The following is a 113,899-nucleotide window of genomic DNA, read 5'->3' on the forward strand; positions in this document are numbered from 1 at the left end:
CTGGAAGGCCGTCGCCGTCACCCCCATGATCGGCGTGAACGACGTCACCACCGAGGTCTTCACGGTCGACGACGCCACCCAGCTGGTCGACTTCGCGAAGTCGAAGGGCCTCGGCCGGCTGTCGATGTGGTCCTCGACCCGCGACAAGCAGTGCCCGGACGGCGCCGTGAACCGCGCCGACGCCACCTGCTCCTCGGTCCTCCAGCAGCCGCTGGCCTTCACGAAGGCGTTCGCCGCCTACCGGTAGAAGCCCCCGGCTCCCCCGAAAAGCCATCTCCTCCCCCCACAGCGCGTGCCCCGGCCGAAGACACCCCCACCCTCGGCCGGGGCACGCTCACGCGCGCGGGGCCGGTCAGGCCGCGGAGGCCCGCCACTCGTCCGCGTAGTCGTCGAAGATCGCCCGCAGGTGGTGGCCGATCTTCAGGTAGTCGAGGTCGTCGAGGTTGGCCAGCGAGACCCGGACCGACCACTCGGGGCCGTCGAAGCCGCCGCCGTTGAGGAGGACGACGCCGGTCTGCTCGGCGAGCCGGAACAGCGGGTCGACGGGCTCGTAGTTCTTCTCCAGGAAGGCCGCGAAGTCCTTGCCGTGGACGCGCTCTCCCTCCGCGAGGAGGTCCAGCTCGATGTAGTAGCCGGCCCGCTTGTCGTCGTCGGCGATCTTCATCTGGGCGCCTTCGAGGAGCAGGTCGAGCCGCCGGCCGACGATCGACCGCAGCCGCTCCTTGTACGCCTGCCCCTCGGGGAGCATGTCGAAGAGGGAGAAGAGCGTCATCATGACCTGCTGCGGCAGCGACAGGCCCGCGGTGTGGTTGAGGGCGACCTGCCGGGAGTCGGCGACCAGCCGGTCGATGAACCGGATCTTCTCCGGCTCCAGGGTGAGCGTCCCGTACCGCTTGGCGAGCCGCTCCTTCTCGGCGGCCGGCAGCTCGGCGATCATCCGGTCGATGACGTTGTCGTCGTGGAGTCCGATGACGCCGAGGCGGTGGCCGGTGCAGCCGTAGTGCTTCGAGTACGAGTACACGAGCAGGGTGTTGTGGGGGAGGTCGGCGGCGATCGAGCGGAAGCCGGGGACGAAGGTGCCGTAGACGTCGTCGGTGACGACCACCAGGTTCGGGTTGTCGGTGGCGACGATGTCCTTGAGCTGGTCCGCGACCCGCCGGCTCAGCGCGAGCGACGGCGGGTTGGAGGGGTTGACCAGGCAGACCATCTTCACCGACGGGTCCGCCAGCTTGGCGACCTCCTCCTCCGGGTAGCGCCATTCGCGGACGCCGGTCTCGGCGAAGAGCGAGGCGTTGACGTGGACGACGTCGAACTCGTACGTGTCGAGTTCGGGGATCTCGATGTACGGGGTGAAGACCGGCACCATCAGGGCGATCCGGTCGCCCTTCTTCAGGATCCCGTTCTTCATCAGGGAGTCGAAGATGTAGCACATGGCGGCGGTGCCGCCCTCGGTGGCGAAGTACGAGACGTTCCCCTCCGGCGGCCGCTTGTCGAACATCTCGTCCTCGACGTAACCGCGGACGACCTGCTCGGTGTGGGCGAGGATGCGGTCCGGCACGGGGTAGTTGTCGCCGATGGTGCTGTCGCTCAGCTCGTGGACGAAGGCGTCCTTGTCGAAGCCGAAGCGCTCGACGGCGTACTCGACGGACTTCTGGAGGAGTTCGATGCCGGGCAGGTCGGGGTGCTGCCGCACGAAGGCGTCGAAGCGGGCGCCGGAGCCCTTGAGTTCGGGCATGCCGCCGAGGTCGTCGGCGGTCCACACCCGGCGCGACTCGGTGAGCGAGAAGTAGCCGAGCGCGTAGAACGCCTCGCGGGGGCTGGTGGCGATCCAGTTCGGGTTGCCGCGGCCCGCGTTGAGCATCTGGACCGACGACTTGCCCTTCTGGCCCGGCTGGTCGGCCTGGACGGCCTGGGCGATGGTGATGAACTTGTCCTTCAGCTCGAACGGCGAGAGCTGGGCGAAGGACTTGATCTCCTCGCGGGTGAACGTGGTCTTGGGCATGGGGTGTCCTTCGGGGTCAGTGGTTGAGGAGGACGATCACGGCGCCCCAGATGGTCAGCAGCACGTTGCCCACCGCGTAGGGGATCGTGTAGCCGAGCGTGGGGATCTGGGACCTGGACTGTTCGTTGATCGCGCCGATCGCCGCCGTCGTGGTCTGGCCTCCGGCCAGCACGCCCATCAGGATCGGGAAGCGGATCTTCTGCACGTAGTGGCCGACGAGGAAGCCGACGACCAGCGGGATCAGGGTGGCGACCGCGCCCCACAGGAGCAGCCCCCAGCCGGCCGTGGACAGGCCGCTGGTGAAGCTCGGTCCCGCGTTGATGCCGACGACGGCGACGAAGGCGCACAGCCCGAAGGTGTCCATGAACCACTGGGCGCCCGGCGGGACGTTGCCGTACGTCGGGTACTTGCCGCGGATCCAGCCGAAGACCAGGCCCATGATCAGCGCGCCGCCGGAGGTCGACAGCGAGATCGGCACGCCGGAGACGGTGAGGGCGGGGATGCCGAGGCAGCCGCCGAGGAAGACGCCGAGGCCGACCCAGAGCATGTCGGTGGCGAAGGAGGTCGGCACGGGCTTGCCGATGGCCCTGCCCGCCGGGTCCACGAGCCGCTTCGGGCCGGTCAGGATCACCGTGTCGCCGCGCTCGATCTTCGTGGAGAGGCGGTAGGGGAACTCGGAGCCGGAGCGGTAGATCTTGTCGATGTAGACGCCGACCATGAAGGGCTCGCGGCGCAGGTCGGCGACGGTCTTGCCGAGCTGCTCCTTGTTCGAGGCGACCACGTGGAGCGTCTCGGTCTCGTAGCCGAGGAGTTCGACGTCGTCGGTCTCGGGGCCGATGTGGGTGCGGGCGTCGAAGTCGACGAGGGCGCCGCGCAGCGCGGAGACGGCGACGGTGTCGCCCTCGCGGAGCACGGTCCGCTGGTCGTGGTCGAGGACCGTGCCGTCGCGCCGCACCCGGGTGATGTAGATGCGGTGGCCGAGGGCCTTCTGCTGGTCCTCGAAGTCGTCGATCGTGCGGCCGACGAGGTCGGGCCGCCGGATCGTGTACGCGCGCAGCACGACCTCGTAGTAGCCCTCGGCGAGGTCCGGGTTGTCGCCGGGGGCGTCCAGCTCCTTGGCGAGCCGGGCGGACTCGGCGGCGAGGTCCCGCTTGTAGAGCCGGGGGAGGATGTTGGCGAGGAGGATGGCGCAGAGGATCGTGCCGAGCGGGTAGGTGACCGCGTAGCCGATCGCGACGAGGTTCTCCTCGGTCTTCATCTGGTCGGCGCTCAGGCCCGGCAGGTTGCCGATGGCGTCCTGGGCGACGCCGATGACGGCGGACTGGGTGAGCGCGCCGCCGAGCAGGCCGGCCGAGAGCCCGGGGCCGTACCCCAGCATCACGGCGAAGCCCCAGGAGACCAGCAGGCCGGTGACGCAGACGACGACCGCGTTGACGACCTGGGGGAGTCCGTCCTTCTTCAGGCCCCGGAAGAACTGGGGGCCGACCCGGTAGCCGAGGGCGAAGAGGAAGAGGGTGAAGAAGAGGTTCTTCACCGTGGCGTCGATGGTGATCTTGAACTGGGCGCCGAGCAGCAGGCCCGCGACGAGGCAGCCGGTGACGGCGCCCAGCGCGATCGCCTTGTAGCGCAGCTTCCCGAAGAGGAAGCCGAGGGCGACGGTGATGAAGACCAGCAGTTCGGGGTGGGGCTGGAAGATGTTCCGGTTGAGGAAGTCGATCATGGAGGGGCGCCGCCTCTCAGGCTCCGAGAATGCCGACCAGCAGGGGTCCCGTCAGCGGGAGCAGGAAGTTGGAGAGGGTGTAGGTGATCGTGTAGCCGAGCATCGGTACCGAGCTCTGCGCGACCTGGGTGACGGAGGTGATCGCCGGGGTGGAGCACTGCTGGCCCGCGATGGCGCCGATCAGCAGCGGTTTCTCGATCCCCAGCAGCTTGCGGCCGACGAACAGCGAGATCGTGGCGGGCACGAGGACCATGGCGATGCCCGCGAACGGCAGCAGCGCCCCGTACTCCTTGAGCAGCGGCCACGCCTGCGGGCCGGAGACCAGGCCGGTGCAGGCGATGAAGATGGCCAGGCCCATGTCCTTGAGGGTGGTGGCGGCCTGCGGGGGGAAGGCGCCGAAGGTCTGGGTGCGGGAGCGGAACCAGCCGAAGAGCAGACCGGAGATGAGGCAGCCGCCGCCGGTGCCCAGGGACATCGGGACGTCGCCGAACTTCACCACGACCTGGCCGAGGAGCGAGCCGCAGGCGATGCCCAGGCCCAGGTAGATGAAGTCGGTGGCGTCGTTCTTGACGACCGCGCCGACCTTGGAGGCGAGCCTGCCGAGCGAGGAGCGGGCGCCGACCAGGGTGAGGACGTCGCCGCGCTGGACGACGGTCTCCGGGGTGGCGGGCAGATGGGACTCGTTGCGCAGCACGTCCGTCACGTAGACCCCGCCGGAGGCGATCTCCGGGTGCTCGGTGGTCAGCCGGTCCAGGGACTTGCCGACCGCCTCCTTGTCGGTGACGGAGACCTGCTTGGTGGCGAGCGGGGTGTCGAGGCCGGGGACCGCGGGGGTCTCGGGGCCGATGTGCCGGCCCGCGTCGATGATGTGGGAGCGCCGGCCGACCACGAGGACGAGGTCGGAGAGGGTCAGCTCGAAGTCGGGCGGCGGCGGGGTCCTGATGTCGCTGCCGCGCTTCACCGCCTCGACGGTGACCCGGTTGCCGAAGCGCTGTTCGAGGTCGGAGACCCGGGCGCCGTCGGCGAGGGTGACGAGGAAGGTGCGGCCCACCATGTTGGGCAGCGCCTCGCGCTCGTCGGACTCCAGGCCGCCGCCGGAGCCGCGCATCTTCTCCCACAGCTCGCGGGAGGCGTCGCGGAGGTTGATCCGCATCATCATCGGCATGATCTGGCTGGTGTAGATCACGATGGTGATGAGGCCGAAGAGGTAGCAGACCGTGTACGCGGTGGCCACGTGGCCCTGGTACTGGGTGATCTGCTCCTGGGTCAGGTCGGACAGCTTGCCGATGGCCTCGGTGGCGGTGCCGACGACGGCGGACTCGGTGGCGGCGCCGGCCAGGATGCCGGCGGCGGTGCCGACGTCCAGGTCGAAGGCCTCCGCCAGGCCGAGGGCGATGCCGACGACGCAGACGACCTCGATGAGGCAGAGCGTGAAGTAGCGCAGGCTCTTCTTGTTGAGGTTGGCGAAGAACTGGGGTCCGGCGAGGTAGCCGAGCGAGAAGATGAAGAGCGCGAAGAAGATCGTCTTGACGTCGTCGGAGACGGTGACCTCCGCCCAGGCGCCCATGAGGAGCGAGACGATCAGGGTCCCGCAGATGCCGCCGAGCGTGATGGGACCGACCCGGAGCTTGCCGACGAGGTATCCCGCGGAGAGGCAGACGAAGAGGGCGAGTTCGGGGTGGTCACGCAGGATTCCCATCGGCCCTCACCCCGCCCACGCGATGAGCAAACCGTTCATAGCGGACATAAATGGAAAATAACAGCGGAAGATCAATAAAGGACCGCCGCCGCGCCCGATCGGGTGAACACCCCCCCGGTGACCCCCCGCCATCCCGTCACCCCTTCACCGCGCCCCGCATCACCCCGCCCACGATCTGCCGCCCGAACAGCGCGAGCACCACCAGCAGCGGCAGCGTCCCCAGCAGCGCCACCGCCATCACCACCGAGGTGTCCGGCACGTAGCCCCGCCCGAGCCCCGTCAGCGCCACCTGCACCGTCGGGTTCCCCGTCTGGGTGAGCGCGAGCACCGGCCAGAAGAAGTCGTTCCACGCCGCCACGAACGACAGCATCCCCAGCACCGCCATCGCCGGCCGCGCCGCCGGGAGCACCAGGTGCCACACCACCCGCAGCGTCCCCGCCCCGTCCATCCGCGCCGCTTCGAGCAGCTCCGGCGGCAGCGCGCCCAGCAGGTGCTGGCGCATGTAGAAGACGCCGAAGGCGGAGACCAGCGAGGGCAGCACCACCGCCTGGAGCTGGTCGGTCCAGCCGATCCGCGCGATCAGCAGATAGAGGGGGACGACCCCGAGCTGCGGCGGGATCAGCATCGTCGCCCCCACGAGCAGCAGCAGCGGCCCCCGGAAGCGGAACCGCAGCCGGGCGAAGGCGAACCCGGCGAGCGTCGAGAACAGCACCGTGCCGACCGCCACCGACCCGGCCACCACCGCCGTGTTGGCCAGCGCCTCGCCCATCCCGCCCTCGCCCCAGGCCACCGACAGGTTCCGCCCCAGGTTCCGCCCGAACCAGAACGGCGGCGGCGACTGCGCGAGCCGCCCGCTCGTCCGCGAGGCGGCCACCGCCGTCCACAGCAGCGGGAAGACCGACACCGCCGTGAACAGCGCCAGGAGCAGATACGTGCCCCACCCGCCCCGCTCGTACGACTCCGACCCCGGCCCCGATCCCGATCCCGACCCCGGCCGCCCCCTCGCCGCCGCGCGCCCGCCCCGCCCCGTCACCGCCGCCCGCCCTTCCGGCCCAGCAGCCGCACCAGCCCGAAGACCACCACCAGGAGCAGCAGCATCGCCCAGGCGATCGCCGCCGCCCGCCCCAGGTGGAGGTTCACCCACCCCTGCTCGTACAGGTAGAGCCCCAGCGTCTGGTACTGGTGGTCGGCCCCGCCCGAGGCGCCCGCGCCGCTGCTGAAGAGCAGCGGCTCGCCGAAGAGCTGCACCGCCCCGATCGTCGACACGATCCCGGTGAAGGCGAGGGCGGGCCGCAGCCCCGGCAGCGTCACGTGCCAGAACCGCCGCCACCGCCCCGCCCCGTCCAGCGCCGCCGCCTCGTACAGCTCCGGCGGCACCGTCTGCATCGCCGCCAGGTAGATCAGCGCGTTGTACCCCGTCCAGCGCCAGATCACGATCGAGGCGACCGCGAACCGCGAGGCCCACGGGCCGTTCTGCCAGTCCACCGGGTCCAGCCCGACCAGCCCGACCGCCCAGTTCACCATCCCTTGGTCACGCCCGTAGAACAGCGCGAAGACCAGCGTCGCCGCCGCCACCGAGGTCGCGTACGGGGCGAGCGCCGCCACCCGGAAGAAGAGCCGCCCGCGCAGCCGCGCGTCCAGGAGGTGCGCGGCGCCGAGCGCGAGCAGCAGCTGGGGGACGGTCGCGAGCACCCCGATCACCACCGTGTTCGCCAGCGCGTTCCAGAAGAAGTCGTCGGTCAGCAGCCGGGCGTAGTTGTGCGCCCCCACCCACTCCCGGGCCCCCGGGTCCGTCAGCTCCACCCGGAACAGCGAGGTCCACGCCGTCGCGGCCAGCGGGAACAGCCCGAAGGCCCCGAACAGCAGGAAGAACGGCGCCACCAGCACGTACGGCGCCGACCGCGACCGCAGCCGCCCGAGCCGCTCCCGCCGCGCCCGTCCCGCCGGCACCACCGGGGCGAGCGCCCGCTCCACCACGTCCTCGGCCATCCCGCCCACCTCACCGGTCCAGCGCGTTGTCGATCGCCTGCATCGCCGCCCGCCAGGCCGAGTCCGGCGACCGTCCCGTCTGGTCGACCTGGAGCATCCCGGTGTCCGACAGGATCGTGTTCACCAGGCCGTCCTTCGGCCCGACCGGCGCCACCGGCACGCCGAGCGCCGCCGCCGAGTAGATCCGGCCGACCGGCGCGTCCCCGAAGTACGGGTGCCGGGCGCCCCGGACCTGCGGCAGTCCGAAGGCGGCCTCGGCGCTCGGGAAGCTGCCGCGCCGCTCGAAGAGCACCGCCTGCTGCTCGGGGGCGGTCAGCCAGGCCGCCAGCTCCGCCGCCTCCGCCACGTGCCTCCCGGCCGACGGGACGACGAGGAAGGAGCCGCCCCAGTTGCCCGGCCGGGGCGCCTTCGCGACGTCCCACAGGCCCTTCCCGGCCGGGCCGCCCTTGTCCTGGATGTAACCGAGCATCCACGCCGGGCAGGCGATCGAGGCGAACCGCCCGTGCGCGAAGCCCTGGTCCCAGTCGGGGGTGAACTGCTGGAAGCGGGCGGTCAGTCCGTACCGCGCGAACTCGGCGCCGAGGTCCCAGGCGGCCCGCACCGCCGGGTTGGACCCGACCACCAGCCGCCCCCCGGCGTCGTAGTAGCGCAGCTTCGCGCCGGAGATCACGGCGGCCATCACCCCGGACGCGGAGTCGGTGAAGGCGACCCCCTCGGGGGCCCGCGCGGCGAACCGGCGGCCCGTCTCCAGGTACTTGCGCCAGTCCCCGGCCCACAGCCGCCCCACCTCCTCCCGGTCGGTGGGCAGCCCGGCGGCGGCGAAGTGGTCCTTGCGGTAGCAGACGGCCAGCGGTCCGATGTCGGTGCCGAGCCCCAGCACCCGCCCGTCGTCGGTCCGCGCCTGCGCCCACTTCCAGGGCAGGAAGGCGGCCTCGTCGACGCCGGGCGCGTGCGCGAGGTCGGCCAGCCGGTCCGCCTGGGTGTCGACGACCTCCGCGATGTTCCCCACCTCCACGGCCTGGACGTCGGCGAGGCCGGCGCCGGCGGTGAGGTGGGTGAGCAGCTGCGGGTAGTAGACGTCGGCGCGGGCGAGGGAGGTCTGGCGGATCGCGACGTCCGGGTGGAGCCGCATGTACGTGTCGTAGAGCCCGGCCTCCTTGAGGCCGAAGGTGCCGTACACCCCGACGGTGAGCGTCACCGGGCGGCCCGCGCCGTCCACCTCCGGCCCGCCGCCCGGGGGCGCCGGCACCGGCGGGTCGGTGGCGCAGCCGCCGAGCAGCGCCGCGACGAGCAGCAGTGCTCCGGCGAGCGGCAGGGCGCGGGCGCGGAGGCGCGCGCCGGTCCGCCGTCGTGGTCCGTTCCTCCACCCCATGGCCCCGACCGTAGGCGGCGGTGCCGGGGCGGCCGGCGGGGCGGCGCCGGGGCCCGGCCCCGCCTCACCCGTTCGGCCCACCGGCCGGGCGCGGTCGTCGAACGTCTTCGACGGGTCCCGCGTATTGACCGTGTTCTGACAGGGCTCGGATAGTGGGAGCGCTCCCATACTTCACTTCCCGACGGGATACCCATGCGCAGACCACGACTCCTCGCGGGACTCGCGGGCCTGGCCCTCACGGCCGGCCTCCTCGCGGGCGCCCTCCCGGCCGGCGCCGCCGAACCCGCCCCCGCCCGGGCCGCGGCCTCCCCCGCGTACACCTGGAAGAACGTCCGGATCGACGGCGGCGGCTTCGTGCCCGGCCTGGTCTTCAACCGGACCGAGAAGAACCTCCTCTACGCCCGCACCGACATCGGCGGCGCCTACCGCTGGGACCAGGCCGGCTCCGCCTGGATCCCGCTCCTCGACCACGTCGGCTGGGACGACTGGGGGCACACCGGCGTCGTCTCCCTCGCCTCCGACGCCGCCGACCCCGACAGGGTGTACGCCGCCGTCGGCACCTACACCAACGACTGGGACCCCGGCACGGGCGCCGTCCTGCGCTCCGCCGACCGGGGCGCCACCTGGCGGCGCGCCGACCTCCCCTTCAAGCTCGGCGGCAACATGCCGGGGCGCGGCATGGGCGAGCGCCTCGCCGTCGACCCGCACAAGAACAACGTCCTCTACCTCGGCGCCCCCAGCGGCAACGGCCTGTGGCGCTCCACCGACTCCGGCGCCACCTGGGCGAAGGTCACCTCCTTCACCAACCCGGGCGGCTACCAGCAGGACCCCACCGACACCAGCGGCTACAACTCCGACGAGCAGGGCATCGTCTGGGTCACCTTCGACGAGTCCACCGGCAGCGGAACCGGCGCCGGGGCCACCGCCACGAAGACGATCTACGTCGGCGTCGGCGACAAGGAGAACGCCGTCTACCGCTCCACCGACGCGGGCGCCACCTGGACCCGCCTCGCCGGACAGCCCACCGGGTACCTCGCCCACAAGGGCGTCCTCGACGCGGAGAACGGCTACCTCTACCTCGCGTACAGCGACACCGCGGGCCCGTACGACGGCGGCAGGGGCAAGGTCTGGCGGTACGCCACCGCCACCGGCGAGTGGAAGGACATCAGCCCCGTCGCCGAGGCCGACACCTACCACGGCTTCAGCGGCCTCACCGTCGACCGGCAGCACCCCGGCACGGTCATGGTCTCCGCCTACAGCTCCTGGTGGCCGGACACCCAGATCTTCCGCACCACCGACAGCGGCTCCACCTGGACCAGGGCGTGGGACTACTCCTCCTACCCGACCCGCGCGAACCGCTACACGATGGACGTGTCGTCGGTGCCGTGGCTGACCTGGGGCGGCAACCCCACCCCGCCCGAGCAGGCCCCCAAGCTCGGCTGGATGACCGAGGCCCTGGAGATCGACCCCTTCGACCCGGACCGGATGCTGTACGGCACCGGCGCCACCGTCTACGGCACCACCGAGCTCACGAAGTGGGACACGAACACGGACTTCACCATCCGGCCGATGGTGAAGGGCCTGGAGGAGACCGCCGTCCTCGACCTGGTCTCACCGCCCTCGGGCGCCCCGCTGATCAGCGCCCTCGGAGACGTCGGCGGCTTCCGCCACACCGACCTCTCCGCCGTCCCGCCGATGATGTTCACCTCCCCGAACTTCACCTCGACGACCAGCCTCGACTACGCCGAGACGAAGCCGGACGTCCTCGTCCGCTCCGGTCACCTCGACGGCGGCCCCCGGGTCGCCTTCTCCACCGACAACGGCGCGAACTGGTTCGCCGGGCAGGAGCCCGCGGGCGTCACCGGCGGCGGCACGGTCGCCGCGGCGGCCGACGGCGCCCGCTTCATCTGGAGTCCCGAGGGCACCGCCGGCGTCCACGCCGCCACCGGCTTCGGCACCTCCTGGACCGCCTCCACCGGCATCCCCGCCGGGGCGACCGTGGAGTCCGACCGGGTCGACCCGAAGACCTTCTACGGCTTCGAGGACGGCACCTTCTACGCCTCCGCCGACGGCGGCCTCACCTTCACCCCCAGGGCCACCGGACTGCCCGCCGAGGGCCCGGTCCGCTTCAAGGCCGTCCCCGGGAGGAAGGGCGACCTCTGGCTCGCGGGCGGCGCCCCGGACGGCGCGTACGGCCTGTGGCACTCCACCGACGGCGGCGCCACCTTCGCGAAGGTCGCCGGCGTGGACCAGGCCGACGCCATCGGCTTCGGCAAGGCCGCCCCGGGCGCCTCCTACCCGGCGCTCTACTCCAGCGCGAAGATCGGCGGCGTCCGCGGCATCTTCCGCTCCACCGACGCGGGCGCCACCTGGGTCCGGATCAACGACGACGCCCACCAGTGGGGCTGGACCGGCGCCACCATCACCGGCGACCCGCGCGTCTACGGCCGGGTGTACGTCGCCACCAACGGGCGCGGCATCGTCTACGGCGACACCGCGGGGACCGGCGGCGGCGACGGCGGCACCGACCCGGGCACCCCGCCGGGTCCGGCGGCCTGCACCGCCGCGTACACGGTGCAGAGCCAGTGGGGCGGCGGCTTCACCGGCCAGGTCACGGTCCGCAACACCGGCACGGCACCGCTGACCGGCTGGAAGGTCGGCTGGGAGTACCCGGCGGGGCAGCGGGTCACGCAGGCGTGGAACGCTGCGGTCGTCCAGACCGGCACCGCCGTGACGGCGACGCACCTCCCGTACAACGGCTCGGTCCCGCCCGGCGGCTCCACGACCTTCGGGTTCAACGCCTCCTGGACGGGGAGCAACCCGCCCCCGGCCGTGCTCACCTGCTCCTAGCGGACGCGGGAACGACGGAGGCCCCGGTTCTTCCGAACCGGGGCCTCCGCCATCAGGGTGAGTAACGGGACTCGAACCCGCGACATCCTGGACCACAACCAGGTGCTCTACCAGCTGAGCTATACCCACCACGACCGGCGGTTTTCCCGAAGGTTTCCCTGACCGGCCGAGAAGAAGTCTACAGGGTTCCGAGGGGTGCTCGCGCACAGGTTTTCCCCGGGTGCGCGAGCGGCCCCTCCGGGGGGTGCTACTCCGCCGGGACGACGTGACGGGCCGCGATCTCCTTCACGGTCTCGGTGTCCGGGCCGGGCTGCGGGACGAAGACCGCCTCGCGGTAGTAGCGCAGCTCGGCGATGGACTCGCGGATGTCGGCGAGCGCCCGGTGGTTGCCGTTCTTCTCCGGACTGTTGAAGTACGCCCTCGGGTACCAGCGGCGCGCCAGCTCCTTGACCGAGGACACATCGACGATCCGGTAGTGCAGGTGCTTCTCCAGGGCGGGCATGTCGCGGGCGAGGAAGCCGCGGTCGGTGGAGACCGAGTTCCCGCACAGCGGCGCCTTGCCGGGCTCCTTCACGTGCTCCCGGATGTACGCGAGGACCTGGGCCTCCGCGTCGGCGAGCGTGGTGCCGCCGGCCAGCTCGTCCAGGAGGCCGGAGGCCGTGTGCATCTGGCGCACGATCTCCGGCATGGTCTCCAGGGCGCGGTCCGGCGGGCGGATCACGATGTCCACGCCTTCGCCGAGCACGTTCAGTTCCGAGTCGGTGACCAGCGCGGCCACCTCGATGAGTGCGTCGTCCGTCAGCGAGAGCCCGGTCATCTCGCAGTCGATCCACACCATGCGATCGTTCATGCGTCCTACCTTAGGGGCGAAGCGCGGGGGAGCGGCCCCCGCGGGGGCGTACCGGTGTCCGCCGTCCCCTCCGGACGGTGCTCTGCGACGGTGTTCTCCGGCGGTGCTCTGCGACGGTGTTCTCCGGCGGTCTTCTTCGGTGGCGCTCTCCGGTGGTGTTCTCCGGACGCGCCGACGGGCGTCCGGGGGAGGTGTCCCCGGACGCCCGTCGGTTACCGCGTCGCGCCGCTTGTGGCGGCGCAGGTCCTTCCGGTGCCTCTACGGCGCGCTGCGCTGGCCCGGCAGGGCGGGGCGGCCCGGCGTGTAGGCGTCGCCCTGCGGCTTCCCCGGATCCAGCGGGCCCCCGGGACGGCGGATCCCCGCCGCCAGCTGGGCGGGCACCACCGTCTCCAGGACGGGCGCCGGGGGCTCGCTCTGCGGCCGCCGGGCCCGGTACGCCGCCCGGTAGGCGGCCGGCGAGGAGCCGAGCTGCCGCCGGAAGTGGCCGCGCAGCGCCACCGGCGAGCGGAAGCCGCAGCGGCCCGCGACCTCGTCCACCGAGTAGTCCGAGGTCTCCAGGAGCCGCTGCGCCTGGAGCACCCGCTGGGTGATCAGCCACTGGAGCGGCGCGGAGCCGGTCAGCGAGCGGAAGCGGCGGTCGAAGGTCCGCCGTGACATGTAAGCGCGGGCGGCCAGGGTCTCCACGTCGAACTGCTCGTGGAGGTGCTCCAGCGCCCAGGCCACGACCTCGGCGAGCGGGTCGGAGCCGATCTCCTCGGGTAAAGACCTGTCGAGGTAGCGCTCCTGACCGCCGCTGCGCCGCGGCGGGACGACCAGCCGTCGCGCGAGCGCTCCGGCGGCCTCCGTGCCGTGGTCGGTCCGCACGATGTGCAGACACAGATCGATTCCGGCCGCGGTGCCGGCGGAGGTCAGCACGTCCCCGTCGTCGACGAAGAGCTCCCGCGGGTCCACGTGGACCGACGGGTAGCGCTTGGCGAGCGTCGGCGCGTACATCCAGTGCGTGGTCGCCGGGCGGCCGTCGAGCAGGCCGGCCGCGGCGAGGACGAACGCCCCGGTGCACAGGCCGACGATCCTGGCCCCCTCCTCGTGCGCCCTGCGGAGCGCTTCGAGCGCTTCCGGCGGCGGCGGCGAGGTGATCGAGCGCCAGGCCGGGACGACGACCGTCCCGGCGCGTCCGATCGCCTCCAGGCCGTACGGCGCGGTGAGTTCGAGCCCGCCCGTGGTCCGCAGGGGGCCGTCCTCCCCTGCGCAGACGAGCAGCCGGTAGCGCGGCACGCCGGCGTCCTGCCGGTCGATGCCGAACACGGAGAGCGGGATGGAACTCTCGAAGATGGGGCCGCCGCTGAACAGCAGCACCGCGACGACTTCGCGACGGCGGCGCCCGGACAGCTTCCGTGCGACCTCCGGTGCGGCGGAGTCCTGGCTCATGGCGCTAAGCCCCCCTCGGTGTTCGCGTCTCCCTGGTCGTGTCGCTGTGCCACGTTTCCCCTCGGTTTTGCACGAGACCCCAGTCTTCGGTACCCATGATCGAATCTACTGTGTCCCGTGCCGCCGGCGTGACAAGTTCTCGATCCGGCACATTGTCGACATGGCAACTTGGCGTGAAGCGATCGATCCCCGGGCGAGCGGCCGGAGGGGGTCCGGAGAGCCGCCCACGGCGGAGAAGTGGCCGTACGGGTGGGGTACGGGCCCCTGGGGCTGGGCTTTCGCCGGGGATGCGGGGAGGGCTGGCGTACCGTTTCGCCAAGGACGCGCCGGGAACTTCAAGTTGGCTGAAAACATATGGGATCGGCTGTGCGAACCTGTCAACTCGGAGGGGGTTCGCGGCGATCCCGGAGGGGGTTTTGGCAGGGTTCCGGCAGGATTCCGGCGGGCCTCGGGCGGGGTTCCAGGGGGATTCCGGTGAGGCTTTGGCGGGAGTTCGGGGGGATTCCTGACGGGGTTCGGTCAAGGCTTCGGGGGCGTTCCCGGCGGGGCGGGCCAGGACTTCGGCGGGGGTTCCGGTGGGGGAGGGAGGGGCCCCGGCGGGTGTCTCGCCGGGGGCGGTGAGGGGCTTCGCCGGGGCGGCGGGCGAGGGCGGCGAGAGCGCCGTTCAGCCCCGGCGCGGGGCGTCGTTCGGCTCCGGCGCAGAGCGCCGCTCAGCCCCGGCGCCGGCCCCCGGCGGCTCCGCCGCCCGCGCCCTCCGCGCGCAGGCCGCGTTCCGCGCGGCGCAGCAGCAGCCGGCACGCGGCCGTCACGGAGGCGAGCCCCAGGGCCGCGCCGCCGGCCCCGCCCAGCGAGGTCCCGAAGGCGACGAGCACCAGCGGGACGAGGGCGCAGCAGAACACCGCCCAGCGCACCACGTCCCCCGCCGGGTCGGCGGCCCCGCGGGCCTCCTCGCCGGGCCCCGGAGCCCACTCCGCGCGGGGCCCCTCCCCGTACCCCTCCCCGTGTCCCTCCCCGCGCCCGTCCCCGCCCCCCTCCCCGTCCCGTCCCCCGAGACGCTTCCCCGGGGCGGATGCCGCCGGGCCGGGCACCCGGGCGCGGCGGCCGGAGCGGACGAAGGAGGGGGCGGCGGGGGAGGGGGCGGAGGCGGGGGTGGACGGTGCGGGCACGGGCGGTCTCCCTGCGGTGGTGATCCGGACCCGTGGGGAACGAGGAACGGAACGTTCCGGTCACTCCGGGCGACGCCCGTTCGGCCCCCCGGGCGGGCTCGGGGCACCTGACCGGAGGACGCCTGTAGGACACATCCGGCATTGCCAGATGGTGAACCCTTCGTGCATCCTCCCGGAGGACACCGCGCGCGCAGGGCGCGGACGAGCGGTGTGCGCGCCGGGCACGGAACGGCGAGCTCTGGGCAGGAGAGGAGTGTCGCCGTACCCTTGGGGGTATGGGCTTGGGAAGATGATTCCCGGACACAGCTCCGCCGCCACCCGTCGATCCGCCCCCTCCCCCGTCCCTTCCCACGAGGACTTCCCTAGCCGAGACACCGATGGCCGGTCACGAATTCCCCGAACCCGCGGACCGCAAGCGCGTCGCCGACTCCACGGTCGACCCCCTCGCGGTGGAACAGCCACGCCACGCCTGCGACCCGGCCTTCCGGCACGGCGTCGTCGTCGGCTTCGACGGCTCCACGTCCAGTGAGCGCGCGCTCGCGTACGCCATCGGCATGGCCCGTCGCTCCGGCTCCGGCCTGATCATCGTGCACGTCGCGAACCGGCTGCCCACCACCGTGTGGGCGGGCTGCGAGCCGCCGGTCTTCGTCGACGTCCCGGACCACCGCACCGAGGTGCTGGGCCTGGAGCTGGCCTGCGCGGACCACCTGTCCGAGGTGCCGTGGATCCTGGTGGAGCGCGGCGGGGACATCTGCCACGAGCTGGAGGAGGTCGGCCGCGAGTACTCGGCCGACGCGATCGTGGTCGGCTCCACCCACGGGATCGTCGGCCGGATCTTCGGCTCGGTCGCCGGCCGGCTCGCGCGCCGCGCCCGGCGGCCCGTGATCGTCATCCCGTAGCCCCGCTCGGTCCGCAGCCCCGCTCGGTCCGTAGCCCCGCTCGATTCCACAACTCCGCTGGGTCTCGTGACCCCGCTCGGTCCCGCAATCCCGCCCCGGCCCGGCCGAGTTGTGAAGGATCTCCGCCAACTCCCGTGTCCCGGCGATAAATTCTTCCTTCCTCAGGTGATTTGTGCGCTTGTGAAGGGTAGTTAAAGGTCACGGAACACAGCAGCTCACGCGGCATCACCGCTCGTTCGAAGGGAGCCCCACGTGAACAAGGACGTCGCGTCGGGGAACGGCACCTCCACCCTCGGAAACCTCGCACTCGGACTGACCCTCCTGGCCTTCGGCCTGGGCGGCACCGGAGTGATCGACAACGTCGCGGCAGCCGATGCCGCGGGTCTCGCCACCTGGGTCGGTGGCGTGACGCTCTTCCTGGTCGGCCTGCTCGCCCTGCGCGCGGGCAGCACCGCCGACGGCACGGCCTACGCGGCGCTCGGCGCCTTCTGGTTCACCTGGGGGACCGGCGTGGGCGGCGGGGCCTCGGCCGACGCGGCCGGTCTCTTCCTGCTCCTGTGGGCGCTCCTGGCGCTCACGCTGACGCTGGCCGCGAAGGGCGGCGGCGCCTTCGGGCAGGGCGTGTACGGACTGCTGTTCGTCGCGCTCGTGCTCTCCGGCATCGCCGCCCTGGCGGGCAACGAGGGCCTCGGCAAGGCGGGCGGCTGGGTGGCCGCGCTGGCGGGGCTCGCGGCCTGGTACGGCGCCACGGCGGCCGTCGCCGGCTGGCCCACGGCCCTGGGCCGTGCGCGCGGCGGCAGCACGGCGGCAGCCGCGTAACAGAGGGAAGGCACGGCAGAACGGCCCCCGCGCTCCTGGGAAGCGCGGGGGCCGTTCCTCGTGTCCGGTCGGCTCCGCCGGGGGACAGGCCCGGCGTACGGCTCCGGGGGACAGGCCCGGGGCCGTGGCGTCGTGCGGCGGGGGACAGGTCCCGCCGGGCGACTACTCGACCGTGACGGACTTGGCCAGGTTGCGCGGCTTGTCGATGTCGCGGCCCATGGCGAGGGCGGTGTGGTACGCGAAGAGCTGGAGCGGGATGCCCATGAGGATCGGGTCGAGCTCGTCCTCGTTCTTCGGCACGACGATGGTGTGGTCGGCCTTGGCCTGCGGCTGGTGCGCGACGGCGAGGATGCGGCCGGAGCGGGCCTTGATCTCCTCCAGGGCCGCGCGGTTCTTCTCCAGCAGGTCGTCGTCGGGGACGATCGCGACCGTCGGCAGGGCGGGCTCGATGAGGGCGAGCGGGCCGTGCTTCAGCTCGGAGGCCGGGTACGCCTCGGCGTGGATGTAGGAGATCTCCTTCAGCTTGAGGGAGGCCTCCAGGGCGACCGGGTAGCCCCGGACGCGGCCGATGAACATCATCGACTGGGCGCCGGCGTACTCCGCGGCGATCTGCTTGATCTCGTCCTCGGACTTGAGGATCTCCTCGATCTGGGCCGGCAGCTTGCGCAGGCCCTCGATGATCCGCTTGCCGTCGGTGACGGACAGGTCGCGGATGCGGCCGAGGTGCAGGGCGAGGAGCGCGAAGGCGACCACCGTGTTGGTGAAGCACTTGGTGGAGACGACGCAGACCTCGGGGCCGGCGTGGACGTAGACGCCGCCGTCGGCCTCGCGGGCGATGGCGGAGCCCACCACGTTGACCACGCCGAGGACGCGGGCGCCCTTGCGCTTGAGCTCCTGGACGGCGGCGAGCACGTCGTAGGTCTCGCCGGACTGGGAGACGGCGATGTAGAGGGTGTCGGGGTCCACGACCGGGTTGCGGTAGCGGAACTCGGAGGCCGGCTCGGCGTCGGCCGGGATGCGGGCCATGCCCTCGATGAGGGAGGCGCCGATCAGACCGGCGTGGTACGAGGTGCCGCAGCCGAGGATCTTGATGCGGCGGATGGTGCGGGCCTCGCGCGGGTCGAGGTTGAGGCCGCCGAGGTGCACGGTGGAGAAGCGGTCGTCGATCCGGCCGCGCAGCACGCGGTCGACCGCGTCGGGCTGCTCGGAGATCTCCTTGTGCATGTACGTGTCGTGGCCGCCCATGTCGTAGGAGGCGGCCTCCCACTCGACGGTCTCGGGGGTCGCCGTGGTGGAGGCGCCCGCGACCGTGTAGGTGCGGAAGTCGTCGGCCTTGAGGGTGGCCATCTCGCCGTCGTCGAGGGTGACGACCTGGCGGGTGTGGGCGATGAGCGCGGCCACGTCGGAGGCGACCAGCATCTCCTTCTCGCCGATGCCGAGGATGACCGGCGAGCCGTTGCGGGCGACGACGATGCGGTCGTTGAAGTCGGCGTGCATCACGGCGATGCCGTAGGTGCCCTCGATCACCTTGAGCGCGTCGCGGACCTTGTCCTCCAGGGACTCGGCCTGCGAGCGGGCGATGAGGTGGGTGATGACCTCGGTGTCGGTCTCGGAGGCGAAGACGACGCCGTCGGCCTCCAGCTTGGCGCGGAGCTCCTGGGCGTTGTCGACGATGCCGTTGTGGACGACGGCGACCTTGTTCTCGGGGTCCAGGTGCGGGTGCGAGTTGTGGTCGCTCGGGGCGCCGTGGGTGGCCCAGCGGGTGTGCGCGATGCCGGTGGTGCCCGAGAAGCGCTTGGGGACGCGGGCTTCCAGGTCGCGGACCCGGCCCTTGGCCTTGACCATCTTCAGCGCCGCGCTCTTCGGGCTGTTGATGACGAGACCGGCGGAGTCGTAACCGCGGTACTCCAGGCGGGCCAGGCCCTCCAGGAGCAGCGGCGCCACGTCGCGCTTACCGATGTAACCGACAATTCCGCACATAAAGGAAACCCCTCCGGTTGGTGAGAGTGCTGTGGTGCTCAGCCGTAGACGATCCGGCGCAGCTGCCGGAGCGAGAGCTCCGGCGGTGCGACGGCCCGGTGCGGCAGTTCGCCCGAGATCCGTTCGAAGATCTCCGCGTTCACCGCGCCGCCGGACTGCAGCTCGCGGTGGCGGCGCCGGACGAACTCCTCGGTCGTCTCGTCGAAGTACGCCAGCACGTCGAGCACCACCCGGGCGGCCTCACCACGCTGGAGCGCGGTGCTCCGGACCAGATGGTCGATGAGGTCGTCATGGGACGGGCGGCGTTCGAGCACCCATGAATATTGAGGGGTGAATCCGGGTTCCCGCAAGAATCCTGCCCGAAATCGGGCAGGGACCGCATGATCATCGGCCTGGAGGCGCCTTTTGGTCCAGACCTTGGCCGTTTCGGTGAGGGGGGCGGTGGGCGGGGCGACCCTCAGTAAGAGGAGGTGCCCCCGGATTCCGGCGGCCCGCCGTCCTCCGTCCGGCAGGACACGCTCCGTCGCCGGGATGTGACGCAGACCTCCGGGCCCCGGGTCTGTCGATCGAACTGAGGTTAGGCTAACCTGCTCGCCGTGAGGTAAGGCTTACCTACCTCGAACCGCCCAGGCCGACCCCGGCACGTACCGAAAGCGACTTCGCCATGCCCAGCAGCGCCCGAGCCACCTCCCTCACCCGTCGCGGCATCCTCGCCGCGGGCGGCGCCCTCGGGCTCGGCGCCGTGCTCGCCGCCTGCGGCGACAGTGACAGCGGCAAAAAGGGCTCCGGGGCGAGCGCCTCGGCGAAGTCCGGCTCCTGGGAGTTCAAGGACGACCGCGGCCAGACGGTGAAGACGAAGGCCACGCCGAAGAACATCGTCGCCTTCACCGGCATGGCCGCCGCCCTCAAGGACTTCGGCGTCGAGGTCACCGGCGTCTTCGGCCCGACCTACGTCGAGGACCCGAAGACCAAGGAGAGGAAGCCCGACGTCCAGGCCGGCGACCTCGACATCACCAAGGTGAAGGTCATCGGCAACGTCTGGGGCGAGTTCAAGATCGAGGAGTACCTCAAGCTCCAGCCCGAGGTCCTCATCACCGACATGTGGGAGAAGGACGCCCTCTGGTACGTGCCGGAGGAGCAGAAGGCCAAGATCCTGAAGATCGCGCCGAGCGTCGCCCTGTGGGCCGCCGGCAAGTCCATGCCGTCCGTGCTCCAGCGCCACGCCGACCTGGCCGCCTCCCTCGGCGCCGACGTGAACAGCGAGCAGGTCAAGAAGGACAAGGCCCGCTTCGAGGCCGCCGCCGAGCGCCTGCGCAAGGTCGCGCAGGGCAAGAAGGACATCAAGGTCCTCATCGGCTCCGGCGACCCGAACACCTTCTACGTCTCCACCCCGGTCCGCCCGACCGACACGCTCTTCTTCCAGGAGCTGGGCATCAACCTCGTCGTCCCGACGAAGCTGGACCCGTCCGGCTGGTTCGAGCTCCTCAGCTGGGAGAACGTCGACAAGTACAAGGCCGACGTCATCCTCCTCGACAACCGCACCGGCACCCTCCAGCCCGAGCAGCTGAAGGCCAAGCCGACCTGGGCCGCGCTGCCCGCCGTCAAGGCCGGCCAGGTCTTCCCGCGCGTGACCGAGCCCGTCTACTCCTACGCCAAGTGCGCGCCGCTCCTGGAGGACCTGGCGACCGCCCTGGAGAACGCGAAGAAGGTGTCCTGACCCGATGACGACCGCCGAGACCGCCCCGTTCCAGTTCTTCTCCCTCCAGGTCGACCGGACGCGGCGGCTCGGCCCGTCGCTGGTCCGCGTCACCTTCACCGGAGCGACCGGCGAGGAGCTCAAGGGCTTCGCCGCCGGGGGCCGCGACCAGTCGCTCTCCCTCTTCCTGCCGCACCCCGGCCAGGACGCCCCGGTCCTGCCGCCGCTCGACGACCCCGACATGTACGGGATCCTCGGCGCCTGGCGGGCCATGCCGGCCGACGTCCGGGCCGTGATGCGCTCGTACACGGTCCGCGAGCAGCGCACCGGGCCCGACGAGGTCGACATCGACTTCGCCGTCCACGAGGACGGCGGCCCGGCCTGCCGCTGGGCGCAGCACGCGAAGCCCGGCGACCGGGTGGTCGTGCTCGGCCCGGCGGTCGCCGACAACACCGGGGTCCGCTTCCGGCTGCCGGAGGACGCCGACTCGGTGCTCATCTGCGCCGACGAGACGGCGCTGCCCGCCGCCTCCGCGATCCTGGAGTGGCTGCCGGCCGAGACCCGGGCCCGGGTCTTCCTCGAAGTGCCGTACTCCGGCGACCGGATGGAACTTGCGACGCAGGCGGACGCCACCGTCACCTGGCTCGTGCGGGAGGAGGGCGCGCCCTCCGGCCCGGAGGCGATCGCGGGCGCGGAGCTGCCCGGGGAGTCCCCGTACGTGTGGATCGCGGGCGAGTCCGGTGCGGTCAAGGCGCTGCGGCGGCACTTCGTGCGCGAACGCGGCCTGGACCGGCGCCGGGTGACCTTCGTGGGCTACTGGCGCAAGGGGCTGTCCGAGGACGCCCTGCGCGAGGTGCCGGACGAGGCGGCCCAGGACGCGGACCAGGACGCGGCACAGGCCGCCGTGCAGAACTGACGGGCGCTCAAGCAGCCTTCAGGTCAAGGGCTTTCGGCCCCCCACCGTTCATCGGGTGGGGGGCCGTTGTCGTATCAAATTAGGTTAGGCTAACCTTACTTCAGCACCAACGGTTGCGTATTCCGCGTCCCTCGTCCCGGAAGGGCCCCCACATGCGTTCGCACCTGCTCAACGACACGACGGCGGAGAGCTACCGGCGCTCCGTCACCGACGGGGTCGAGCGGGTGGCGAGGAAACTCGCCGCGACGCGCGGCCCGTTCACCGGCGTCACCCCCGCCGAACTGGCGCCCGTGATCGACGCCGTGGACCTCGACCGCCCCCTCGGTGACGCCTCCGCCGCCCTCGACGAGCTGGAGGACGTCTACCTCCGCGACGCGGTCTACTTCCACCACCCGCGCTACCTCGGCCACCTCAACTGCCCGGTCGTCATCCCCGCCGTCCTCGGCGAGGCCGTCCTCTCGGCCGTCAACTCCTCCCTCGACACCTGGGACCAGTCCGCCGGCGCCACCCTCATCGAGCGGAAACTGATCGACTGGACCACCGCCCGCATCGGCCTCGGCCCGCTCGCCGACGGCGTGTTCACCAGCGGCGGCACCCAGTCCAACCTCCAGGCGCTGCTGCTCGCCCGCGAGGAGGCCGGCACCACCGACCTGTCCCGCCTGCGGATCTTCTCCTCCGAGTGCAGCCACTTCTCCGTCCAGAAGTCGGCCACCCTCCTCGGCCTCGGCCACGAGGCCGTCATCTCGATCCCGGTCGACCGGAACAAGCGGATGCAGTCCGTCATCCTCGCCGCCGAGCTGGAGACCTGCCGCGCCGAGGGCCTGATCCCGATGGCCATCGTCGCCACCGCCGGCACCACCGACTTCGGCTCCATCGACCCGCTCCCGGAGATCGCCGCCCTCGCCGAGGAGTACGGCGCCTGGATGCACGTCGACGCCGCCTACGGCTGCGGCCTGCTCGCCTCGCTGAAGCGCCGCCACCTCCTCGACGGCATCGAGCGCGCCGACTCGGTCACCGTCGACTACCACAAGTCCTTCTTCCAGCCGGTGAGTTCCTCCGCGATCCTGGTCCGCGACCGGGCCGCCCTGCGCCACGCCACGTACCACGCGGACTACCTCAACCCGCGCCGCACCGTCGCCGAGCAGATCCCCAACCAGGTGGACAAGTCGCTCCAGACCACCCGCCGCTTCGACGCCCTCAAGCTGTGGATGACCCTGCGCGTCATGGGCGCCGACGGCGTCGGCGAACTCTTCGACGAGGTCTGCGACCTGGCCGCCGCCGGCCACGACCTGCTCGCCGCCGACCCCCGCTACGACGTGGTCGTGCAGCCGCAGCTGTCCACCCTCGTCTACCGCTACGTCCCCGAGGCCGTCACCTCGCCCGCCGAGATCGACCGCGCCAACCTCTACGCCCGCAAGGCGCTCTTCGCCTCGGGCGAGGCCGTCGTCGCCGGCACCAAGGTCGACGGCCGCCAGTACCTCAAGTTCACCTTGCTCAACCCCGAGACCACGGTGTCCGACATCGCCGCCGTCCTCGATCTGATCGCCGGCCACGCCGAGCAGTACCTGGGAGAGAACCTTGTCCACGCCTGAGAACGCCGGTACGTACGACTTCATCGGCATCGGGCTCGGTCCCTTCAACCTGGGCCTCGCCTGCCTGACCGAACCCATCGACGAACTGAACGGCCTCTTCCTGGAGTCCAAGCCGGACTTCGAGTGGCACTCGGGGATGTTCCTCGACGGCGCCCACCTCCAGACGCCGTTCATGTCGGACCTGGTCACCCTCGCCGACCCGACCTCGCCGTTCTCCTTCCTCAACTACCTGAAGGAGAAGGGGCGGCTGTACTCGTTCTACATCCGCGAGAACTTCTACCCGCTGCGCGCCGAGTACGACGACTACTGCCGGTGGGCGGCGAACAAGGTCACCTCGGTCCGCTTCTCCACCACGGTCTCCGCCGTCTCCTACGACGAGGCAGGCCAGGTGTACGTCGTCACCACCGAGTCCGGGGAAACGTTCCTGGCCCGCCGGATCGTCCTCGGCACCGGCACCCCGGCGTACGTCCCCGACTCCTGCCGGGAGCTGGGCGGCGACCTCATCCACAACTCGCGCTACGTGCCGAACAAGGAAGCCCTCCAGCGCAAGAAGTCGATCACGATCGTCGGCAGCGGCCAGTCCGCCGCCGAGATCTACCACGACCTCCTGTCGGAGATCGACGTCCACGGATACCGGCTCAACTGGGTGACCCGCTCCCCGCGCTTCTTCCCGCTGGAGTACACCAAGCTCACCCTGGAGATGACCTCCCCCGAGTACGTGGACTACTTCCACGCGCTCCCCGAGGAGACCCGCTACCGCCTGGAGTCCCAGCAGAAGGGCCTCTTCAAGGGCATCAACGGCGACCTCATCGACGGCATCTTCGACCTGCTCTACCAGAAGAACTTCGCCGGACCGGTCCCCACCCGCCTCCTCACCAACTCCGCGCTGCACACCGCCTCGTACGACGAGACGACCGGCACGTACACCCTCGGCTTCCGCCAGGAGGAGCAGGAGAAGGAGTACGAGATCGAGACCGAGGGCCTGATCCTCGCCACCGGCTACAAGTACGCCGTCCCCGCCTTCCTGGAGCCCCTGAAGGACCGGCTGCGCTTCGACGGCCGGGGCCGCTTCGACGTCGCCCGCAACTACGCGGTCGACACCACGGGCCGCGAGGTCTTCCTCCAGAACGCCGGCGTCCACACCCACTCGATCACCTCGCCCGACCTGGGCATGGGGGCGTACCGCAACGCCTACATCATCGGGGAGATGCTGGGGTCCGAGTACTACCCCGTCGAGAAGACCATCGCGTTCCAGGAGTTCGCCGTATGACCGCCCCCGCCACCCCCGCCGTCGAGATCCGGCCCCTCGACCCCCTCAAGGACGCCGAGCTGATCCACCCCTGGGTCACCCACCCCAAGGCCGCCTTCTGGATGATGCAGGACGCGAAGCTCCAGGACGTGGAGCGCGCCTACATGGAGATCGCCGCGCACCCCCACCACGACGCCTTCATCGGCCTCGTCGACGGCGAGCCCGCCTTCCTCATGGAGCGGTACGACCCCGCGGAGGTCGAGCTGGTCGGCCTGTACGAGCCGCAGCCCGGCGACGTCGGCATGCACTTCCTCGTCGCGCCCACCGACACCCCGGTGCACGGCTTCACCCGCCTGGTGATCACCGCCGTGATGCGGGAGCTGTTCGCCGACCCGGCGACCGCCCGCGTGGTCGTCGAGCCCGACGTCCGCAACAAGGCCGTGCACGCGCTCAACGAGGCCGTCGGCTTCGTGCCCGAGCGCGCGATCCAGAAGCCGGAGAAGGAAGCCCTGCTGAGCTTCTGCACCCGCGCCCAGTTCGAGACCGCCGCCGGAGCGCGCATATGAACCCCGTCTCCCACCTCACCCCCGAGCGCTGGGCCGACGCCGAGCGCGCCCTGATCCGCAAGGGCCTCGCCGAGTTCGCCCACGAGCGGCTGCTGAACCCGCAGGAGCTGGGCGAGTCCCGCTACCGGGTGCTCAGCGACGACGGCACCGTCGAGTACCGCTTCACCGCGGACCGCTTCGCCCTCGACCACTGGCAGGTCTACCCCGAGTCGATCAGCCGCCACCGCGGCGACGAGCAGCTCCCGCTGGACGCCCTCCAGTTCATCACCGAGCTGCGCGGCTCCCTCGGCCTGAGCGACGAGATCCTCCCGGTCTACCTGGAGGAGATCTCCTCCACCCTGGCCGGCACCGCCTACAAGTCGACCAAACCGCGGGTCACCGCCGCCGAGCTGGCCCGCGCCGACTTCCAGGCCGTCGAGACCGGGATGACCGAGGGCCACCCCTGCTTCGTCGCCAACAACGGCCGCCTCGGCTTCGGCGTCGACGAGTACCGCGCCTACGCCCCCGAGGCCGCCGCCCCGATCCACCTGATCTGGCTGGCCGCCCACCGCGACCGGGCCGCCTTCACCGCCGGCGCCGACATCGAGTACGACGCCTTCATCCGCGCCGAGCTCGGCGACGCCGCCGTGGACCGCTTCGCCGGGATCCTCGCCGCCCGCGGCCTGGACCTCGCCGACTACCTCCTCATGCCCGTCCACCCCTGGCAGTGGTGGAACAAGCTGTCCGTGACCTTCGCCGCCGAGGTGGCGCGGGAGCGGCTGGTGTACCTGGGCGAGGGCGAGGACGCCTACCTGGCGCAGCAGTCGATCCGCACCTTCTTCAACACCTCCGACCCGTCCAAGCACTACGTGAAGACCGCCCTCTCGGTCCTCAACATGGGCTTCATGCGCGGCCTGTCGGCGGCCTACATGGAGGCCACCCCGGCCATCAACGACTGGCTGGCGCAGCTCGTCGCGTCGGACCCGGTCCTCCGGGCGGCCCGCTTCTCGATCATCCGCGAGCGGGCGGCGGTCGGCTACCGGCACCTGGAGTACGAGGCCGCCACCGACCGCTACTCGCCCTACCGGAAGATGCTCGCCGCCCTGTGGCGGGAGTCGCCGGTGGAGCGGCTGGCCGAGGGCGAGCGGCTCGCCACGATGGCCTCGCTGCTGCACGTCGACCACGCGGGCGCGTCCTTCGCGGGCGCCCTCGTCAAGGACTCGGGCCTGGAGCCCGCGGCGTGGCTGCGGAAGTACCTCGACGCGTACCTCCTGCCGGTCCTGCACTGCTTCTACGCCTACGACCTGGTCTACATGCCGCACGGCGAGAACGTGATCCTGGTCCTGGACGAGCGCGGCGCGGTCGACCGGGCGATCTTCAAGGACATCGCCGAGGAGATCTGCGTCATGGACCCGCAGGCGGTCCTCCCGCCGGCGGTGGAGCGGATCCGCGCCGAGGTCCCCGAGGACATGAAGCTCCTGTCGGTCTTCACCGACGTCTTCGACTGCTTCTTCCGCTTCCTGGGCGCGACCCTGGCGGCGGAGGGCGTCGCCGACGAGGACGTCTTCTGGCGGACGGTCGCCGAGTCCGTGAAGGACTACCAGGCGTCGAAGCCGGAGCTGGCGGACCGCTTCGCGCAGTACGACGTGTTCGCGGAGACCTTCGCGCTGTCCGCGCTCAACCGCCTCCAGCTGCGCAACAACAAGCAGATGGTCGACCTCGCGGACCCGTCGGCGGCCCTCCAGCTCGTCGGCGACCTGGTGAACCCGATCGCGCGGTTCGCCTGACGGCCACGGCCCCCTGAACCGGTGCGGGCCCCGGCGGAGTACGGTCCTCCGCCGGGGCTCGCATCCGTCCGGACGCCGTTACGCGGTGAAGCCCAGCTCGCGGGCGATCAGCATGCGCTGGACCTCGCTGGTGCCCTCGCCGATCTCCAGGATCTTCGAGTCGCGCCACATGCGGGCCACCGGGTACTCGTTCATGAAGCCGTAGCCGCCGTGGATCTGGGTGGCCTCGCGGGCGTTGTCGACGGCGACCGTGGAGGAGTACAGCTTCGCGATCGCCGCCTCCTTCTTGAAGGGTTCGCCCATGACCAGGCGGGAGGCGGCGTCGCGCCAGCCGATGCGGGCCATGTGGGCGCGCGTCTCCATGTCGGCCAGCTTGAACTGGACGGCCTGGTTGTCGCCGATCGCGCGGCCGAAGGCGTGGCGTTCCTTCGCGTACTTCACGGACTCGTCCACACAGCCCTGCGCGAGGCCCGTGGCCAGCGCGGCGATGGCGACCCGGCCCTCGTCGAGGATGCGGAGGAACTGGGCGTAGCCGCGGCCCTCCTCGCCGAGCAGGTTCTCCACCGGGACGCGGACGTCGTCGAAGGCGAGCTCGCGGGTGTCCGAGGCGTTCCAGCCGACCTTCGAGTAGGGGGCGGCGACGGTGAAGCCGGGGGTGCCGGACGGCACGATGATCGAGGAGATCAGCGGCCGGCCGTCGTCCTTGCGGCCGGTGACCGCGGTGACCGTCACCAGGCCGGTGATGTCCGTGCCGGAGTTGGTGATGAAGCACTTCGAGCCGTTGATCACCCAGTGGTCGCCGTCCCGGACGGCGGTGGTGCGGGTGCCGCCCGCGTCCGAGCCCGCGCCCGGCTCGGTCAGGCCGAAGGCGCCCAGCATCTCGCCCGCGCAGAGCTTCGGCAGCCACTGGCGCTTCTGCTCCTCGGTGCCGAAGAGGTGCAGCGGCATGGCGCCCAGCGAGACGCCCGCCTCCAGGGTGATCGCCACGGACGAGTCGACGCGGGCCAGCTCCTCCAGGGCGATGCCGAGGGCGAGGTAGTCGCCGCCCATGCCGCCGTACTCCTCCGGGAACGGCAGGCCGAAGAGGCCCATGCGGCCCATCTCGGCGACGATCTCGTACGGGAACTCGTGGCGCTCGTAGTAGTCGCCGATCTTCGGCGCCACCACGTCGTGGGCGAACGCCTCGACGGTGCGGCGGAGTTCCTCGTGCTCTGCGGAGAGCCGGTGGTCGAGGGACATGCTCAGGACTCCTTGTGGGAGAGGGCGCGGACGGTACGGGACGGGCTCGGGCGGCCCAGCTGTTCGGCCATCCACACGCTCGTGGCGGTGAGGGCGGCCAGGTCGACCCCGGTCTCGATGCCGAGGCCGTCGAGCATCCACACCAGGTCCTCGGTGGCGAGGTTGCCGGTGGCGGACTTGGCGTACGGGCAGCCGCCGAGGCCGCCCGCGGAGGCGTCCACGGTCGTCACGCCGTGCCGCAGCGCGGCCAGCGTGTTCGACAGCGCCTGCCCGTAGGTGTCGTGGAAGTGCACGGCGAGCCGGGAGGTGGGCACCCCGGCCCCGTTCAGGGCGGTCAGGAGGGCCTGGACGTGCCCGGGGGTGGCGACGCCGATGGTGTCGCCGAGGCTCAGCTCGTCGCAGCCCATGTCGGCGAGGGCCTTGGTGACGCGGACGGTCCGCTCGACGGGGACGGCGCCCTCCCAGGGGTCGCCGAAGCACATCGACAGGTAGCCGCGGACCTTCAGGCCGGCCTCTACGGCCCGGATGACGACCGGCTCGAACATGGCGAGCGCCTCGTCGACGGTCCGGTTGAGGTTGGCCCGGGCGAAGGACTCGGTGGCGGAGGCGAAGACGGCGACCTCGCGGGCGCCGAGCGCGAGCGCCCGGTCGAGCCCGCGCTCGTTCGGCACGAGCACCGGGAGGCGCACGGGCAGGCCGTTGACGAGCGGGAACAGCTCCTCGGCGTCGGCGAGCTGGGGCACCCACTTCGGGTGCACGAAGCTGGTCGCCTCGACGGTGGAGAGCCCGGCGGCGGCGAGCCGCCGGACGAACTCCGCCTTCACCCCGGTCGGGACGGCCGTCTTCTCGTTCTGGAGGCCGTCCCGGGGGCCGACCTCGTGGATCCTCACCCGGGCGGGCAGCGCCGGGTCGGTGACGGTCATCGGCAGTCCGGTGCTCATGCGCCGGCCTCCTCGCGGGGGGTGACGACCGCCAGGACCTGCTCCATGGCGACGGTCGTGCCGGGCGTGACGTCGAGTTCGGTGACGGTGCCGGCGTGCGGGGCGGAGATGACGTGCTCCATCTTCATCGCCTCCACCACCAGCAGGCTCTGCCCGGCCTCCACCTCGTCCCCGACCGCCACCTTGACGACGGTGACGGTGCCGGGCATCGGAGCGGCGAGCGTGTCCGCCCCGCCGTGCCGCGCCCCGGAGAGCGCCGCGGCCACCGGGTCGTGGTCCATGACGTGCCAGGAGTCGCCGTCCCGGCCGAGCCAGGCGCCGGCCCGGCGGAAGGAGTGGACGATCCCGTCGACGGTGACGGTGACCGAACGGTCCGTCACGCGCGCCCCGCCGGGCGCCTCGACGGTGACGGGCTCGGCGCCCGCCGCCCGCAGGGGGAAGGCGAGGGGCTTCGGCGTGCCGCCGAGCCGCCAGCCGGTCGGCGCGTCGAAGGGGTCCGCCCAGCCGCCGCGCGGCTCCGGGGCCAGCTCCGCGCCCCGTACGGCGGCCGCCGCCGCGTACACCTCGTCCGGCACGCCCCGCGGGACCAGCGACTCCGCGTCCCGCTCCACGAGGCCGGTGTCCATCGCGCCCGACACCACGTCCGGGTGGGCCAGGAGACGGCGCAGGAAGCCCGCGTTGGTGGGGACGCCGAGGGTGGTCAGCTCCGCGAGGGCCGCGCGGAGCCGGCGCAGCGCCGTGGGGCGGTCCTTGGCGTGGACGATGACCTTGGACAGCATCGGGTCGTAGAGGGACGAGACCTCGGAGCCCTCCAGGAGCCCCGAGTCCGTGCGCACCCCGTCGCCCGAGGGCTCGTCCAGCGCGAGGACCGTGCCGCCCGACGGGAGGAAGCCGCGGGAGGGGTCCTCGGCGCAGATCCGGGCCTCGACCGCCCAGCCGTCGAGCCGGACGTCGTCCTGGGCGAAGTCGAGCGGTTCGCCGGCCGCGACGCGGAGCTGCCACTCCACCAGGTCCAGGCCGGTGACGAGCTCCGTGACCGGGTGCTCGACCTGGAGGCGGGTGTTCATCTCCATGAAGTAGTACTGGGAGGGGTCGTTGCCCGGAACGATGAACTCGACCGTGCCCGCGCCGACGTAGCCGCAGGACCGGGCCGCCTCCACGGCCGCCGCGCCCATCGCCGCCCGGGTCGCCCCGTCGAGGAGGACGCTGGGCGCCTCCTCGATGATCTTCTGGTGGCGGCGCTGGAGCGAGCACTCGCGCTCGCCGAGGTGCACCACGTTCCCGTGCGCGTCCGCGAGGACCTGGATCTCGATGTGCCGGGGGCGGTCGATCCACCGCTCCACCAGGAGCGTGTCGTCGCCGAAGGAGGCGCGGGCCTCGCGGCGGGCCGCCGCGATCTCCTCGTCCAGGACCGCCAGGTCCCGCACCAGGCGCATGCCCTTGCCGCCGCCGCCCGCGCTGGGCTTCAGCAGGACGGGCGGGCCCATCTCCCGCGCGGCCTCGGCCACCCGGGGGTCGGCGTCGCCGGGGACGACGGGCACGCCCGCCGCCCTCACGGTCTCCTTGGCCCGGATCTTGTCGCCCATGAGGGCGATCGCCTCGGCGGACGGGCCGATGAAGACGAGCCCGGCGTCCGCGCAGGCGCGGGCGAAGGCCGCGTTCTCCGCGAGGAAGCCGTAGCCGGGGTGGACGGCCTGCGCGCCGGTGCGGCGGGCCGCGTCGAGCAGGGCGGGGACGGAGAGGTACGACTCCGAGGCCGCCGCGGGCCCGATCCGTACCGCCGTGTCGGCCTCCCGCACGTGCCGGGCGTCGGCGTCGGCGTCGCTGTACACCGCGACCGAGCGGACGCCGAGCGCCCGCAGGGTGCGGATGACGCGGACCGCGATCTCGCCCCGGTTGGCGACGAGGACGGTGTCGAACATCTGCTGCATCGTCAGGGTCCTCACATCCGGAAGACGCCGAACTGGGGGTCACCCAGGGGCGCGTTGGCACAGGCGGTCAGCGCGAGGCCCAGCACCTGCCGGGTCTCCAGCGGGTCGATCACGCCGTCGTCCCAGAGGCGGGCGGTCGCGTAGTAGGCGCTGCCCTGCGTCTCGTACTGCTCGCGGATCGGCGCCTTGAAGGTCTCCTCCTCCTCGGCGCTCCAGGCGTCCCCGAGCTGGTCGCGCTTGACGGTGGCGAGGACCGAGGCGGCCTGCTCGCCGCCCATGACGGAGATCTTGGCGTTGGGCCACATCCACAGGAAGCGGGGGGAGTAGGCCCGGCCGCACATCGAGTAGTTGCCCGCGCCGAAGGAGCCGCCGACGACGACCGTCAGCTTCGGCACGCGCGTGGTGGCGACCGCCGTCACCATCTTGGCGCCGTGCTTGGCGATGCCGCCGTGCTCGTACGCCTTGCCGACCATGAAGCCGGTGATGTTCTGGAGGAAGACCAGCGGGATCCCGCGCTGGTCGCACAGCTCGATGAAGTGCGCGCCCTTCTGCGCGGACTCGGCGAACAGGATGCCGTTGTTGGCGACGATGCCGACCGGGTGCCCGTGGATCCGGGCGAAGCCGGTGACCAGCGTCTGCCCGTACTCCGACTTGAACTCCTGGAAGCGGGAGCCGTCCACCACGCGGGCGATGACCTCGCGCACGTCGTACGGGGTCCGGGAGTCCACCGGGACCGCGCCGTACAGCCCGTACGGGTCGACCTTCGGCTCCTCGACGGGCTCGGTGCTCCACGGCAGCGGGCCCCGCTGGGGCAGGGTCGCCACGATGTTCCGGACGATCCTGAGGGCGTGCGCGTCGTCCTCCGCGAGGTGGTCGGTGACGCCGGAGATCCGGGAGTGGACCTCGCCGCCGCCCAGCTCCTCGGCCGTGACGACCTCGCCGGTCGCCGCCTTCACCAGGGGCGGGCCGCCGAGGAAGATCGTGCCCTGGTCCCGGACGATCACGGCCTCGTCGCTCATCGCCGGGACGTACGCGCCGCCGGCCGTGCAGGAGCCCATGACGGCCGCGATCTGCGGGATCCCGGCGCCCGACATGCGGGCCTGGTTGTAGAAGATCCGGCCGAAGTGGTCGCGGTCCGGGAAGACCTCGTCCTGCATCGGCAGGAAGGCGCCGCCGGAGTCCACCAGGTAGAGGCAGGGGAGGCGGTTGTCGAGCGCCACCTCCTGCGCCCGCAGGTGCTTCTTCACGGTCATCGGGTAGTAGGTGCCGCCCTTGACCGTGGCGTCGTTGGCGACGATCACGCACTCGCGGCCGGAGACCCGGCCGATGCCCGCGATGACGCCGGCGGCCGGGGCCTGGCCGCCGTACATGCCGTGCGCCGCGAGCGGCGCCAGCTCCAGGAACGGCGAGCCCGGGTCCAGGAGGGTGTCCACCCGGTCGCGCGGCAGCAGCTTCCCGCGCGCGGTGTGCCGGGCGCGGGACTTCTCACCGCCCCCGAGCGCGGCCTCCGCCAGCTTGGCGCGGAGGGTCCCGGAGAGCTCCCGGTGCGCCGCCTCGTTGGCCCGCCAGGCGGCCGAGGCGGGATCCGCCGCACTCGACAGCACAGGTGCCTGCTGCATCGACCGATCTCCCTTGTCCGGTTAATGAGCGTTAACGTACGGCGCTCAGGTTAACGACCGCTAACCGCGTTGTCTAGGATGGGACGCATGACCACCAGCCCCCCGCGGACGGACGCCCCCACCCGCCGCGAGCAGATCCTCAAGGAGGCCGCCCGCCTCTTCGCCGAGCGCGGCTTCCACGGCGTGGGCGTGGACGAGATAGGAGCCGCCGTCGGCATCAGCGGCCCCGGCCTCTACCGCCACTTCCCCGGCAAGGACGCGATGCTCGCGGAGCTCCTCGTCGGCATCAGCGAGCGGCTCCTCGACGGCGGCCGGCTGCGCGTCGCGGAGGCCGGCGGCGCCCCGGAGGCGCTCCTCGCCTCCCTCATCGACGGCCACATCGACTTCGCCCTCGACGACCGGCCGCTCATCACCCTCCACGACCGCGAGCTCGACCGCCTCAAGGACGAGGACCGCAAGCGGGTCCGGCAGCTCCAGCGGCAGTACGTCGAGCTGTGGGTCGACGTCGTCCGCGCCCTCCACCCGGAGGCCGGCGAGCCCGAGGTCAGGGCCGCCGTGCACGCCGTCTTCGGCCTGCTCAACTCCACCCCCCACCTGCGCACCCCGCTGGACCGCGCCGACCTGGAGCGGCTCCTGAGGAGCCTGGCCCACGGCGCCCTGGCCGCCCTGGACGCCCCGGCCCCCTGAGCGCCCCCCGGGACACCGCCCCAACCGGCCCGGGAGCCCGGCAGAATGAGCCGCATGCCGATACTCAGCCGTGACGCCCTCGTCGAGCACCTCCTCCGCACCCGGATCGCGGGGGACGTCGCCACGCCCCGTGAGAACAACCTGGACCACTACCGGAAGCTCGCCAACGGCGACCGGCACTACTGGCTCGGCCTGGAGCTCGGCGACCGGTGGACGGACGAGCAGGACGTGCTGGCCGTCATGGCGGAGCGCTGCGGCGTCGTCGACGACCCGGCCCACCGGGCCGGCCAGGACACCATCGACCCCCAGCTGACCGTCGACGCCCTCGACCGGATGGCCGGCCGCCTCAAGGAGGCCGCCGCGGCCCGCCAGCGGGTGCTGTTCGCGACCGGGCACCCCGGCGCCCTGATCGACGCGCACAGCCGGGTCGCCGCCGCGCTGCGGGCGCAGGGCTGCGACATCGTGCGGATCCCGGGCGGGCTCGTCGCCGACGAGGGGTACGTCGTGCAGTTCGCGGACGTCGCCGTCTTCGAGCGGGGCGCCAGCCTCTGGCACACCCACTCGCCCGAGCCGATGAACGCGATCCTCGACGGCCTCGCGCTGCTCGGCGAGGCCGCGCCGGACCTGGTCGTCGCCGACCACGGCTGGGCCGGCCGCGCCGCCCAGCGCGGCATCGACTCCGTCGGCTACGCGGACTGCAACGACCCCGCGCTCTTCGTCGCCGAGGCCGAGGGCACCATGAAGGTCACCGTCCCGCTCGACGACCACGTCGTGGACCCGCGCTTCTACGAGCCGATGACGGCCTACCTGCTGAACGCGGCCGGACTGCTCGCCTGACACCTCAGCCCGGCGCCGGTCCCGGGGCCGGATCCGGTCCCGGGGTCGGGTCCAGGTAGACCCGGCGCACCGAGGGGAAGCGGGCCCGCAGCCGGGTCTCCGCCCGCTCGCAGGCCCGCTCCACCTCCGCCGCCGTCACCACGTCCCGGAAGTCGACCTTCGCGGCGATCAGCACCTCGCCGGGCCCCTGGATGAGGGTGATCAGGTCGAGGACGTCCACCACGTGGGGGACGCCCAGCAGCTCCTCGCGCACCTCGGCCCGCATCGCGCGGGGCAGCGGGCGGCCGATGAGGAGCTGGGCGTTGGCCCGGCCCAGCACCCAGGCCACGTACACGAGCAGGCAGCCGATGAGGATCGAGGCGATCCCGTCCCAGACGCCGGAGCCGGTGAGCTGGCCGCCGAGGAGGCCGCCGGCCGCGAGCATCAGGCCGGCGAGGGCGGCGGAGTCCTCCATGACGACCGCCTTGACGGTGGTGTCGGGTGTGAGCCGCAGGTACCGGGCGAACGGCGCCCGCATCCGTTCCGCCTCCGCCCGGACCTGCTTGACGCCGGTCCGCAGGGAGAACGCCTCCAGGACGAAGGAGACGCCGAGCACGATGTAGGAGACGAGCGGGTCGCCCAGCTCCTCGCCGTGGGTGAGGGTGTGGACGCCGTCGTAGACGGAGAAGACGGCGCCGCCGACGAAGGTGGCGACGGCGGCGAGCATCGCCCACACGTACCGCTCGCCCGCGTGCCCCACCGGATGGTCCTCGTCGGCGGGCTTCTCGCTCCGCTTGAGGGCGGTGAGCAGCATGACCTCGGTGACGGTGTCGGCGACCGAGTGGGCGGCCTCCGACAGCATCGCGCTCGACCCGCTGATGACGCCCGCGGCGGCCTTGGCGACCGCGATCCCCAGATTCGCACCCGCCGCCACGAGGACGGTGACGGTGCTCTCGCCGTTGTCGGACATGATCGGACGGTATGCCCGCTCAGCGGCGCGGGACGCGAACGACACCCTCCTGGATGACGGAGATCGCGAGCCGCCCGTCCCTCGTCCAGATCCGGGCCTGGCCGAGACCGCGCCCGGCGGCGGCGGACGGCGACTCCTGGTCGTAGAGGAGCCACTCGTCGGCGCGGAAGGGCCGGTGGAACCACATGGCGTGGTCGAGCGAGGCGCCCACCACGTCGCCGACGGCCCAGCCGCCCCGCCCGTGGGCGAGCAGCACCGAGTCGAGCAGCGTCATGTCGGAGACGTACGTGGCGAGCACGACGTGCAGCAGCGGGTCGTCCGCGAGCTTGCCGTTGGTGCGGAACCACACCTGCGAGCGCGGTTCGCGCGGCTCCCCGACGGAGCCCCACGGCGGGGTCCCGGCATAGCGCAGGTCGACGGCCGCGCGGGCCTCGACGAGCCGCCGGGCGATGTCCTCCGGCAGGTGCCGGGGCAGCATCTCCTCGGCGGTCGGCAGCGACTCCGGGTCGGGCGCGTCCGGCATCCCCGCCTGGTGGTCGAGCCCCTCCTCGTACGCCTGGAAGGAGGCGGAGAGGTGGAAGATCGGCCGCCCGTGCTGGACGGCGACGACCCGCCGGGTGGTGAAGGACCGCCCGTCCCGGATCCGGTCCACCTCGTACACGATCGGCGCGCCCGGGTCGCCCGGCACCAGGAAGTACGCGTGCAGCGAGTGGGCGAGCCGGTCCGCGGGGACGGTCCGGCCCGCCGCCACCATCGCCTGGGCGGCCACCTGGCCGCCGAAGACGCGGGGGACGATCGCGGACCGGGACCGGCCCCGGAAGATGTCCTGCTCGATCCGCTCCAGGTCGAGCAGGTCGAGCAGGTCATCCAGTGCGGAAGGAGCTTCGGGCACTTACAGGCCCATGCTCTTCGCGATGATCGACTTCATGATCTCGCTGGTGCCGCCGTAGATGCGGTTGACGCGGTTGTCGGCGTACAGGCGGGCGATCGGGTACTCGTTCATGTAGCCGTAGCCGCCGTGCAGCTGGAGGCAGCGGTCGATGACGCGGTGCGCCACCTCGGTGCAGAAGAGCTTGGCGGAGGCGGCCTCGGCCGGGGTCAGCTCGCCCGCGTCCAGGGCCTCCAGGGCGCGGTCGGCGACGGCCTCGGCGGCGTCGACCTCGGCCTGGCAGGCGGCCAGCTCGAACTTGGTGTTCTGGAAGTGGGCGACCGGCTTGCCGAAGACGGTGCGCTCCTGCACGTACTGCTGGGCGAAGCGGACCGCGGCCTTGGCCTGCGCGTAGGCGCCGAAGGCGATGCCCCAGCGCTCGGAGGCGAGGTTGTGGCCGAGGTAGTAGAAGCCCTTGCCCTCCTCGCCGAGCAGGTCCTCGACCGGGACCTTGACGTCGACGAAGGCGAGCTCGGCGGTGTCGGAGGTCTTCAGGCCGAGCTTGTCGAGCTTGCGGCCGATGGAGTAGCCCTCGGACTTGGTGTCGACGGCGAAGAGGGAGATGCCGAAGCGGCGGTCGTCCTCGGACGGCGCGGAGGTGCGGGCGCAGACGATCACGCGGTCGGCGTGGACGCCGCCGGTGATGAAGGTCTTGGCGCCGTTGAGGACGTAGTGGGTGCCGTCCTCGGAGAGCTTGGCGGTGGTCTTCATGCCCGCGACGTCGGAGCCGGTGCCCGGCTCGGTCATCGCGAGGGCCCACATCTCCTCGCCGGAGACGAACTTCGGCAGGTAGCGCTTCTTCTGGTCGCCGGTGGCGAGCATCTTGATGTACGGCAGGGCGAGCAGCACGTGCACGCCGGAGCCGCCGAACTGGACGCCCGCGCGGGAGGTCTCCTCGTACAGGACGGCCTCGAACTTGTGGGTGTCGAGACCGGCGCCGCCGAACTCCTCCGGCACGTTGATGCCGAAGATGCCCAGCTCGCCGAGCTTGTAGTAGAAGTCGCGCGGCGCCTGGCCGGCCGCGAACCACTCGTCGTAGACCGGGACGACCTCGGCCTCGATGAAGGCGCGGATGGTCTCCCGGAACGCCTCGTGGTCCTCGTTGAATACGGTACGGCGCACGGTGCGACTCCTCCGGTGTGCGGGCCCAGTTGTCTAAGCGCTTGCTCAGTCTGTCTCCCCCTGAAGTTACCCAGCGGTCACCCGCCCTGTCCAGACTCCCCGCCTGTGATCCAGGCCCGCTCCACCGAGTCGTACCCGTACACCGGCCGCCCCTCCACCCCGCTGGTCCGGAAGGGTGCACCGTCCTCGTCCCCGATCCGGACCGTGCCCCGCCGCCCCTCCGCGCTCCACTCCAGCTCCAGGTACCAGCGGCAGTCGCACCCCGCCGTCCGCGCCGACACCAGCAGCTCCTCCGGCCCGGCGGCGGTCACCGCGTACGGGAAGGAGACAGCGGGCAGCTCCCGCCCCTCCTCCCCGGAGGCGTCGTACCCGTCCACGGGCCGGGCAACCGGCCGCGGCCGGTCCAGGTCCACCGCGAAGGACCGCGGCGTCACCGCCCCGCCGCACCCGTCGTCCATCCGGTACGCCGCCCACGGCAGCGGCGCCCCGCGCTCCACCACGCGCACGTGCAGCGCCTGGAGCACCACCGCCGCCGCGCCCTTCCCCTGCACCGACACCCGCACCAGCGTCTCCCCGCCGTGCACGGCCCCCCGCGCCACCGCCCACCGCCGCGCGTCGGCCGGCACCGGCGGCGCCCCGGGCGCCCGCTCCGCGAGATAGGTGTGCCCGCACCCGTTCTTCCAGAGGTGCGAGGCCACGGTCCACGTCAGCGGAGGCGGCGGGGGCGGCGGCGGAACCCCGGGCCCCGGGGACCTCCCGGGAAGGAGTACGACTCCGAGGGTCACCGCCCCCACGACCGCGAGCGCCCCGCCGACCAGGCCCGCCCACGCCCACCGGCGGCGCCCCCGCCCGGACGGGAGGCCCGGCGGGGCGGGGACGGGAGGAGAGGGCCGAGCGGGTGCGGCGGGCTCGCCGGCCGCGGCCGTGGCTGTGGGCTCCGGCTCCGGCTCCGGCTCGGGCTTCGGTTCGGACTCCGGCTCCGGTTCGGGTTCGGGCTCCGGGGCCGCCGTGCGTCGGGCGCGGTCCGCGCGGGTCCACGCCTCCTCCAGGGACCGGCGCTCCTCCGCGTCCGCCCCGCAGAGCGCGGCCAGCCGGCCGACGACGGCGAAGTCCTCCGGGACGGTCGCGCCGGAGCAGTACCGGTGCAGGGTGGAGGCGCTGACGTTCAGACGGCGGCCGAGCGCCTCGAAACTCCGCCCGTCCCGCGCCTTCAGCGCCCGCACGAGCCGCGCGAACTCCCCGGCCCCGGCGTCCTTCGGCATCCCGTCCCCCTCGGTCCCGGCGTCCCAGCCCTTCACGTCCTCCCACGTCACCGGGGGTGGAATGGTTCCGGGACGGGTGGTCGGCGCGTCACCGTTGCGGCGGCCCGGCGGCGCCCCGACGCTGGTGGAAGCACCCGACCGAACGACCCACGGGGGAACGAACCGTCATGACCAAGCTCCGCACCGCGCTCGCCGCCGCCGCTGCCGCCGCCCTGGGCCTCGCGGCCCTCGCCGCCGCCCCGGCGCAGGCCGCCGCCCTGCCCGCCTTCCTCGCCGCCTCCCAGATGCCGCCCTCGTCGACGCCGTGGACCGCCACCCCGGTCTTCGCGGGCGTCCCGGAGAACGGCGGCGCCCTCTGCGTCCCGTACAAGATCCCGGCGCAGAACACCCGCTACCGCGAGTTCAGCACCGAGCTCGACACCAACGGCGTCCAGATCACCCACGTGACCCGCACCGAGGCCGACGCGGTGAAGCTGGTCGACACCCTCCGCGCCTCCCTCGCCGGCTGCGGCCCCCTCCTGGAGCGGCAGAACCCGGGCCTGGACGCCGTCAGCGCGTACCACGGCAAGCTCGCCGTCGAGGAAGGCGCCTGGGTCTACAGCCTCGACACCGCCGACCCGCAGATCGGCAACACCGACATCCACCTCTTCTCCGTCGGCCGCGACGGCCGCACCGTCACCTTCGTCCGCTGGGGCCAGATGGGCGACCTCGCCGACGCCCCCCTGACCGCCTTCCGCACCACCACGAAGACGGCCGTGAACAAGCTCTACTGAGCCCCCGGCCCCGACCGCAGCGCGAACCACAGCTCCATCCGCACGTCCGGATCGTCCAGGTCGCGGTCCAGGAGGGCCGCGCAGCGGGCGATCCGCTGGCGGACCGTGTTGCGGTGCACGCCCAGCGCGGCGGCGGTGCGGTCCCAGCCGCCGTGCAGGGACAGCCAGGTGCGCAGCGTCTCGGCCTGCGGCCCGCTGAGGGGGGCGAGGAGCACGCGCGCGTGGGCGGCGGCCTCGGCCGGGTCGACCAGCCCGGCCAGGCCGTCCGCGCGGTGGCGCACCAGCGGCGCGCGGATCGCCTCCGCCCGCCGCAGCGCCCGGCCCGCCTCCGCGTCGGCCACCGCCAGTCCGTCGGGGCCGGCCGGGGCGCTCGCGCCGAGCGTCCAGCCGGGGCGGGCCGTCACCGCCGCGCCCGGCGGCAGCAGGAGCCGCACCGCCTCGCCGTCGTCCACCAGGTCCGTGCCCAGGGCCGCCGCCAGCGCCGCCGCCGCGAACGGCGTCCCGTCCCCGCCCCGGGCGTGCACCACCGTCCACGGGCCGGGGGAGAGCGCCGCCGCCTCCCCGGCGGCGGACGCGCCCAGCAGCAGCCGGGTCAGCGCCCCGGCCCGCTCCGGGGCCCCGCCGGCCCGGTGCGGGGCGGTCAGCAGCGAGAGCAGCACCACCGCCACCCCGGCGACCGTGTGGTCGCCGGGGTCGCGGCGCTCCGCGGCCACCCCGAGGACCGGCCCGCCGTCGCCGCCCAGCGCGTACGCCGCCAGCTTCAGCCCCCCGCCCTCCCCGCTCGCCGACGCCGGACCGCCCGGCCGGGGCCCGACCACCCCCGCCAGGTCCGCCAGGGCCCGCGCCGCCTCCTCCGGCGGCTCCCGGCCGGCCGCCGCCGACACCCCGCCGTCCGCCCCGTACAGCACCGCCCACCCGCCCAGCCGGGACGCCAGCGCCCTCAGGACGGCCGGGACCGGCGCCGGGCGCGCGGCGGCCGCCGCCAGGGACTGCTGGGCCTCCGCCACCCGGCGCAGCTCGTGCAGCCGGGCCTCCGCCATCAGCCGCCACAGCGCCCGCGCCACCGCCGTGAACGGCGTCCCCGGCGGCACCTCGATCAGCGGCAGCCCGTGCCGCACGCACGCCTCGACCAGCTCCGGCGGCACCGTGTCGTACACCGGCGTCACCCCGAAGCCCAGCGCCGCCGCGCCCGCCTCCACCACCCGCGCCGCGAACCGCGCCGGGTCCGCCAGCTGCACGCCCGCCGTCAGCAGCAGCTCGCCGCCGAGCAGATACGGGTACGGGTCCGCCATCTCCGAGGCGTGCACCCAGTGCAGCGCCACGTCCCCGGGCCCGGCGAGCAGCCGCAGCCCCAGCTCCCGGCGGGCGAGCAGCGCGGCGAGCGGCACCGGCGGCGCCGGGGGGGTGGAGCTCGGTCCCGAAGGCGTCACGGTCATGGTCCCTTCGTACATTCCAGGGCCGGAAGGTGGAGGAAACGTACACTTCAATGTGGCTTTCGGGCGACTTACGGTCGAGCCGCACCCCGACGACGGCCCAGGAGGCACCGACCCATGAGCAGCGACCAGAACACCCCGCGCGGCCCGATCGACTCGTCCCGCGTCCCGCGGTACGCCGGCCCCGCGACGTTCGCCCGGCTGCCGCGGCTCGACGAGGTCGGCACGGCCGACGTCGCCGTGGTCGGCATCCCCTTCGACAGCGGCGTCTCCTACCGCCCCGGCGCCCGCTTCGGCGGCAACGCCATCCGCGAGGCCTCCCGCCTCCTGCGCCCCTACAACCCGGCGCAGGACGCCTCCCCCTTCGCCCTCGCGCAGGTCGCGGACGCCGGCGACATCGCCGCCAACCCCTTCAACATCAACGAGGCCGTCGAGACCATCGAGGCCGCCGCCGACGACCTCCTCGCCACCGGCGCCCGCATGATGACCCTCGGCGGCGACCACACCGTGGCCCTCCCGCTGCTCCGCTCCGTCGCCAAGAAGCACGGCCCCGTCGCCCTGCTCCACTTCGACGCCCACCTGGACACCTGGGACACCTACTTCGGCGCCGAGTACACCCACGGCACGCCGTTCCGCCGCGCCGTCGAGGAGGGCATCCTCGACACCTCCGCCCTCTCCCACGTCGGCACCCGCGGCCCGCTCTACGGCAAGCAGGACCTCACCGACGACGAGAAGATGGGCTTCGGCATCGTCACCTCCGCCGACGTCTACCGCCGCGGCGCCGACGAGGTCGCCGACCAGCTCCGCCAGCGCATCGGCGACCGCCCGCTGTACATCTCCATCGACATCGACTGCCTCGACCCGGCCCACGCCCCCGGCACCGGCACCCCCGAGGCCGGCGGCATGACCTCCCGCGAGCTCCTGGAGATCCTCCGCGGCCTCTCCTCCTGCAACCTGGTCTCCGCCGACGTCGTCGAGGTCGCCCCCGCCTACGACCACGCCGAGATCACCGCCGTCGCCGCCTCCCACACGGCGTACGAGCTGACCACGATCATGAGCCGGCAGATCGCGGCGAGCCGATAATTCCCGGGGGTGCCCGGCCCCGCTCCGGCGGGCCGGGCACCCGTCGCACCCGAGACCGACCACCCGGAGGAACCGGCCCCATGACCCACGACCACGACCTGGTCCTGCGCCCCACGCCCGCGCAGACGGAAGCCGCCCTCAACCCGCCCCCCGGCCGCACCGGCGGCGACCTGGTCGTCGAGACCCTCGCCGGCCTCGGCGCGACGACGGTCTTCGGTCTCCCCGGGCAGCACTCCCTCGGCGTGTTCGACGCCCTGCGCCGCTCCTCCCTGCGCTACGTCGGCCTCCGCGCCGAGAACAACGCCGGCTTCGCCGCCGACGCCTACGGCCGGATCACCGGCGAGGCCGCCCCGCTGCTGCTCTCCACCGGCCCCGGCGCCCTCATGGCGCTCCCCGCGCTCCAGGAGGCCGCCGCCGCGTCCGCGCCCGTCCTCGCCCTCGGCAGCCAGATCCCCGCCGCCGGGCTCGGCGGCGGCCGGCACGGCCACCTCCACGAGCTGCGCGACCAGCAGGCCAGCTTCCGGGACGTCGTGAAGTCCGTCCACACCGCCCGCACCGCCTCCCAGATCCCGTCCGCGATCGCCGCCGCCTGGGAGTCCGCGCTCACCGCCCCGCACGGCCCCGTCTGGGTCGAGATCCCGCAGGACGTGCTCACGGCGGAGACGGTCCTCCCCGTCGTCACCGCCATGGACGCCACGCCCGAGGACCTCGCCCCGCGCCCCGAGCTGACCGCGCTCGCCGCGCACCTCCTCTCCACGGCCGAGCGGCCCGCGATCATCGCCGGCGGCGGGGTGATCCGCTCCGACGCCTCCGGCAAGCTCCGCGCGCTCGCCGAGAAGCTCGACGCGCCCGTCGTCACCACCTTCGGCGGCAAGGGCGCCTTCCCCTGGAAGCACCCGCTGTCCCTCCAGTCCTGGCTGGAGGACCGGCACACCACCGACTTCCTGGAGGACGCCGACGTCCTCCTCGTCGTCGGCTCCGGCCTCGGCGAGCTGTCCTCGAACTACCACACCTTCGCCCCGCGCGGCCGGGTGATCCAGATCGAGGCGGACGCGGGAAAGCTGGAGGCCAACCACCCGGCGCTCGGCATCCACGCCGACGCCCGGCTCGCCCTCCAGGCGCTCCTGGAGACGGCACGGGACCGCACCGACGCCACCGCCCCGGACCGGGTCCGCACCGTCCTCGACAAGGTCGCGGACCGGCTCGCCGCGCAGGACCTGGACCTGGAGCGGCAGGTCGTGGCGGCGGTCCGCGCGGCGCTCCCGCCGCGCGCCCCCAGCTTCTGGGACATGACGATCCTCGCCTACTGGGCGTGGTCCGCCTTCGACGCCCGGCACCCCAACACGATGCACTCCGCCCAGGGCGCCGGCGGCCTCGGCTACGCCTTCCCCGCCGCCCTCGGCGCCGCCGTCGCCGACCCGACGACCCCGGTCCTCGCGGTCTCCGGCGACGGCGGCGCCATGTACTCGCTCGCGGAACTGGCGACGGCGAAGCAGTACGGCCTCGACGTCACCTGGCTGATCGTCGACGACGGCGGCTACGGCATCCTGCGCGCCTACATGACCGACGCCTACGGCGAGGCCACCGGCACGGACCTCGCCCGCCCCGACTTCGTCGCCCTCGCCGAGTCCTTCGGCGTCCCCGCCGCCCTGACGACCCCCGAGACCCTGACGGCCGACCTGTCCAAGGCCCTCGCCACCCCCGGCCCCTCGGTCGTCGTCCTCCCCGCCCTCCTGAAGATGTTCGAACCGACGCACCTCTGAGCGGACGCGCTGCCGGGGCCCGCCTCCACGGCCGCCTTCGCGTGCGCCCCACCGCGCGCCACGGCCGCCACGACGTGGTCGCCCGCGTGCCGGAGGTGCTGCCGCAGCTTGTTCTGCGGCGACCGGGTCCCTGCCCCGCCCCCGGGCTCCGGGAACCCGCGCCGGGGACGCATCCGGAGCACAACCGGCGCACGGACACCCGGGTCCTAGGACCAAAGCCCGGTCTTTGTTGCCGCGGGATGAAATCGCACGTCGGGCACGTTGTCGCCTTCCGGTAGACCAGGACGGACGGGAGGCGCCACGTGGCCGTGGTGGGGCAGCAGCGGGAACAGGGGTGGGCGCGGCGCCTGTGGGCGTACGCCTGGCGGTACAAGACGGACGTCGTGCTCGCGCTGGGGTCGTCGCTGGCCGGCATGGCGCTGCTCGCGCTCGTCCCGCTGATCACCAAGGTGATCATCGACGACGTCATCGGCACCGGGACCCGCTCCCTGGCCGTGTGGACGGGGCTGCTGATCGCCGCCGCCGTCCTCGTGTACGTCCTGACCTACGTCCGGCGCTACTACGGCGGCCGGCTCGCGCTCGACGTGCAGCGGGACCTCCGGGACGACATGTACGGGACGATCCTGCGGCTCGACGGGCGGCGCCAGGACGAGCTGTCCACCGGGCAGGTCGTGGGGCGGGCCACCAGCGACCTCCAGCTCATCCAGGGCCTGCTCTTCATGCTGCCGATGACGGTCGGGAACGTGCTGCTGTTCCTGATCTCGCTGGCCGTCATGGCCTGGCTCTCCGTCCCGCTGACCCTCGTCGCCCTCGCCGTCGCGCCCGCCCTGTGGTGGATCGCCAAGCGCAGCCGCACCCGTCTCCACCCGGCCACCTGGGCCGCCCAGCAGGAGGCCGCCGGCGTCGCCGGGGTCGTCGACGGGGCCGTCACCGGCGTCCGGGTCGTGAAGGGCTTCGGGCAGGAGGAGCAGGAGACCGGGAAGATCCGGGAGGCGGGGCGGAAGCTGTTCGCCGCGCGGCTGCGGACGATCCGGCTGAACTCGCGCTACACCCCCGCCCTCCAGGCCGTCCCCGCCCTCGGCCAGGTCGCCGTCCTCGCGCTCGGCGGCTGGCTCGCCTACAAGGGCCAGATCACCCTCGGCACCTTCGTCGCCTTCTCCTCCTACCTGGCCTCCCTGGTCGGCCCGGTCCGGATGCTCGCCATGGTCCTCACCGTCGGCCAGCAGGCACGCGCCGGCGTGGAGCGGGTCGTCGAGCTGATCGACACCGAGCCGGTGATCCAGGACGGCACGAAGGAACTGCCCGCCGACGCCCCCGCGACCGTCGAGTTCGACGACGTCACCTTCGGCTACTCCGGCGACCGGCCCGTCCTCGACGGCTTCTCGCTGGAGCTGCGGGCCGGCGAGACCGTCGCCCTCGTCGGCTCCTCCGGCTCCGGCAAGTCGACCGTCTCCCTCCTCCTGCCCCGCTTCTACGACGTGGCCCGAGGCGCCGTCCTCGTCGGCGGTCACGACGTCCGCGAGCTGACCCTGGAGTCGCTGCGGTCCGCGATCGGCCTCGTCCCCGAGGACTCCTTCCTCTTCTCCGACACCGTCCGCGCCAACATCGCGTACGGCGTCCCCGACGCCACCGACGAGCAGGTCGAGGCCGCCGCCCGCGCCGCCCGCGCGGACCGCTTCATCGCCGAGCTGCCGGACGGCTACGCCACCAAGGTCGGCGAGCACGGCCTCACCCTCTCCGGCGGCCAGCGCCAGCGCGTCGCGCTGGCCCGCGCGATCCTCACCGACCCCCGGCTCCTCGTCCTCGACGACGCCACCTCCGCCGTCGACGCCAAGGTCGAGCACGAGATCCACGAGGCACTGAAGGCCGTCATGGCGGGCCGGACGACGCTGCTCATCGCGCACCGCCGCTCCACCCTCGGCCTCGCCGACCGGATCGCCGTCCTCGACGGCGGCCGGCTCGCCGACCTCGGCACCCACGAGGAGCTCCAGGAGCGCTCCGCGCTCTACCGCAGGCTCCTCACCGACCCCGACGAGCTGGGCGGCGTCTCGCCAGGACACCTCCTGAAGGCCGGGCCCGCGGCCCCGGCGGAGGACGACGCGCTGCGCGCCGAGCTGGACGCCGAGTTCGACGCCGAGCGGGGCATCACCCCCGCCCTGTGGGTGCGGGACGAGAGCCGGGACCGCGCGGCGAAGGCCGTCGGCGCCACCCCGGAGCTGCTCGCCGCCGTCGACGCCCTGCCGCCCGCCGTCGACACCCCGGACGTGGACGAGGCGCGGGCGGTGGAGCCGGAGGCGAGCTACGGGCTGCGCCGGCTGCTGCGCGGCTTCGGCGTGCCCCTCCTCATCAGCCTCGGCCTGGTCGCCCTCGACGCGGGCGCGGGCCTGCTGCTGCCGGTCCTCATCCGGCACGGCATCGACGAGGGCGTGAACCGGCTGGCGCTCGGCGCCGTCTGGGCGGCCTCCGCGCTCGCCCTCGTCACGGTCCTCGTGCAGTGGGCGGCGCAGACCGCCGAGACCCGGATGACCGGCCGGACCGGCGAGCGGGTGCTGTACGCGCTCCGCCTGAAGATCTTCGCCCAGCTCCAGCGGCTCGGCCTGGACTACTACGAGCGCGAGCTGACCGGCCGGATCATGACCCGGATGACGACGGACGTCGACGCCATGTCGTCCTTCCTCCAGACGGGCCTGGTCACCGCCTTCGTCTCGGTCGTCACCTTCTTCGGGATCATGGTGGCGCTGCTGGTCCTCGACCTCCAGCTGGCCCTGGTGGTCTTCGCGACCCTGCCGGTCCTGGCCCTGGCCACGTACTGGTTCCGCCGCTCCAGCGTGAAGGCGTACGAGCTGGCCCGCGAGCGGATCGGCGTCGTCAACGCCGACCTCCAGGAGTCCGTCGCCGGCCTGCGGATCGTGCAGGCCTTCGGCCGGGAGCGGGCGGGTGCCGCCCGGTTCGCCGAGCGCGGCGACGCCTACCGGGAAGCGCGCGTGCGCGGCCAGTGGCTGATCTCGGTGTACTTCCCGTTCGTCACCCTGCTGTCCTCGGGCGCCGCCGCGGCCGTCATGGTCGTCGGCGCCAACCGGATCGAGGCGGGCACCCTCACCACCGGCGCCCTGGTCGCCTACCTCCTCTACATCGACCTGTTCTTCGCCCCCGTCCAGCAGCTCTCCCAGGTCTTCGACGGCTACCAGCAGGCCGCCGTCTCGCTCGGCCGCATGCAGGAACTGCTCCAGGAGCCGACGTCGACGGCCGCCGCCGCCGAGCCCCGCGAGGTCCTGTCGCTGCGCGGCGAGCTCGCCTTCGAGGACGTGTCCTTCGCGTACGGCACGGAGGAGGCCGCGCTCACCGGGATCGACCTGCGGATCCCGGCCGGGCAGACGGTCGCCTTCGTCGGCGAGACCGGCGCGGGCAAGTCGACCCTGGTGAAGCTGGTCGCCCGCTTCTACGACCCGACCTCGGGCCGGGTCACCGCGGACGGCGCCGACCTGCGCGACCTCGACCTCACCTCGTACCGGCACCGGCTCGGCGTCGTCCCCCAGGAGGCGTACCTCTTCGCCGGGACGATCCGCGACGCCATCGCCTACGGGCGGCCCGGCGCCACCGACGCCGAGGTGGAGGCGGCGGCCCGCGCGGCCGGCGCGCACGACATGATCGCGACGCTGGACGGCGGCTACCTCCACGAGGTCGCCGAGCGCGGCCGGAACCTGTCGGCGGGCCAGCGCCAGCTGATCGCCCTGGCCCGCGCGGAGCTCGTCGACCCGGACGTCCTCCTCCTCGACGAGGCCACGGCCGCGCTGGACCTGGCCACCGAGGCCCAGGTGAACGCCGCGACCGAGCGCCTCTCCGGCCGCCGCACGACCCTGATCGTCGCCCACCGCCTCACCACGGCGGCCCGCGCGGACCGGGTGGTCGTCATGGACCACGGCCGGGTCGCCGAGGACGGCAGCCACGACGAACTCCTCGCGCGGGGCGGCCGGTACGCGGCCCTCTGGCGCACCTTCATCGGCGAGGCGGACGCGGAGCCGGAGGAGGAGCCGGCCGCGATCTGACGGGGCGGGGAGCCGGCCGGACCTGAGCACGGGGAAGCCGGCCGCGATCTGAGTACGGGGGCTCATGACCGGGCGCGGCGGCCGGGGTTGGATCGGAGGGTGAACGACCAGGCCCCCACCTCCGCCCCCGCCCCGGCCCCCGCCCCAGGCTCCCCCTTCGTCCCGGCCCGCACCCTGCGCCGCTGCGCGCTCTGGGCCGGGCTGCTGTTCCTCCCGGCGACGCTGCTCGGGGTGGTGCTGGCCCTCGCCTCCGAGAGCGGCACCCGGTGCGTGGTGCGGGGGACGTGCGGGGAGGTCCCCGGCTGGCTGTACGCGGCGACCCTGGCCGTCGCGGGCGGCGCCCTGGTCCGCGCCCTCACCGTCCCGGACGGCGCCCCGCCCACCCGCGCCCGCTGGGCCGCCCTGTGGACGCTGATCGGCGCCGAGACGCTCTTCCTCGGCCTCGTCATGGCCTACTTCGCCGGGTGAGGCCGGGTGAGGGGGGGAACGGGCCGAGGAGCGGGCTGGGGAGGGGGCCGCGGGGCGGTCCGCGGCGTGACCCGTCCCACAGCGGCAACCGTACGGGCGTCGGGTACGTCGTAAGCGTGTACGGCCACGGCACCAGCGGGGGAGGAACGGACATGCCCGGAGACACGACGGCCCGACCGTGCCCCGGCCCCGTCCCCGCGCACCCGCGCGCGTCCGCCGTCCGCGCGTCCGCCGTCCGCGCCCGCCTCCGCCGGCGCCTCGCCCGCGCGCGGGCCCACCCCGTCGCGTACGCCCTCGTGCTCGCGCTCGCCGCCGGGCTGCTCGTGCTGGCCGGGCCGGGCGCGGGCGGCGCCGGGGCGGTCTCCGTCTGCCAGGGGCGGCCCACCCGGACGGTCTCCTTCGCCACCGGCGAGCTGCGGCTCTACCGGACCCGCCACTACGCCTGCGCGCTGGTCCTCGCCAAGCGGCCCGGCGCGCCGCGCCCCATGAGGGTCACGCTCCAGCCGCGCGGCGGCCGGGCCGCCGTCGTGGGCGGGCGGTGGGGCCGGCAGGCCGGTCCGGTGACCGTGCACGCCCTCAACCGCTGCGTCCGCGCCTCCGCGACCGTCTCCGGACGCTCCGTCAGCACCGGCTGGATCCTGTGCTGATGCAGAGGTAAGGCCCCGCCGGGTCTGGCGGCCCGGACGCCCGCCCCGCTAGGTTCACGGCACCGTTGTGAATCATGGGGAGGGTGAATGCGTAAGTCGCTGAGACTGATGCTGTCGCTTTCGGTGCTCATAGGCACCGTGGGCTCCACCGGCGTGGCCACCGCCACCGCCGCGGAGACGGAGTCCCGCAGCACCGTCGCGGACGCGCAGAGCTCGGACATCAAGGACCGCCTGCTGGCGATCCCCGGGATGAGCCTGATCGAGGAGAAGCCGTACGCCGGCTACCGCTTCTTCGTCCTGAACTACGAGCAGCCGATCGACCACAAGCGGCCCTGGGCCGGCACGTTCCAGCAGCGGATCTCGGTCCTCCACAAGGGCACCGACCGCCCCACCGTCTTCCGCACCAGCGGCTACGGCCTGAGCACCACCCCGGGCCGCGCGGAGCCGACCCGGATCGTCGACGGCAACCAGGTCTCCATGGAGTACCGCTTCTTCACGCCGTCCCGCCCGGCGCCCGCCGACTGGTCCAAGCTGGACATCTGGCAGGCGGCCAGCGACCAGCACCGGATCTTCACCGCCCTGAAGAAGGTCTACGGCGAGAACTGGCTGTCCACCGGCGGCTCCAAGGGCGGCATGACCGCCACCTACTACGAGCGCTTCTACCCGCGCGACATGGACGGCGTCGTCGCCTACGTGGCCCCCAACGACGTCGTCAACAAGGAGGACTCGGCCTACGACCGGTTCTTCGAGAACGTCGGCACCAAGGAGTGCCGCGACCGCCTGAACTCCCTCCAGCGCGAGGCCCTGCTCCGCCGCGCCCCGCTCCAGGAGAAGTTCAAGACGTGGGCCGCGGCCGAGGGCGCCACCTTCAACACGGTCGGCTCGCTCGACAAGGCGTGGGAGGCGACCGTCCTCGACTTCGTCTGGGGCTTCTGGCAGTACTACGGCGAGGACGTCTGCGACACGATCCCGGAGGCGAAGGGCGCGAGCGACGACGCCGTCTACGAGACGATCGACGCCTACGCCGGCTGGAGCGCCTACACCGACCAGGGCCTGGAGTACTACACGCCGTACTACTACCAGGCGGCCACCGAGCTCGGCTCGCCCTCGATCAGGCAGCCGCACCTCGCGGGCCTGAGCCGCTACGGCTACCAGCCCGCGTCCAGCTTCGTGCCCCGCGAGATCCCGATGAAGTTCAAGCCGTGGGTGATGCGGGACGTCGACGACTGGGTCCGCAAGAACGCGAACCGGATGCTCTTCGTCTACGGCCAGAACGACCCGTGGGGCGCCGAGCCGTTCCGCGTCGACAAGGGCGCCCGGGACAGCTACGTCTACTACGCGCCCGGCGGCAACCACGGCGCCAACGTCGCCGGACTCGTCGACGCCGAGCGGGAGAAGGCCACCGCCCGCATCCTCGCCTGGGCCGGCGTGGACGCCCCCGCCGTCGCGGCCGCCCAGCCGCTGGCCGCCTTCGACGCCCGCCTCGACCGGACGGTCGACGAGGACGTGACGCGCGAGCACGGTCTGCGCCCGTAGGACCCCGGGGGTGCGGCCCCGCGCACGGAGCCGCACCCCTCCCCCTCGGACATCCGAGGGGGAGGGGTGCGAGAGGGGCGTCAGGCGTACGGGAGGCGTCAGGCGTACGAGAGGCCGAAGCCGACCGGGAACAGCGTCACCGCCGGGTCCTCGGCGCTCCGCACCGGGACCGGGAGGCGTCCGCGCGGCTTCGCCCGCCCGGCCAGCACCCGCACGGCGGCCCGGAGTTCGACGTCGGTCCAGGAGTAGGCGGCGAGCGCGGCCCGCTGCCCGGTGGTCCGGGCGACGTCGTACGGGTTGCGGATCGCGACCGTCACCACCGGCACCCCGGTCGCCGCGAGGCGCGCCACCAGCGTCCGCTGCGGGCTGGCCGCGGAGACGTTGTACGTGCCCACGACGATCACGTCCTGTCCGGCCGCCGCGGCCACCGCCTCCTCGATCCGGGCGGCGGTCGGGGTGATGCCGGTGGAGAGCACGGTCGGCGCGAAGCCCAGCTCGCGCAGGGCGGCCCCGAGGGTGGTGGTCGGCGGGCCGGTCGTCCCGGACGGGGAGGCCGGGTCGGCGCCGACGACCAGGACCCTGCCGTGCGAGGCCGGGGAGAGGGGCAGGAAGCCGTCCTCGTTGACCAGCAGGGTGGTGGTCCGCTCGGCGATCCGGTCGGCCTCGGCGAGGTGCCGGGCGGTGCCGACGACCCCGTCGACCGCCTCGCGGGTCGTGCACGGTTCCGCGAACAGGCCGCGGCGGGCCTTCAAGCGCAGGATCCGCAGAACCGATTCGTCGAGCCGTTGCTCCGTCAGTTCCCCGTCCCGGACCGCCTTCAGGACCGCGTTCCACGCCACGTCCAGCTTCGGCGGGTTGAGCAGCTGGTCCACGCCCGCCTTGAGGGCGAGCACCGGCACCCGCTCGTCGCCGTACTTGGTGCGCACCCCCTGCATGTCGAGGGCGTCGGTCACCACCACCCCGTCGTAGCCGAGCTCCCCGCGCAGCACCCCGGTGAGGATGGGGTGCGAGAGCGTCGCCGGGTCCCCGGACGGGTCGAGCGCGGGGACCACGAGGTGCGCGGTCATGATCGCGTCGATGCCGGCGGCGATCGCGGCCCGGAACGGCGGGGCGTCCAGCGCGCTCCACTGCTCCCGGGTGTGGGTGATGACCGGCAGGCCGTAGTGGCTGTCCACGGCGGTGTCGCCGTGGCCGGGGAAGTGCTTGGCGGTGGCCGCGACCCCGGCGCCCTGGTAGCCGCGGACCTGCGCGGTGACGAGGGCGGAGACGGCGCGCGGTTCGGAGCCGAAGGAGCGGACGCCGATGACCGGGTTGCCGGGGTTGACGTTGACGTCGGCGACCGGGGCGTAGTCCTGCCGGACGCCCATGGCGGCCAGCTCGGCGCCCGCGATCCGGGCCGCCTTGCGGGCGTCGGCGGGGGAGCCGTTCGCGCCGAGCGCCATCGCGCCCGGCAGGAGGGTCGCGGGCTCGCCGATCCGGCAGACGATGCCGTGCTCCTGGTCGGTGGAGATCAGCACGGGGACCGGGGTGCCGGAGGCGAGCGCGGCGGCCTGGATGCCGTTGGACAGCTCGGCGATCTGGTGCGGGTCGCGGGTGTTGTGGGCCCAGGCGAAGTAGATGATCCCGCCGAGGTGGTAGCGCCCGATGAGCTCGGCGGCGGTCCGGACGCCGAGCTCCCGGAGGTTGGCGTCGGCGTCGCCCCGGTCGGGGTCGGTGGCCGAATGGCCGTACACCCGCGAGACGAAGACCTGGCCGACCTTCTCCTCCAGCGACATCCGGCCGACGATCCGGCGCAGCCGCTCCTCGGTCCGGGCGTCGAGCGCGGCGGGGGCGGCCTGGGCGGCGGGACCGGCCGCCCCGGTGACGGCCGCGGCGGCCGCCGCGGCGCCGACGGCGAGCAGGGTGCGGCGGGTGGGGGCGTGGGCGGGGTGGGGCACTGGTGCTCCTTCCGGCCGTGCGGGATGAAGGAAACTTCCAAGGTGAACGGATAGTCTGAAAGTAACTGCCCGGTCAAGGATTCCCGCACGAATCGCCGAGAAGTCAGCGGTACGGCTCCGAGGGCCGAAGCCCGCCGGGCCCCGCGCCCGAGGGGCCGGGGCCCGCCCCGCCCGGGACTCCGCCCGCCGGGGGAGCGGCGGCGGGGAGGCGGCTCCGGGAGGTGCCGCCCGCCGGGGCGCACGGCACCGGACTCCGCGCCGGCCCGGGGCTCGGCCCGCCGGGGGAGCGGCGGCGGAGCGCGGCTCCGGCCGGGGGCTCAGGAGGTCGTCGCGATCGACGGCCACAGCTCCTGGAGGGTGCGGACCGTCTCGCGGATCGCGGGGCGGCGGGCCGCGCCCGCGCGCCACAGGGCGTGGAGGCGGCGGGTCGGGGCCGGGTCGAGGCGCAGGGGGGCCACCTCCGGGGGCAGTTCCCCGCGGCCGAGGCGGGGGACGAGGGCGATGCCCAGGCCGGCCGCGACCAGCGCGACCTGCGTGTGGTTCTCCTCCGCCTGGTGGACGACCAGCGGCTCGGACCCGGTCGCCCGCAGCGTCCGCATCAGCCAGTCGTGGCACACCGTCCCCGGCGGCTGCGAGATCCACCGCTCGTCCGCCAGCTCCTCCCGCCGCACCGCCCGCCGCGCCGCCAGCGGATGGTCCCGGTGGACGAGGACGTCGCAGCCGTCGTCGCCGATCACCGCCTGCTCCACCCCCGGCGGCGTCGGCAGCGGGGCGATGTCCCAGTCGTGCGCCACGGCCAGGTCGAGCACCCCGCGCGCCACCAGGTCCACCGACAGGTGCGGGTCGACCTCGGTCAGCCGGGCGTCGAGCCCGGGATGGCGGCGGGCCAGCTCGGCGAGCGCCCGCGGCATCAGGCCGCGCGCCGCGCTCGGGAAGCAGCCGAGGGAGAGCCGCCCGGCGGGCAGGCCCCGCCGCTCTTCGAGCCGTACCTCCGCCTCCTCCACGATCGCCAGCAACTGCCGCGCCGTGGAGGCGAGCTGCTGGGCGTCGTCGGTGAGCCGGACGCCCCGCCCGCTCCGTTCGAGCAGGGTCGTGCGGGTCTCCCGCTCCAGCTTCGCGATCTGCTGGGAGACCGCCGACGGGGTGTAGCCGAGCGCCGTCGCGGCGGCGCCCACGCTGCCGTGGACGGAGACGGCGTGCAGGGCGCGCAGACGGCCGAGATCGAGCACGGGAACCTCCGGCGGACGTCCTGGATGCAGCAACGCTTCATCCAACCATGAAGAGACCTGTGCTGGTGCTACACGGTCACCGGCGGCCATGCTCCTCGCATGCGCCCCGCACACATCGCCCTCGCCGCCCTCGTCGCCGCGGTCTGGGGGGTCAACTTCGTCGTCATCGAGATCGGCCTCGACCACTTCCCCCCGCTGCTCTTCTCCGCCCTCCGCTTCCTCGTCGCCGCCCTCCCCGCGGTCTTCCTCGTCGGCCGCCCCAAGGTCGCCTGGAAGTGGATCGTCGCCGTCGGACTCGCCCTGGGCGTCGCCAAGTTCGGGCTGCTCTTCACCGGCATGGACCTCGGCGCCCCCGCCGGGCTCTCCTCCCTGGTCCTCCAGGTGCAGGCCGTCTTCACCGCCCTGTTCGCCTTCGCGGTCCTCGGCGAGCGCCCCGGGCGGCGCGCCGTCCTCGGCATGGGCGTGGCCCTCGCCGGCATCGCCGTCGCCGCCGTCGACGAGGGCGCCTCCGGGCCGGTCACCGGCTTCGTCCTGGTCGTCGCGGCCGCCGTCTGCTGGGGCGTCTCCAACGTCCTCACCCGCAAGGCCGCCCCGCCGGACCCGCTCAACTGGATGGTCTGGGTCAGCACCGTCCCCGTCCTGCCGCTGCTCGGCCTCTCCCTCCTCCTGGAGGGCCCCGAGCGGGACCTGGCCGCGCTGCGCTCCCTCGACTGGACCGGCGTCGGCGTCATCGTCTACGTCGCCTGGATCACCACCGTCTTCGGCTTCGGCGCCTGGGGCTGGCTGCTGCGCCGCCACCCGGCCTCCTCCGTCGCCCCCTTCTCCCTCCTCGTCCCCGTCTTCGGGATGTCCTCGGCGGCCCTCTTCCTGGGCGAGGGGATCAGCCCCCTGCGCTGGGCCGCCGCCGCGCTCCTCGTCGGCGGGGTGGCCCTGACCTCGCTGGCCCCGCGCCGCGCCGCGGCCCGGAAACCCCTGGTGCGGGAGGTCCCCGTCCCCGTATCGTCCGGGGGTCCCATCAGCGAGGAAAGGCCCGCATGACCTTCGAGAACGTGACCGTCGACGTCCCCGCCCCCGCGCCCGGAGCGCTGCTCCTGGCCGGCATCCCCGGCAGCGGCAAGTCGACCGTCTCGGCCGCCCTGGCCGCCCGCTTCGCCCGCGCCGCGCACGTCGAGGTCGACCACCTCCAGGAGCTGATCGTCAGCGGCGGCCACTGGCCGAGCCCGGACGGCGACCCCGAGGCGGACCGGCAGATCCTGCTGCGCGCCCGCAACGCCTGCCTCCTCGCGGGCAGCTTCGCCGCCGCCGGCTTCCTCCCGGTCCTGGACGACGTCGTGGTCCGCCGCTCCCACCTGGACTTCTACCGGGCCCACATGCCGGCGGCGGTCCCGCTGCACACGGTGATCCTGGCCCCCGGCCCGGACAAGGCGTGGGAGCGGAACAACGCCCGCCACAAGCGCCTCACCACCAACTGGGCCTTCCTCGACGAGGCCATGCGGGAGGAGCTCGCCGACCGGGCCCTCTGGATCGACAACGCCGACCTGACGGTGGACGAGACCGTCGACGCGGTCCTCGCGGCCACGGGCCTGACCGCCGGGTGAATCAGCCTTCGGAGCGCGGGAACCCGTCGGTCTTCACGACGATCTCGCGGCCGTCGAGGGGGAGGACCAGGTCTTCCCCGAAGGGGATCTCCTCCTGATCGGTGTAGACGCCGGTGCGGGTGGGGTTGCTGTGGACGACGCAGGAGTTGCCGGAGGGGTCGATGATCACGTAGAGCGGGATCGCGCACTCCGCGTACATCCGGAGCTTCTTCTCGAAGTCGTTGTCCCGGGTGCTGAGCGAGATGATCTCCAGGACGGCCTCAAGGCTGTGCCACTCGAAGCGGCCGCGCTTGTTCCGCTCGGAACCGGGGGCGATGATCGCCAGGTCGGGGGCATAGCCCCAGAGGCTGGACGGGAAGTCGATCATGACCTCCGAGAGGATGTCGCCGTGTCCGGCGAGCTGCTGCTCGATCTGGGGGGCGGCCCGAAGGATCACCTTCCACTGCTGCTCGCCCTGCGGCGTCATGATGATCTTTCCGTCCGTGATCTCTACGCGAAAACCTTCGGGCAGGTTGGCGTCCTCCAGGACGTCCCAGGCGCTGGACGTGTCCATCAGTGTGGTCGTCACGAGATCCTCCGTGTGTCGTCGCTCACAACGATAGCCGCCCCCTACCCCCGCGGCGGCGCCGTCGAATCCCGTACCACCAGTTCGCCCGGGACCGTCTCCGTGCCGTGCGCCGGGGCGTCCTCGGTGCCCATCGCCAGCCGCCCGGCGCGGACACCGGAGTCGTGGAGGGGGAGGCGGACGGTCGTCAGCGCCGGGACCGCGTCGACCGAGAAGGGGAGGTCGTCGAAGCCGGCCACGGAGACGTCCCCGGGGATCGACAGGCCCCGCTCCCGCAGGGCCGCGCAGACGCCGAGGGCCACCGTGTCGTTGGCGGCGACGATCGCCGTGAGCCCCGGGTCGCGGGCGAGGAGTTCGGCGACGGCCGCGTGACCGGCGGCGCGGTCGTAGGGGCCGTGCACGGTGGGGCCCTCGGCGACGCCCGCCGCCGCGAGGGCCTCCCGGTGGCCCTCCAGGCGGTGCCGGGTGGTGGTGCGGTCGGCGGGGCCCGCGACGTAACCGATCCGGGTGTGGCCGAGGCCGAGCAGGTGCTCGGTGAGCCGGCGGCCCCCGGCGCGGTTGTCGAAGACGAGCGCGGCGGTGTGCGCGTCCCCGGGCACGGGCGGGCGCCCGCACAGCACGACCCGGGTCCCGGCCTCCGCCATCCGGGCCAGTTTCGCGGCCGTCGCGGCCAGGTGCTCCGGGTCCTCCAGCGAGCCGCCCATGAGGATCACGGCGGCGGCGCGCTGCCGCTGGAGCAGCGTGAGGTAGGTGAGTTCGCGCTCGGGGGAGCCGTTGGTGTTGCAGACGACGGCCAGCTTCTCGCCGCCGGCCCGGCCCGACGCGCCCTCGCCGATGGCGCTCTGCGCGGCGCTCGCCATGATCCCGAAGAAGGGGTCGGCGATGTCGTTGACCAGCACGCCGACCAGGTCGGAGGTGGCGGCGGCGAGCGAGCTGGCGGGCCCGTTGAGGACGTAGTCCAGCTCGTCGACCGCCTTGAGGACCCGCTCGCGGGTGGAGGCGGCGACCGGGTAGTTGCCGTTGAGGACGCGGGAGACGGTCGCGGGGGAGACCCGGGCGCGGGCGGCCACGTCCGCCAGGGTGACGGTCATCGCGTGCGTACCTCCGGGGCCTTGTCCGACGTGTTGTCGGCAGGCTAGCGTCATCGCGAGCAGAAAGCGCTTTCTATCCTCGACGAGAAAGCGCTTCCTGTCCTGTTTTCACACGAGCCCGTTCTCGCCCCCGTTCTCCCACGAGAACGAGAACGAGGGCGCGCGCCCGCCGGGGAGAGGAACCCTCCATGACACGCAGGACCGTCCGCATCGCCATGAACGGCGTCACCGGGCGCATGGGCTACCGCCAGCACCTCGTCCGCTCGATCCTCGCGCTGCGCGAGCAGGGCGGCCTCGACCTCGGCGACGGCGAGGTCCTCTGGCCCGAACCGGTCCTCGTCGGCCGCCGCGAGCACGCCCTGCGCGCCCTCGCCGAGAAGCACGGCCTCACCGAGTGGTCCACCGACCTCGACGCCGTCCTCGCCGACGACACGATCGACGTCTACTTCGACGCCCAGGTCACCTCGGCCCGCGCCGACGCCCTCACCAAGGCCATCGAGGCCGGCAAGCACCTCTACACCGAGAAGCCCACCGCCGCCGACTTCGCCGGCGCCCTCGCGCTCGCCCGCCTCGCCGCCGAGAAGGGCGTCAAGCACGGCGTCGTCCAGGACAAGCTCTTCCTCCCCGGCCTGCTCAAGCTCAAGCGGCTGATCGACGGCGGCTTCTTCGGCGAGATCCTGTCCGTGCGCGGAGAGTTCGGCTACTGGGTCTTCGAGGGCGACTGGCAGGAGGCCCAGCGCCCCAGCTGGAACTACCGCTCCCAGGACGGCGGCGGCATCGTCGTCGACATGTTCCCGCACTGGGAGTACGTGCTCCACGAGCTCTTCGGCCGGGTCACCGCCGTCTCCGCCGAGATCGCCACCCACGTCCCGCGCCGCTGGGACGAGCAGGGCAAGCCCTACGAGGCGACCGCCGACGACGCCGCCTACGGCACCTTCCACCTGGAGGGCGGCGCCATCGCCCAGATCAACTCCTCCTGGGCCGTCCGCGTCAACCGCGACGAGCTCGTCGAGTTCCAGGTCGACGGCACCGAGGGCTCCGCCGTCGCCGGGCTGCGGGGCTGCCGCGTCCAGCACCGCAGCGCCACCCCCAAGCCGGTCTGGAACCCCGACCTCCCCGCCACCCACTCCTTCCGCGACCAGTGGCAGGAGGTCCCCGACAACGCCGAGTTCGACAACGGCTTCAAGGCCCAGTGGGAGCTCTTCCTCCGCCACGTCGTCCTCGACGAGCCCTACCACTGGGACCTCCTCGCCGGCGCCCGCGGCGTCCAGCTCGCCGAACTCGGCCTGAGGTCCGCCGCCGAGGGCCGCCGCCTCGACGTCCCGGAGGTGTCGCTGTGACCCTCCGCCTCCCCCTCCCGGGCGGCGCCGTGCGCGCGTACGAGCCCCGCGCCGAACCGCTCGTGCCCGCCGCGCCCGGCCCGCTCGCCTCCCGTACGGTCTTCTCCGCCGCGCACGTCGTCGCCGACCCGTACGCCGACACCACGCCCGACGGCCCCGCCGCCGTCGACTGGGACGCCACCCTCGCCTTCCGCCGCCACCTGTGGTCCCACGGCCTCGGCGTCGCGGAGGCCATGGACACCGCCCAGCGCGGCATGGGCCTCGACTGGGCGGGCGCCGCCGAACTGATCCGCCGCTCCGCCGCCGAGGCGAAGGCCGCCGGCGGCGCGATCGCCTGCGGCGTCGGCACCGACCAGCTCACCGGCCCCGCCGCGCTCGCGGAGATCCGGGCCGCCTACGAGGAACAGCTCGCCGTCGTCGAGGAGTCCGGCGCCCAGGCCATCCTCATGGCCTCCCGCGCGCTGGCCGCCACGGCCACCGGACCCGAGGACTACCTCGACCTCTACGGCCACCTGCTGCGCCAGGCCGCCGAACCGGTGGTCCTCCACTGGCTCGGTCCGATGTTCGACCCGGCCCTGGAGGGGTACTGGGGCTCCGCCGACCTCGACGCGGCCACCGAGACCTTCCTGGAGGTCATCGCCGCCCACCCCGACAAGGTCGACGGCGTCAAGATCTCCCTCCTCGACGCGGGCCGCGAGGTCGCGCTCCGCCGCCGGCTCCCCGAGGGCGTCCGCTGCTACACCGGCGACGACTTCCACTACCCGGAGCTCATCGCGGGCGACGAACAGGGCTTCAGCCACGCCCTCCTCGGCATCTTCGACCCCCTCGGCCCGCTGGCCGCCGAGGCCGTCAGGACCCTCGACACCGGCGACACGGCGGGCTTCCGCAAGCTGCTCGACCCCACGGTCGCGCTCTCCCGCCACCTCTTCGAGCCCCCGACCCGCTACTACAAGACGGGCGTCGTCCTCCTCGCCTGGCTCGCGGGCCACCAGGAGCACTTCACGATGGTCGGCGGCCTGCACTCCGCCCGCTCCCTGCCGCACCTGGCCCGCGCCTACGAACTCGCCGACGGCCTCGGCCTGTTCCCCGACCCGGCCCGCGCCGAGGCCCGGATGCGCGCCCTCCTCACCGTCCACGGAGTGCCCCAGTGAACCGCGACCGCTTCAGCATCAACCAGATGACGGTGAAGCAACTGCCCCTGCCGAAGCTGGTGGAGGAGTGCGTCCGCCTCGGCGTCCCCGGGATCGGCCTGTGGCGCGACCCGGTGAAGGAGTACGGGATCGAGGCGACGGCCCGCCTGGTGCGGGACGCGGGCCTGGCCGTCACCACCCTCTGCCGGGGCGGCTTCTTCACCACCGACGGCTGGGAGGCCGACAACCGCGCGGCGATCGACGAGGCGGCGGCGCTCGGCACCGACACCCTCGTCCTGGTCTCCGGCGGCCTGCCCGCCGGCAGCCGCGACCTGCCCGGGGCCCGCGCGCGCATCGCGGACGCCGTCGGCGCCCTCGCCCCCTACGCGGGCGAGCGCGGGGTCCGCCTCGCCATCGAGCCCCTCCACCCGATGTACGCCTCCGACCGCTGCGCGATCTCCACCCTGGACCAGGCCCTGGACATCGCCGAGCGCTTCCCGGCCGAACAGGTGGGCGTCACCGTCGACACCTACCACCTGTGGTGGGACGAGAACGCCCCCGCGGCGGTGGAGCGCGCCGCCGCCGGCGGCCGGATCCACTCCTTCCAGCTCGCCGACTGGACCACCCCCCTCCCGGAGGGCGTCCTCGACGGCCGGGGCCAGCTCGGCACCGGCGCGATCGACCTCACCTGGTGGGCGGAGCTCCTCGAACGGGTCGGCCACACGGGTCCGGTGGAGGTCGAGCTGTTCAACGACGCCCTGTGGGCGCGCGACGGCGTCGAGGTCCTGGAGGAGACCCTGGCGGCCTTCCTCAAGGTCTGATCCGTTCCCTCGCTTCGGACCACGCCCCCGCGTGTGCGGCGGGGGCCCTCCCGGCCCGGCCCCGTGTGCGGCGGGGCCGGGCTACTTCCCGCCGTCCAGCAGGTCGCCGAGGCCGCCGCCCTTCTTCGTGGCGGCGCGTTTCGTCAGGACCGCCAGGACCACCGGGACCAGGAGGTCGACCGCGCGGTTCACGGTGGCCGGGGGAAGGCCGGTGCGCTTGGCGACCGCGTGGGCGGCGGGCCTGGCCAGTTTGGCCAGGACGCCCGCCATCAGGCCGCCGGCCGCGAGGCCGCCGAACGAGGCGACGCCCTGGAGGGGCGGCTCCCCGGAGGCGACCTCGTCGACGGCGGCCTTGACCTCGTCCGTGCCGGCCGGCTCGGCCGCCGCCTGCCGCAGCTCGCCCGAGAGCTCCGAGACCGAGCCGTTCACGAGGGCCCGCGCCCCGGCGGTGTCGGTGCCGGCGAGCGTGGCGATCTCCGCCAGGCGGTCCTCGCCGAGTTCGGCCAGGACCTCGTCCTGGAAGGAGTCACTACTTTCACTCATGCCCGAAACGCTACGGTTCGTCCTTCCGTTCGGCATCCTGGCACGGGAGTCGCCCACGGTCCCGCCCCCGCTGTCGGTGCCCTTCGCTACCGTCGGTCCATGTCCAACGAGGGTCAGCCGCACCGTCCCACCGTGGTCGAGGGGGTCCTGGAGAGGATCACGTACGCCAACGAGGAGAGCGGCTACACGGTCGCCCGGGTCGACACCGGGCGGGGCGCGGGGGAGCTGCTCACCGTCGTCGGCGCGCTGCTCGGCGCCCAGCCGGGGGAGTCGCTGCGGATGGAGGGGCGCTGGGGGTCGCACCCGCAGTACGGGCGGCAGTTCCAGGTCGACAACTACACGACGGTGCTGCCCGCCACGATCCAGGGCATCCGCCGCTACCTCGGCTCCGGCCTGGTCAAGGGCATCGGCCCCGTCTTCGCCGACCGCATCACGACGCACTTCGGCCTGGAGACCCTCGACATCCTGGAGGAGTCGCCCGGCCGGCTCATCGAGGTGCCGGGGCTCGGCCCGAAGCGGACGAAGAACATCACGGCCGCCTGGGAGGAGCAGAAGGCGATCAAGGAGGTGATGGTCTTCCTCCAGACCGTGGGCGTCTCCACGTCCATCGCCGTCCGGATCTACAAGCAGTACGGCGACGACTCGATCTCCGTCGTGCGCGAGCGGCCCTACCGGCTGGCCGCCGACGTGTGGGGCATCGGCTTCCTCACCGCCGACCGCATCGCCCAGTCCGTGGGCATCCCGCACGACAGCCCCGAGCGGGTGAAGGCGGGCCTCCAGTACGCCCTCTCCCAGTCCGCCGACCAGGGCCACTGCTTCCTCCCCGAGGAACGCCTGATCGCCGACTCCGTGAAGCTGCTCCAGGTCGACACGGGGCTCGTCATCGAGTGCCTCGGCGAGCTGGCGGAGGACCCCGAGGGGGTGGTCAGGGAGGTGGTGCCGGGGCCGGAGGGGGAGCCGGTCACGGCGGTCTACCTGATCCCCTTCCACCGCGCGGAGCTCTCCCTCGCCGGGCAGCTCCGGCGGCTGCTGAGGGCCCCGGAGGACCGGATGCCCGCCTTCCGGGACGTGGCCTGGGACAAGGCGCTGGCGTGGCTCGCGGAGCGCACGGGGGCCTCCCTGGCGCCGGAACAGGAGCAGGCGGTCCGGCTGGCGCTGACGGAGAAGGTCGCGGTCCTCACCGGTGGCCCCGGCTGCGGCAAGTCCTTCACGGTCCGCTCGGTGGTGGAGCTGGCCCGGGCCAAGAAGGCCAGGGTGGTGCTGGCGGCGCCCACCGGCCGCGCGGCCAAGCGGCTCGCCGAGCTGACCGGCGCCGAGGCGTCGACCGTGCACCGGCTGCTGGAGCTGAAGCCGGGCGGGGACGCGGCGTACGACCGGGACCGGCCGCTCGACGCCGACCTCGTCGTGGTCGACGAGGCGTCCATGCTCGACCTGCTGCTCGCGAACAAGCTGGTGAAGGCCGTCGCCCCGGGCGCCCACCTGCTGCTGGTGGGGGACGTGGACCAGCTGCCCTCGGTCGGTGCGGGCGAGGTCCTGGGCGATCTCCTGGCCCCCGGGAGCCCGGTCCCGGCGGTCCGGCTGACCCGGATCTTCCGGCAGGCCCAGCAGTCCGGGGTGGTCGTCAACGCCCACCGGATCAACGAGGGCGTGCCGCCGCGCACGGACGGGCTGCCGGACTTCTTCCTCTTCGCCGAGGAGGAGACGGAGGACGCGGCGCGGGTGGCCGTCGAGGTCGCGGCCCGCCGGATTCCGGCCAGATTCGGCCTCGATCCCCGCAAGGACGTGCAGGTCCTGGCACCGATGCACCGGGGCCCGGCGGGCGCGGGCGCGCTGAACGGCCTGCTCCAGCAGGCGATCACCCCGGCCCGTCCGGACCTTCCGGAGAAGCGGTTCGGCGGCCGGGTCTTCCGCGTGGGGGACAAGGTGACCCAGATCAGGAACAATTACGACAAGGGGGCGAACGGGGTCTTCAACGGCACGGTCGGGGTGGTGACGGCGCTGGACCCCGTGGAGCAGCGGCTGACGGTCCGCACGGACGAGGACGAGGAGGTGCCGTACGGCTTCGACGAGCTGGACGAGCTGTCCCACGCGTACGCGGTCACCATCCACCGTTCGCAGGGCAGCGAGTATCCGGCGGTGGTGATCCCGGTCACCATGAGTGCGTGGATGATGCTCCAGCGGAACCTGCTCTACACGGCCGTGACCCGGGCGCGGAAGCTCGTCGTCCTGGTGGGCTCGCGCCGTGCGATCGCCCAGGCGGTCCGCACGGTGTCGGCGGGCCGGCGCTTTACCGCACTGGCCCATCGCCTCACAGGGGGCGCCCCCGTGTGAAAGATCACGGAGGGCTTCCGGAACCGGGGCGAAGGGGGCAGGATGAGCAGGTTGGCGGCACTGAGTGCCGCCGATTGGCCCAATGGCGACCCCGAGTGCACTCTCCTGAGCCGAGTGGGGGATGGTAGAGACAGTCAGGGCACCTCGAAGAAGAGGCACTACGTCGGTGAGGGATGACGTGAGCGACAACTCTGTAGTACTGCGGTACGCGGACGGTGAATACACCTACCCGGTGGTCGAGAGCACCGTCGGCGACCAGGGCTTCGACATCGGCAAGCTGCGAGCCCAGACCGGGCTGGTCACCCTGGACAGCGGATACGGCAACACCGCCGCCTATAAATCCGCCATCACCTACCTCGATGGCGAGCAGGGCATCCTGCGGTACCGCGGCTACCCCATCGAGCAGCTGGCCGAGCAGTCCACCTTCCTGGAGGTGGCCTACCTGCTGATCAACGGCGAGCTGCCGAAGGGCGAAGAGCTCTCCACGTTCCAGAACGAGATCACCCAGCACACGCTGGTCCACGAGGACGTCAAGAACTTCTTCCGCGGCTTCCCGCGGGACGCCCACCCGATGGCGATGCTGTCCTCGGTGGTCTCCGCGCTGTCCACCTTCTACCAGGACAGCCACAACCCGTTCGACGAGACGCAGCGCCACCTGTCGACGATCCGGCTGCTCGCGAAGCTCCCGACGATCGCCGCGTACGCGTACAAGAAGTCGATCGGCCACCCGTTCGTCTACCCGCGCAACGACCTCGGCTACGTCGAGAACTTCCTGCGCATGACGTTCTCGGTGCCGGCGCAGGAGTACGACCTCGACCCGGTCGTCGTCTCCGCGCTCGACAAGCTGCTCATCCTGCACGCGGACCACGAGCAGAACTGTTCGACCTCCACCGTGCGCCTGGTCGGCTCCTCGCAGGCGAACATGTTCGCCTCGATCTCGGCCGGCATCTCCGCCCTGTGGGGCCCGCTGCACGGCGGCGCCAACCAGTCGGTGCTGGAGATGCTGGAGGGCATCAAGGCCAACGGCGGCGACGTCGACTCCTTCATCCGCAAGGTGAAGAACAAGGAGGACGGCGTCCGCCTGATGGGCTTCGGCCATCGGGTGTACAAGTCCTTCGACCCGCGCGCCAAGATCATCAAGGCGGCGGCGCACGACGTCCTCTCGGCCCTCGGCAAGTCCGACGAGCTGCTGGACATCGCGCTCAAGCTGGAGGAGCACGCGCTCTCCGACGACTACTTCGTCTCGCGCAACCTCTACCCGAACGTGGACTTCTACACGGGTCTCATCTACCGCGCGATGGGCTTCCCGACCGAGATGTTCACCGTGCTCTTCGCGCTCGGCCGGCTGCCCGGCTGGATCGCCCAGTGGCACGAGATGATCAAGGAGCCGGGTTCCCGCATCGGCCGCCCGCGCCAGATCTACACGGGTGAGGTCCTCCGCGACTTCGTCCCGGTCGAGGAGCGCTGAGCCGGCCCCGCACAGGCCGGCTGGGAGCCTCCCGGACGTACAGAAGCGCCCCGCTCTCCGATCCCCCCACGGGTCGGCGAGCGGGGCGCTTCCCATATCCCCGGTGCGGATTCCCCCCACGGGATCCGGGCCGGGCGTCCGGTGCGCGGTCTGCCGGGGTACGTACGGGAGGGCCGCTCAAGCTCCCCGCTGCACGTGCCCCGGCCGCGCTTGCCTGTCGGGACGTCCCCCAAGACATCCCGGCGAACGTCCCCCAAGACGTTCTGGCATCGCCCACTTAGACTCGCGAACAGCCCAGATGGTTACCCCCCAATATCTGTGATCTAGGTCTCTTTGTGAAGGACTTGTGCGTCACACGTAGGTGAAATCAACGGAACCGCCGCAGCCGCAGGCTGTTCGTCACCACGAAGACGGACGAGAAAGCCATGGTCAGGCCCGCGATCATCGGGTTCAGCAGGCCGGCCGCGGCGAGCGGCAGGGCGGCCGCGTTGTAGCCGAACGCCCATGCGAGATTTCCCTTGATCGTCCCCAGGGTCCGGCGGGAGAGCCGGATGGCGTCGGCGGCGACCCGCAGGTCGCCCCGGACCAGGGTGAGGTCGCTCGCCTCGATCGCCGCGTCCGTGCCGGTCCCCAGGGCGAGCCCCAGATCGGCGGTGGCGAGCGCGGCGGCGTCGTTCACGCCGTCGCCGACCATCGCGACCGTACGGCCCTCGGCCTGGAGCCGCCGGACCACGCCCGCCTTCTCCTCCGGCAGCACCTCGGCGATCACCTCGTCGATGCCGACCTCGGCGGCGACGGCCTCCGCGACGGCCCGGTGGTCGCCGGTGAGCAGGACGGGCCGCAGCCCGAGGCCGCGGAGCCGGGCGACGGCCTCGGCGCTGGTGTCCTTGACGGCGTCGGCGACGGTCAGGGAGCCGCGCGCCACCCCGTCCCAGGCGACGAGCACGGCGCCGGGCTCCGCACCGGCCGGGACCGGCACCTCCTCGGCGGCGAGCAGGGCGGCCCGGCCGGCGAGGACGAGCCGGCCGTCCACGGAGCCGCGGACGCCGAGTCCGGGCACGTTCTCGAAGGTCTTGGGGACGGGCAGGGCGTCGGCGGGGACGCCGAGCCGCTCGGCGGCGCCCGCGGCCACGGCCCGGGCCACCGGGTGCTCGGAGGCGTGCTCCAGGCCCCCGGCGAGCCGCAGCAGCGTCTCCTCGTCGGTCCCGGCGGCCGGGTGGACCCCGGTGAGGGCCATCCGGCCGGTGGTGACGGTGCCGGTCTTGTCGAGGACGACGGTGTCGACCCGGCGGGTGGACTCCAGCACCTCGGGGCCCTTGATGAGGATGCCGAGCTGGGCGCCCCGGCCGGTGCCGACGAGCAGCGCGGTCGGGGTGGCCAGGCCCAGGGCGCAGGGGCAGGCGATGATGAGGACGGCGACGGCGGCCGTGAAGGCGGCGGTCGCGCCCGCGCCGGTGCCGAGCCAGAAGCCGAGGGTGGCCAGGGCGATCAGCAGGACCACGGGGACGAAGACGGCGGAGACCCGGTCGGCGAGCCGCTGCACCTCGGCCTTGCCGCTCTGCGCGTCCTCGACGAGCTTCGCCATGCGGGCGAGCCGGGTGTCGGCGCCGACCGGGCCGGCCCGCACGACGAGCCGGCCCGAGACGTTCACGCAGCCGCCCGTGACCGGGTCGCCGGGGACGACGTCGACGGGCAGGGACTCGCCGGTGAGCAGCGAGGCGTCGACGGCGGAGGAGCCCTCCTCGACGGTGCCGTCGGTGGCGACCTTCTCCCCGGGGCGCACCACGAAGAGCTCGCCCGTGCGCAGGCCGTCGACCGACACCCGCGCCTCCCGGCCGTCCCTGAGGACGGTCACGTCCTTGGCGCCCAGCTCCATCAGGGCCCGCAGGGCGGAGCCGGCCTTCCGCTTGGCACGGGCCTCCAGGTGGCGGCCGAGGAGGATGAAGGCGACGACGCCGGCGGCGACCTCCAGGTAGATCGCGGAGGAGGCGTCGGCGCGGTCCACGGTGAGGTCGAAGCCGTGGCGCATCCCGGGCGTCCCGGCGTCGCCGAGGAAGAGGGCCCACAGGGACCAGCCGTAGGCGGCGAGGGTGCCGACCGAGACCAGGGTGTCCATGGTGGCGGCGCCGTGCCGGAGGTTGGTCCAGGCGGCCCGGTGGAAGGGGAGGCCGCCCCAGACGACGACGGGGGAGGCGAGGGTGAGGGAGAGCCACTGCCAGTTGTCGAACTGGAGGGCGGGGACCATGGCGAGCAGCACCACGGGGGCGGCGAGGACGGCCGAGACGAGCAGCCGGCGGCGCAGCGCGGCGAGCTCGGGGTCGGGATCGGCGCCGGGGTCCTCCGCGGGCTCCGGCGGCGCGGGTTCCTCGGCGGTGTAGCCGGTCTTCACCACGGTGGCGATGAGCTCGTCGACGCCGACCTCGGGCGGGTGCTCGACGTGGGCCTTCTCGGTGGCGTAGTTGACGGTCGCGGTGACGCCGTCCATCCGGTTGAGCTTCTTCTCGACGCGGGCCGCGCAGGAGGCGCAGGTCATCCCGCCGATGGTCAGCTCGGTGACGGTGGTGCTGGGCATGTGCGGTTCCAAAAAGGGGAGCGGGGCCGTACCGCAACGGTACGGCCCCGCTCCGACACCGGTGCGGCGGCGGCTCAGACCAGTTCGTAGCCGGCCTCGTCGACGGCGGCGGCGACGGCCTCGCGGTCGAGCGGGGCGGCGGAGACCACGGTGACCTCGCCGGTCTTGGCGACCGCGGTGACGGAGGAGACGCCGGGGAGGGCGGAGATCTCGCCGGAGACGGCGCCCTCGCAGTGGCCGCAGGTCATGCCCTTGACCTGGTAGACGGTGGTGAGTTCGGTCTGCGTCTCGGCGGCCATGGGTTGCTCCTCTTCGGTTCGGACCCTTACGTCCGCGATGCTATACCCCTAGGGGGTATAAAATCCAGTCGGGTCCGGATCGCGTCGCGCCAGCGATCTCAGCCACGCCAGCCCCACCAGTGTCACCAGCACCAGACCGCCCACCGAGAAGAGGGTGAAGAGGTGCTCCTGCTCGGACGTGGGCTGCGGGATGTACCCCTGCGCGAAGAGCGAGCGGTCCAGGTCCGTGGTGGTCATCCGGAGCACCAGCCAGAGCGCGATCCCGTGCATCGAGTCCCAGAGCGCGTGCAGCGCCGCCACCCCCAGGTAGGCGCCGACCACCGGACCGGCGAGGCGGAAGCGGCCGTCGGGGCGGCGGAAGGAGAAGAGCACCGCGCCCGCGATCGCCGTCCACAGGCCGTGCCCGAAGGGGGCCAGCACCCCGCGGAGGATCTCCGTCTCCAGCAGGGACCGCAGGTCGATGCCGTCCATGGTGACGGCCGCGTTGAAGGCGTACCCCGCGCTCTCGAAGGCGGCGAAGCCGAAGCCGACCGTCCCGCCGAGCACCAGGCCGGCCCGCCGGCCGCGCAGGTACGGCCGGTGGCGGACGACGAACATCAGGGCCGCGAGCTTCACCGCCTCCTCGATCAGCCCCACCCCGAGGAACATCCACAGGGAGGGGTGGAGCAGGTAGTACTCCATGACCGAGGCGCCGAGGACGCCCAGGATGCCGCCGGTGACGAAGCAGCCGAGGATCACCGGGAGCCCGAGGTCGCGGCCGTGCCGCTCGTAGGCCCACAGCACGAAGACGCCCGGGACCAGGAAGCTGCCCAGCAGGATCAGGGTGGGCAGCAGGGTGGTGTTGGCGGTGGCGTAGGTGACCACCGCGGTCAGCGCCCACAGGGCCAGGCCGCCCCCCAGGCAGCGCTTCCACAGGCCGGGGCGCGGTCCGGCCTGTGCCGGAGGGGGCGGGGGCTGCGGAGGGGGCTGGGCCGTCGTCCGGTGGTCGTACATCCGCGGGCCTCCAAGTCCCTCCGCCGACAGGGCGTCTGACCGGAGCTTATGGTAAATACCCGATATGTCGCATTCGGGGAGCACGCTCGTCCTGATCATGGCGATCGCCGTCCTGGCGCCGCTGCTGGCCTACTGGACGGGGCGCCGGATCCCCGTCCCGCTCGCCGTCTTCGAGATCCTCCTCGGCATCCTCGTCGGCCCCGACGTCCTCGGCTGGGCCCGCTCCGACGAGCTGATCGACGGCCTCTCGGAGCTCGGCCTCACCATGCTGATCTTCCTGGCGGGGTACGAGATCGAGTTCGGCAAGGTCCGCGGCGACACCCTCCGCCGTTCGGTGTGGGCCTGGCTGGTCGCGCTCGCGCTCGGCCTCACCGCCGGCGTCCTGCTCGGCGGCGGCTACTCCACCGGCGTCTTCATCGGCGTGGCCCTCACCAGCACCGCCCTCGGCACCGTACTGCCCGTGCTGCGGGACTCCGGCGGGCTGCGGGGCCGCTTCGGCTCGGTCGTCATGGCCTTCGGCGCGGTCGGCGAGTTCGGGCCGATCATCGCCATGGCGCTGCTGCTCAGCGGGCGGACCGCGGCGCAGTCGACCGTGCTGCTCGCGGTCTTCGCCGCGCTCACCGTCGCCGCCGTCTACTGGGCGCTGCGGCCCCGGCCGCCGTGGTTCGCCACCGTCATCGCCAGGACCCTGCACACCAGCGGACAGTTCGCCGTCCGCTTCGTCTTCCTGCTGATCGCGCTGATGCTCGGCGCCTCGACGGCCCTCGGCCTCGACGTCCTCCTCGGCGCCTTCGCCGCCGGGCTCATCACCAGGCTCGTCCTCACCGGGGCCGCGCCCGAGGCGGGCCCGGAGATCCTGGAGAAGGTCGAGGGGGTCGGCTTCGGCTTCCTCGTGCCGGTCTTCTTCGTCGTCACCGGCATCGAGTTCGACCTGGACTCGCTGCTCTCCGGCGGCCGGTCGCTGCTGCTCCTGCCGGTCTTCCTGCTGCTCTTCCTCGTGGTGCGCGGCGGCCCGATGTGGTTCCTCGCCCCGCGCGACCTCGACCGGACGGACCGGGGCGCGCTGGTGCTGTACGGCTCCACCGCGCTGCCCCTCGTCGTCGCCATCACCACCATCGGCCTGGACGACGGGGCGCTCGCGGCGGGCGAGGCGGCGGCGCTGGTGGGCGCCGGGATGGTCTCCGTCCTGGTCTTCCCGCTGCTCGCGCTGCGGGTGCGGGCGGGCCGGGACCGGACGCCCGAGGGGGCGGAAGAGGGGGAGCCGGTCAGCGGGTCGTCGGAGGCGTGGTGAGCGCCCCGGCCGCCCCGGCGGGCACGGCCTCGCCGACGACCGGCGCCAGGTAGCGGTACATCACCTTCTTCAGCTCCTCGACGGCCGCCTCCCTGGCGGGCCCCTCGGGGGCGGCGACGACCAGTGCGAGCCCGCCCTTGAAGACGGCGAAGGCCATGTCGGCGACCCGGTCCAGGCGGTCGGCGGGGAGCGGGGGGACGGCCCGCGCGCCGATGAGCCCGCGGACCTGGGAGAGCAGCGAGGCGTGCAGCTCGTCGTGCTCCTCGGCGATCCGGCCGGGCACGTCCGAGCCGTGCATCAGGGCGAGGAAGGCCGGGTTGAGGCAGTTGAACTCGATCATCGGGTCCAGCACCGCGTCGATCAGCTCCGGCAGCGGCAGTGCCGCGTTCTCGGGGGTGAAGATCCGGCCGTGCCGCTCGCGCATCTCGTGGACGAGGCGCCCGCCGAGCTCGATGGCGATCGCCTCCTTGTTCGGGAAGTACTGGTAGAGCGTGCCGGGGGAGACCTTGGCCTCGCGGGCGATGGCGTTGGTGCTGGTGGCGGTGTAGCCGTTCGCGCAGAACACGTCCGCGGCGGCCTGGAGCAGCTGGGAGATGCGGCGCTCGCCGCGGGCCTGCCGGCGGCGCGGCTTGGGGTCCTCGGACATGTCTGTCCCCAGCCCTTCTCGATACGCGTTGACAAACACGAGAGGTCGCTCGCATTCTTTGATTACGCGAGCGATCACTCGTGTTTGCCAGTCTATGGCAATGGGCGGCCCACGCGACCTGCCGGGAAGCGAGCGCGAGGGCCATGGTGAAGGGGACACCGCGTCATGTCCGAAGTCAAGGAGAAGCCCCCCGTGCGGGGCGGCGGGGGCACGGCGCCGCCCGCGACCGGGGGATGGACGCGGTTCGTGACCGCCCGCCCCCGGCTCACCCTGCTGGTGGCCCTCGTCCTCACCGCCCTCGCGGTCCTCGCGGGCGGCGGCGTCGCCGAGCGGATGGGCAGCGGCGGCTGGGAGGACCCGGCGGCCGAATCCACCTACGCCACCGAGGCGCTGGCCCGGGAGTTCCCCGGCTCCCAGCCCAATCTGATCCTCCTCGTCGACACCGGGAAGGCGGGCGTCGACGACCCCGCCGCGGCCGCCGAGGCCCGCCGACTCACCGAGCGGCTCGCCGCCGAGCCCGGCGTCGAGGGCGTCGGCTCCTACTGGACCACCGGCTCGCCCGCGCTCCGCTCCGAGGACGGCACCCAGGCCGTCGTCGCCGCCCGGATCCCCGGCGAGGAGAAGGCCGCGGGCGAGGTCCTCGACCGGATCGCCCCGGAGTACCGGGGCACCCACGGCCCCCTGGAGGTCACCCTCGGCGGCGGCCTCGCCGTCCGCCACGAGATGCAGGAGATCATCCAGGAGGACCTGCTCCGGGCCGAGCTGATCGCCCTGCCCATCACCCTCGTCCTGCTCGTCATGGTCTTCGGCAGCGCCGTCGCCGCCCTGCTGCCGCTCGGCGTCGGCATCGTCGCCATCCTCGGGACCAACGCCGTGCTGCGCGGCATCACCGAGTTCACCGACGTCTCCGTCTTCGCACAGAACCTCACCACCGCGCTCGGCCTCGGCCTCGCCATCGACTACGCGCTCTTCGTCGTCCGCCGCTACCGCGAGGAGCTGGCCGCCGGCGCCGACCCCGCCGCCGCCGTCCGCACCACCCTGCGCACCGCCGGACGGACCGTGCTCTTCTCCGCCCTCACCGTCGCCGTCTCGCTCGCCGCCATGCTCGTCTTCCCGCAGTACTTCCTGCGCTCCTTCGCCTACGCGGGCATCGCCGTCGTCCTGCTCGCCGCGACCGCCGCCCTCACCCTGCTCCCGGCCGCCCTGGTGCTCCTCGGCCACCGGGTCGACGCCCTCGACCTGCGCCGCCTGCTGCGCCGCCGCCGCGCCCCGGGGAAGGACGCCGGGGCGGGCGGTGGCTGGTCGCGGGCCGCCGGCCTGGTGATGCGCCGGGCCCCCGTCTTCGCCGTCCTCACCACCGCCGGCCTCGTCCTGCTCGGCCTGCCCTTCCTCGGCGTGAAGTTCGGCACCGCCGACGACCGGCAGCTGCCCGCCACCGCCTCCTCCCGCGTCGTCCAGGAGGAGCTGCGCACCGGCTTTCCCGGCGACCCCGGCGGCAGCCTCACCGTCCTCGCCGAGGGCGCCGCCACCCCCGCCGAGTACACCGCCTACCGCGAGCGGATCGCCGCCCTCGACGGCGTCGTCCGGGTCGACGGCCCCGTCGTCTCCGGCACCGGCACGGGCGCCCACGCCTACTACAGCGTGCTGCCCGAGGGCTCCGCCGTCGGCGACGACGCCCAGCGCGCGGTCGGCGCGCTGCGTGCCGCGGACGCCCCCTTCACGACCTCCGTCACCGGACAGGCCGCCGTCCTCGTCGACTCCAAGGACGCCATCGGCGAGCGGCTGCCCTGGGCCGCGGCCGTCATCGTCCTCGTCACCCTGCTGCTGGTCTTCCTGCTCACCGGCAGCGTCCTCATCCCCCTCCAGGCCGTCGTCCTCAATGCCCTCAGCCTCACCGCGATGTTCGGCGCCGTCGTCTGGGTGTTCCAGGACGGCCACCTCTCCGGCCTCCTCGGCTTCACCGCCACCGGGGACATCGAGACCACGCTGCCGGTCCTCATGTTCTGCGTGGCCTTCGGCCTCTCCATGGACTACGGCGTCTTCCTGCTCTCCCGCATCAAGGAGGAGTACGACACCACCGGCGACCACGAGGGAGCCGTCCGCTTCGGCCTCGCCCGCACCGGCGGGCTCATCACCGCGGCCGCCGTCATCCTCGCCGTCGTCATGGTCGCCATCGGCACTTCCCGGGTCACCAACACCAAGATGCTCGGTCTCGGCGTCGCCCTCGCCGTCCTCATGGACGCCATGGTGGTCCGCAGCCTCCTCGTCCCCGCCGTCATGAAGCTCACCGGCCGGCTCACCTGGTGGGCCCCCGGCCCGCTGCGCCGCTTCCACGACCGCTTCGGCATCAGCGAGTCCGAGCCGCCGGCCGCCCCCGCTCCCGCTCCCGAGGGGGCGGAGGAGATACGGGAGCCCGTCGGCAGCCGGAGCTGAGACGCACCGCGGCGCCGCCCTCCGGACTCCACCGGAGGACGGCGCCGCGCGGGCCGGACGGACGGGTCAGTCGCGGCGGGCCCGGTTGCCCGGACGGTTCGCGACCCAGGCACGGACGGTGTCCGCGTACCAGAAGGGCTTGCCCCCCTCCACGTGGTCGGGCGGCGGCAGCAGCCCGTGCTTCCGGTAGGAGCGGACCGTGTCCGGCTGGACCCGGATGTGGGCGGCGATGTCCTTGTACGACCAGAGGTTCCTGTCCGTCATGCCTGTACCTCCCTCACGCCCCGTGCCGTGCAGCGGTGGCGGGGGTGCCGTTCGGGGGCGCTGCGGGCGGTGGCGTCGGTGATCACTGAGCCTGTGCCCGGAGAACGACCGGTCCGGACGGCCCGGAAGCGGCTGTCGAACGCCTGTGACGTGGAACCCGCGTAACCGAGACATGCGTGACAGAAAGGCGAAGCCCGTGACAGAAGTGACGAACGGTCACCACGGCGCGCTTCCGTGCGCCGGAGCCCCCGGCCCTGTCCCCGGCCGCCCCTCCGGTCATGCCCCCGGCCCTGTTCCCGGCCGCGCACCCGGTCGCACCCCCAGGCGCGTCCCCGTGCGCCGCCGTCCCCGCTTGCCGGCCCGTCCCGTCCTGTCCGCTCTCCCCGGTCACACCCCGCAGGAGCGGAGGTAGCCGCGGGTGCGCAGCGCGATCGGGTAGGGGGCGTCCGGCTCGCAGGGGTACATGTCCTGCTCCACGATCGCGAAGAGCTCCACGTCCAGCGCCGCCGCGGCCGCGAGCACCGGCCCCAGCTCCGGCACCCCCGCCGGCGGCTCGCACATCACGCCCCGCGCCACCGCCGGGCCGAACGGCAGCCCCTCGGCCCGCACCCCCGCCAGCACCGCCGGATCCACCTGCTTCAGATGGAGGTAGCCGATGCGCTCCCCGTAGGTCTCGATCAGCTTGACGCTGTCCCCGCCCGCGTACGCGTAGTGCCCGGTGTCCAGGCAGAGCGCCACCGCCTCCGGGTCGGTGGCGTCGAGGAAGCGGGCCACGCTCTCCTCGTCGTCGATGTGGGTGTCGGCGTGCGGATGGACCACGATCCGCAGCCCGTACCGCTCCCGCACCTCCTGGCCGAGGCGCTCGGTCAGCGTCGTCAGGTGCCGCCACTGCTCCGCCGACAGCACCCGGTCCTCCAGCACCTCACCCGTCCTGTCGTCCCGCCAGAAGGAGGGGATCACCACCAGGTGCCGGGCGCCCATCGCCTGTGCCAGCGCCGCGTTCTCCGCCACGTGCGCCCAGGTCCGCTCCCACACGGCCGGCCCGTGGTGCAGCCCGGTGAAGACGGTGCCCGCCGAGACCCGCAGCCCGCGCCGGGAGGTCTCCTCGGCGAGCAGCGCCGGATCGGTGGGCAGATAGCCGTACGGCCCCAGCTCGATCCACTCGTAGCCCGCCCCCGCCACCTCGTCGAGGAACCGCTGCCACGGCACCTGCCGGGGATCGTCGGGGAACCACACCCCCCAGGAGTCCGGGGCGGAACCGATCCGGATGCGGGAGGGCGACGGCGACGGCAACGACGGCTTCGTCATGCCAGCCACCTTGACCGCGCCCCGGACCAGCGTCAAGACGACCGCCGGTCCCGGCCACCCCCTCCAGGACCCCTCCAGGGGGCGTCCGCCGCTCGTCCGCCGCTCGTCCGGCGGCCGTCCGGTAGTCATCAGAATGTCCGGACATGTCGTTGACACGCCTCCCGACGGGCGACTAGACCTGGGAGCGGACGCCGGAGTCGAGAGGTGGCACGGGTGGAGTCGGAGCCGTACGAGCTGATCACCATGGGGCGGCTCGGCGTCGACCTCTACCCCCTCCGCAGCGGAGTCGGACTCGACCGGGTCGACACCTTCCGGCGCTTCCTCGGCGGCTCTCCGGCCAACGTCGCCGTCGCCGCCGCCCGCCTCGGCCGCCGCACCGCCCTGATCAGCCGCACCGGCGCCGACCCCTTCGGCACCTACCTCCGGCGCGAGCTCAAGGAGTTCGGGGTCGACGCCCGCTGGGTCGCCGAGGTCCCCGAGCACCCCACCCCCGTCACCTTCTGCGCCCTCTTCCCGCCCGACGACTTCCCCCTCACCTTCTACCGCCGCCCCAAGGCCCCCGACCTGGAGATCCACCCGCACGAGCTGGACCTCGACGCGGTCCGCGCCGCCCGCGTCCTGTGGACCACCGGCACCGGCCTCAGCGAGGAACCCAGCCGGGCCGCCACCCTCACCGCCCTGCGGGCCCGCTCCGGCCGCCCCCACACCGTCCTCGACCTCGACTGGCGGCCCGCCTTCTGGCCCGATCCGGCCGCCGCCCGCCCCCACTACGCCGAAGCCCTGCGGCACGCCACCGTCGCCGTCGGCAACGCCGAGGAGTGCGAGGTCGCCACCGGCGAACGCGAACCGGAGGCCGCCGCCCGCGCCCTCCTCCGCCTCCTCGCCCCCACCGGACCCGAAAGCCCCGGCGGCCCGGCCGCCGTGCCGCTCGCCGTCGTCAAACGCGGCCCCGAGGGCGTCCTCGCGCTCGCCGCGGACGGCCGCCGCGCCGCCGTGCCCCCGCTGCCCGTCGAGGTCGTCAACGGCCTCGGCGCCGGGGACGCCTTCGGCGGCGCCCTCGTCCACGGCCTCCTCGCCGGCCTCCCCCTGGAGGAGACCCTGCGCCGCGCCTCCGCCGCCGGATCCATCGTCGCGGGCCGCCTCGGCTGCGCCCCCGCCATGCCGGACGCCGCCGAGATCGACCGGGCCCTCGCCACCGGCACGGGCACCCTCCCCCCGAAGGACGACCACCCGTGACCAGCCGCCTCCACCTGCCCGCCGGGACCGCCGCCCGGGGACCGTACGCCGTGGACATCGACCCCTCCACCGCCGGATGGGACCACTGCGCGCTCCGGGTCCTCGACCTGCCGCCCGGCGGGGAGCACCGCTTCGACAGCGCGGACGCCGAGTGGGTGGTGCTTCCGCTGGCCGGTGCCTGTACCGTGCGCGTCGACGGGGAGCTTTTCGAACTCGGCGGCCGCGCAAGCGCGTTCTCCTCCGTGACCGACTTCGTCTACGTACCGCGCGACGCCCACGCCCAGATCGCCTCCGGCGCGGGGGGCCGCTTCGCTTTGGCAGGAGCGAAGTGCGGGCGACGACTCCCCGCCCGCTACGGTCCCGCGCCGGAGGTTCCCGTCGAGACCCGCGGCAGCGGCGACCGGAGCCGTACGGTGCGGAACTTCGCCGCGGCCGCCCCCGCCGGAGCCGACGAGCGGTACGGGTTCGCCTGCGACCGGCTGATCGCCGTCGAGGTCGTCACCCCCGGCGGCCACTGGTCCTCCTACCCGCCGCACAAGCACGACGAGCACCGCCCCGGCACGGAATCCGTCCTGGAGGAGATCTACTACTACGAGATCCAGGACCCGCGCGGCTACGCCTACCAGCGGATCTCGCCCTCCCGGCCCGGCGGCGCCGACCTCCTCGCCGAGGTCCGGCACGGCGACGCCGTCCTCGTCCCCGACGGCTGGCACGGCCCCTCGATCGCCCAGCCGGGCCACGACCTCTACTACCTCAACGTCATGGCCGGACCCGGCCCCGAACGGGAGTGGCGGATCAGCTTCCACCCCGACCACACGGAGGGATACGCGTGAGCGTCCGCCTCACCGGAAGCGTCCGCCTCACCGTCGCCCAGGCCCTGGTGCGCTTCCTCGCCGCCCAGCACACCGAACGCGACGGCGAGCGGCACCGGCTGATCGCCGCCACCTGGGGCGTCTTCGGCCACGGCAACGTCGCCGGGATCGGCCAGGCCCTGGTCGAGGAGGAGCACATGCCCTTCCACCAGGGCCGCAACGAACAGGCCATGGTGCACGCCGCCGTCGGCCACGCCCGCCAGACCGGCCGGCTCTCCGCGCACGCCGTCACCACCTCCATCGGCCCCGGCGCCACCAACCTCGTCACCGGCGCCGCCCTCGCCACCGTCAACCACCTCCCGGTGCTGCTGCTCCCCGGCGACACCTTCGCGACCCGCCCCGCCGACCCGGTCCTCCAGCAGCTCCAGGTGCCGTACGCCGGCGACGTCTCCGTCAACGACTGCCTGCGGCCCGTCTCCCGCCACTTCGACCGGATCGTCCGCCCCGAGGCGCTGATCCCGGCCGCGCTCGAAGCGATGCGGGTCCTCACCGACCCCGCCGCCACCGGAGCCGTCACCCTCGCCCTCCCGCAGGACGTGCAGGCGGAGGCGTACGACTGGCCCGCGGAGTTCTTCGCCGACCGCACCTGGCGGATCCGCCGCCCCTCGCCCGACGAGGCCGAACTCGACGCGGCCGTCGCCGCGCTCGCCGGCGCCGCCCGCCCGCTGATCGTCGCCGGCGGCGGCGCCAAGCACAGCCGGGCCGAGGAGGCGCTCGCCGAACTCGCCGCGTCCACCGGCATCCCCGTCGCCTCCACCCAGGCCGGCAAGGGCACCCTGCCCCACGACCACCCGCAGGACGTCGGCGCCGTCGGCCACACCGGCACCGCCGTCGCGAACCACCTGGCCCGCACCGCCGACGTCGTCCTCGGCGTCGGCACCCGGTGGACCGACTTCACCACCGCCTCCGGCACCCTCTTCGGCCACCCCTCCGTCCGCTTCGTCAACCTCAACGTCGCCGCCTTCGACGCGCACAAACAGGCCGGGCTGCCCCTGGTCGCCGACGCCCGCGAGGGCCTCGAACAGCTCCACGCGCTCCTCGACCCGCACCACGTGGCCGCGCACTACGTCCACGAGTACACCGAGGAGAAGCTCCGCTGGGAGGCCCGGGTCACCGCCGCCTGCGCCGCTCCCGACGAGACCGCCCTCCCCACCCAGGCCCAGGTCCTCGGCGTGCTCGACACCCTGGTCGACTCCACCGACATCCTGGTCAACGCCGCCGGCTCGCTCCCCGGCGACCTCCACAGGCTGTGGCGGACCCGCTCCCGCGACCAGTACCACGTCGAGTACGGCTACTCCTGCATGGGCTACGAGATCCCCGCCGCGATCGGCGTCCTCCTCGCCGCCCCCGGCCGGCCCGTCTGGGCCCTCGTCGGCGACGGGACGTACCTGATGAACCCCACCGAGATCGTCACCGCCGTGCAGGAACGCCTCCCGCTGAAGCTGGTGATCCTCCAGAACCACGGCTACGCCTCCATCGGCGGCCTCTCCGAGGCGGTCGGCGCCGAGCGGTACGGCACCGACTACCGCCTGCGGGACGCCTCGGGAGCCTTCACCGGCCCCCCGCTCCCCGTCGACCTCGGGACCAACGCGGCCTCCCTCGGGATGCGGGTGCTGCGCCCCCGCACCATCCGTGACCTGCGGGAAGCCCTCGCCGACGCCCGGAGCGCCACGGATCCCACATGTGTCTACGTCGAGACCGAAACGGCAGACAGTGTGTCGGGCCCGCCCCCGGCCCAGGCGTGGTGGGATGTGCCCGTGGCCGAGATCTCGACCCGCCCGTCGGCGGTCAAGGCCCGCGAGGAGTACGACCGGCACGTCACCGCCCGACGCCGCCATCTCTGAAGGTCCCGAAGGAGTAACACGTCATGACGAAGAGCGTCCACCACTGGATCGGTGGCAAGACCGTCGAGGGCACCTCGGGCAACTGGGGCCCGGTGACCGACCCGGCCACCGGCGCCGTCACCACGCGGGTCGCCCTCGCCTCGGTGGAGGAGGTCGACGCGGCCGTCGCCGCCGCGAAGGACGCCTTCGCCACCTGGGGCACCTCCTCGCTGGCGCAGCGCACCACGGTCCTCTTCAAGTTCCGCGCGCTGCTCGACGCCAACCGCGACGCCATCGCCGAGCTGATCGTCGCCGAGCACGGCAAGGTCCACTCCGACGCCCTCGGCGAGGTCGCCCGCGGCCTGGAGATCGTCGACCTGGCCTGCGGCATCACCACCCAGCTCAAGGGCGAGCTGTCCACCCAGGTCTCCAACCGGGTCGACGTGGCGTCCATCCGCCAGCCGGTCGGCGTCGTCGCCGGCATCACGCCCTTCAACTTCCCGGCCATGGTGCCGATGTGGATGTTCCCGATCGCCATCGCGACCGGCAACACCTTCGTCCTCAAGCCGAGCGAGAAGGACCCCTCGGCCTCCCTGAAGATCGCCGAGCTGCTCGCCGAGGCCGGCCTGCCGGACGGCGTCTTCAACGTCCTGCACGGCGACAAGGTGGCCGTCGACCGCCTCCTGGAGCACCCGGACGTCGCCGCGATCTCCTTCGTGGGCTCCACCCCGATCGCCCGCCACATCCACACCACCGCCTCCGCCAACGGCAAGCGCGTCCAGGCGCTCGGCGGCGCCAAGAACCACATGCTGGTCCTCCCGGACGCCGACCTCGACGCCGCCGCCGACGCCGCCGTCTCCGCCGCGTACGGCTCCGCCGGCGAGCGCTGCATGGCGATCTCCGCCGTCGTCGCCGTCGGCGCCATCGGCGACGAGCTCGTCGAGAAGATCCGCGAGCGCGCCGAGAAGATCAAGATCGGTCCCGGCAACGACCCGGCCTCCGAGATGGGCCCGCTCATCACGGCCGTCCACCGCGACAAGGTCGCCTCCTACGTGCACGGCGCCGAGGCCGAGGGCTGCCAGGTCGTCCTCGACGGCACCGGCTACACCGTCGAGGGCCACGAGAACGGCCACTGGATCGGCCTCTCCCTCCTCGACCACGTGCCGACCACCGCCAAGGCGTACCAGGACGAGATCTTCGGCCCGGTCCTCTGCGTGCTGCGCGCCGAGACGTACGAGGAGGGCCTCGCCCTCATCAACGCCTCGAAGTTCGGCAACGGCACCGCGATCTTCACCCGCGACGGCGGCGCCGCCCGCCGCTTCCAGCTGGAGGTCGAGGCCGGCATGGTCGGCGTCAACGTGCCGATCCCGGTGCCGGTGGGCTACCACTCCTTCGGCGGCTGGAAGGACTCGCTCTTCGGCGACCACCACATCTACGGCAACGACGGCGTGCACTTCTACACCCGCGGCAAGGTCGTCACCACCCGCTGGCCCGACCCGGCCGACGCCCCCGCCGGCGTGGACCTGGGCTTCCCGCGCAACCACTGACCCCGCGGACGTCCGACGGCCCCCGGAGCGCGCACCGCGCGCGGCCCGGGGGCCGTCGGGCCGTCCGGGCCGTGTCCTGTCCAGGCCGTGTCTTCCGGATCAGGCCGGATCAGGCCGGATCAGGAAGGCACGGCCCACGGCTCGTCGTCGAAGGACCAGGCGCGGATCGCGCACACCCCCTCGTCCGCCGCGCCCGCCGAGCGGTACGTGGCGAGCGCCGGACCGTTGTCCGTGTCCACCGGCACCCACGCCCCCGCGCAGTCCCGCTCGCGGGCGGCCGCGAGCAGCGCCTCGGTCAGCGCCCGGCCGAGCCCCCGACGCCGGTACGCCTCGTCGACCCCCAGCTCGTACAGGCACAGTTCGGCGCCCTTGTCCGGGTGGATCATCTCGATCCCCGTCACGAAACCGGCGGGGAAGCCGTCCGCCGCGTACCCGATCAGCATCAGGTGGCCGGGGGAGGCGAGGAAGCGCTCCGCCCACTCCGGCCGCGCCGGACCGTCGTACAGGTGTGCCGCCGCCAGCAGTTCGGCCACCGTCCCGGCCCGCCGGATCCCGAAACCGCCCGTTCCCGCCATGCCGCCTCCCGGCCCTCGCGTACCGCGACCGCTGTACGCGGACCGTACCGCGTACGCCTCCAGGAGGCCGCCGGTCTCCGCCCCGGGGCGCCGCCCGCGCACAGCCGGCCCGCTTAGGCTCGGGACCATGCGACTCCGACTTCCCCGGTGGGCCGCGGTCACCGGCGTCCTCGCCGTCCTCGCGGGCGCGGGCGCCTGGTCCGCCGCCGCCCTGGACGACCCCCCGCCCGTCCACCGCGAGGACCGGGCCCTCACCTTCGACGGGGTGCGGATCGACACCTCGTACTTCACCGGCTCCGGCTCCGGGCGCCGCCCGGCCGTCCTCCTCGCCCACGGCTTCGGCGGCTCCAAGGACGACGTCCGGCCCCAGGCGGAACGGCTCGCCCGCGACGGGTACGCCGTCCTCACCTGGTCGGCCCGCGGCTTCGGCGCCTCCGGCGGGAAGATCGGCCTCAACGACCCCGACCACGAGGTCCGGGACGCGGGGAGGCTCGTCGACTGGCTCGCCGCCCGCCCCGAGGTCTTGCTCGACGGGGCGGGCGACCCGCGCGTCGGCGTCACCGGCGCCTCCTACGGCGGCGCGATCGCGCTCCTCGCCGCCGGACACGACTCCCGGATCGACGCCATCGCCCCGCAGATCACCTACTGGAACCTCGCCGACGCCCTCCTCCCGGACGGCGTCTACAAGAAGCTGTGGGCGGGGATCCTCTTCTCGATGGGCACCGACGCCCGGGGCGACGCCTGCGGCCGCTTCGCCCCCGAGGTCTGCGCCCTGAAGGAACGCGTCGCGGTCTCCGGCCGCCCCGACGCCGCCGCCCGCGCCCTCCTGGAGGCCCGCAGCCCCTCCGCCGTCGGCGACCGCATCAAGGTCCCCGCCCTCATCGTCCAGGGGCAGACCGACTCCCTCTTCCCCCTCGACCAGTCCGACGCCATGGCCCGCGCCCTCGCCGCGAACGGCGCCCCCGTCGCCGTCGACTGGATCGCCGGCGGCCACGACGGCGGCGACCGCGAGGCCGGCCGGGTCGAGGACCGGATCGGCGCCTGGTTCGATCGCTGGCTGAAGAAGGACGCCTCCGTCGACACCGGCCCCGCCTTCCGCGTCAGCCGCACCGGCGGCGTCGACTCCACGGACGGCCGCGCCACGCTGCGCGCCGCCACCGCCGACCGCTACCCCGGCCTGCGCGAGGACACCCGCGCACTCGCCCTCACCGGCCCCCCGCAGCGCTTCACCAACCCGGCGGGCGCCGCCCCGCCCGCCCTCTCCGCCGTGCCCGGTCTCGGCGGCGGCCTCGGCGGGCTCTCCTCCTCGCTCGGCGTCGGCCTGGCCCTCGACTTCCCCGGCCAGCACGCCCGCTTCGACGCCGCCCCGCAGTCCGCGCCGCTCCGCGTCACCGGCACCCCGACCGTCCGCGTCAGGGTCACCTCCACCGCCCCGGACGGTTCCGCCGTCCTCTTCGCGAAGCTGTACGACGCCGGGCCGGACGGCCGGCAGCAGGTGCTGCCCGGCGGGCTCGTCACCCCGCTCCGCGTCGAGGACGCGGGGAGGGGCCGGTCCGTCACCCTCACCCTGCCCGCGATCGACCACGAGGTGGAGGCCGGGCACCGGCTCCGGCTCGTCGTCGCGGCCACCGACCTCGGCTACGCCTCCCCGGCGGCCACCGCCGGCTACACCGTCGCCGTCGAGGGCCCCCTCGCCGTGCCGACCGCGCCCGCCGTCACCACCCGGGCCGCCGGCCTGCCGTGGTGGGTGTGGGGCCTGCCGCTGATCGGCCTCGCCGTGGCCGCCGCGCTCCTGCTCACCGGCCGCCGCCGCACCGCCGCCCCGGCGCCCGACCCGGAACTGGCCGCCGTCCCGCTCCAGATCACCGGCCTGTCGAAGAAGTACAGGGGCGGCGAGCGGTATTCGGTCCGCGAACTGTCCTTCCGCGTCGAACAGGGCCAGGTCCTCGGCCTCCTCGGCCCCAACGGCGCCGGGAAGACCACCACCCTGCGCATGCTGATGGGCCTGATCAGCCCCGACGAGGGCGAGATCCGCGTCTTCGGCCAGGCCGTCCGGCCCGGCGCCCCGGTCCTCTCCCGGGTCGGCTCCTTCGTGGAGGGCGCCGGCTTCCTGCCGCACCTCACCGGCCGGGAGAACCTGGAGCTGTACTGGAAGGCCACCGGCCGCCCCGCCGAGGACGCCCACCTCGACGACGCCCTGCGCATCGCCAACCTGGGCGGCGCCCTCGAACGGGCCGTCCGCACCTACTCGCAGGGCATGCGGCAGCGCCTCGCCATCGCCCAGGCCATGCTCGGCCTGCCGGACCTCCTCATCCTCGACGAACCCACCAACGGCCTCGACCCGCCGCAGATCCGCGAGATGCGGGAGGTGATGATCCGGTACGCGGCGGGCGGCCGCACCGTCATCGTCTCCAGCCACCTCCTCGCGGAGGTCGAGCAGTCCTGCACCCACCTCGTCGTCATGGACCGCGGCCGGCTCGTCCAGGCCGGTCCGGTCGCCGAGATCACCGGTGCCGGCGACACCCTCCTCGTCACCCTCGGCGCGCCCGTCTCCGACGTGCTGGTGGAGAAGGTCGCCGCCCTGCCCGGCGTCGGCTCCGCCGTCCGCGCGGAGGACGGTCTCCTGGTCCGCCTCGACGCCCCCGAGGGGGCGGCCGCCGACACGACCGCGCTGATCGGCGAACTCGTCCGCCTGGACGTCCCGCTGACCGGGATCGGCCCGCACCGACGCCTGGAGGACGCCTTCCTGACCCTGATCGGAGGATCCGCATGACCGCGACGGCCCCCGGCCCCGAGGCCCTCGCCCCCGGCTACCGCCCCGGCCGCACGCTGCCGCTGCGCGTCGAGGCCCTGCGCCAGTGGAAGCGCCGCCGCACCCTGGTGATGGCCGGGGTGCTCGCCGCCCTGCCCTTCGTCCTGATCGTGGCCTTCGCCATCGGCGGCCCCGACGCCGACGACCGCGGCGGCCGGATCACCCTCATCGACACGGCGACCGCCTCGGGCGCCAACTTCGCGGCGACCTGCCTCTTCGTCTCGGCCGGTTTCCTCCTCGTCATCCCCGTGGCGCTCTTCTGCGGCGACACCGTCGCCTCCGAGGCCGGCTGGTCCTCGCTCCGCTATCTCCTGGCCGCGCCCGTGCCGCGTGCCCGGCTGCTCGCGGCCAAGCTGACGGTCGCGCTCGGCTACAGCACGGCGGCCCTCTTCCTGCTGCCGCTGCTCGCCCTGGCCGCGGGCACGGTCGCCTACGGCTGGGGCCCGCTCCAGCTGCCCACCGGCGGGTCGCTCCCGGCGGGGGAGGCCGTCCTCCGGCTGCTCGTCGCCACCTCCTTCGTCCTCGTCTCCCAACTGGTCACCGCGGGCCTCGCCTTCTGGCTGTCGACCCGCACCGACGCCCCGCTCGGCGCGGTCGGCGGAGCCGTCGGCCTGACGATCGTCGGCAACGTCCTGGACGCGGTCACCGCCCTCGGCGACTGGCGCGACCTCCTGCCCGCGCACTGGCAGTTCGCCTGGATCGACGCCCTCCAGCCCCGCCTGGAGTGGGGCGGCATGATCCAGGGCGCGGCGGTCTCCGTGGCGTACGCCCTGGTGCTCTTCGCCCTCGCCTTCCGGGGCTTCGCCCGCAAGGACATCGTGTCCTAGGACGGCCGCCCGCCGGGTCTCACAGCCACCCCCTCCGAGCCGCTTCCGCGCCCGCGCGGAAGCGGCTCGTCGTGCCCAGGGTGGCCAGCAGCTCGCCCACCCGCCGGCTGTAGGTCCTCCCCGACATGCCGAGCCGGGCCGCGGCCGTCTCGTCGGTCAGCCCCGACAACAGCGCCTCCAGGACCGGCCGGAGCTGCTCCGGGAGGCCGCCCGGCGGCCGGGGCGGCGGGACGCGGCCCAGCTCCTCGGCCGCCGTCCAGCAGACGTGATGGGCCCGCACCAGGGCCTGCACCACCACCGGGTCCCTGATCAGCAGCAGCCCGTTGTACAACAGCTCCAGGTCGAGGGGGACCGCCGCCACCGTCCGGTCCACCACGATCATCTTGAAGGGGATCGTGTCGGCGCACCGCGCCCGCCCGGGTATCCGCGGCCCGCCCTCCAGCCGGGGGAGCGCGTGCCGGGGCACGATCCGCCGCACCTCCCCGGCCCGCTCCACCGCCGCGCGCATGCACGCTCCCGCCAGCTCCAGGAACGGCTCGGGGATCGCGCGCTCCGCCGAGGCCGCGGGATCGTCGAAGGTCAGCAGCTCGTGCCGGGTCGAGGCGGCCAGCCCGGCGAGCACGGCGCTGATGCGCCGCGCCCCCCGGACCGGGCGCCCCGCCGGCCGCTGTCCCTCGGTCGCGGCCCGGTTCATCGCCGAACGGGCGAGCACCACGGAGCCCGCGTTCTCTGCCACCGCTGACCACCCCCGTCCCATCGATGTCCACTCAATGTACTCATGTGACTGCACACGGTGACAACCCCTGTGGACAAACCTGGCGTCTCCATGCCACCTGCCCCATTCCGGCGTCCGTTGCCACATCGAGATCCATCCGCAACTCCTCCGCGCGCTCCGCACGGGCCTCCCGTTCGTCACAGTCTCAGGAGCCGGGCCCGGCCCCGCCGCACCCGGCGGTGGTCCTCGCCCGGCACAAGTCCCTCAGGGAAACGGGGAGTTGCCCATGAACCGCACACGCAGGAGAAGTGCCGTCCTCGCCGCCGTCCTCGCCGCCGGACTGGTCCTCGGCGGCTGCGCCGGCAGCGGGAACGACACGGCGGCCGACCACCGGAAGCCCGCGCCGCGGCTCCCCGGAGGGGGCCGCACCGCCGCGCCCGCCCCGGCGGACGGCCGGACCGCGGGACAGGGGGAGGGGCAGGGCGAGGGCCGGTCCGCCGACGCCCCCGAGGGCGAGCAGCGGGCCCCGGGCCCCGCCCCCGACTACCTCTCCACCTTCGCCCTGGACGTCGACACCGCCTCGTACGGCTACGCCCGCCGCTCGCTCGCCGAGGGCCGGCTGCCCGAGCCCTCCACCGTGCGGCCCGAGGAGTTCGTCAACAGCTTCCGCCCCGACTACCCGCGCCCCGCCGTCGACGGCTTCAGCGTCACCGTCGACGGCGCCGCGACCGGCGCGGACGGCTGGTCGCTGGTCCGGGTCGGCCTCGCCACCCGGGACGCGGACCGGGACGGGGAACGCCCGCCCGCCGCCCTCACCTTCGTCGTCGACGTCTCCGGCTCGATGGGCGAGACGGGCCGGCTCGACCTCGTCCAGCACTCCCTGCGGCTCGCCGCGGACGGGCTGCGCGACGACGACTCGATCGCCCTGGTCGCCTTCAGCGACGAAGCCGAGACCCTGCTGCCGATGACCCGGCTCGGCGACGCCCGCGGACGGGTCCGCGAGGCCGTCGACGCCCTCGCCGTCCGCTCCTCCACCAACCTGGAGGCGGGCCTGTCCACCGGTTACGACGTCGCCGCCGCGGGGCACCGGAAGGGCGCGGTCAACCGGGTCGTGCTGCTCTCCGACGCCCTCGCCAACACCGGCGAGACGGCCGCCGACGCCCTGCTCTCCCGCATCGAGGGGCAGCGCAGGGAGCACGGCATCACCCTCTTCGGGGTGGGCGTCGGCAGCGAGTACGGCGACGAGCTGATGGAACGGCTCGCCGACCGGGGCGACGGCCAGACCACGTACATCTCCACCCGCGACCAGGCCCGCAAGGTCTTCGTGGACCAGCTGCCCGTGCAGGTCGAGCCGCGCGCCCGGGACGCCAAGGCGCAGGTGGCCTTCGACCGGGAGACCGTGGAGCGCTTCCGGCTCATCGGGTACGAGAACCGCGAGGTCGCCGACGAGGACTTCCGGGACGACCGGGTCGACGGCGGCGAGATCGGGGCCGGCCACACCGTCACCGCGCTGTACGCGGTGAAGACCCGGCCCGGCGCGAGCGGCCGGATCGCCACCGCCACCGTCCGCTGGCTCGACCCCGAGTCCCGCGCCCCGAGCGAGCGTTCCGGCACGGTCGGCACGCAGGCGCTGGGCGCCCGCCTCTGGGACGCCGGTCACGACAGCCTGCAACTCTCGGCGATCTCCGCCTACTTCGCGGAGGAGCTGCGCGGCGGCGGCCTGCCGGGCGCGCCGCGCCTGGCCGAACTGGCCGCGTACGCCGACGCCATCCGGGGCCGCTCCGGCTCCGCGGTGGTGGGCGAGCTGGCCGAGGCGGTCCGCCAGGCGGACCGCCTGATCGGCGAACGCCCGCGGGAGGAAGGGGAGTTCCGCTCCTCCGACCCCTACGCGTGAGCGTGCCCGGCCCGTACGCGTGACGGCGTCCGCCCCTCGCGCGCGGGCGCGTCCGCCCCATACGTCCGTGTCCGTACGGCTCTTCCCCGCGCGCGCGGGGAAGAGTCCCGAGGGGAACGGGCGGCTCCGCCGGGAGGGCGGCATCATGAGGCCATGGCCTCCCTGCTGCTCGCCCTCGCCGTCGGAAGCACCGGCCTCTACGCCGGTTTCCTGCTCGTCTTCCTCACCGGGGTCATGCCCGCTCTGGGCCGCCTCCCGGACGCCGCGTTCGTCGCCGCGATGCGCAGGGTGAACGAGGCGGTGCCCAGGGCGGTCTTCATGACCGTCTTCGCCGGCGTCGCGGTCTTCCCGATCGCCGCCTACCTGGTGCCGGTGGACGACCGGACCGGCGCCCAGCGCTGGCTGATGCTGGCCGGGTTCGTCTGCGCGCTCCTCAACCACCTGGTCACCGCCGTCGGCAACGTCCCCCTCAACAACGCGCTCGCCGCCGCCGAGGGGCCCGCCGAGGACCCGGCCGCGACCCGCGCGGCCTTCGAGCCGCGCTGGAACGCCTACCACCGGGCCCGTACGGCCCTGATCGTCGTCGCCTTCGGCCTCCTCACCGCCGCCGCGGCGGGCTGAGCGGCGGCCGATCTCCGGGCCGATCCTCGGACCGATCCCCGGGCCGCCCTCCGGGCCGTCGCGCCGGCGTCGAAACAGACCCCGGGGTCTGCTTGGGGTCCGGGTTGGCGCGATCTCGACGAAGATCGCGGCGGTCGCATCCACAGAGACCCTTCAAAACCAAACTACCGAGTCCGAAACACGCCTCTCACGTGGAGTGGCTTTCAGCCCCTGGCGAGAATCGTTCGTACTTATATCCGCCCAAAAAGGGAGAACCACTCCGATTTCAGGGATCCGGATTCCGTACCTTCCGGTTTCTTATTGACATGGCTCCGGGGGTTTTTTTTAATCAAGCGAGGATCCGCGTGCGCGGACATCGAGGGGGGCACAGTGGACGTCCACATCCTGGGGGGGGTGTCGGTCAGTGAGGGCGGGGTCTCGATCACCCCGACCGCTGCCGCGCCACGCCAGGTGCTCGCCCTGCTCACCGCCTTCGCGGGCCAGGTCGTCCCCGTGACCGTCCTCACCGAGGAGCTGTGGCCGTCCGGCGCCCCGCGCGGCGCCCGCACCGAACTCGCGTCCCACATAGCCGAGCTGCGGGCGCTCATCGCCCGCGCCCTGCACCGGTCCGAGGACGGCGAGGCCCCCGGCGGCTGGACCGAGCGGCGCACCGCCGACGCCGTCCTCGTCTCGCTCCCCGGCGGCTACCGCCTCGACACCGGCACGGGCGTCCACGACATCGGCCGCTTCGAGCGCGCGGCCGGCGCCGGATACCGGGCCATGGACGCCGGCGACCCGTCGCGCGCCTCGCTCCGCTTCGGCGAGGCCCTCGCCCTCTGGCGCGGCGAGCCGTACGCGGGCGTGGCCGCGGGCCCCTGCCTCCGCCGCGAGATCGAGCGCCTGGAGAACGCCCGGCTCAGCGTCCTCGACCAGTGGGTCGAGGCCCAGCTCGGCCTCGGCCGGCACGAGGAGATCCTCTCCGAACTGTCCGGGCTCGCCGCCCGCTACGCCACCAACGAACCGCTCCAGGCCCACCTCATGGTCGCCCTGCTCCGCTGCGACCGCCACGACGAGGCCCTCGCCGTCTACATGCGGCTGCGCACGATCCTCCACCGGGAGAACGGCATGGAGCCCTCGGCCCGCCTCCGCAGGCTCCGCCACTCGGTCCTGACCCTGCGTCAGACCCGGGTGCCCGCCGGCGCCGGCGGCCACGCCCCGTACGCCGCCGACCACGAGGGCGCCCACGGACTCGCCCCGGCGCCCCTCCCGGTGCCCCTTCCCGTGTCCGGTCTGCCGCGCGTTCCCGGCCAGTCCCAGCCCGGCCGCACCGAGCCCGCGGCGAAGGGCGCGGTGAAGGCCGTGGCGAAGGGCGTGGCCGTCGCCGTCTGACGGCCCGTCGGTTCCGTCCACCGGGCGATACCGGGCCCGGGGGGAATGAAGTGCCGCACGTCACCGTTGACCCGCTTCCGGGACCGAATTAGTTTCGGCCGTGAGGACGGGTTTCCTCCGAGGTGCCCGATTTAAGCTCGACTACGGGGGTGGCGGCTGATGGACACGCACGGCGCGGACGGAGGCGCAGGCGCCGACGCGCTGCTCGCGGTCCTGGAACTGCTCGCCGGACAGGGTTCGCCCGGCGAGTTCGAGGCACTGCTCGACGAGGCCCGGCTCGCCGGGCTCGACGAGGCCGGACTCGGCAGGCTGGAGCGGGCCGTCGACCTCGCGGGCGCCCTCCACGCGGAGCGCGCCGCCGACCGCGCCCGGTCCGCCCGCGGCGACGCCTCGCTCGCCGTGCTCACCGACACCGCGCGCGACCTGACGCTCAGCTACGACCTGGACGGCCTGCTCCGCATCGTCGCCCGCCGCGCCCGCCTCCTCCTCGGCATGGACATGGCCTACGTGACCCTGCGCGGCCCCCGGGGGACCTCGTACATCCGCGTCACCGAGGGCTCCCGCACCGGCGGCGACACCGGCGCCACCACCCGGCCCGGCCTCGGCGCGGGCCTGCACGTCGGCACCGGCAACTGCATCGGCGGCCTCGTCCAGCGCACCGGCGAGCCCGTCTGGACCCCCGACTACCCGGCCGACCCGCGCTTCACCGCCGACCCGGCCCCCACCGGCCCCGCCCCCGGGACCGGCCCCGAGGCGGATTCCGACCCCGGCACCGAGGCCGTCCGCGCCGAGGGCCTGCGCGCCGTCCTCGGCGTGCCGCTCCGCAGCGGGGACTCCGTCATCGGCGCCCTCTTCGGCGCCGACCGCCGGGTCCGCTCCTACACCCCGCAGGAGATCGCCCTGCTCGGCGCCCTCGCCGACCTGGCCGCCCTCGCCGTCGAGAAGGCCGGGCTCCTCGACCGCACCCGCGCCGAACTCCTCGAACTGGAGCAGGACAGCGCGCGCGTGCGCACCAGCCTCGCCCGGATGCGGCACGTCAGCGAGGCCCACGGCCGGATCATGAACCTGGTCCTCGCCGGCGGCGACCTCCCGCACGTCGTCATGGCCGCAGGGGACGCCCTCGACGCCGCCGTGATGGTCCGCGACCCCGGCGGCCGGCGCCTCGCCGGCGGCGGCGACTTCCCCGGCCTCGACGAGGAGGCCGTCGCCAAGGCGTCCCTCGACGCCCACGCGGGCCGCCGCCCGGTGCTCGCCGCCGACTCCGTCTGGGTCGCCCCCGTCATCGCGGGGTCCGAGGACCTCGGCGGCCTGGTCGTCCGCGCCGAGGGCGGCCTCACCGACGAGGACGGACGGCTCCTCGAACTCGTCGCCCAGTCCGTCGCCCTGCTCCTCCTCATGCAGCGCTCCACCGCCGTCGCCGAGGGCCCCGTCCGCGACGAACTCCTCGACGACCTCATCGCCGACCCCCCGCACGCCCCGCAGCAGATCGCCCGGCGCGCCCGGCGCCTCGGCGTGGACCTGCGCAGGCCGCACGTCCTCGTGGTCGCCCGGCCGGAGGGCGGCGAGCAGGGCCGGGCCGTCGTCTGGGCGTCCTCGTACGCGTACCGGCTCTCCGGCCTCAAGACCGTGCAGGGCGGCTGCATCGTGCTGCTGCTCCCCGGCGTGGACGCCTCCGCCGCGGCCGCCGCGGTCTCCGAGGAGCTCACCCCGCTCCTCGGCCACCCCGTCTCGGTCGCCGCCGCCGGACCCGGCGCCAGCCCCGACGCGGTCGGCCCGCTGTACGCGGAGGCGCTGCGCTGCCTGGACGCGATGAGCGCCCTCGGCGGTACGGGCTCCGCCGCGGGCGTCGCCGACCTCGGCTTCCTCGGCATGCTGCTCTCCGACGACCACGACGTCGACGGCTTCGTGGAGAACGCGATCGGGCCCGTCCTCGACTACGACGCCGAGCGGCTCACCGACCTGACCCGCACCCTGGAGGCGTACTTCGCCTCCGGCGGCAGCCCCACCAACGCGGCCGAGGCCCTGCACGTCCACCCCAACACGGTCTCCCGCCGCCTGGAGCGCATCGGCGAACTCCTCGGCCCCGAATGGCAGAAGCCCGGCCAGGTCCTGGAGGTCCAGCTGGCCCTGCGGCTCCAGCGCACCCGCGAGGTGCTGGCCCGCCGCAGGACCGCCCCCACGCCCTTCCGGCACCCGGCGGGCCCCGTCGACTGAGGCCCGCCGGACTCCGGGAGCGCGTCAGCCGGCCGCCCGGCGGACGCCGTGGCCCGCGCCGTACGCCGCCCCGAGCACCGTCGCCGTGTGCGCGGCCGAGGCCAGCGTGATGTGCCGGTGCCAGCCCCGGTACGAGCGGCCCACGAAGTCCCGCAGGCCCGCCTCCTCGCCGACCGCGGCGAAGTCCCGGTCCACCCGCTGCGCCAGCTTCGTCAGCCGCAGCAGCGAACCGACCGTGGCCTGCGTCAGGTCGCTGATCCACACCCGGGCCGGGCCCCGGCGCGGGTCGTCCCACTCGCCGAGCAGCATCAGCGGCCGCATCCGCTCCCCGCCGGGGGAGGGCAGCGCGACCCGCACGGCGGTGGCCAGCGAGGTCCGCGAGGTCCGCGCCCCGCCGACCGTGTCCACCCAGCTGACCGGCCTGCGCAGGCCCTTCAGGGACTCCAGGATCTGCCCCGCGGGCAGCGGGCCCGCGCCGAAGCCGGGCAGCGAGCGGTCCGCGATCGCCAGCCGCGAACCGGCCCCGATCCGCGCCACCACCGGCACCCCGGCGGCGGCGAGCCGCGCCAGCGCCGCCCGGCCCGCGCCGCCCCGGATGTCGAGGAGCACCGGCTTGCGGGTGATGTCGGTCCAGCGGGCGGTGTCGAGGGCCGCGGAGACCGCGCACTCCTCCAGCGTCTCCTCGCCCGCCTCGTCCGGCACCTCCGCGCGGTCGCGCCGGGTGCGGTCCTTCACCCACGGATCGGGCAGGAACAGCCGCCAGTTGACCGGCGCGCTCAGCTCCTCGCCGGCGAACCACACGCCGAACGCCTGCTGGCCCTGGAAGACCTGCCCGCGCTCCGGGTCGAAGCGCCGGTCCACGCCCACCGAGTGCTCGCCGGCCTTCGGGATCGGCATCGGCCGCACCACCCACGCCTGCGGGTGGCCGCCGCGCTCCAGGAACCGGCCGAGCGAGGCGCGCATCGGCTGCCAGTCCCAGGTGGAGCTGGAGATGAAGTGGTGCAGGCTCTGCTCGGCCGCCGGGCCGCCGATCTGCGCGGCGATGTTCCGGATCGACTTGCGGCCCTGCGCGGCCAGCAGCCCGTGCAGGTACTGCTCGGCCTTCAGCCGCTGGTCGCGGCGGGCGAAACCGGCGAAGAGGGCGGAGGTCAGCTCTGTGTAGACGTCGGCGCCGGGCCCCGGCGCGGCGGCCCGGGGCACGGCGCGGACCCGGGGGCGCGGCACGGTCTGCGGGACGACCGGGGCCGTTCCGTACTTGATTGCGACGGATGTACTCACGACACTCCTGCCCGTCCTGCCCGAAGGATGCGCAGCTGCCTCCCGCTGCACCTCCACCGTCGCCCGTCCACCCCCTCCCCGACGAGGTGGACCCGGCACCCGAATCGGCGCCCCGATGGTGGCCGGACCACCGCCCCGCCCCTGACCTGCGCTCCGGCGGACCCCCGGGAGGCCCCGGAGGGCCCCGGAACACCCCAGGGGCGGCCGGGGCGGTGGCCCGGCCACACCCCCCGGCCGCTCCCGGTGGCCCCCCGGGCGGAGGACCGCCGGGAGCTGACACACTCGCCGGAGGCGCTTTGACCCGTCGCGCTCCGTCGCCGGACCATCGCAGAGCGAGGCGGCACGGGCGTGCCGGTCAATGCCCCAGCCCGGGACCGCGCCCGTGCGCCTCGCGCCCTTAACCTGGGGGCATGGGAATGCGGGAACAGGTGCCGGTCGTCGGGGTGGTCGCCGCCGGCGGCGTGCTCGGCGCCTCCGCCCGCTACGCGGCGACGCTCCTGTGGCCGACCGCGCCCGGCACCTTCCCCTGGACGGTCTTCACGGTCAACGCGGCGGGCTGCGCCCTGCTCGGCCTGCTGACGGTCCTCGCCACCGAGGCCCCCGCCGCCCCGCACCCGCTCCTGCGGCCCTTCCTCGGCACCGGGTTCTGCGGCGGCTTCACCACCTTCTCGACGTACGCGCTCGACACCCGCCGCCTGTTCGGCGCGGGCAGCCCCGTCGAGGCCGTCCTCTACCTGGGCGGCACCCTGGTCACCGCGCTCGCCGCCGTCACGGCCGGCGTCGCCGCGGGCCGGGCGCTGTGGGTGCGGCGGGAGCCGGTGTGAACTGGCTGCTCGTCGCGCTCGGCGCCGCCGTGGGCGCCCCCCTGCGCTACCTCACCGACCGGGCCGTGCAGGCCCGCCACGGTTCCGCCTTCCCCTGGGGGACCCTCGTGGTCAACGTGGCCGGCTCGTTCGCGCTCGGCCTGCTCACCGGCGTCGCCTCGGGCCGGGCGCAGCTGCTGCTCGGCACCGGCCTGTGCGGCGCCCTCACCACGTACTCGACCTTCTCGTACGAGACGCTGCGGCTGTACGAGGGCGGGGCGAAGGGCCACGCGGTGCTGAACGCGGCGGGCAGCCTGGCCGCCGGGCTCGGAGCCGTATGGCTCGGAACCGCGGTGGCCGGGCTGCCCTAGGCCGCGTCCGGAGGGGACGGTCAGGCGGTGATCCAGTCCGAGGTGGCGATCACCGGCTGCACGCCGTCGCGGTGGACGGTGCCCTCGATGAGGCCGTACATGCGGTCCGCCGCGAAGTACACCTCGTTGTCGTTCTTCAGGCCGAAGGGCTCCAGGTCCACCAGGAAGTGGTGCTTGTTCGGCAGGTTGAGCCGCACCTCGTTGACCGTCGGGACGTGGTCCAGGACCCGGCAGGCCATCGCGTGCAGGGTCTGCTGGAGCGAGTAGCTGTACGTCTCCGCGAACGCCTCCAGCATGTGCCGGCGGGCCTTCGCGTACGAGCGGTCCCAGTCGTGCTCCGGGTCCGCCGCCGCCGTGGCCGAGTTCGCCCAGCGGGCGGTGACCTTGGTGGCCAGGATCCGGTCGTACGCCTCCTGGAGCGTCGTGTACCCGTCCTTGATGAAGCCGTGGAACTCGGAGTCGGTCGAGTTCATCACCGTCAGGTCCTTCAGCCCGGACAGCACCTGGAGGCCGGTGGTCTCGCTGTACGTGACCTGCGCGGTGCGCACCTCCTGGCCCTGGCGGACGAAGGAGTGCTGCTCCTTGCGGGTCGGGACCGGGATGCGCTCCCAGGCGAACTCCTCGACGCGGACCTGCGCCTCGCGGATGACCTCCTGGGAGGTCACGAAGTGCTTCGCGAGGAGGATCGCGAACGCCTCGGGGGAGGCGATGCCGTGCTCCTTGGCGAAGGCGTAGACCGTGTTCTTGGTGGTGTCGGTCGGCAGGCAGTTGCCGTTGTCGCCGGTCAGGTGGACGTCGCGGTACTCGCCGCGCAGCGCCACCGACACGTTCAGGTCGCGGATCTCGTGCCAGGCGCCGTCCTCGCCGCCCTTGCGGGAGACGCGGACGACGCGGTTCTCGGCCTTGCCGTACTGGTTCTGGGCCAGGACGTGCTTGCTCATGCGGTTCAGCTCCTGCGGGTACGCGGATACGTGTATCCCGTACGCCCGGCGTCCAGCGCGCCCGCGTCCCGCGGTCGTGCGCCCCCCGCCGTCCGGCCCGTGAACGGCGGACCGCCCCGGGACTGACGAGCATCCCGGTCCGTAGGTGTGTGGCTCGACCATAAGTGTGATCACGGTGGCTGGCAATGGGCGGCGGGGCGGGCCGCACCGGGCGGGCCGGGGGCGGCGGGCCGGCGTCAAGAGCGCGTCAAGCGGTGTTCGGGAACCGTCAAGACGGCGGCGGCGGGCGTCAGGGGGCCGTCAACGGCGGCGGCGACGGCCCGGGGGCGGGGTTTCCTCATCTCGTCCGAGAATCCGCTTTCCTTCTTCACCGGGAGCTCACGATGGCCGACGCGGCCTTCGTCGTCACCACGATCGCGGTCTTCGCGCTGGTGGCGTTCATCGCCAAGGGGGTGGCGAAGCTGTGAGTGCCGAGAACATCGTCGGCCTGCTCGTGGCCGCCGCCCTGCTGGGCTACCTCGTCCTCGCCCTCGTCAAGCCGGAGAGGTTCTGAGCCCCCGAGATGAGTCCTGTTCTCGCTGGAGTCCTCCAGCTTCTGGCGCTGGTCGCCGCCCTCGGCCTGTCGTACCGGCCGCTGGGCGACCACATGGCGCGCGTCTACTCCTCGGAGAGGCACCTGCGGCCCGAGAGGTGGATCTACCGGGCGATCGGCGCGAACCCGTCGGTGGAGATGCGCTGGCCGGCGTATCTGCGCGGGGTCCTCGCCTTCTCCGCGGTGAGCCTCCTCTTCCTCTACCTGCTCCAGCGGGTGCAGGGGGCGCTGCCGGGCTCGCTCGGCTTCGTGTCGATCGACCCGGACCAGGCGTTCAACACCGCCGCGTCGTTCGTCGCGAACACCAACTGGCAGTCCTACTACGGCGAGCAGGCCATGGGCCACGTCGTGCAGACCGGCGGCCTGGCGGTGCAGAACTTCGTGTCGGCGGCGGTCGGCATGGCGGTCGCGGTCGCCCTGGTGCGCGGCTTCGCCCGGTCCCGTACGGGTGAGCTGGGCAACTTCTGGGCCGACCTGGTGCGCGGCGTCGTGCGGATCCTGCTGCCGATGGCGGTGATCGGCGCGCTCGTCCTGGTGGCCTGCGGCGCGATCCAGAACTTCTCCGGCATCCACGAGGTCGGCCAGTTCGGCGGCGGGACGCAGCAGTGGAACGGCGGCGCGGTGGCCTCCCAGGAGGTCATCAAGGAGCTGGGCACGAACGGCGGCGGCTACTTCAACGCCAACTCCGCCCACCCCTTCGAGAACCCGAACGGACTCTCCAACCTCTTCGAGATCTACCTGATCCTCGTCATCCCCTTCGCGCTGACGCGGACCTTCGGCCGGATGGTCGGCTCGCTGAGGCAGGGCTACGCGATCCTCGGCACGATGGCCGTCATCTGGATCGGCTTCACCGCACTGATGATGTGGACCGAGTTCGCGGGCCGCGGCCCGGCGTTCGAGCTCGCGGGCGGGGCGATGGAGGGCAAGGAGACCCGCTTCGGGATCGCCGGCTCCTCGCTGTTCTCGGTGGCCACGACGCTGACGTCGACGGGCGCGGTGAACTCCTTCCACTCCTCGTACACCGGCTTCGGCGGCGGCATCACCCTGCTGGGGATGCAGCTGGGCGAGATCGCGCCCGGCGGCGTCGGCTCCGGCCTCTACGGCATGCTGGTCATGGCGGTCATCGCCGTGTTCATCGCCGGCCTGATGGTCGGGCGCACGCCGGAGTACCTGGGCAAGAAGATCGGCACGCGGGAGATCAAGTTCGCCGCCTGCTACATCCTCGTCACCCCCGCCCTCGTGCTCTGCTTCACCGCGGCCTCGTTCGTCCTGGACACCCCGGCGCACTCGATGACGAACTCGGGCGCGCACGGCTTCTCCGAGATCCTGTACGCCTTCACCTCGGGCGCCAACAACAACGGTTCGGCCTTCGCGGGCCTGAACGCCGACACGCAGTGGTTCAACTCGACCATCGGCATCGCGATGCTGCTGGGCCGGTTCCTGCCGATGGTGTTCGTCCTCGCGCTGGCCGGTTCGCTCGCCGAGCAGACGCCCGTGCCGGAGACGGCGGGCACGCTGCGGACCGAGAAGCCGCTGTTCACGGGCCTGCTGGTCGGCACGATCATGATCATCGCCGGTCTCACCTACTTCCCGGCCCTCGCCCTGGGACCGCTCGCCGAAGGACTCGCAGCATGAGCACCCTCACCCCCGCCCCCACCCGGCCCCCGAAGTCCCCGGAGCCCGCCGGACGGTCCGCCGGGACCGGCCGCGTCGGCGGCGGCCTCTTCGACCCGAAGCAGATGATCGCCTCCTTCCCGGACGCGCTCCGCAAGCTCGACCCGCGCGTCATGGTCAAGTCCCCCGTCATGTTCGTGGTGCTGGTCGGCTCGGTCGTCACCACCGTGCTCGCCGTCATGAACCCGGGGGACCGGTTCGGCTGGGCGATCACCGCCTGGCTGTGGCTGACCACGGTCTTCGCCAACCTGGCCGAGGCGGTGGCGGAGGGCCGGGGCAAGGCCCAGGCCGACACCCTGCGCAAGGCCAAGACCGACACCGTCGCCCGCCGTCTGACCGGGACGGGCGAGGAGCAGGTGGCCGGCACCGACCTGCGCGTCGGCGACCTCGTGGTCTGCGAGGCCGGGGACGTCATCCCCGGTGACGGGGACGTCGTCGAGGGCGTCGCGAGCGTGGACGAGTCGGCCATCACCGGCGAGTCGGCCCCCGTGATCCGCGAGTCCGGCGGCGACCGCTGCGCGGTCACGGGCGGCACGAAGGTGCTCTCCGACCGGATCGTCATCAAGATCACGACGAAGCCCGGCGAGACCTTCATCGACCGGATGATCAACCTGGTGGAGGGCGCCGCCCGGCAGAAGACGCCCAACGAGATCGCCCTCAACATCCTGCTGGCGTCCCTCACCATCGTCTTCCTGCTGGCCGTCGTGACGCTGAAGCCGTTCGCGATCTACGCGGGAGCCGACCGGCAGACCTCGCTCATCGTCCTGACGGCCCTTCTGGTCTGTCTGATCCCGACGACGATCGGCGCGCTGCTCTCCGCGATCGGCATCGCCGGCATGGACCGCCTGGTCCAGCGCAACGTCCTGGCCATGTCGGGCCGCGCCGTCGAGGCCGCGGGCGACGTGTCGACGCTGCTGCTCGACAAGACCGGCACGATCACGCTCGGCAACCGGCAGGCTTCCGAGTTCGTCCCCGTACGCGGCACCACCGAGGCCGAGCTGGCGGACGCCGCCCAGCTCTCCTCGCTGGCCGACGAGACGCCCGAGGGCCGGTCGATCGTCGTCCTCGCGAAGGAGAAGCACGGGCTGCGCGAGCGCCACCAGGGCGAGCTGTCCGAAGCGGCCTGGATCGAGTTCACCGCCCAGACGCGCATGTCGGGCGTGGACGTGGACGGGCGCAAGGTCCGCAAGGGCGCGACCGGTTCGGTCATCGCCTGGGTCGAGGAGCAGGGCGGCACGGTCGCCCCCGACGCCCGCGCGCTGACCGACCGCATCTCCCAGGCCGGCGGCACCCCGCTGCTCGTCGCAGCGAAGGACGAGAAGGGCGCGCGCGTCCTCGGCGTCATCCACCTGAAGGACGTCGTCAAGGAGGGCATGCGGGAGCGGTTCGACGAGCTGCGCCGCATGGGCATCAGGACCGTCATGATCACGGGCGACAACCCGCTGACCGCGAAGGCGATCGCCGAGGAGGCCGGGGTCGACGACTTCCTCGCCGAGGCCACCCCCGAGGACAAGATGGCCCTCATCAAGCGCGAGCAGGCGGGCGGCAAGCTCGTCGCGATGACCGGCGACGGCACCAACGACGCCCCCGCCCTCGCGCAGGCCGACGTCGGCGTGGCGATGAACACCGGTACGTCGGCGGCGAAGGAGGCCGGCAACATGGTCGACCTCGACTCCGACCCGACCAAGCTCATCGAGATCGTCGAGATCGGCAAGCAACTCCTCATCACCCGGGGCGCCCTGACCACCTTCTCGATCGCCAACGACGTCGCGAAGTACTTCGCGATCATCCCCGCGATGTTCGCCGTTGCCTACCCGAGCCTCGACAAGCTCAACATCATGGGCCTGGCCTCCCCGGAGTCCGCGATCCTGTCGGCCGTCATCTTCAACGCGCTGATCATCGTCGCCCTCGTGCCGCTGGCCCTGAAGGGCGTGCGCTACCGCCCGTCGAGCGCCGACTCGATGCTGCGGCGCAACCTCGGGATCTACGGACTCGGCGGCCTGATCGCCCCGTTCATCGGCATCAAGCTCATCGACATGCTCCTCACCCTCATCCCCGGAATCGGTTGATCGCCGCCATGAACAACTCCGTAGGAAACACCGGCCGCGTGCTCTGGGCGGGCCTCCGCGCCCTCCTCGTCCTCACCCTGGTCTGCGGCGTCCTCTATCCGCTCGCCGTCACCGGCATCGCCCAGCTCACCTTCCCCGGCAGGGCGAACGGCTCCGAGATCGCGGACGCGAGCGGGAAGGTCGTCGGCTCCGAACTCATCGGCCAGACCTACACCCTCCCCCTGAAGGACGGCGAGGAGACCCCGGCCCCCGACCTCCGCTGGTTCCAGCCCCGCCCCTCCAACGGCCTCGGCACCAACAGCGTCAACACCCAGTACTCGATCGTCCTCTCCGGCGCCACCAACCGCTCCGGCGACAACGAGGACCTGATCCGGTGGGTGAAGGACGCCAAGGCCGCCGTCGTCGAGGACAACTCCACGCCCGGCCACGCGGTGAAGCCCTCCGACGTGCCCGCCGACGCCGTCACCTCCTCCGGCTCCGGCCTCGACCCGCACATCTCCCCGGAGTACGCGAAGCTCCAGGTCCACCGCGTCGCCGCACGCAACGGGCTCGACGTCGCGGCGGTCGAGAAGCTCGTCGCCGACCACACCGACGGCCGGATCCTCGGCTTCGTCGGCGAACCCCGCGTCAACGTCCTCCGGCTCAACGTCGCCCTGCGGGACATGATCGGCCGTCAGTAGGGCAGGACGCGGGCCTCGGCCGCCGGCAGGCCCTTCGCCCACCAGTGGCCGTACCGCCCGTACACCCCCGGATCGCGGCCGGTGAGCAGCCTCCCCAGCGACACCGCCTCGGCCGCGAGCCCGTCCCACTCGCCGGCCGTCAGCGGACGGAAGGCCGTGGCCTCGATCCCGCCGCCGACCGGGCGCCAGACCCCGGCGACGTACCCGTCGACCAGCAGGGTGGGCAGCACGTCGCCGTTGACCCGGATGACGTGCCTCCGGTACGCGTCCGGGAGGATCCGGCCCCGGTCCGCGTACGCCAGCAGCGTGCTGTCCCACATCGCCATCAGGCGCGGCGGCGCGGGCGCGTCCCCGTCCGGGCGGACCGCCCCCGGCAGGTCGTACAGCGGCTTCCCGTCCGGGCCCGCCAGCACCTCCGCCGCGCCGGACCGGACGAGCGCGTCGAGCGCGGCGCGGGCCCGGCCCTGCTGCACCAGGGCGAAGCGGGCCAGGTCCGGCGCCGACGCCGGGCCGAAGCCGGCCAGATAGCGGCGGGCCAGCACCTCCAGGCCGGCCGCCGCCGCCTCCGGGGCGGCCGACACCGGGCCGGGGGCGGCGGCGACGAAGTCGGGGGAGGTGCCGTACTGCCACGGCGGGCCGGACGGGACGTGCCACACCGGGCCGTACTGCCGGAGCAGCCGGCCCGCCGTCGGCGTCAGGGTCCCGCCGCCCCAGAGCTCCTCGGCCCGGGCCCGCAGCTCCTCCCCGCCGCGGGGCCGGGCCGCGTACGCCAGGAGGTCCGGCAGCAGCCGGTCCGCGTCGTCCGGGGTGATGCCGCAGTCCGTGAACCGCCGGTCCCGCAGCCGGCTCCCGCGCAGCGTCGGCTCCACCGCCTCCCGGAACGGGCGGTGGTCGTCGGCGTGGACGAGGTGCAGGGTGATCCGCAGCAGGGTCGAGCGGACGAGCCGGAACGCGCCCACGGCCGCGTCGAGCCCCGCCGGGTCGAAGTCCGCCACCCTGTTCCACAGCGCGACGTACGGCGAACCCGGCTGCTGCGCCTGGAGCGCCACCACCCGCCGCACCGCCTCCTCCACGGACAGCGCCTCCCGCGCCAGCAGCAGCTGGCGGGCGAGCGTGGCCCGGTTGAGGGCGCGGGCGGTGAGGGCGGGGGCGGCGGTCGCGGTCATGGCCCCGATTGTCGTACGCGGCACCGACAGCGCCCGGGGGCGGTGCCGAGAGCGCCCGGGGGTGGCACCGGCAGTCCCCGGGGCGGCGGCGATGTCCGGGGCGCGCGGGGTCCTACTGCTCGCGCAGCCCCCAGGGCGACCCGTACTCCGTGAGGAGGTCCAGGAAGGGGCGTGGGTCGAGGGCCTCGGCGCCGAGGACGCCCGAGCCGGTCCAGACGCCGGTGGCGAGCAGTTCGAGGGCGACGACCGGGTTGACGGCGGTCTGCCAGACGACGGCCTGGGAGCCGTACTCGCGCATCGACCACTCGTTGTCGACCACGTGGTAGAGGTACACCTCGCGCGGCGCCCCGTCCCTGGTGCCCTTCACCCAGGTGCCCGCGCAGGTCTTGCCGCGCATCCGGTCGCCCAGCGTCGCCGGGTCCGGCAGGCAGGCCGCGACGACGTCCCGCGGGGAGACCCGCGTCCCGTCCGGCAGCGTCACCGGGTCCGTGCGGTCCAGCCCGACGCGGTGCAGCTCCTTCAGCGTCCGGATGAAATCCTCGCCCAGGCCGTACTTGAAGGTGACCCGGCGGGCGTCCACCCAGCGGGGGATCAGCAGCACCTCCTCGTGCTCCACGTTCACGCACTCCACCGGCCCGATGCCCTCGGGGAAGTCGAAGACCTCCGGCTCGCTGAACGGCGGCGTGGTGAACCAGCCGCGGTCCGCCTCCCACACCACCGGCGGGTTCAGGCACTCCTCGATGGTCGTCCAGATGGAGAACGAGGGCGCGAAGCCGTAGCCGTCGACGGTGAGGTTCGCGCCGTCGCGGACGCCGATCTCCTCGACGGTGTCGAAGAGTTCCTCGGCGGCGTACCGGGCGAAGACGTCCGACAGGCCCGGCTCCACGCCGAGGCCGACGAGCGCGAGCCGCCCCGCCTCCTCCCACGCGGCCGCCCGCTCGAACTGGGCGTCGCCGAGCTTCACCCCGCACTCCTCGTACGGCCGCTCCGGGTGCGGCCGCGACAGCGACATCGCCATGTCGAGGTAGTGCGACCCGGCGGCCAGCGCCGCCTCGAAGAGCGGCATCACGAACCGCGGGTCCGTCGCGTTGAGGAGGACGTCGCAGCGCTCCCGTTCGAGGAGGGCGGTCACCGCCCCCCGGTCCGAGGCGTCGAGCCGGGCGGCGGAGAACCGGCCGCCGGCCGCGTCGCCGAGCGCGGCGACGGCCGCCTCCGCCCGGGACGGGTCGTGGTCGGCCACGACCATGTGGCCGAGGAAGGGACGGCGGGCGGCGATCCGGGTGACGGCGGTCCCCACACCACCGGCCCCCACGAGCAGTACGCGCATGCTGAGAAACCACCTCTCATCGGTCTGAACCAGACGGATCCCGGGAGTGCGCCCATGAAAGCCGCCCGCTCCGAAAGGGGTCAACGGTGTTGGCATAACCTGGGAAGGAGAGGGAGAGTGGTCCGTCATGCCTAAGGAAGTGGTGCCGGAATCGGCACGGCGCCGCAGAAAACCCGTCAAGGCGGGAGGGGTGGTCCTCTCCGAACGCCTCTACATCGAGACCGCCCTGCGCATGCTCCAGGAGCACGGCAGGGACGGGCTGACCGTGCGCCGCCTCGGCGCGGCCCTCGGCGCCGACCCCAGCAGCCTCTACCGCTACTTCCGCTCCACCGACGACCTCCTCCTCGCCGTCGGCGACGAGCTCATCGGCCGCGCCCTGCGCGGCTGGCGCCCCGGCGGCGACTGGCGGGCCGACCTGCGCGACCTCGGCCTGCGCATCCACTCCGCCTACCTCGCCCACCCGCAGGCGGCGATCCTCACCGCCAGCCGGGTCAGCGGCCGGTCCCACGAGATCGCCGCCGACGAGGCGATCCTCGGCGTCCTGCGCGGCGCGGGCCTCCCCGACGCCGGGGCGGTCCGCGTCTACCACGCCTTCATCGACCAGGCCCTCGCCTTCGCCGCCCTCGACGCCGCCGCCCTCGCCCTCCCGCACGGCGCCCGCGCCGCCGACGAGGCCGTCTGGCAGGCCACCTACGCCCGCCTGCCCGCCGCCACCCACCCCCACATCGCCGCCACCGCGCCCCGCCTCGTGGCCCGGATGAACACCAGCGCCTACCCGACGGCCCTGGAGATGCTCCTGGACAGCGCGGCGGCGGCCCTCGGCCCCCTCGCGTCCCCTGTATCCCCCGCGTCCCCCGAGTCCCTCACGGACGGGGCCAGGCCGCCGGGCGGAGCAGCCGCAGGCCGTTGAGGCCGACGAGGACGGTGGAGCCCTCGTGCCCGGCGACGCCCAGGGGCAGCGGCAGGGTGCCGATCAGGTCCCAGGCGACCAGCACGGCGATGAACACCCCGGCGATCACCAGGTTCTGGACGACCAGCCGGCGGGCGGCGCGGGAGAGGGCGACGACGGCGGGCACGGCGGCCAGCTCGTCGCGCACGACGACCGCGTCGGCGGTCTCCAGGGCCAGGTCCGACCCGGCGCGGCCCATCGCGACCCCGCAGTGCGCGGCGGCCAGGGCCGGCGCGTCGTTGACGCCGTCGCCGACCACCAGCACCCGGCGGCCCTCCGCCTCCCAGGCCCGTACGGCGGCCACCTTCTCCTCCGGCAGCAGTCCGGCCCGTACGTCGGTGATGCCGACCCGCGCGGCCACGTGCCGCGCCGCGCGCTCGTTGTCTCCGGTCAGCAGGGCCGGGGCGCGGCCGGTCAGCCGGGTCAGCGCCGCCACGGTCGCGGCGGCGTCCGGCCGGAGCCGGTCCGCGACGCCGAGGACGCCCACCGGCCGCCCGTCGCACAGCACCGCCACCGCGGTCCGTCCCGACTCCTCCAACTCGCTTACCACGTCCGCATGCTGATCACTGGTCAGCAGCCGGGCGGGAGCCCCCGCCTCGACCCGCAGGCCCTCGACGGTGGCGGTCACCCCGCGCCCCGGCGCGGCGGTGAAGTCCCCGGCGGGAGCCAGGGCGAGACCGCGCTCGCGGGCGGCGTCGACGACCGCGCGGGCCAGCGGGTGCTCGCTCGGGTGCTCGGCCGAGGCCGCGAGCCGCAGCAGGGCGTCGGCGTCCAGTCCGCCGCCGGGCAGCGGCCGGACGTCGGTGAGGCGCGGGGTGCCCTCGGTGAGGGTGCCGGTCTTGTCCATCGCGATGGCGTCGACCCGCCCCAGGCGCTCCATGACCACGGCGGACTTGGCGAGGACGCCGTGCCGCCCGGCGTTGGCGATGGCGGACAGCAGCGGCGGCATGGTGGAGAGCACCACCGCGCACGGCGAGGCGACGATCATGAAGGTCATCGCCCGCAGCAGGGCCGAGGACAGGTCGTCGCCGAGGGCGAGGGGGACGCCGAAGACGGCGAGGGTCGCGAGGACCATGGCGACCGAGTACCGCTGCTCGACCTTCTCGATGAACAGCTGCGTCGGCGCCTTGGTCCGCGACGCCTCCTCCACCATCCGCACGATCCGGGCGATCACCGAGTCCGCCGGGTCGCGCCCGACCCGTACGCGCAGGGCGCCGGTGCCGTTGACCGTACCGGCGAACACCTCGTCGCCCGTCTCCTTCACCACCGGCAGCGGCTCGCCGGTGATGGTCGCCTGGTCGACCTCGCTCGTCCCGGCGGTCACCCGCCCGTCCGCGCCGATCCGCTCCCCGGGCCGCACCAGGACGGTGTCCCCGACCGCGAGCCGCCCCGCGTCGACGGTCTCCTCGGAGCCGTCCGCGAGCACCCGGGTCGCGGTGGCCGGCGCGAGGTCGAGCAGCCCGCGCACCGAGTCCGCCGTCCGGGCCGTCGCCAGGGCCTCCAGGGCGCCGGAGGTCGCGAAGATGACGATGAGCAGCGCGCCGTCCAGGACCTGCCCGATCGCCGCGGCGCCCAGCGCGGCGACGACCATCAGCAGGTCCACGTCGAGCGTCCGCTCCCGCAGCGCCTTCAGCCCCTCCCGGCCCGGCTCCCAGCCGCCGGCGGCGTAGGCGCCCGCGAAGAGGACGCCCCACAGCCAGGCGGGGCCGTCCAGGAGGTACGGGGGGAGGGCGAGGAGGAACAGGCCGAGCGCCACCAGCGCCCAGCGCACCTCCGGCAGTGCGAGCAGCCGCGTGCGGCGGCGGGGCGGGGCGGGGGGTGCCGAGGGGGCGGGGGAGGGCCTCCGGCCCAGGGGGCCGGCTGAGGTGGGGGAGGCGGGAGAGGTGGGAGAGGGGGGTGAGGAAGGCATGGGAAACGACCCTTCGGGAGGGGGGTCCGGTGGTGCGGCGGTGCGGACGCCCTCAACATACCGGAACATCTGAAGAGGTCTTCATGTGTCATCCGTATGATGGGCCCATGGGCCACGGAACCGCCGCCACCACCGGCACCACCCCCCGCGAGCGTCTCGACGCCGTCGGCACCGCCGACGTCGCCGCCACCCTCCAGGCCCTCGCCACCCCCTCCCGGCTGTACATCCTCGCCAGGCTGCAGGAAGGTCCCTGCGCGGTCGGCGACCTCGCCGAGGCCGTGGGGATGGAACCCTCCGCCTGTTCCCACCAGTTGCGCCTGCTGCGCAACCTCGGCCTGGTCACCGGCGAGCGCCACGGCCGCTCGATCGTCTACGCGCTCTACGACAACCACGTCGCCGAACTCCTCGACCAGGCGCTCTACCACGTGGAACACCTCCGCCTCGGCGTCCGCGACACCACTGCCGACGCCGACCGCCGGAGCTGAGGCACGACCGCCGTCCCCCGGTACGGGACGCCGCACCGCCCGCCGCACGCCGGTCGCGCACCCGCCGTACGCCCGCCGCACCGCCCGTCGTACGTCCACTGAACCGCCTGCCGCACCGCCCGCCGCACCATCCGCCGCACCGGAGGTCCGCCATGAGCACGCCGTCGCCGTCGCCGTCATCGTCACCGTCGTCCCAGCCCCAGCCCCAGCCCCAGTCCTCGTCCCAGTCCCCGTCCCCCATCCGGGTCGGCGCCCTCGCGCCGCTGTCCCGGCCCGGCTGGACGGAGGCGGGCCGGCACCTGCTCGCCGGCCTGGAGCTGGCCGTCCAGGAGACCAACGCCGCCGGCGGGATCGCGGGACGGCCGCTCGAACTCCTGGTCAGGGACACCGCGGCCGACCCGCGGCGGGCCGAGGAGGCCGTGGACGAGCTGGACCGTCTGGGCGCGGTCGCCCTCGTCGGCGAGTACCACAGCGTCGCGGCCCGCGCGGCGGCCGTCCGGGCCGACGCCCGCGGCCTGCCGTTCCTCTGCTCCTCGGCGGTCCTCGACGCACTCACCGAGGAGCCGACGGACCGGGTGGCGCGCCTGGCCCCGCCCCAGTCCCACGGCTGGCGCGTCTACGCCGACTTCCTCCTGGCCGGAGGCCACACCCGCGTCGCGGTGGCCACCGAGCCGAGCGTCTACTGGGCGGCGGGCACCCGCATCCTCCGGGACCACCTGACCCCCCGCGGCGCCACCGTCACCGAACTCGACGCGCGCGCCCTGTCCCCCGGGGAGATCCGCGACGCACTCGCCGCCGGGGGCGCGACGGCGCTCCTCCTCCTGACCGGCTTCCCCGACCCGGCGGTCCCGATCGTCGCCGCGGTCCGCCGGGACCCGCGGCTCGCCGGGCTCCTCGTCGGGGCCCCCGCGGGCCAGCCGGAGTTCGCCGAGTGGGCGGAGCTCCTGGGGGAGGACGGCGCGGCGGTCCCGTTCCTCCGCTACCTCCCCGAACGGCCGGGCCCCCGTGCCGTCAGGGTCGGGGAGGAGCTCCGCGTCCGCCTGGGCGCGGAGCCGTCCTTCGTGGCCTTCGAGGGCCACGACACGATCACCGTCCTCGCCGCCGCCCTCCGCGCCCACGGCCCCGACCGCCCCGCCGTCGCCGCCTCCTGGCCGCGTACGGCGGTGGAGGGCACCCGCGGCGAGATCCGCTTCGACCGCCCCCCGGGCGCCTCCTTCTGGCAGTGGACGCGGCCCCCCGTCCAGATCACCGACCGCGACCCGGCCGCCCCCGCCCGCTTCCGCACCCTCCACACCGCCTGAGGACGCGGACGGCCGGGGTTCCGTGCGGCCCGGGACACCCGATGGCCCGGCACACCCGATGACCCGGGGGCTCAGGCGGCCCGGGACCTCGGCCGGCCCGGCGTCCCTGGGGGTCCGGCCCGTCAGACGGCCCGCTTCCGGTTCCCGGCCTCGTCGCACGGCACGTCCTCGGCCGGGTGGTTCACCGCGAAGTCGCGTTCGGCCTGCCGCTCGGCCTCGTCGATCGCGGTCGGCTGGATGGAGATGATCCCGCCGAAGGGCCGGTCGACGTCCCGGATGATGCACAGCGTGGTGGTCAGCAGGGCGGTGATCACGGCGAGGGTGATCAGCTGCCCGCGGTTGTTCTTGCGCGGCAGGCAGGTGGCCAGGGCCATCACCGTGATGGTCGGCGTGGCCGGCAGGAACCAGAAGATCGCGCTTGGGATGCCGGCCGTGGCCTGCGTGAGCCGCTCCTCGCGCTCGTCCGACCGCCTCCAGGGCAGGCGGGACGGCCCCGGCCGGACGCCGGGGCTCCGCGGTTCCTTCCGGCCCCCATCGCCCAGGAAACAGCCGAAACGTTCACTCGCCCCCCCGTACGAGGGACCCCGTGTCCGCCACCCGCCAGGAGCACGATCCGGTCCTCCGGCGCACAGGCCAGGAGGACCGTTCTGTCCAGGTCCAACTCGGCTCCTCGGCCGGGCGATTCGCTGGACCGGTGGGTGAGGCGGCTGGTGCGAGAGGCGCCCGGCGTACGAGGCGGCCGGCGTACGAGGCGGCCGGCGTACGAGGCGATGGGCGGCGCGCCCACCGCGCCGCCCACCGCTCCGCCTAGCAGGAAGACCCTCCCGAAGGAGGCTCTCCACGCATGCGCCCGCACTCAGGGCGAGAACGGACTCAGTCAGAACGGACTCGGCGGGAACGAACTCGCGCCCTGAGCATGACCTGAGCGCGAGGGGAAGGCACTGCCCGACGGGGCGATGCGGGCGAGTGCGCCGATCTCCAGCGCGGCCCACACGGCACCGTCGGGGCCGATGGTGATGCCGTGCGGTTCGGAGCGGGGAGTGGGCAGGTCGTGGAGGGTGACGGAGCCGTCGGGGGTGATCGCGCCGATACGGTTGCCGCCCCATTCGGTGAACCACACGGTGCCGTCACCGTCACCGCCGTTCCCGCCGTCGTCTTTGCCGAGGGTGACGGCGTGCGGCCGGGCGGCGCGGTCGGGCAGCGGGAACTCGGTGATCCGCCCGTCGGGCGTGATCCGGCCGATCTGCCCGGCGGCGATCTCGGCGAACCACACCGCGCCGTCCCGGCCCGCCGTGATCCCGACCGGCGCCGCCGCCTCCGTCGGCAGGGGATGGAGGGTGACGGCGCCGTCCATGCCGATCCGCCCGATGGCATTGGCCTGGTTGAGGGCGAACCACATCCCGCCGTCGCCACCGGCGGTGATCGCCGAGGGGAACGCGCCCGTGACGGGCAGCGGGAACTCGGTGACCCGGCCGTCGACGGTGATCCGGCCGATGCGGTCGGCGGCGGTCTCGGTGAACCACAGCGCGCCGTCGGGCCCCGCCGCGATCCCGAACGGCCCGCAGCCGGGCGTGGGCACGTCGAACTCGTCGATCACGCCGTCGACGGTGATCCGCCCGATCCGGCCCGCCTTGTACTCGGTGAACCACAGGGCCCCGTCGGGCCCGGTGGTGATGACGGTCGGCCCGCTGTCAGGAGCGAGGCGGTGGCTCGTCGGCTCCTCGCCGGGGACGAGCCGCCCGATCCGGCCGCTGTGGACGAGGGTGAACCACAGGGCGCCGTCCGGCCCCGTGGTGAGGGCGTAAGGCCCGGCCGCGCCGTCGGCCACCGTGTGTTCTTCAATGGACATGTGGATCAAAAGTACCTCCCGAGGGTGTGGTCGATGGCGGATTGGTGATGCGGGGGGTGCCTGCGTTGTTGTGGCGTTGCCGGTCCGACCGGTCCGACCGGGTGGCCGTCGGCATCGCCAGGCGTGGGGAAACACCACGCGGTCGTGCGCAGGCAAGGGCGAAGGGCGAAGGGCGAAGAACGAAGAACGAAGGGCAGAGGACAGTCGGCGGACGCCTCGCCCAAGGCGGTCCGCGGAGCGCCCCGCGGCGCCGGCGGCGATCTTCGAGGGGCACAGGCGCCTGCCGAGGTCCCCCTCCGCACCCGCAAGAGGGTGCGGAGGGGGGTGATCCTCAAGACCTGCGATTACGAGGGCCAGCCGCCGTACGGCACGGTGATGAGTTCCATGGCGTGACCCGCCGGGTCCATGAAGTACACGCCACGGCCGCCGTCGTTGCGGTTGATCGTGCCGGGCTGCTTCCGGTGGGGGTCGGCGTAGTGCTCGATGCCGCGCCGCCTGATCTGCGCGTACGCCGCTTCGAACTCCTCCTCGGAGACCAGGAAGGCGTAGTGCTGCGGGGTGATGCTCTCCGCGGGGATGGTGGCGAAGTCCAGCGTGACGCCGTTGCCCAGGCCGACCGCGATGAACGGGCCCCACTCGGCGGTGATCTCAAGCTGGAGAAGGTCCGCGAAGAACTCGGCGGACTCCCGGTTGTTCCGGGCGTGAACGATCGTGTGATTCAAATCGACTGACAAGGAATGCCTCCGAGGGCATGTCCCGACACCTCCATGTCTCACCCAGCCGGTGACCGACACGCGATGCTGCCGGAGACCGTATCCCCACCTGCCCAGTGAATCAAGGTCAGTTGACGAAGAAGACGGCCGGCCCGGCGCAGAAGAGGACGCGGACTCCCTTGGAGGCCGGGCCGTCCAGGAAGGAAAGCACCGACCGGGCCCGCCCCGGGGCCGAGGACGGTCGCGTCCTCTCTCCGTCCCTGGCCGCCCAGGTGGAAGCGTTCCTACCGGCCCGATGGACGACGGAGGCCGAGGCGGCGCAGACGGTCCGCCGCCGCGCCGAGGGAGCGGGGCCGGGGAGCGGGGCTCCACGGGTCGTCCTTCAGGAGCAGGTCCACGTCCGCGAGGCTCCGGTGGCGCGCCCCCAGGCCGGGATCCTCCAGGTCGTCCCACGTGACCGGGGCCGCGACGGGCGCGCCGGGGCGGGCCCGGACCGCGTACGGGGCGACGGCGGTCTGCCCGTACCCGTTGCGCTGGACGTCGAGGTACAGCCGCCCGCCCCGGGCCTTCTTGCGGGCCTCGGTGGTGAGCCGGTCCGGATGGCGGTCGGCGAGCACGCCGGCGAGGTCCGAGGCGAAGGCGCGGACGTCGTCGAAGGGCGCGCGCCGGTCCAGCGGCACCACGACGTGCAGCCCGCGCGAACCGGTGGTCATCGGCAGGGAGGGCAGCCCCACCTCGTCCAGCAGCCCGTGGAGCAGGCGTGCGGCCTCCCGCACCCGGCCGAAGTCGTCGTCCGGCGGGTCGAGGTCGAGGACCAGCCGGTCAGGATGGTCGGGGCGGTCGGCCCTGGACAACCACCGGTGCACGGTGACGCAGCCCTGATCGGCGAGGAACACGAGCGTGGCCGCGTCCTCGCACAGCACGTACGTGACGGTGCCGCCCTCCTTCGGCAGCTCGACGCGGCGGACCCACTCCGGGAAGTGGTCCGGCACGTCCTTCTGCATGATCCCCCGGCCGCCGATCCCGTCCGGACGCCGCTCCAGCATGAGGGGACGCCCGCGCAGGTGCGGCAGCATCCGCGGGGCGACGGCGCGGTAGTACGCGGCGAGGTCGGCCTTCGTGATGCCGTCCTCCGGGAAGAGCACCTTCTCCGGCCGGTGACCGGTACGACACGTCTCCCCGCCCGAACCCGTTGCGTGGCAGCCATGCGACCCTCTCCCTCACTCGTCGCGCGCCCCTCCCCTCGGCATCCCCACCCCCACCCGCTTCCCCCTCCCCATGCGCACGCGAGGCGGGAGGCGCTGTGAGGGCGTGTTCCCACCCCCTTCGTACTCATGCGTCCGCGCGGGCCGCGACGCCGGAGGAGCCGGGCGGCCGGGACGGTTCGAGCGGCGGACGGCGTGAGCCGGCGGGACAATGGCGACGCGGGCGGGCCGCCGACGGAGAGCGAGGGGAGCCGGCCATGACCGGTATGGACGGCTTCACGGACGTACTCGACTACCCGATGTACGTCGTCACCGCGGCGGCCGACGGCGAACGGGCCGGCTGTCTCGTCGGCTTCGCCTCGCAGTGCTCGATGGACCCGCCCCGCTTCCTGGTGTGGATCTCCACCGCCAACCACACCCACCGCGTCGCCCACCGGGCCTCCCACCTGGCCGTCCACGCCCTGCGGCGCGACCAGAAGCCCCTGGCCGAACTGTTCGGGGAGCGAACGGGCGACGACACCGACAAGTTCGCCGGCCTGGAGTGGCGTCCGGCGGAAGGCGGAGCCCCGGTCCTGGCCGACGCGTGCGCGTGGCTCGTCGGCCGCGTCCTGGACCGCGTGGACGGCGGAGACCACACCGGCTTCCTCCTGGCCCCGGTGGCCCAGAGCCCCCGCCCCTCCACCACACCGCGACTTCTCCGCTTCAGCGACGTCCGAGACCTCGAAGCAGGCCACCCCGCCTGAACCCACAGCCGAGCCCCCGGCCGCCCCCGCCCACCCCACAGGCACCCGAGGGGACCGACACCTCCCCTGGAAAGGGGGATCGGTGACGAACCGGACGACGCTGCCGAACTCCTCGGACGTATCGCCGTCCTCGGCGGCGAGGTGGGCGCAGGGACTGAGACCGGGGTGGTGCATGACCGCGTCTCAGCAGGGGGCCCATCGACTGACCGGTTATTCGGGCAGCAGCCGTTCCAGCATGAACTGCGTCGTGGCGTCGGGATCGACGGTCAGCGACTGGACGCGATAGCGGCCCGCCGGCAGTTCGACGCGGAGCGTCTCCGCCGGCCGCTGTGCATCCTGCAGGGAGCCGAGGATCCTGTCGGCCTCGTAGGCGGCGTCGGCCAGGACGTATCGTCCTCCGAGTTCGAGGGCGAGGACGTCTTTCCAGCCGTCGGCGGACCCGGCGGCGTGGACGGCGGACAGCAGTCCCGCGTCGTCGTCGGCGTAGCACCAGCGGGCGAACGTGAGGGGCTCGGCGAGCCAGGTGACGGGCAGGGGCTCGGCGCCGAGCGTCAGGATGTCGCGGCCGGCGATCCGCAGGGCCGAGACGTACTCGTCGATCACGTCGTCCGCCTCGGTCCCTTCCCATGCCGGGAGGAGTTCCTCGGGGATGAGCGCGTAGCGGGCGAAGTCGGTGCCGTCGAGCCAGGTAGCCATGCGGCGGATCATCACACCCGCACCTGACGAGCGTCGAGTGCGACCAGGAGCACTCCCTCTTGCACTCCGATGGACTGGGGCACCCCGCCCTCGTCGCGAGCCTTCAGGGCCTGATCGCGCGCGATCAGCTGAAGTCCGGCGTCCTGATCTTCCCCAGAGAGAAGGGCGGCTTCCTGGCCGGCTCGGTCTACCGGCGCATCTGGGCAAAGGCCCGCGAGGCTGTCCTGCCCGAGCACGAGTACAACTCGCCCGTCGGCAAGCAGGTGTACGACCTCCGGCACACTTGCCTGACCACCTGGCTCAACAACGGCATCCCGCCCGCCCAGGTCGCCGACTGGGGCGGCAACAGCGTCCCGGTCCTGCTCTCCACCTACGCCCGCTGCGTCACCGGCCAGATCGCCGAACTCCAGCAGCGCATCGAAGGCCCCCAGGCCCTGCCAGGCTCGCGGTTGCCTTCGAGTGTCGGCCCTGCTCGTGCCGCAGTCTCTTCGTCGAGAGATGCTCGGGCACGATGACGCCTCGGCGTGGTGCTTCTCGTGCGTTGCCGACCGAGCCGCGTCTTGAAGGCCGCTGTGTCCGATGTGCCGTCGCGTGACGCGGCCGGTTGCTTCAACCAGTGGGAAGGGCACCCTAGGAGCCTTGCAGCTGGCTGCGGGGAGGCTCTGTCAGGGGCGGATGGCACCATGCCCCGCATGGATCTCGCACACCCGCTCGACGGCCTGGATGCTGTGCCCTGGGCCTCCTCCTCCCACGCGTACGGCAGCGCGGAAGACGTTCCCGATCTGCTCCGGGCTCTGACAGGTACGGACGCCGCTGCGGCGTCCGAAGCGTTGTCGGAGCTGTACGGGAGCGTGCTGCATCAGGGGACGGTCTACGCGGCCAGCGCGGAAGCGGTGCCGTTCCTGGCCAGGATCGCGGCGGCGGGCCACCGTACGGCTGACGTCCTGGGGTTGCTCGGTGGCATGGCCGAGAGCGAGGACGAGTACGGGGTGGCGCCGGGTGGTGTCCGGGCGGCCGTGGTCGCGCAGTTGGAGCTGCTTCTGCCGTTGCTGGCCAATGCCGAGTCGGACGTCCGGCGGACCGTCGCCTGGGCGGTTTCGCACACGCGTGACGGCGGAACCGTCCTGCCCGCTCTGGAGATCCGCTGGGCGGAGGAGACCGAGCCCGCCGTCCGGGCCGAGGTCCTGGCCGGGATCGCTCGGCTTGACCCGCAGCGCGGAGCGGCTGAGGCGGTTTCCGTCCTGGACCCGTCCCAGCCTGCCGTGGTGCGGCTGGCCGCCCTCTTCGCCTGCCTCGACTCAGGCGCTCCGTGGTCTGATTCCCTGCACGCGACGATGCTGTCGCTCCTGCCGGCCGACTCCTCGCGTTCCGACTTCGACCTCGAACGCGGCGAGCCGCTGGCCGCCGTCGTCGAGGCTCTCCTGGGGCGGGATCACGGACCGGCGCGGGAGGCGGCGTTCGCCCTGGTCGACGCGGCCCTGCGCGACAGCCGGGCCGAGGTCCGGGCCGAAGGCGCCTGGGCGGCCGACCGCGCCTGCATGCTCTCCCGCAGTGCCCCACAGCAGTTGGTGGAGAGCCTGCGTGCGGCGGCCGTCGACGACAAGGCAGTGGTGGACATGGCGTCTCTCCTGGCGCGGCTGGGCCGCGCCGCCGAACCCGCTGCGGACGCGCTCGCCCCTCTCGCCGGACGGAACCTGGACCGGGAGGACGATCACGCCGACCGTGCTCTGGCCGCACTCGTGCTCGTCGCACCCGAGCAAGCTGCCCCGCTCCTCGCCGCCGGCCTCGGGCACCGCCCGCGCGCCCTCGACGCAGCGACCGGACTGTGGGACGCGGAAAGCGCGGCCTTCCCGTTCGACAGGGAACTCCTCGAAGCGGTTCGCTCCCGCCTCTCCCAGCCCGCGGCGCTCAGCGGCAACGAACCGTGGCAGCTGACCAGCCTGTTGGCCGGGTGGGGCGCCGAGGCGGCGGCTGCGCTGCCCGAGCTGTGCGCAGCGATCCCCCATATTCCCGACCAGGCCACACGTGCCCTTGCCTCCGTCGCGGCAGACTGCGCTCCAGCGGATCGCGACACGGCCGTCACCGCGCTGCGAGCGGCAGCACAGCGGGACGTCCTCCCGGCGGCGAAGGCCCTGTACGACCTCACGGGCGAACCCGCGCCGCTGTTGCGATGCCTCGAACAGGAACTCGGCCGGGGTGGCCGCGACCCGCGCGACGCCGCCAGGACCGCTGCCGTACTCGGTTCCCGAGGAGCGGCTCTGGCACCACTCCTCCGTGAGGCGCTCGGTGATCCGGGCAAGGACACCACGCCCGCGCTGGACACGGACACGGCCCTCGCCGAAGCCCTGTGGCGCGTCACAGGAGACCCTGAACCTGTCGTCGCCGTCCTCGCGTCGGTCTTCGACCGCGCCGCGCAGAGCCAGTGGGCCCGCTGGTCGGTGGTGAGGGCCGCCCGGGCGACCGCGCTCCTCGGCCCTGCCGGCCGGCCGCTCACCGCCAGGCTGGAGGAAGCCCTCAGCGATCCGGTGCAGGCGCCGGCCGTCGTCCTGGCCCTCGTAGCCGTGGCGGACCCTGCCGCTCTGGACCACGCCGCACTCGCCTCCGCCGTTCTGGCCTCGGCTGAGTGGGACGCCGACCCGGCAGGGGCCTGCGTCGCCCTGGAAGCCCTCGGAGGCGCCGCCCTGAACGGTGACCACCTGCGCCGGCTCGAAGTCCTCGCAGACGGCGACGCCCGGGTCGTCCGCTCGGGAGTCGAGAACCGCATCATCCGCCAGGACGAAGCCTTCCGGGGCCGCGCCCGGGCGCTCCTCGCCACGTTCAGGAACGCCGCGACGTCCTGAGCGGACGACCACGAGTGTTGTGCCGGCGGCGCGGGACGTTCTTCTGCGCCCCGGCCTACTCGGGCGCCCCGGTCGACTTGGGTTCCGGCATGTGAACGGGCATGACGCCGAGAACGAGGTTC

The 113,899-nt window shown here is 73.5% G+C and carries 94 protein-coding genes, 1 tRNA gene and 1 pseudogene (2 of these 96 running past the window's edge); 51 read left to right on the top strand and 45 right to left on the bottom strand.

Translation table 11 applies throughout. The features are described 5' to 3' along the window. On the top strand, window positions 1-247 hold the end of the coding sequence (locus IE326_RS16700; protein ID WP_190041904.1) for a glycoside hydrolase family 18 protein. It extends 1,295 nt beyond the left edge of the window; 247 of the gene's 1,542 nt are visible here — the last part of the coding sequence; its start codon lies beyond the left edge, outside the window; the stop codon is at window positions 245-247. A gap of 105 nt (window positions 248-352) precedes the next feature. Here IE326_RS16700 and IE326_RS16705 read toward each other — a convergent pair whose 3' ends face one another. The 6 genes from IE326_RS16705 to IE326_RS16730 form a co-directional block, all read right to left on the bottom strand. Continuing rightward, window positions 353-2,002, bottom strand: a complete 1,650-nt coding sequence (locus tag IE326_RS16705) for a bifunctional aspartate transaminase/aspartate 4-decarboxylase (RefSeq protein ID WP_150228323.1) — start codon at window positions 2,000-2,002, stop codon at window positions 353-355. A 16-nt stretch (window positions 2,003-2,018) separates the two neighbouring features. Further along, window positions 2,019-3,722 carry an aspartate-alanine antiporter gene (gene aspT, locus IE326_RS16710; protein WP_190041905.1) on the bottom strand — a complete coding sequence of 568 codons (1,704 nt, stop codon included), beginning with the start codon at window positions 3,720-3,722 and terminating at the stop codon, window positions 2,019-2,021. Window positions 3,723-3,738: 16 nt separating this feature from the next. Beyond that, entirely contained in the window at window positions 3,739-5,421 is a 1,683-nt protein-coding gene (aspT, locus tag IE326_RS16715; protein WP_150228321.1) for an aspartate-alanine antiporter, read from the bottom strand. Between the two features lie 136 nt (window positions 5,422-5,557). Further along, the gene (locus tag IE326_RS16720; RefSeq protein WP_190041906.1) at window positions 5,558-6,454 is read right to left on the bottom strand and encodes a carbohydrate ABC transporter permease; all 897 of its coding nucleotides are present in this window, start codon (window positions 6,452-6,454) and stop codon (window positions 5,558-5,560) included. Then, a complete protein-coding gene (locus IE326_RS16725; protein WP_150228319.1) occupies window positions 6,451-7,410 on the bottom strand; it encodes a carbohydrate ABC transporter permease in 960 nt (319 codons plus the stop codon). The genes IE326_RS16720 and IE326_RS16725 overlap by 4 nt, the downstream gene beginning before the upstream one ends. A gap of 10 nt (window positions 7,411-7,420) precedes the next feature. Continuing rightward, window positions 7,421-8,782 carry an ABC transporter substrate-binding protein gene (locus IE326_RS16730; protein WP_190041907.1) on the bottom strand — a complete coding sequence of 454 codons (1,362 nt, stop codon included), beginning with the start codon at window positions 8,780-8,782 and terminating at the stop codon, window positions 7,421-7,423. 192 nt (window positions 8,783-8,974) lie between these two features. Between IE326_RS16730 and IE326_RS16735 the strand changes: the two genes are divergently transcribed. After that, window positions 8,975-11,632 carry a cellulose binding domain-containing protein gene (locus IE326_RS16735; RefSeq protein ID WP_190041908.1) on the top strand — a complete coding sequence of 886 codons (2,658 nt, stop codon included), beginning with the start codon at window positions 8,975-8,977 and terminating at the stop codon, window positions 11,630-11,632. A gap of 56 nt (window positions 11,633-11,688) precedes the next feature. Here IE326_RS16735 and IE326_RS16740 read toward each other — a convergent pair. From IE326_RS16740 to IE326_RS40675, 4 genes are all read right to left on the bottom strand, one after another. Continuing rightward, window positions 11,689-11,761: transfer RNA gene (locus IE326_RS16740), tRNA-His, on the bottom strand. Between the two features lie 118 nt (window positions 11,762-11,879). Continuing rightward, window positions 11,880-12,482 (bottom strand): oligoribonuclease, encoded by a 603-nt coding sequence (orn, locus tag IE326_RS16745; protein ID WP_150228316.1) that lies wholly within the window; start codon window positions 12,480-12,482, stop codon window positions 11,880-11,882. Window positions 12,483-12,740: 258 nt separating this feature from the next. After that, on the bottom strand, window positions 12,741-13,910 hold the full coding sequence (locus tag IE326_RS16750) for a helix-turn-helix domain-containing protein (protein ID WP_150228315.1): 1,170 nt from the start codon (window positions 13,908-13,910) through the stop codon (window positions 12,741-12,743). A 710-nt stretch (window positions 13,911-14,620) separates the two neighbouring features. After that, window positions 14,621-15,076: a hypothetical protein gene (locus IE326_RS40675; RefSeq protein ID WP_229915368.1), complete on the bottom strand. Its 456-nt coding sequence runs from the start codon at window positions 15,074-15,076 to the stop codon at window positions 14,621-14,623. A 377-nt stretch (window positions 15,077-15,453) separates the two neighbouring features. Between IE326_RS40675 and IE326_RS16760 the strand changes: the two genes are divergently transcribed. Both IE326_RS16760 and IE326_RS16765 read left to right on the top strand, forming a co-directional pair. Then, window positions 15,454-15,975: a universal stress protein gene (locus tag IE326_RS16760; RefSeq protein ID WP_030750021.1), complete on the top strand. Its 522-nt coding sequence runs from the start codon at window positions 15,454-15,456 to the stop codon at window positions 15,973-15,975. Between the two features lie 252 nt (window positions 15,976-16,227). Beyond that, on the top strand, window positions 16,228-16,794 hold the full coding sequence (locus tag IE326_RS16765) for a GPR1/FUN34/YaaH family transporter (protein WP_190041909.1): 567 nt from the start codon (window positions 16,228-16,230) through the stop codon (window positions 16,792-16,794). A gap of 162 nt (window positions 16,795-16,956) precedes the next feature. Here IE326_RS16765 and glmS read toward each other — a convergent pair whose 3' ends face one another. Continuing rightward, window positions 16,957-18,774 carry a glutamine--fructose-6-phosphate transaminase (isomerizing) gene (gene glmS / locus IE326_RS16770; protein ID WP_150228313.1) on the bottom strand — a complete coding sequence of 606 codons (1,818 nt, stop codon included), beginning with the start codon at window positions 18,772-18,774 and terminating at the stop codon, window positions 16,957-16,959. Window positions 18,775-18,812: 38 nt separating this feature from the next. Next, window positions 18,813-19,088, bottom strand: coding sequence for a hypothetical protein (locus IE326_RS16775; protein WP_030750007.1), 276 nt, complete (start codon window positions 19,086-19,088; stop codon window positions 18,813-18,815). 350 nt (window positions 19,089-19,438) lie between these two features. Between IE326_RS16775 and IE326_RS16780 the strand changes: the two genes are divergently transcribed. The 6 genes from IE326_RS16780 (at window position 19,439) to IE326_RS16805 (ending at window position 26,559) form a co-directional block, all read left to right on the top strand. Then, window positions 19,439-20,491, top strand: a complete 1,053-nt coding sequence (locus IE326_RS16780) for an ABC transporter substrate-binding protein (protein WP_150228312.1) — start codon at window positions 19,439-19,441, stop codon at window positions 20,489-20,491. A gap of 4 nt (window positions 20,492-20,495) precedes the next feature. Then, window positions 20,496-21,386, top strand: coding sequence for a siderophore-interacting protein (locus IE326_RS16785; protein WP_190041910.1), 891 nt, complete (start codon window positions 20,496-20,498; stop codon window positions 21,384-21,386). A gap of 152 nt (window positions 21,387-21,538) precedes the next feature. Further along, window positions 21,539-22,978 (top strand): pyridoxal phosphate-dependent decarboxylase family protein, encoded by a 1,440-nt coding sequence (locus IE326_RS16790; protein WP_190041911.1) that lies wholly within the window; start codon window positions 21,539-21,541, stop codon window positions 22,976-22,978. Then, a complete protein-coding gene (locus IE326_RS16795; RefSeq protein WP_150228309.1) occupies window positions 22,965-24,248 on the top strand; it encodes a lysine N(6)-hydroxylase/L-ornithine N(5)-oxygenase family protein in 1,284 nt (427 codons plus the stop codon). Before IE326_RS16790 ends, IE326_RS16795 begins: the two co-directional genes overlap by 14 nt. Then, window positions 24,245-24,793 (top strand): GNAT family N-acetyltransferase, encoded by a 549-nt coding sequence (locus IE326_RS16800; protein WP_150228308.1) that lies wholly within the window; start codon window positions 24,245-24,247, stop codon window positions 24,791-24,793. The genes IE326_RS16795 and IE326_RS16800 overlap by 4 nt, the downstream gene beginning before the upstream one ends. Continuing rightward, window positions 24,790-26,559 (top strand): IucA/IucC family protein, encoded by a 1,770-nt coding sequence (locus IE326_RS16805; RefSeq protein WP_150228307.1) that lies wholly within the window; start codon window positions 24,790-24,792, stop codon window positions 26,557-26,559. The genes IE326_RS16800 and IE326_RS16805 overlap by 4 nt, the downstream gene beginning before the upstream one ends. A gap of 78 nt (window positions 26,560-26,637) precedes the next feature. Here the strand turns inward: IE326_RS16805 and IE326_RS16810 are convergent, their stop codons facing one another. From IE326_RS16810 to IE326_RS16825, 4 genes are read right to left on the bottom strand one after another with little or no spacing between them, the layout of a single operon-like run. Beyond that, window positions 26,638-27,798, bottom strand: a complete 1,161-nt coding sequence (locus IE326_RS16810; RefSeq protein ID WP_190041912.1) for an acyl-CoA dehydrogenase family protein — start codon at window positions 27,796-27,798, stop codon at window positions 26,638-26,640. Window positions 27,799-27,800: 2 nt separating this feature from the next. Further along, the gene (locus IE326_RS16815) at window positions 27,801-28,739 is read right to left on the bottom strand and encodes a hydroxymethylglutaryl-CoA lyase (protein ID WP_190041913.1); all 939 of its coding nucleotides are present in this window, start codon (window positions 28,737-28,739) and stop codon (window positions 27,801-27,803) included. After that, window positions 28,736-30,670 carry an ATP-binding protein gene (locus tag IE326_RS16820; RefSeq protein ID WP_190041914.1) on the bottom strand — a complete coding sequence of 645 codons (1,935 nt, stop codon included), beginning with the start codon at window positions 30,668-30,670 and terminating at the stop codon, window positions 28,736-28,738. Before IE326_RS16820 ends, IE326_RS16815 begins: the two co-directional genes overlap by 4 nt. A gap of 11 nt (window positions 30,671-30,681) precedes the next feature. Next, window positions 30,682-32,289, bottom strand: coding sequence for a carboxyl transferase domain-containing protein (locus tag IE326_RS16825; RefSeq protein ID WP_190041915.1), 1,608 nt, complete (start codon window positions 32,287-32,289; stop codon window positions 30,682-30,684). 87 nt (window positions 32,290-32,376) lie between these two features. Between IE326_RS16825 and IE326_RS16830 the strand changes: the two genes are divergently transcribed. Beyond that, window positions 32,377-32,976 carry an SACE_7040 family transcriptional regulator gene (locus IE326_RS16830; RefSeq protein WP_150228302.1) on the top strand — a complete coding sequence of 200 codons (600 nt, stop codon included), beginning with the start codon at window positions 32,377-32,379 and terminating at the stop codon, window positions 32,974-32,976. Window positions 32,977-33,030: 54 nt separating this feature from the next. After that, window positions 33,031-33,813: a phosphatase gene (locus IE326_RS16835; RefSeq protein ID WP_150228301.1), complete on the top strand. Its 783-nt coding sequence runs from the start codon at window positions 33,031-33,033 to the stop codon at window positions 33,811-33,813. A gap of 4 nt (window positions 33,814-33,817) precedes the next feature. Here IE326_RS16835 and IE326_RS16840 read toward each other — a convergent pair whose 3' ends face one another. The 4 genes from IE326_RS16840 to IE326_RS16855 form a co-directional block, all read right to left on the bottom strand. Continuing rightward, window positions 33,818-34,762: a cation diffusion facilitator family transporter gene (locus tag IE326_RS16840; RefSeq protein ID WP_190041916.1), complete on the bottom strand. Its 945-nt coding sequence runs from the start codon at window positions 34,760-34,762 to the stop codon at window positions 33,818-33,820. A gap of 19 nt (window positions 34,763-34,781) precedes the next feature. Then, window positions 34,782-35,654 carry an acyl-CoA thioesterase gene (locus IE326_RS16845; RefSeq protein ID WP_150228299.1) on the bottom strand — a complete coding sequence of 291 codons (873 nt, stop codon included), beginning with the start codon at window positions 35,652-35,654 and terminating at the stop codon, window positions 34,782-34,784. Beyond that, entirely contained in the window at window positions 35,655-36,812 is a 1,158-nt protein-coding gene (locus IE326_RS16850; protein ID WP_150228298.1) for an acyl-CoA dehydrogenase family protein, read from the bottom strand. It abuts the gene before it with no gap. A gap of 77 nt (window positions 36,813-36,889) precedes the next feature. Further along, window positions 36,890-38,074 (bottom strand): helix-turn-helix domain-containing protein, encoded by a 1,185-nt coding sequence (locus IE326_RS16855; RefSeq protein ID WP_190042273.1) that lies wholly within the window; start codon window positions 38,072-38,074, stop codon window positions 36,890-36,892. A gap of 167 nt (window positions 38,075-38,241) precedes the next feature. Here IE326_RS16855 and IE326_RS16860 point away from each other — a divergent pair, with 167 nt between their 5' ends. Beyond that, window positions 38,242-38,847, top strand: coding sequence for a hypothetical protein (locus IE326_RS16860; protein ID WP_190041917.1), 606 nt, complete (start codon window positions 38,242-38,244; stop codon window positions 38,845-38,847). Here the strand turns inward: IE326_RS16860 and IE326_RS16865 are convergent. Continuing rightward, window positions 38,841-40,283 carry a PucR family transcriptional regulator gene (locus tag IE326_RS16865; RefSeq protein WP_190041918.1) on the bottom strand — a complete coding sequence of 481 codons (1,443 nt, stop codon included), beginning with the start codon at window positions 40,281-40,283 and terminating at the stop codon, window positions 38,841-38,843. The two genes, IE326_RS16860 and IE326_RS16865, sit on opposite strands and share 7 nt — an antisense overlap. 114 nt (window positions 40,284-40,397) lie before the next feature. Here IE326_RS16865 and speB point away from each other — a divergent pair, with 114 nt between their 5' ends. From speB to IE326_RS16895, 6 genes are all read left to right on the top strand, one after another. Continuing rightward, window positions 40,398-41,363: an agmatinase gene (gene speB, locus IE326_RS16870; RefSeq protein ID WP_150228295.1), complete on the top strand. Its 966-nt coding sequence runs from the start codon at window positions 40,398-40,400 to the stop codon at window positions 41,361-41,363. Between the two features lie 80 nt (window positions 41,364-41,443). Continuing rightward, on the top strand, window positions 41,444-43,126 hold the full coding sequence (locus IE326_RS16875) for a thiamine pyrophosphate-binding protein (RefSeq protein ID WP_150228294.1): 1,683 nt from the start codon (window positions 41,444-41,446) through the stop codon (window positions 43,124-43,126). A 308-nt stretch (window positions 43,127-43,434) separates the two neighbouring features. Beyond that, window positions 43,435-47,172, top strand: a complete 3,738-nt coding sequence (locus IE326_RS16880; RefSeq protein ID WP_373310236.1) for an ABC transporter ATP-binding protein — start codon at window positions 43,435-43,437, stop codon at window positions 47,170-47,172. A 99-nt stretch (window positions 47,173-47,271) separates the two neighbouring features. Next, window positions 47,272-47,640 (top strand): hypothetical protein, encoded by a 369-nt coding sequence (locus IE326_RS16885; protein WP_150228293.1) that lies wholly within the window; start codon window positions 47,272-47,274, stop codon window positions 47,638-47,640. Window positions 47,641-47,792: 152 nt separating this feature from the next. Further along, window positions 47,793-48,287: a hypothetical protein gene (locus IE326_RS16890; protein WP_229915369.1), complete on the top strand. Its 495-nt coding sequence runs from the start codon at window positions 47,793-47,795 to the stop codon at window positions 48,285-48,287. 87 nt (window positions 48,288-48,374) lie between these two features. Next, a complete protein-coding gene (locus tag IE326_RS16895; RefSeq protein ID WP_190041920.1) occupies window positions 48,375-49,823 on the top strand; it encodes a serine protease in 1,449 nt (482 codons plus the stop codon). 98 nt (window positions 49,824-49,921) lie between these two features. On the opposite strand, the gene IE326_RS16900 is transcribed toward IE326_RS16895, so the two are convergent. Further along, window positions 49,922-51,760 (bottom strand): glycoside hydrolase family 3 protein, encoded by a 1,839-nt coding sequence (locus tag IE326_RS16900; protein ID WP_150228291.1) that lies wholly within the window; start codon window positions 51,758-51,760, stop codon window positions 49,922-49,924. A 317-nt stretch (window positions 51,761-52,077) separates the two neighbouring features. Continuing rightward, window positions 52,078-52,989: a LysR family transcriptional regulator gene (locus IE326_RS16905; RefSeq protein ID WP_150228290.1), complete on the bottom strand. Its 912-nt coding sequence runs from the start codon at window positions 52,987-52,989 to the stop codon at window positions 52,078-52,080. Between the two features lie 99 nt (window positions 52,990-53,088). Between IE326_RS16905 and IE326_RS16910 the strand changes: the two genes are divergently transcribed. Together IE326_RS16910 and IE326_RS16915 are read left to right on the top strand one after the other, a co-directional pair. After that, entirely contained in the window at window positions 53,089-54,027 is a 939-nt protein-coding gene (locus IE326_RS16910) for an EamA family transporter (protein WP_190041921.1), read from the top strand. Further along, entirely contained in the window at window positions 54,024-54,587 is a 564-nt protein-coding gene (locus IE326_RS16915) for an AAA family ATPase (protein ID WP_190041922.1), read from the top strand. Before IE326_RS16910 ends, IE326_RS16915 begins: the two co-directional genes overlap by 4 nt. Window position 54,588: 1 nt before the next feature. Here IE326_RS16915 and IE326_RS16920 read toward each other — a convergent pair whose 3' ends face one another. Together IE326_RS16920 and IE326_RS16925 are read right to left on the bottom strand one after the other, a co-directional pair. Continuing rightward, entirely contained in the window at window positions 54,589-55,155 is a 567-nt protein-coding gene (locus IE326_RS16920) for a Uma2 family endonuclease (protein ID WP_150228287.1), read from the bottom strand. A gap of 41 nt (window positions 55,156-55,196) precedes the next feature. After that, the gene (locus IE326_RS16925; protein WP_190041923.1) at window positions 55,197-56,243 is read right to left on the bottom strand and encodes a LacI family DNA-binding transcriptional regulator; all 1,047 of its coding nucleotides are present in this window, start codon (window positions 56,241-56,243) and stop codon (window positions 55,197-55,199) included. Window positions 56,244-56,431: 188 nt separating this feature from the next. Between IE326_RS16925 and IE326_RS16930 the strand changes: the two genes are divergently transcribed. Genes IE326_RS16930 through IE326_RS16940 form a run of 3 tightly spaced genes read left to right on the top strand, consistent with a single transcriptional unit; the run spans window position 56,432 to window position 59,534 of the window. Further along, complete coding sequence (locus IE326_RS16930; RefSeq protein ID WP_150228285.1) at window positions 56,432-57,583, top strand: Gfo/Idh/MocA family protein; 1,152 nt, start codon at window positions 56,432-56,434, stop codon at window positions 57,581-57,583. After that, window positions 57,580-58,734 carry a dihydrodipicolinate synthase family protein gene (locus IE326_RS16935; protein ID WP_190041924.1) on the top strand — a complete coding sequence of 385 codons (1,155 nt, stop codon included), beginning with the start codon at window positions 57,580-57,582 and terminating at the stop codon, window positions 58,732-58,734. The genes IE326_RS16930 and IE326_RS16935 overlap by 4 nt, the downstream gene beginning before the upstream one ends. 26 nt (window positions 58,735-58,760) lie before the next feature. Next, on the top strand, window positions 58,761-59,534 hold the full coding sequence (locus tag IE326_RS16940; protein WP_150232704.1) for a sugar phosphate isomerase/epimerase family protein: 774 nt from the start codon (window positions 58,761-58,763) through the stop codon (window positions 59,532-59,534). An 81-nt stretch (window positions 59,535-59,615) separates the two neighbouring features. Here the strand turns inward: IE326_RS16940 and IE326_RS16945 are convergent, their stop codons facing one another. Next, window positions 59,616-60,077, bottom strand: coding sequence for a DUF937 domain-containing protein (locus tag IE326_RS16945; protein ID WP_190041925.1), 462 nt, complete (start codon window positions 60,075-60,077; stop codon window positions 59,616-59,618). A 99-nt stretch (window positions 60,078-60,176) separates the two neighbouring features. Here IE326_RS16945 and recD2 point away from each other — a divergent pair, with 99 nt between their 5' ends. Together recD2 and IE326_RS16955 are read left to right on the top strand one after the other, a co-directional pair. Continuing rightward, on the top strand, window positions 60,177-62,408 hold the full coding sequence (gene recD2 / locus IE326_RS16950; RefSeq protein WP_190041926.1) for an SF1B family DNA helicase RecD2: 2,232 nt from the start codon (window positions 60,177-60,179) through the stop codon (window positions 62,406-62,408). Window positions 62,409-62,586: 178 nt separating this feature from the next. Beyond that, on the top strand, window positions 62,587-63,876 hold the full coding sequence (locus IE326_RS16955) for a citrate synthase (RefSeq protein ID WP_030749912.1): 1,290 nt from the start codon (window positions 62,587-62,589) through the stop codon (window positions 63,874-63,876). Between the two features lie 367 nt (window positions 63,877-64,243). Here IE326_RS16955 and IE326_RS16960 read toward each other — a convergent pair whose 3' ends face one another. From IE326_RS16960 to IE326_RS16970, 3 genes are all read right to left on the bottom strand, one after another. Next, window positions 64,244-66,448 carry a heavy metal translocating P-type ATPase gene (locus IE326_RS16960; protein ID WP_190041927.1) on the bottom strand — a complete coding sequence of 735 codons (2,205 nt, stop codon included), beginning with the start codon at window positions 66,446-66,448 and terminating at the stop codon, window positions 64,244-64,246. 74 nt (window positions 66,449-66,522) lie between these two features. Then, window positions 66,523-66,747, bottom strand: a complete 225-nt coding sequence (locus IE326_RS16965; RefSeq protein WP_030749905.1) for a heavy-metal-associated domain-containing protein — start codon at window positions 66,745-66,747, stop codon at window positions 66,523-66,525. Window positions 66,748-66,795: 48 nt separating this feature from the next. Then, the gene (locus tag IE326_RS16970) at window positions 66,796-67,740 is read right to left on the bottom strand and encodes a PrsW family intramembrane metalloprotease (RefSeq protein WP_190041928.1); all 945 of its coding nucleotides are present in this window, start codon (window positions 67,738-67,740) and stop codon (window positions 66,796-66,798) included. Between the two features lie 64 nt (window positions 67,741-67,804). Here IE326_RS16970 and IE326_RS16975 point away from each other — a divergent pair, with 64 nt between their 5' ends. Further along, window positions 67,805-69,031, top strand: a complete 1,227-nt coding sequence (locus IE326_RS16975) for a cation:proton antiporter (RefSeq protein WP_150228279.1) — start codon at window positions 67,805-67,807, stop codon at window positions 69,029-69,031. Here IE326_RS16975 and IE326_RS16980 read toward each other — a convergent pair. After that, entirely contained in the window at window positions 69,006-69,677 is a 672-nt protein-coding gene (locus IE326_RS16980; protein WP_150228278.1) for a TetR/AcrR family transcriptional regulator, read from the bottom strand. The two genes, IE326_RS16975 and IE326_RS16980, sit on opposite strands and share 26 nt — an antisense overlap. Window positions 69,678-69,842: 165 nt before the next feature. On the opposite strand from IE326_RS16980, the gene IE326_RS16985 reads away from it, so the two are divergent. Next, window positions 69,843-72,110, top strand: a complete 2,268-nt coding sequence (locus IE326_RS16985; RefSeq protein ID WP_190041929.1) for an MMPL family transporter — start codon at window positions 69,843-69,845, stop codon at window positions 72,108-72,110. A gap of 66 nt (window positions 72,111-72,176) precedes the next feature. Here the strand turns inward: IE326_RS16985 and IE326_RS16990 are convergent, their stop codons facing one another. Beyond that, window positions 72,177-72,374, bottom strand: coding sequence for a helix-turn-helix transcriptional regulator (locus IE326_RS16990; protein WP_030749886.1), 198 nt, complete (start codon window positions 72,372-72,374; stop codon window positions 72,177-72,179). Between the two features lie 387 nt (window positions 72,375-72,761). Further along, window positions 72,762-73,682 carry a sugar phosphate isomerase/epimerase family protein gene (locus IE326_RS16995; RefSeq protein ID WP_190041930.1) on the bottom strand — a complete coding sequence of 307 codons (921 nt, stop codon included), beginning with the start codon at window positions 73,680-73,682 and terminating at the stop codon, window positions 72,762-72,764. Window positions 73,683-73,925: 243 nt separating this feature from the next. Here IE326_RS16995 and iolC point away from each other — a divergent pair, with 243 nt between their 5' ends. Genes iolC through mmsA form a run of 4 tightly spaced genes read left to right on the top strand, consistent with a single transcriptional unit; the run spans window position 73,926 to window position 79,160 of the window. Then, a complete protein-coding gene (iolC, locus tag IE326_RS17000) occupies window positions 73,926-74,918 on the top strand; it encodes a 5-dehydro-2-deoxygluconokinase (RefSeq protein WP_150232702.1) in 993 nt (330 codons plus the stop codon). Beyond that, window positions 74,915-75,751: a 5-deoxy-glucuronate isomerase gene (gene iolB / locus IE326_RS17005; protein WP_150228275.1), complete on the top strand. Its 837-nt coding sequence runs from the start codon at window positions 74,915-74,917 to the stop codon at window positions 75,749-75,751. The genes iolC and iolB overlap by 4 nt, the downstream gene beginning before the upstream one ends. Further along, the gene (iolD, locus tag IE326_RS17010) at window positions 75,748-77,634 is read left to right on the top strand and encodes a 3D-(3,5/4)-trihydroxycyclohexane-1,2-dione acylhydrolase (decyclizing) (RefSeq protein WP_229915370.1); all 1,887 of its coding nucleotides are present in this window, start codon (window positions 75,748-75,750) and stop codon (window positions 77,632-77,634) included. Before iolB ends, iolD begins: the two co-directional genes overlap by 4 nt. 23 nt (window positions 77,635-77,657) lie before the next feature. Beyond that, window positions 77,658-79,160 carry a CoA-acylating methylmalonate-semialdehyde dehydrogenase gene (gene mmsA / locus IE326_RS17015; protein WP_190041932.1) on the top strand — a complete coding sequence of 501 codons (1,503 nt, stop codon included), beginning with the start codon at window positions 77,658-77,660 and terminating at the stop codon, window positions 79,158-79,160. 119 nt (window positions 79,161-79,279) lie between these two features. On the opposite strand, the gene IE326_RS17020 is transcribed toward mmsA, so the two are convergent. Further along, window positions 79,280-79,735, bottom strand: coding sequence for a GNAT family N-acetyltransferase (locus IE326_RS17020; protein ID WP_150228272.1), 456 nt, complete (start codon window positions 79,733-79,735; stop codon window positions 79,280-79,282). A gap of 127 nt (window positions 79,736-79,862) precedes the next feature. Here IE326_RS17020 and IE326_RS17025 point away from each other — a divergent pair, with 127 nt between their 5' ends. Together IE326_RS17025 and IE326_RS17030 are read left to right on the top strand one after the other, a co-directional pair. Continuing rightward, window positions 79,863-82,508, top strand: coding sequence for an alpha/beta fold hydrolase (locus IE326_RS17025; protein WP_190041933.1), 2,646 nt, complete (start codon window positions 79,863-79,865; stop codon window positions 82,506-82,508). Next, window positions 82,505-83,374: an ABC transporter permease gene (locus IE326_RS17030; RefSeq protein WP_150228270.1), complete on the top strand. Its 870-nt coding sequence runs from the start codon at window positions 82,505-82,507 to the stop codon at window positions 83,372-83,374. The genes IE326_RS17025 and IE326_RS17030 overlap by 4 nt, the downstream gene beginning before the upstream one ends. Window positions 83,375-83,393: 19 nt before the next feature. Here the strand turns inward: IE326_RS17030 and IE326_RS17035 are convergent, their stop codons facing one another. Then, complete coding sequence (locus IE326_RS17035; protein WP_150228269.1) at window positions 83,394-84,110, bottom strand: helix-turn-helix domain-containing protein; 717 nt, start codon at window positions 84,108-84,110, stop codon at window positions 83,394-83,396. Between the two features lie 265 nt (window positions 84,111-84,375). Here IE326_RS17035 and IE326_RS17040 point away from each other — a divergent pair, with 265 nt between their 5' ends. From IE326_RS17040 to IE326_RS17055, 4 genes are all read left to right on the top strand, one after another. Next, window positions 84,376-85,983 carry a vWA domain-containing protein gene (locus tag IE326_RS17040; RefSeq protein ID WP_190041934.1) on the top strand — a complete coding sequence of 536 codons (1,608 nt, stop codon included), beginning with the start codon at window positions 84,376-84,378 and terminating at the stop codon, window positions 85,981-85,983. 153 nt (window positions 85,984-86,136) lie between these two features. Then, the gene (locus IE326_RS17045) at window positions 86,137-86,604 is read left to right on the top strand and encodes an anthrone oxygenase family protein (protein WP_190041935.1); all 468 of its coding nucleotides are present in this window, start codon (window positions 86,137-86,139) and stop codon (window positions 86,602-86,604) included. Between the two features lie 393 nt (window positions 86,605-86,997). After that, window positions 86,998-87,972 carry an AfsR/SARP family transcriptional regulator gene (locus IE326_RS17050; protein ID WP_229915371.1) on the top strand — a complete coding sequence of 325 codons (975 nt, stop codon included), beginning with the start codon at window positions 86,998-87,000 and terminating at the stop codon, window positions 87,970-87,972. A 159-nt stretch (window positions 87,973-88,131) separates the two neighbouring features. Further along, the gene (locus IE326_RS17055; protein WP_190041937.1) at window positions 88,132-90,186 is read left to right on the top strand and encodes a helix-turn-helix domain-containing protein; all 2,055 of its coding nucleotides are present in this window, start codon (window positions 88,132-88,134) and stop codon (window positions 90,184-90,186) included. Between the two features lie 24 nt (window positions 90,187-90,210). Here the strand turns inward: IE326_RS17055 and IE326_RS17060 are convergent, their stop codons facing one another. Continuing rightward, entirely contained in the window at window positions 90,211-91,410 is a 1,200-nt protein-coding gene (locus tag IE326_RS17060) for an IS701 family transposase (RefSeq protein WP_420377864.1), read from the bottom strand. 464 nt (window positions 91,411-91,874) lie between these two features. Here IE326_RS17060 and crcB (IE326_RS17065) point away from each other — a divergent pair, with 464 nt between their 5' ends. Together crcB (IE326_RS17065) and crcB (IE326_RS17070) are read left to right on the top strand one after the other, a co-directional pair. After that, on the top strand, window positions 91,875-92,288 hold the full coding sequence (gene crcB, locus IE326_RS17065; RefSeq protein ID WP_190041938.1) for a fluoride efflux transporter CrcB: 414 nt from the start codon (window positions 91,875-91,877) through the stop codon (window positions 92,286-92,288). Next, window positions 92,285-92,638, top strand: a complete 354-nt coding sequence (crcB, locus tag IE326_RS17070) for a fluoride efflux transporter CrcB (protein WP_150228263.1) — start codon at window positions 92,285-92,287, stop codon at window positions 92,636-92,638. Before crcB (IE326_RS17065) ends, crcB (IE326_RS17070) begins: the two co-directional genes overlap by 4 nt. Window positions 92,639-92,658: 20 nt before the next feature. On the opposite strand, the gene pucL is transcribed toward crcB (IE326_RS17070), so the two are convergent. After that, the gene (gene pucL / locus IE326_RS17075; RefSeq protein ID WP_190041939.1) at window positions 92,659-93,579 is read right to left on the bottom strand and encodes a factor-independent urate hydroxylase; all 921 of its coding nucleotides are present in this window, start codon (window positions 93,577-93,579) and stop codon (window positions 92,659-92,661) included. Window positions 93,580-93,833: 254 nt separating this feature from the next. Between pucL and IE326_RS17080 the strand changes: the two genes are divergently transcribed. The 5 genes from IE326_RS17080 to IE326_RS17100 are packed head-to-tail and all read left to right on the top strand — an operon-like array spanning window position 93,834 to window position 98,594. Continuing rightward, complete coding sequence (locus IE326_RS17080; protein ID WP_190042294.1) at window positions 93,834-94,046, top strand: hypothetical protein; 213 nt, start codon at window positions 93,834-93,836, stop codon at window positions 94,044-94,046. Beyond that, entirely contained in the window at window positions 94,043-94,132 is a 90-nt protein-coding gene (gene kdpF / locus IE326_RS17085) for a K(+)-transporting ATPase subunit F (RefSeq protein WP_033204243.1), read from the top strand. Before IE326_RS17080 ends, kdpF begins: the two co-directional genes overlap by 4 nt. Window positions 94,133-94,141: 9 nt before the next feature. Further along, a complete protein-coding gene (gene kdpA, locus IE326_RS17090; RefSeq protein WP_150228260.1) occupies window positions 94,142-95,806 on the top strand; it encodes a potassium-transporting ATPase subunit KdpA in 1,665 nt (554 codons plus the stop codon). Next, entirely contained in the window at window positions 95,803-97,914 is a 2,112-nt protein-coding gene (kdpB, locus tag IE326_RS17095) for a potassium-transporting ATPase subunit KdpB (protein ID WP_190041940.1), read from the top strand. The genes kdpA and kdpB overlap by 4 nt, the downstream gene beginning before the upstream one ends. 8 nt (window positions 97,915-97,922) lie before the next feature. Beyond that, window positions 97,923-98,594, top strand: a complete 672-nt coding sequence (locus tag IE326_RS17100; RefSeq protein WP_190041941.1) for a potassium-transporting ATPase subunit C — start codon at window positions 97,923-97,925, stop codon at window positions 98,592-98,594. Here IE326_RS17100 and IE326_RS17105 read toward each other — a convergent pair. Together IE326_RS17105 and IE326_RS17110 are read right to left on the bottom strand one after the other, a co-directional pair. After that, window positions 98,588-99,760, bottom strand: a complete 1,173-nt coding sequence (locus IE326_RS17105) for a winged helix DNA-binding domain-containing protein (RefSeq protein WP_190041942.1) — start codon at window positions 99,758-99,760, stop codon at window positions 98,588-98,590. The genes IE326_RS17100 and IE326_RS17105 overlap by 7 nt on opposite strands. 112 nt (window positions 99,761-99,872) lie before the next feature. Continuing rightward, entirely contained in the window at window positions 99,873-101,087 is a 1,215-nt protein-coding gene (locus tag IE326_RS17110; RefSeq protein ID WP_190041943.1) for a saccharopine dehydrogenase family protein, read from the bottom strand. A 127-nt stretch (window positions 101,088-101,214) separates the two neighbouring features. Between IE326_RS17110 and IE326_RS17115 the strand changes: the two genes are divergently transcribed. Continuing rightward, window positions 101,215-101,997 (top strand): TetR/AcrR family transcriptional regulator, encoded by a 783-nt coding sequence (locus IE326_RS17115; protein ID WP_190041944.1) that lies wholly within the window; start codon window positions 101,215-101,217, stop codon window positions 101,995-101,997. Here IE326_RS17115 and IE326_RS17120 read toward each other — a convergent pair. Further along, on the bottom strand, window positions 101,951-103,945 hold the full coding sequence (locus IE326_RS17120) for a heavy metal translocating P-type ATPase (protein ID WP_190041945.1): 1,995 nt from the start codon (window positions 103,943-103,945) through the stop codon (window positions 101,951-101,953). The two genes, IE326_RS17115 and IE326_RS17120, sit on opposite strands and share 47 nt — an antisense overlap. A gap of 107 nt (window positions 103,946-104,052) precedes the next feature. Here IE326_RS17120 and IE326_RS17125 point away from each other — a divergent pair, with 107 nt between their 5' ends. Then, window positions 104,053-104,430: an ArsR/SmtB family transcription factor gene (locus IE326_RS17125; protein WP_150228253.1), complete on the top strand. Its 378-nt coding sequence runs from the start codon at window positions 104,053-104,055 to the stop codon at window positions 104,428-104,430. Window positions 104,431-104,582: 152 nt separating this feature from the next. After that, complete coding sequence (locus IE326_RS17130) at window positions 104,583-105,731, top strand: ABC transporter substrate-binding protein (RefSeq protein ID WP_190041946.1); 1,149 nt, start codon at window positions 104,583-104,585, stop codon at window positions 105,729-105,731. A gap of 122 nt (window positions 105,732-105,853) precedes the next feature. Here the strand turns inward: IE326_RS17130 and IE326_RS42025 are convergent, their stop codons facing one another. The 4 genes and pseudogenes from IE326_RS42025 to ligD all read right to left on the bottom strand — a co-directional run bounded on the left by IE326_RS42025 (window position 105,854) and on the right by ligD (window position 109,500). After that, window positions 105,854-106,723: a bestrophin-like domain gene (locus tag IE326_RS42025; protein WP_444545374.1), complete on the bottom strand. Its 870-nt coding sequence runs from the start codon at window positions 106,721-106,723 to the stop codon at window positions 105,854-105,856. Beyond that, entirely contained in the window at window positions 106,609-107,580 is a 972-nt protein-coding gene (locus tag IE326_RS17140; RefSeq protein WP_190041947.1) for a Vgb family protein, read from the bottom strand. The genes IE326_RS42025 and IE326_RS17140 overlap by 115 nt, the downstream gene beginning before the upstream one ends. A gap of 344 nt (window positions 107,581-107,924) precedes the next feature. Beyond that, window positions 107,925-108,314 carry a VOC family protein gene (locus IE326_RS17145; protein WP_150228250.1) on the bottom strand — a complete coding sequence of 130 codons (390 nt, stop codon included), beginning with the start codon at window positions 108,312-108,314 and terminating at the stop codon, window positions 107,925-107,927. Window positions 108,315-108,577: 263 nt separating this feature from the next. Further along, window positions 108,578-109,500, bottom strand: a pseudogene (ligD, locus tag IE326_RS17150) (non-homologous end-joining DNA ligase). A 255-nt stretch (window positions 109,501-109,755) separates the two neighbouring features. On the opposite strand from ligD, the gene IE326_RS17155 reads away from it, so the two are divergent. Then, entirely contained in the window at window positions 109,756-110,241 is a 486-nt protein-coding gene (locus IE326_RS17155; protein ID WP_190041949.1) for a flavin reductase family protein, read from the top strand. Window positions 110,242-110,451: 210 nt separating this feature from the next. On the opposite strand, the gene IE326_RS17160 is transcribed toward IE326_RS17155, so the two are convergent. Beyond that, on the bottom strand, window positions 110,452-110,937 hold the full coding sequence (locus IE326_RS17160) for an Imm21 family immunity protein (RefSeq protein WP_170313819.1): 486 nt from the start codon (window positions 110,935-110,937) through the stop codon (window positions 110,452-110,454). 59 nt (window positions 110,938-110,996) lie between these two features. Here IE326_RS17160 and IE326_RS17165 point away from each other — a divergent pair, with 59 nt between their 5' ends. Beyond that, window positions 110,997-111,452, top strand: a complete 456-nt coding sequence (locus IE326_RS17165) for a site-specific integrase (RefSeq protein ID WP_229915373.1) — start codon at window positions 110,997-110,999, stop codon at window positions 111,450-111,452. A gap of 177 nt (window positions 111,453-111,629) precedes the next feature. Then, window positions 111,630-113,777, top strand: coding sequence for a hypothetical protein (locus tag IE326_RS17170; protein WP_229915374.1), 2,148 nt, complete (start codon window positions 111,630-111,632; stop codon window positions 113,775-113,777). A gap of 55 nt (window positions 113,778-113,832) precedes the next feature. Here the strand turns inward: IE326_RS17170 and IE326_RS17175 are convergent, their stop codons facing one another. Beyond that, window positions 113,833-113,899, bottom strand: the final stretch of a protein-coding gene (locus IE326_RS17175) for an SUKH-3 domain-containing protein (protein WP_229915375.1). 770 nt of this gene lie beyond the right edge of the window; the window shows 67 of its 837 coding nt (coding positions 771-837); the start codon falls outside the window, past its right edge — the gene reads right to left on this strand; the stop codon is at window positions 113,833-113,835.

Source organism: Streptomyces filamentosus (assembly GCF_014654895.1).
GTDB lineage: Bacteria > Actinomycetota > Actinomycetes > Streptomycetales > Streptomycetaceae > Streptomyces > Streptomyces filamentosus.

What these genes read in the sequence shown, in the direction of transcription:
- aspT (WP_190041905.1), bottom strand. Translation starts at nt 3,722, where the DNA reads ATGATCGACTTCCTCAACCGGAACATCTTCCAGCCCCACCCCGAACTG.
- IE326_RS16760 (WP_030750021.1), top strand. Translation starts at nt 15,454, where the DNA reads ATGGCCGGTCACGAATTCCCCGAACCCGCGGACCGCAAGCGCGTCGCC.
- IE326_RS16840 (WP_190041916.1), bottom strand. Translation starts at nt 34,762, where the DNA reads ATGTCCGACAACGGCGAGAGCACCGTCACCGTCCTCGTGGCGGCGGGT.
- IE326_RS16940 (WP_150232704.1), top strand. Translation starts at nt 58,761, where the DNA reads ATGACGGTGAAGCAACTGCCCCTGCCGAAGCTGGTGGAGGAGTGCGTC.
- IE326_RS16895 (WP_190041920.1), top strand. Translation starts at nt 48,375, where the DNA reads ATGCGTAAGTCGCTGAGACTGATGCTGTCGCTTTCGGTGCTCATAGGC.
- IE326_RS17020 (WP_150228272.1), bottom strand. Translation starts at nt 79,735, where the DNA reads ATGGCGGGAACGGGCGGTTTCGGGATCCGGCGGGCCGGGACGGTGGCC.
- IE326_RS17170 (WP_229915374.1), top strand. Translation starts at nt 111,630, where the DNA reads ATGGATCTCGCACACCCGCTCGACGGCCTGGATGCTGTGCCCTGGGCC.
- crcB (WP_190041938.1), top strand. Translation starts at nt 91,875, where the DNA reads ATGGGAATGCGGGAACAGGTGCCGGTCGTCGGGGTGGTCGCCGCCGGC.
- aspT (WP_150228321.1), bottom strand. Translation starts at nt 5,421, where the DNA reads ATGGGAATCCTGCGTGACCACCCCGAACTCGCCCTCTTCGTCTGCCTC.
- IE326_RS16970 (WP_190041928.1), bottom strand. Translation starts at nt 67,740, where the DNA reads ATGTACGACCACCGGACGACGGCCCAGCCCCCTCCGCAGCCCCCGCCC.
- IE326_RS17120 (WP_190041945.1), bottom strand. Translation starts at nt 103,945, where the DNA reads ATGCCTTCCTCACCCCCCTCTCCCACCTCTCCCGCCTCCCCCACCTCA.
- IE326_RS16995 (WP_190041930.1), bottom strand. Translation starts at nt 73,682, where the DNA reads ATGACGAAGCCGTCGTTGCCGTCGCCGTCGCCCTCCCGCATCCGGATC.
- IE326_RS16875 (WP_150228294.1), top strand. Translation starts at nt 41,444, where the DNA reads ATGACCCACGACCACGACCTGGTCCTGCGCCCCACGCCCGCGCAGACG.
- IE326_RS16785 (WP_190041910.1), top strand. Translation starts at nt 20,496, where the DNA reads ATGACGACCGCCGAGACCGCCCCGTTCCAGTTCTTCTCCCTCCAGGTC.
- IE326_RS16910 (WP_190041921.1), top strand. Translation starts at nt 53,089, where the DNA reads ATGCGCCCCGCACACATCGCCCTCGCCGCCCTCGTCGCCGCGGTCTGG.
- IE326_RS16805 (WP_150228307.1), top strand. Translation starts at nt 24,790, where the DNA reads ATGAACCCCGTCTCCCACCTCACCCCCGAGCGCTGGGCCGACGCCGAG.
- IE326_RS16915 (WP_190041922.1), top strand. Translation starts at nt 54,024, where the DNA reads ATGACCTTCGAGAACGTGACCGTCGACGTCCCCGCCCCCGCGCCCGGA.
- recD2 (WP_190041926.1), top strand. Translation starts at nt 60,177, where the DNA reads ATGTCCAACGAGGGTCAGCCGCACCGTCCCACCGTGGTCGAGGGGGTC.
- IE326_RS17115 (WP_190041944.1), top strand. Translation starts at nt 101,215, where the DNA reads ATGCCTAAGGAAGTGGTGCCGGAATCGGCACGGCGCCGCAGAAAACCC.
- IE326_RS17105 (WP_190041942.1), bottom strand. Translation starts at nt 99,760, where the DNA reads ATGACCGCGACCGCCGCCCCCGCCCTCACCGCCCGCGCCCTCAACCGG.
- IE326_RS16865 (WP_190041918.1), bottom strand. Translation starts at nt 40,283, where the DNA reads ATGACCGTGACGCCTTCGGGACCGAGCTCCACCCCCCCGGCGCCGCCG.
- mmsA (WP_190041932.1), top strand. Translation starts at nt 77,658, where the DNA reads ATGACGAAGAGCGTCCACCACTGGATCGGTGGCAAGACCGTCGAGGGC.
- IE326_RS17025 (WP_190041933.1), top strand. Translation starts at nt 79,863, where the DNA reads ATGCGACTCCGACTTCCCCGGTGGGCCGCGGTCACCGGCGTCCTCGCC.
- IE326_RS16825 (WP_190041915.1), bottom strand. Translation starts at nt 32,289, where the DNA reads ATGCAGCAGGCACCTGTGCTGTCGAGTGCGGCGGATCCCGCCTCGGCC.
- IE326_RS16830 (WP_150228302.1), top strand. Translation starts at nt 32,377, where the DNA reads ATGACCACCAGCCCCCCGCGGACGGACGCCCCCACCCGCCGCGAGCAG.
- orn (WP_150228316.1), bottom strand. Translation starts at nt 12,482, where the DNA reads ATGAACGATCGCATGGTGTGGATCGACTGCGAGATGACCGGGCTCTCG.
- IE326_RS16810 (WP_190041912.1), bottom strand. Translation starts at nt 27,798, where the DNA reads ATGTCCCTCGACCACCGGCTCTCCGCAGAGCACGAGGAACTCCGCCGC.
- IE326_RS17055 (WP_190041937.1), top strand. Translation starts at nt 88,132, where the DNA reads ATGGACACGCACGGCGCGGACGGAGGCGCAGGCGCCGACGCGCTGCTC.
- IE326_RS16800 (WP_150228308.1), top strand. Translation starts at nt 24,245, where the DNA reads ATGACCGCCCCCGCCACCCCCGCCGTCGAGATCCGGCCCCTCGACCCC.
- iolC (WP_150232702.1), top strand. Translation starts at nt 73,926, where the DNA reads ATGGGGCGGCTCGGCGTCGACCTCTACCCCCTCCGCAGCGGAGTCGGA.
- IE326_RS16975 (WP_150228279.1), top strand. Translation starts at nt 67,805, where the DNA reads ATGTCGCATTCGGGGAGCACGCTCGTCCTGATCATGGCGATCGCCGTC.
- IE326_RS17100 (WP_190041941.1), top strand. Translation starts at nt 97,923, where the DNA reads ATGAACAACTCCGTAGGAAACACCGGCCGCGTGCTCTGGGCGGGCCTC.
- IE326_RS16980 (WP_150228278.1), bottom strand. Translation starts at nt 69,677, where the DNA reads ATGTCCGAGGACCCCAAGCCGCGCCGCCGGCAGGCCCGCGGCGAGCGC.
- IE326_RS16860 (WP_190041917.1), top strand. Translation starts at nt 38,242, where the DNA reads ATGACCAAGCTCCGCACCGCGCTCGCCGCCGCCGCTGCCGCCGCCCTG.
- speB (WP_150228295.1), top strand. Translation starts at nt 40,398, where the DNA reads ATGAGCAGCGACCAGAACACCCCGCGCGGCCCGATCGACTCGTCCCGC.
- IE326_RS16725 (WP_150228319.1), bottom strand. Translation starts at nt 7,410, where the DNA reads ATGGCCGAGGACGTGGTGGAGCGGGCGCTCGCCCCGGTGGTGCCGGCG.
- IE326_RS17045 (WP_190041935.1), top strand. Translation starts at nt 86,137, where the DNA reads ATGGCCTCCCTGCTGCTCGCCCTCGCCGTCGGAAGCACCGGCCTCTAC.
- IE326_RS17155 (WP_190041949.1), top strand. Translation starts at nt 109,756, where the DNA reads ATGACCGGTATGGACGGCTTCACGGACGTACTCGACTACCCGATGTAC.
- IE326_RS16985 (WP_190041929.1), top strand. Translation starts at nt 69,843, where the DNA reads ATGTCCGAAGTCAAGGAGAAGCCCCCCGTGCGGGGCGGCGGGGGCACG.
- IE326_RS17030 (WP_150228270.1), top strand. Translation starts at nt 82,505, where the DNA reads ATGACCGCGACGGCCCCCGGCCCCGAGGCCCTCGCCCCCGGCTACCGC.
- kdpA (WP_150228260.1), top strand. Translation starts at nt 94,142, where the DNA reads ATGAGTCCTGTTCTCGCTGGAGTCCTCCAGCTTCTGGCGCTGGTCGCC.
- IE326_RS16820 (WP_190041914.1), bottom strand. Translation starts at nt 30,670, where the DNA reads ATGCAGCAGATGTTCGACACCGTCCTCGTCGCCAACCGGGGCGAGATC.
- IE326_RS16735 (WP_190041908.1), top strand. Translation starts at nt 8,975, where the DNA reads ATGCGCAGACCACGACTCCTCGCGGGACTCGCGGGCCTGGCCCTCACG.
- pucL (WP_190041939.1), bottom strand. Translation starts at nt 93,579, where the DNA reads ATGAGCAAGCACGTCCTGGCCCAGAACCAGTACGGCAAGGCCGAGAAC.
- IE326_RS16945 (WP_190041925.1), bottom strand. Translation starts at nt 60,077, where the DNA reads ATGAGTGAAAGTAGTGACTCCTTCCAGGACGAGGTCCTGGCCGAACTC.
- IE326_RS16855 (WP_190042273.1), bottom strand. Translation starts at nt 38,074, where the DNA reads ATGCCGAAGGACGCCGGGGCCGGGGAGTTCGCGCGGCTCGTGCGGGCG.
- IE326_RS17125 (WP_150228253.1), top strand. Translation starts at nt 104,053, where the DNA reads ATGGGCCACGGAACCGCCGCCACCACCGGCACCACCCCCCGCGAGCGT.
- IE326_RS16730 (WP_190041907.1), bottom strand. Translation starts at nt 8,782, where the DNA reads ATGGGGTGGAGGAACGGACCACGACGGCGGACCGGCGCGCGCCTCCGC.
- IE326_RS16705 (WP_150228323.1), bottom strand. Translation starts at nt 2,002, where the DNA reads ATGCCCAAGACCACGTTCACCCGCGAGGAGATCAAGTCCTTCGCCCAG.
- IE326_RS16815 (WP_190041913.1), bottom strand. Translation starts at nt 28,739, where the DNA reads ATGAGCACCGGACTGCCGATGACCGTCACCGACCCGGCGCTGCCCGCC.
- IE326_RS16835 (WP_150228301.1), top strand. Translation starts at nt 33,031, where the DNA reads ATGCCGATACTCAGCCGTGACGCCCTCGTCGAGCACCTCCTCCGCACC.
- IE326_RS16960 (WP_190041927.1), bottom strand. Translation starts at nt 66,448, where the DNA reads ATGCCCAGCACCACCGTCACCGAGCTGACCATCGGCGGGATGACCTGC.
- IE326_RS17130 (WP_190041946.1), top strand. Translation starts at nt 104,583, where the DNA reads ATGAGCACGCCGTCGCCGTCGCCGTCATCGTCACCGTCGTCCCAGCCC.
- IE326_RS17110 (WP_190041943.1), bottom strand. Translation starts at nt 101,087, where the DNA reads ATGCGCGTACTGCTCGTGGGGGCCGGTGGTGTGGGGACCGCCGTCACC.
- IE326_RS16750 (WP_150228315.1), bottom strand. Translation starts at nt 13,910, where the DNA reads ATGAGCCAGGACTCCGCCGCACCGGAGGTCGCACGGAAGCTGTCCGGG.
- glmS (WP_150228313.1), bottom strand. Translation starts at nt 18,774, where the DNA reads ATGTGCGGAATTGTCGGTTACATCGGTAAGCGCGACGTGGCGCCGCTG.
- IE326_RS16890 (WP_229915369.1), top strand. Translation starts at nt 47,793, where the DNA reads ATGCCCGGAGACACGACGGCCCGACCGTGCCCCGGCCCCGTCCCCGCG.
- IE326_RS16965 (WP_030749905.1), bottom strand. Translation starts at nt 66,747, where the DNA reads ATGGCCGCCGAGACGCAGACCGAACTCACCACCGTCTACCAGGTCAAG.
- IE326_RS16925 (WP_190041923.1), bottom strand. Translation starts at nt 56,243, where the DNA reads ATGACCGTCACCCTGGCGGACGTGGCCGCCCGCGCCCGGGTCTCCCCC.
- IE326_RS16790 (WP_190041911.1), top strand. Translation starts at nt 21,539, where the DNA reads ATGCGTTCGCACCTGCTCAACGACACGACGGCGGAGAGCTACCGGCGC.
- IE326_RS17140 (WP_190041947.1), bottom strand. Translation starts at nt 107,580, where the DNA reads ATGTCCATTGAAGAACACACGGTGGCCGACGGCGCGGCCGGGCCTTAC.
- IE326_RS16990 (WP_030749886.1), bottom strand. Translation starts at nt 72,374, where the DNA reads ATGACGGACAGGAACCTCTGGTCGTACAAGGACATCGCCGCCCACATC.
- IE326_RS17160 (WP_170313819.1), bottom strand. Translation starts at nt 110,937, where the DNA reads ATGGCTACCTGGCTCGACGGCACCGACTTCGCCCGCTACGCGCTCATC.
- IE326_RS17040 (WP_190041934.1), top strand. Translation starts at nt 84,376, where the DNA reads ATGAACCGCACACGCAGGAGAAGTGCCGTCCTCGCCGCCGTCCTCGCC.
- kdpB (WP_190041940.1), top strand. Translation starts at nt 95,803, where the DNA reads ATGAGCACCCTCACCCCCGCCCCCACCCGGCCCCCGAAGTCCCCGGAG.
- IE326_RS16780 (WP_150228312.1), top strand. Translation starts at nt 19,439, where the DNA reads ATGCCCAGCAGCGCCCGAGCCACCTCCCTCACCCGTCGCGGCATCCTC.
- IE326_RS16930 (WP_150228285.1), top strand. Translation starts at nt 56,432, where the DNA reads ATGACACGCAGGACCGTCCGCATCGCCATGAACGGCGTCACCGGGCGC.